Source organism: Gardnerella sp. DNF01204 (genome assembly GCF_049244145.1).
In the GTDB taxonomy this organism is placed as follows: Bacteria; Actinomycetota; Actinomycetes; order Actinomycetales; family Bifidobacteriaceae; genus Bifidobacterium; species Bifidobacterium vaginale.
In genome coordinates, this window is sequence record NZ_CP058379.1 from 1,095,761 (window position 1) to 1,211,103 (window position 115,343).

General features: G+C 38.7%; 111 protein-coding genes and 4 pseudogenes (1 of these 115 cut by a window edge). 16 read left to right on the forward strand and 99 right to left on the reverse strand.

The window, feature by feature from the left end:
• Positions 1 to 283: 283 nt before the first annotated feature.
• The 4 genes from HXT46_RS04285 to HXT46_RS04300 form a co-directional block, all read right to left on the reverse strand.
• Positions 284 to 2,362, reverse strand: coding sequence for a YhgE/Pip domain-containing protein (locus HXT46_RS04285; protein WP_180947075.1), 2,079 nt, complete (start codon positions 2,360 to 2,362; stop codon positions 284 to 286).
• Positions 2,352 to 3,095, reverse strand: coding sequence for an ATP-binding cassette domain-containing protein (locus HXT46_RS04290; RefSeq protein ID WP_101886526.1), 744 nt, complete (start codon positions 3,093 to 3,095; stop codon positions 2,352 to 2,354). Before HXT46_RS04290 ends, HXT46_RS04285 begins: the two co-directional genes overlap by 11 nt.
• A 626-nt stretch (positions 3,096 to 3,721) precedes the next feature.
• Complete coding sequence (locus HXT46_RS04295) at positions 3,722 to 4,684, reverse strand: 2-keto-3-deoxygluconate permease (RefSeq protein WP_004113201.1); 963 nt, start codon at positions 4,682 to 4,684, stop codon at positions 3,722 to 3,724.
• Positions 4,685 to 4,695: 11 nt separating this feature from the next.
• Complete coding sequence (locus tag HXT46_RS04300) at positions 4,696 to 5,448, reverse strand: SDR family NAD(P)-dependent oxidoreductase (protein WP_004113203.1); 753 nt, start codon at positions 5,446 to 5,448, stop codon at positions 4,696 to 4,698.
• A gap of 278 nt (positions 5,449 to 5,726) precedes the next feature.
• Between HXT46_RS04300 and HXT46_RS04305 the strand changes: the two genes are divergently transcribed.
• Positions 5,727 to 7,058, forward strand: a complete 1,332-nt coding sequence (locus HXT46_RS04305; RefSeq protein WP_421785708.1) for a Na+/H+ antiporter family protein — start codon at positions 5,727 to 5,729, stop codon at positions 7,056 to 7,058.
• 233 nt (positions 7,059 to 7,291) lie between these two features.
• On the forward strand, positions 7,292 to 9,754 hold the full coding sequence (locus tag HXT46_RS04310; RefSeq protein ID WP_421785710.1) for a hypothetical protein: 2,463 nt from the start codon (positions 7,292 to 7,294) through the stop codon (positions 9,752 to 9,754).
• 171 nt (positions 9,755 to 9,925) lie between these two features.
• On the opposite strand, the gene HXT46_RS04315 is transcribed toward HXT46_RS04310, so the two are convergent.
• Both HXT46_RS04315 and HXT46_RS04320 read right to left on the reverse strand, forming a co-directional pair.
• Positions 9,926 to 10,504, reverse strand: coding sequence for a LemA family protein (locus HXT46_RS04315; RefSeq protein ID WP_004138045.1), 579 nt, complete (start codon positions 10,502 to 10,504; stop codon positions 9,926 to 9,928).
• Between the two features lie 97 nt (positions 10,505 to 10,601).
• On the reverse strand, positions 10,602 to 11,588 hold the full coding sequence (locus HXT46_RS04320; RefSeq protein ID WP_421786333.1) for a DUF3137 domain-containing protein: 987 nt from the start codon (positions 11,586 to 11,588) through the stop codon (positions 10,602 to 10,604).
• Between the two features lie 394 nt (positions 11,589 to 11,982).
• Between HXT46_RS04320 and HXT46_RS04325 the strand changes: the two genes are divergently transcribed.
• The 4 genes from HXT46_RS04325 to HXT46_RS04340 all read left to right on the forward strand — a co-directional run bounded on the left by HXT46_RS04325 (position 11,983) and on the right by HXT46_RS04340 (position 15,109).
• Complete coding sequence (locus tag HXT46_RS04325) at positions 11,983 to 12,582, forward strand: sensor histidine kinase (protein WP_004114802.1); 600 nt, start codon at positions 11,983 to 11,985, stop codon at positions 12,580 to 12,582.
• Positions 12,583 to 12,660: 78 nt separating this feature from the next.
• Positions 12,661 to 13,461: an energy-coupling factor transporter transmembrane component T family protein gene (locus HXT46_RS04330; RefSeq protein ID WP_421785712.1), complete on the forward strand. Its 801-nt coding sequence runs from the start codon at positions 12,661 to 12,663 to the stop codon at positions 13,459 to 13,461.
• The gene (locus HXT46_RS04335) at positions 13,443 to 14,294 is read left to right on the forward strand and encodes an ABC transporter ATP-binding protein (protein WP_116439862.1); all 852 of its coding nucleotides are present in this window, start codon (positions 13,443 to 13,445) and stop codon (positions 14,292 to 14,294) included. The genes HXT46_RS04330 and HXT46_RS04335 overlap by 19 nt, the downstream gene beginning before the upstream one ends.
• A complete protein-coding gene (locus tag HXT46_RS04340; protein ID WP_004138062.1) occupies positions 14,294 to 15,109 on the forward strand; it encodes an energy-coupling factor ABC transporter ATP-binding protein in 816 nt (271 codons plus the stop codon). The genes HXT46_RS04335 and HXT46_RS04340 overlap by 1 nt, the downstream gene beginning before the upstream one ends.
• 183 nt (positions 15,110 to 15,292) lie before the next feature.
• Here the strand turns inward: HXT46_RS04340 and HXT46_RS04345 are convergent, their stop codons facing one another.
• Together HXT46_RS04345 and HXT46_RS04350 are read right to left on the reverse strand one after the other, a co-directional pair.
• Positions 15,293 to 17,077, reverse strand: a complete 1,785-nt coding sequence (locus tag HXT46_RS04345) for an ABC transporter ATP-binding protein (RefSeq protein ID WP_421785715.1) — start codon at positions 17,075 to 17,077, stop codon at positions 15,293 to 15,295.
• A gap of 270 nt (positions 17,078 to 17,347) precedes the next feature.
• Positions 17,348 to 18,157 (reverse strand): nucleoside phosphorylase, encoded by an 810-nt coding sequence (locus tag HXT46_RS04350; protein WP_285084896.1) that lies wholly within the window; start codon positions 18,155 to 18,157, stop codon positions 17,348 to 17,350.
• A gap of 635 nt (positions 18,158 to 18,792) precedes the next feature.
• On the opposite strand from HXT46_RS04350, the gene cysK reads away from it, so the two are divergent.
• A complete protein-coding gene (gene cysK / locus HXT46_RS04355; protein ID WP_004117534.1) occupies positions 18,793 to 19,725 on the forward strand; it encodes a cysteine synthase A in 933 nt (310 codons plus the stop codon).
• 139 nt (positions 19,726 to 19,864) lie between these two features.
• Positions 19,865 to 20,722 (forward strand): serine O-acetyltransferase EpsC, encoded by an 858-nt coding sequence (epsC, locus tag HXT46_RS04360; RefSeq protein WP_004117532.1) that lies wholly within the window; start codon positions 19,865 to 19,867, stop codon positions 20,720 to 20,722.
• A 7-nt stretch (positions 20,723 to 20,729) separates the two neighbouring features.
• Here epsC and HXT46_RS04365 read toward each other — a convergent pair whose 3' ends face one another.
• The 14 genes and pseudogenes from HXT46_RS04365 to HXT46_RS04430 form a co-directional block, all read right to left on the reverse strand.
• A complete protein-coding gene (locus HXT46_RS04365; RefSeq protein WP_004113245.1) occupies positions 20,730 to 21,152 on the reverse strand; it encodes a GNAT family N-acetyltransferase in 423 nt (140 codons plus the stop codon).
• Positions 21,153 to 21,252: 100 nt separating this feature from the next.
• Complete coding sequence (gene sstT / locus HXT46_RS04370) at positions 21,253 to 22,509, reverse strand: serine/threonine transporter SstT (RefSeq protein WP_004117528.1); 1,257 nt, start codon at positions 22,507 to 22,509, stop codon at positions 21,253 to 21,255.
• A gap of 209 nt (positions 22,510 to 22,718) precedes the next feature.
• Complete coding sequence (locus HXT46_RS04375; RefSeq protein WP_004113248.1) at positions 22,719 to 24,026, reverse strand: MFS transporter; 1,308 nt, start codon at positions 24,024 to 24,026, stop codon at positions 22,719 to 22,721.
• A gap of 421 nt (positions 24,027 to 24,447) precedes the next feature.
• Complete coding sequence (locus tag HXT46_RS04380) at positions 24,448 to 25,386, reverse strand: ABC transporter permease (protein WP_004114777.1); 939 nt, start codon at positions 25,384 to 25,386, stop codon at positions 24,448 to 24,450.
• Positions 25,383 to 26,162: a hypothetical protein gene (locus HXT46_RS04385; protein WP_032834396.1), complete on the reverse strand. Its 780-nt coding sequence runs from the start codon at positions 26,160 to 26,162 to the stop codon at positions 25,383 to 25,385. The genes HXT46_RS04380 and HXT46_RS04385 overlap by 4 nt, the downstream gene beginning before the upstream one ends.
• Before the next feature lie 10 nt (positions 26,163 to 26,172).
• Positions 26,173 to 27,279, reverse strand: coding sequence for an ABC transporter ATP-binding protein (locus HXT46_RS04390; protein WP_101887921.1), 1,107 nt, complete (start codon positions 27,277 to 27,279; stop codon positions 26,173 to 26,175).
• 1,436 nt (positions 27,280 to 28,715) lie between these two features.
• Positions 28,716 to 29,291: a hypothetical protein gene (locus HXT46_RS04395; RefSeq protein ID WP_004113262.1), complete on the reverse strand. Its 576-nt coding sequence runs from the start codon at positions 29,289 to 29,291 to the stop codon at positions 28,716 to 28,718.
• A gap of 295 nt (positions 29,292 to 29,586) precedes the next feature.
• A complete protein-coding gene (locus HXT46_RS04400) occupies positions 29,587 to 29,940 on the reverse strand; it encodes a DUF1016 N-terminal domain-containing protein (protein ID WP_004113264.1) in 354 nt (117 codons plus the stop codon).
• A gap of 338 nt (positions 29,941 to 30,278) precedes the next feature.
• Positions 30,279 to 31,487, reverse strand: coding sequence for an ATP-binding protein (locus HXT46_RS04405; RefSeq protein WP_013399688.1), 1,209 nt, complete (start codon positions 31,485 to 31,487; stop codon positions 30,279 to 30,281).
• A 357-nt stretch (positions 31,488 to 31,844) separates the two neighbouring features.
• A pseudogene (locus tag HXT46_RS04410) lies at positions 31,845 to 32,119 on the reverse strand (type II toxin-antitoxin system RelB/DinJ family antitoxin).
• A gap of 43 nt (positions 32,120 to 32,162) precedes the next feature.
• Positions 32,163 to 34,946 (reverse strand): ATP-binding cassette domain-containing protein, encoded by a 2,784-nt coding sequence (locus HXT46_RS04415; RefSeq protein ID WP_421785719.1) that lies wholly within the window; start codon positions 34,944 to 34,946, stop codon positions 32,163 to 32,165.
• 187 nt (positions 34,947 to 35,133) lie between these two features.
• Entirely contained in the window at positions 35,134 to 35,568 is a 435-nt protein-coding gene (locus tag HXT46_RS04420) for a hypothetical protein (protein ID WP_421785721.1), read from the reverse strand.
• Positions 35,569 to 36,240: 672 nt separating this feature from the next.
• On the reverse strand, positions 36,241 to 37,200 hold the full coding sequence (locus HXT46_RS04425) for a hypothetical protein (RefSeq protein WP_421785723.1): 960 nt from the start codon (positions 37,198 to 37,200) through the stop codon (positions 36,241 to 36,243).
• 115 nt (positions 37,201 to 37,315) lie between these two features.
• The gene (locus tag HXT46_RS04430; protein ID WP_004113277.1) at positions 37,316 to 37,822 is read right to left on the reverse strand and encodes a GNAT family N-acetyltransferase; all 507 of its coding nucleotides are present in this window, start codon (positions 37,820 to 37,822) and stop codon (positions 37,316 to 37,318) included.
• A 358-nt stretch (positions 37,823 to 38,180) separates the two neighbouring features.
• On the opposite strand from HXT46_RS04430, the gene HXT46_RS04435 reads away from it, so the two are divergent.
• Both HXT46_RS04435 and HXT46_RS04440 read left to right on the forward strand, forming a co-directional pair.
• Positions 38,181 to 38,486 (forward strand): type II toxin-antitoxin system RelB/DinJ family antitoxin, encoded by a 306-nt coding sequence (locus HXT46_RS04435; RefSeq protein WP_421785725.1) that lies wholly within the window; start codon positions 38,181 to 38,183, stop codon positions 38,484 to 38,486.
• Positions 38,483 to 38,815, forward strand: coding sequence for a type II toxin-antitoxin system RelE/ParE family toxin (locus HXT46_RS04440; RefSeq protein WP_101886538.1), 333 nt, complete (start codon positions 38,483 to 38,485; stop codon positions 38,813 to 38,815). Before HXT46_RS04435 ends, HXT46_RS04440 begins: the two co-directional genes overlap by 4 nt.
• 255 nt (positions 38,816 to 39,070) lie before the next feature.
• Here HXT46_RS04440 and HXT46_RS04445 read toward each other — a convergent pair whose 3' ends face one another.
• From HXT46_RS04445 to HXT46_RS04455, 3 genes and pseudogenes are all read right to left on the reverse strand, one after another.
• The gene (locus HXT46_RS04445) at positions 39,071 to 39,226 is read right to left on the reverse strand and encodes a hypothetical protein (protein WP_004114756.1); all 156 of its coding nucleotides are present in this window, start codon (positions 39,224 to 39,226) and stop codon (positions 39,071 to 39,073) included.
• Positions 39,213 to 39,296 (reverse strand): annotated as a pseudogene (locus HXT46_RS04450) (toxin-antitoxin system protein); the annotation flags it as partial. The gene HXT46_RS04445 and the pseudogene HXT46_RS04450, both read right to left, overlap by 14 nt.
• 61 nt (positions 39,297 to 39,357) lie before the next feature.
• Complete coding sequence (locus tag HXT46_RS04455; protein ID WP_421785727.1) at positions 39,358 to 40,512, reverse strand: hypothetical protein; 1,155 nt, start codon at positions 40,510 to 40,512, stop codon at positions 39,358 to 39,360.
• Between the two features lie 192 nt (positions 40,513 to 40,704).
• Here HXT46_RS04455 and HXT46_RS04460 point away from each other — a divergent pair, with 192 nt between their 5' ends.
• Together HXT46_RS04460 and HXT46_RS04465 are read left to right on the forward strand one after the other, a co-directional pair.
• Positions 40,705 to 40,908 carry a helix-turn-helix transcriptional regulator gene (locus HXT46_RS04460; RefSeq protein ID WP_004113289.1) on the forward strand — a complete coding sequence of 68 codons (204 nt, stop codon included), beginning with the start codon at positions 40,705 to 40,707 and terminating at the stop codon, positions 40,906 to 40,908.
• Entirely contained in the window at positions 40,905 to 41,306 is a 402-nt protein-coding gene (locus tag HXT46_RS04465; RefSeq protein ID WP_101891931.1) for a DUF2178 domain-containing protein, read from the forward strand. The genes HXT46_RS04460 and HXT46_RS04465 overlap by 4 nt, the downstream gene beginning before the upstream one ends.
• 23 nt (positions 41,307 to 41,329) lie before the next feature.
• Here HXT46_RS04465 and HXT46_RS04470 read toward each other — a convergent pair whose 3' ends face one another.
• From HXT46_RS04470 to HXT46_RS04745, 56 genes and pseudogenes are all read right to left on the reverse strand, one after another.
• Complete coding sequence (locus tag HXT46_RS04470) at positions 41,330 to 41,974, reverse strand: helix-turn-helix transcriptional regulator (protein ID WP_101891930.1); 645 nt, start codon at positions 41,972 to 41,974, stop codon at positions 41,330 to 41,332.
• A 918-nt stretch (positions 41,975 to 42,892) separates the two neighbouring features.
• The gene (locus HXT46_RS04475; protein ID WP_421785729.1) at positions 42,893 to 43,879 is read right to left on the reverse strand and encodes a helix-turn-helix domain-containing protein; all 987 of its coding nucleotides are present in this window, start codon (positions 43,877 to 43,879) and stop codon (positions 42,893 to 42,895) included.
• A gap of 482 nt (positions 43,880 to 44,361) precedes the next feature.
• The gene (locus HXT46_RS04480) at positions 44,362 to 45,645 is read right to left on the reverse strand and encodes a hypothetical protein (protein ID WP_004113312.1); all 1,284 of its coding nucleotides are present in this window, start codon (positions 45,643 to 45,645) and stop codon (positions 44,362 to 44,364) included.
• A 13-nt stretch (positions 45,646 to 45,658) separates the two neighbouring features.
• Positions 45,659 to 45,955 (reverse strand): type II toxin-antitoxin system RelB/DinJ family antitoxin, encoded by a 297-nt coding sequence (locus tag HXT46_RS04485; protein ID WP_004113314.1) that lies wholly within the window; start codon positions 45,953 to 45,955, stop codon positions 45,659 to 45,661.
• A gap of 476 nt (positions 45,956 to 46,431) precedes the next feature.
• The gene (locus HXT46_RS04490) at positions 46,432 to 46,869 is read right to left on the reverse strand and encodes a GNAT family N-acetyltransferase (protein WP_009994773.1); all 438 of its coding nucleotides are present in this window, start codon (positions 46,867 to 46,869) and stop codon (positions 46,432 to 46,434) included.
• An 81-nt stretch (positions 46,870 to 46,950) separates the two neighbouring features.
• Positions 46,951 to 47,067, reverse strand: a pseudogene (locus HXT46_RS04495) (conjugal transfer protein TraG); the annotation flags it as partial.
• Between the two features lie 31 nt (positions 47,068 to 47,098).
• The gene (locus tag HXT46_RS04500) at positions 47,099 to 47,584 is read right to left on the reverse strand and encodes an NUDIX hydrolase (protein ID WP_020760513.1); all 486 of its coding nucleotides are present in this window, start codon (positions 47,582 to 47,584) and stop codon (positions 47,099 to 47,101) included.
• Between the two features lie 460 nt (positions 47,585 to 48,044).
• Positions 48,045 to 49,523: an Lsa family ABC-F type ribosomal protection protein gene (locus HXT46_RS04505; RefSeq protein WP_285067865.1), complete on the reverse strand. Its 1,479-nt coding sequence runs from the start codon at positions 49,521 to 49,523 to the stop codon at positions 48,045 to 48,047.
• 107 nt (positions 49,524 to 49,630) lie between these two features.
• Entirely contained in the window at positions 49,631 to 49,915 is a 285-nt protein-coding gene (locus HXT46_RS04510; protein WP_004114737.1) for a hypothetical protein, read from the reverse strand.
• Between the two features lie 91 nt (positions 49,916 to 50,006).
• The gene (locus HXT46_RS04515) at positions 50,007 to 50,600 is read right to left on the reverse strand and encodes a DUF4097 family beta strand repeat-containing protein (protein WP_004111245.1); all 594 of its coding nucleotides are present in this window, start codon (positions 50,598 to 50,600) and stop codon (positions 50,007 to 50,009) included.
• 513 nt (positions 50,601 to 51,113) lie between these two features.
• Positions 51,114 to 52,691, reverse strand: a complete 1,578-nt coding sequence (locus tag HXT46_RS04520) for a recombinase family protein (RefSeq protein ID WP_421785733.1) — start codon at positions 52,689 to 52,691, stop codon at positions 51,114 to 51,116.
• Position 52,692: 1 nt separating this feature from the next.
• Positions 52,693 to 53,103, reverse strand: a complete 411-nt coding sequence (locus tag HXT46_RS04525) for a DNA recombinase (protein ID WP_415706660.1) — start codon at positions 53,101 to 53,103, stop codon at positions 52,693 to 52,695.
• Positions 53,073 to 54,668 carry a recombinase family protein gene (locus HXT46_RS04530; RefSeq protein ID WP_421785736.1) on the reverse strand — a complete coding sequence of 532 codons (1,596 nt, stop codon included), beginning with the start codon at positions 54,666 to 54,668 and terminating at the stop codon, positions 53,073 to 53,075. Before HXT46_RS04530 ends, HXT46_RS04525 begins: the two co-directional genes overlap by 31 nt.
• Positions 54,669 to 54,729: 61 nt before the next feature.
• Positions 54,730 to 54,942, reverse strand: a complete 213-nt coding sequence (locus HXT46_RS04535) for an SHOCT domain-containing protein (protein ID WP_076002858.1) — start codon at positions 54,940 to 54,942, stop codon at positions 54,730 to 54,732.
• The gene (locus tag HXT46_RS04540; RefSeq protein ID WP_421785738.1) at positions 54,929 to 55,339 is read right to left on the reverse strand and encodes an RNA polymerase subunit sigma-70; all 411 of its coding nucleotides are present in this window, start codon (positions 55,337 to 55,339) and stop codon (positions 54,929 to 54,931) included. The genes HXT46_RS04535 and HXT46_RS04540 overlap by 14 nt, the downstream gene beginning before the upstream one ends.
• A 150-nt stretch (positions 55,340 to 55,489) precedes the next feature.
• On the reverse strand, positions 55,490 to 56,263 hold the full coding sequence (locus HXT46_RS04545) for a GH25 family lysozyme (RefSeq protein WP_421785740.1): 774 nt from the start codon (positions 56,261 to 56,263) through the stop codon (positions 55,490 to 55,492).
• A complete protein-coding gene (locus HXT46_RS04550; protein WP_410311444.1) occupies positions 56,256 to 56,675 on the reverse strand; it encodes a phage holin family protein in 420 nt (139 codons plus the stop codon). The genes HXT46_RS04545 and HXT46_RS04550 overlap by 8 nt, the downstream gene beginning before the upstream one ends.
• A gap of 176 nt (positions 56,676 to 56,851) precedes the next feature.
• A complete protein-coding gene (locus HXT46_RS04555; protein ID WP_065189412.1) occupies positions 56,852 to 57,205 on the reverse strand; it encodes a toxin in 354 nt (117 codons plus the stop codon).
• A complete protein-coding gene (locus HXT46_RS04560) occupies positions 57,205 to 57,369 on the reverse strand; it encodes a hypothetical protein (RefSeq protein WP_019260890.1) in 165 nt (54 codons plus the stop codon). Before HXT46_RS04560 ends, HXT46_RS04555 begins: the two co-directional genes overlap by 1 nt.
• A gap of 71 nt (positions 57,370 to 57,440) precedes the next feature.
• Complete coding sequence (locus HXT46_RS04565) at positions 57,441 to 60,248, reverse strand: phage tail spike protein (RefSeq protein WP_421786335.1); 2,808 nt, start codon at positions 60,246 to 60,248, stop codon at positions 57,441 to 57,443.
• Between the two features lie 12 nt (positions 60,249 to 60,260).
• On the reverse strand, positions 60,261 to 60,914 hold the full coding sequence (locus HXT46_RS04570; RefSeq protein WP_421786337.1) for a hypothetical protein: 654 nt from the start codon (positions 60,912 to 60,914) through the stop codon (positions 60,261 to 60,263).
• An 11-nt stretch (positions 60,915 to 60,925) separates the two neighbouring features.
• Positions 60,926 to 63,493, reverse strand: a complete 2,568-nt coding sequence (locus tag HXT46_RS04575; RefSeq protein WP_421785743.1) for a hypothetical protein — start codon at positions 63,491 to 63,493, stop codon at positions 60,926 to 60,928.
• Positions 63,494 to 63,735: 242 nt separating this feature from the next.
• Positions 63,736 to 64,101, reverse strand: a complete 366-nt coding sequence (locus HXT46_RS04580; RefSeq protein ID WP_421785745.1) for a hypothetical protein — start codon at positions 64,099 to 64,101, stop codon at positions 63,736 to 63,738.
• 14 nt (positions 64,102 to 64,115) lie between these two features.
• A complete protein-coding gene (locus tag HXT46_RS04585; protein ID WP_421785747.1) occupies positions 64,116 to 64,694 on the reverse strand; it encodes a major tail protein in 579 nt (192 codons plus the stop codon).
• The gene (locus HXT46_RS04590) at positions 64,678 to 65,016 is read right to left on the reverse strand and encodes a hypothetical protein (protein ID WP_421785749.1); all 339 of its coding nucleotides are present in this window, start codon (positions 65,014 to 65,016) and stop codon (positions 64,678 to 64,680) included. The genes HXT46_RS04585 and HXT46_RS04590 overlap by 17 nt, the downstream gene beginning before the upstream one ends.
• Positions 65,009 to 65,389 (reverse strand): HK97 gp10 family phage protein, encoded by a 381-nt coding sequence (locus tag HXT46_RS04595; RefSeq protein ID WP_004104983.1) that lies wholly within the window; start codon positions 65,387 to 65,389, stop codon positions 65,009 to 65,011. The genes HXT46_RS04590 and HXT46_RS04595 overlap by 8 nt, the downstream gene beginning before the upstream one ends.
• A complete protein-coding gene (locus HXT46_RS04600; protein WP_421785751.1) occupies positions 65,386 to 65,718 on the reverse strand; it encodes a phage head closure protein in 333 nt (110 codons plus the stop codon). Before HXT46_RS04600 ends, HXT46_RS04595 begins: the two co-directional genes overlap by 4 nt.
• Positions 65,719 to 65,997, reverse strand: a complete 279-nt coding sequence (locus HXT46_RS04605) for a head-tail connector protein (RefSeq protein WP_004125785.1) — start codon at positions 65,995 to 65,997, stop codon at positions 65,719 to 65,721.
• A gap of 30 nt (positions 65,998 to 66,027) precedes the next feature.
• Complete coding sequence (locus HXT46_RS04610) at positions 66,028 to 67,212, reverse strand: phage major capsid protein (RefSeq protein ID WP_421785753.1); 1,185 nt, start codon at positions 67,210 to 67,212, stop codon at positions 66,028 to 66,030.
• Between the two features lie 2 nt (positions 67,213 to 67,214).
• The gene (locus tag HXT46_RS04615; protein ID WP_082266321.1) at positions 67,215 to 67,958 is read right to left on the reverse strand and encodes a head maturation protease, ClpP-related; all 744 of its coding nucleotides are present in this window, start codon (positions 67,956 to 67,958) and stop codon (positions 67,215 to 67,217) included.
• 116 nt (positions 67,959 to 68,074) lie between these two features.
• The gene (locus HXT46_RS04620) at positions 68,075 to 68,842 is read right to left on the reverse strand and encodes a hypothetical protein (RefSeq protein WP_421785755.1); all 768 of its coding nucleotides are present in this window, start codon (positions 68,840 to 68,842) and stop codon (positions 68,075 to 68,077) included.
• 21 nt (positions 68,843 to 68,863) lie between these two features.
• On the reverse strand, positions 68,864 to 69,328 hold the full coding sequence (locus HXT46_RS04625) for a DUF7689 domain-containing protein (protein WP_032812432.1): 465 nt from the start codon (positions 69,326 to 69,328) through the stop codon (positions 68,864 to 68,866).
• A gap of 357 nt (positions 69,329 to 69,685) precedes the next feature.
• Complete coding sequence (locus HXT46_RS04630; protein WP_421785758.1) at positions 69,686 to 70,933, reverse strand: phage portal protein; 1,248 nt, start codon at positions 70,931 to 70,933, stop codon at positions 69,686 to 69,688.
• A 10-nt stretch (positions 70,934 to 70,943) separates the two neighbouring features.
• The gene (locus HXT46_RS04635; protein ID WP_415703823.1) at positions 70,944 to 72,536 is read right to left on the reverse strand and encodes a terminase large subunit; all 1,593 of its coding nucleotides are present in this window, start codon (positions 72,534 to 72,536) and stop codon (positions 70,944 to 70,946) included.
• Between the two features lie 180 nt (positions 72,537 to 72,716).
• Positions 72,717 to 72,941 carry a DUF7678 domain-containing protein gene (locus HXT46_RS04640; protein ID WP_410294671.1) on the reverse strand — a complete coding sequence of 75 codons (225 nt, stop codon included), beginning with the start codon at positions 72,939 to 72,941 and terminating at the stop codon, positions 72,717 to 72,719.
• A gap of 150 nt (positions 72,942 to 73,091) precedes the next feature.
• Complete coding sequence (locus HXT46_RS04645; RefSeq protein WP_421785761.1) at positions 73,092 to 73,376, reverse strand: transcriptional regulator; 285 nt, start codon at positions 73,374 to 73,376, stop codon at positions 73,092 to 73,094.
• A gap of 162 nt (positions 73,377 to 73,538) precedes the next feature.
• Positions 73,539 to 73,703, reverse strand: a complete 165-nt coding sequence (locus HXT46_RS04650) for a hypothetical protein (protein ID WP_421785763.1) — start codon at positions 73,701 to 73,703, stop codon at positions 73,539 to 73,541.
• Complete coding sequence (locus HXT46_RS04655; protein WP_410295946.1) at positions 73,687 to 74,337, reverse strand: virulence protein; 651 nt, start codon at positions 74,335 to 74,337, stop codon at positions 73,687 to 73,689. Before HXT46_RS04655 ends, HXT46_RS04650 begins: the two co-directional genes overlap by 17 nt.
• 98 nt (positions 74,338 to 74,435) lie before the next feature.
• On the reverse strand, positions 74,436 to 75,671 hold the full coding sequence (locus HXT46_RS04660) for a site-specific DNA-methyltransferase (protein ID WP_192382084.1): 1,236 nt from the start codon (positions 75,669 to 75,671) through the stop codon (positions 74,436 to 74,438).
• Positions 75,672 to 75,685: 14 nt separating this feature from the next.
• On the reverse strand, positions 75,686 to 76,471 hold the full coding sequence (locus tag HXT46_RS04665; protein WP_421785766.1) for an S-adenosylmethionine synthetase N-terminal domain-containing protein: 786 nt from the start codon (positions 76,469 to 76,471) through the stop codon (positions 75,686 to 75,688).
• Between the two features lie 12 nt (positions 76,472 to 76,483).
• A complete protein-coding gene (locus HXT46_RS04670) occupies positions 76,484 to 77,035 on the reverse strand; it encodes a P27 family phage terminase small subunit (protein WP_421785768.1) in 552 nt (183 codons plus the stop codon).
• Between the two features lie 160 nt (positions 77,036 to 77,195).
• The gene (locus tag HXT46_RS04675) at positions 77,196 to 77,555 is read right to left on the reverse strand and encodes an HNH endonuclease (protein WP_349815768.1); all 360 of its coding nucleotides are present in this window, start codon (positions 77,553 to 77,555) and stop codon (positions 77,196 to 77,198) included.
• Positions 77,556 to 77,638: 83 nt separating this feature from the next.
• Entirely contained in the window at positions 77,639 to 78,088 is a 450-nt protein-coding gene (locus tag HXT46_RS04680) for a hypothetical protein (protein WP_019260869.1), read from the reverse strand.
• 67 nt (positions 78,089 to 78,155) lie between these two features.
• Entirely contained in the window at positions 78,156 to 80,366 is a 2,211-nt protein-coding gene (locus tag HXT46_RS04685) for a glycoside hydrolase domain-containing protein (protein WP_421785770.1), read from the reverse strand.
• 143 nt (positions 80,367 to 80,509) lie between these two features.
• Complete coding sequence (locus HXT46_RS04690; RefSeq protein ID WP_019260867.1) at positions 80,510 to 80,938, reverse strand: sigma factor-like helix-turn-helix DNA-binding protein; 429 nt, start codon at positions 80,936 to 80,938, stop codon at positions 80,510 to 80,512.
• A complete protein-coding gene (locus HXT46_RS04695; protein ID WP_020760706.1) occupies positions 80,898 to 82,337 on the reverse strand; it encodes an SNF2-related protein in 1,440 nt (479 codons plus the stop codon). Before HXT46_RS04695 ends, HXT46_RS04690 begins: the two co-directional genes overlap by 41 nt.
• On the reverse strand, positions 82,318 to 82,608 hold the full coding sequence (locus tag HXT46_RS04700; RefSeq protein WP_064340605.1) for a VRR-NUC domain-containing protein: 291 nt from the start codon (positions 82,606 to 82,608) through the stop codon (positions 82,318 to 82,320). The genes HXT46_RS04695 and HXT46_RS04700 overlap by 20 nt, the downstream gene beginning before the upstream one ends.
• A 401-nt stretch (positions 82,609 to 83,009) precedes the next feature.
• Positions 83,010 to 85,223, reverse strand: a complete 2,214-nt coding sequence (locus HXT46_RS04705) for a phage/plasmid primase, P4 family (RefSeq protein WP_421785773.1) — start codon at positions 85,221 to 85,223, stop codon at positions 83,010 to 83,012.
• On the reverse strand, positions 85,223 to 85,591 hold the full coding sequence (locus HXT46_RS04710) for a hypothetical protein (RefSeq protein ID WP_421785775.1): 369 nt from the start codon (positions 85,589 to 85,591) through the stop codon (positions 85,223 to 85,225). Before HXT46_RS04710 ends, HXT46_RS04705 begins: the two co-directional genes overlap by 1 nt.
• Positions 85,584 to 86,375, reverse strand: a complete 792-nt coding sequence (locus HXT46_RS04715) for a phage antirepressor (protein ID WP_421785777.1) — start codon at positions 86,373 to 86,375, stop codon at positions 85,584 to 85,586. Before HXT46_RS04715 ends, HXT46_RS04710 begins: the two co-directional genes overlap by 8 nt.
• A gap of 97 nt (positions 86,376 to 86,472) precedes the next feature.
• Positions 86,473 to 89,376, reverse strand: coding sequence for a DNA polymerase (locus HXT46_RS04720; RefSeq protein ID WP_421785779.1), 2,904 nt, complete (start codon positions 89,374 to 89,376; stop codon positions 86,473 to 86,475).
• A 226-nt stretch (positions 89,377 to 89,602) separates the two neighbouring features.
• Positions 89,603 to 90,151 carry a DUF2815 family protein gene (locus tag HXT46_RS04725; protein ID WP_014554452.1) on the reverse strand — a complete coding sequence of 183 codons (549 nt, stop codon included), beginning with the start codon at positions 90,149 to 90,151 and terminating at the stop codon, positions 89,603 to 89,605.
• Between the two features lie 4 nt (positions 90,152 to 90,155).
• Positions 90,156 to 91,286, reverse strand: a complete 1,131-nt coding sequence (locus HXT46_RS04730; RefSeq protein ID WP_014554451.1) for a DUF2800 domain-containing protein — start codon at positions 91,284 to 91,286, stop codon at positions 90,156 to 90,158.
• A complete protein-coding gene (locus tag HXT46_RS04735) occupies positions 91,279 to 91,581 on the reverse strand; it encodes a hypothetical protein (protein ID WP_014554450.1) in 303 nt (100 codons plus the stop codon). Before HXT46_RS04735 ends, HXT46_RS04730 begins: the two co-directional genes overlap by 8 nt.
• 12 nt (positions 91,582 to 91,593) lie before the next feature.
• A complete protein-coding gene (locus tag HXT46_RS04740; RefSeq protein WP_016815920.1) occupies positions 91,594 to 91,815 on the reverse strand; it encodes a hypothetical protein in 222 nt (73 codons plus the stop codon).
• Between the two features lie 48 nt (positions 91,816 to 91,863).
• The gene (locus HXT46_RS04745; protein WP_421786339.1) at positions 91,864 to 92,508 is read right to left on the reverse strand and encodes a sigma-70 family RNA polymerase sigma factor; all 645 of its coding nucleotides are present in this window, start codon (positions 92,506 to 92,508) and stop codon (positions 91,864 to 91,866) included.
• A gap of 800 nt (positions 92,509 to 93,308) precedes the next feature.
• Between HXT46_RS04745 and HXT46_RS04750 the strand changes: the two genes are divergently transcribed.
• Entirely contained in the window at positions 93,309 to 94,067 is a 759-nt protein-coding gene (locus HXT46_RS04750) for a hypothetical protein (RefSeq protein ID WP_004114709.1), read from the forward strand.
• Positions 94,068 to 94,083: 16 nt separating this feature from the next.
• On the forward strand, positions 94,084 to 95,526 hold the full coding sequence (locus tag HXT46_RS04755; RefSeq protein ID WP_421785781.1) for a hypothetical protein: 1,443 nt from the start codon (positions 94,084 to 94,086) through the stop codon (positions 95,524 to 95,526).
• A gap of 130 nt (positions 95,527 to 95,656) precedes the next feature.
• On the opposite strand, the pseudogene HXT46_RS04760 reads toward HXT46_RS04755, so the two are convergent.
• A pseudogene (locus tag HXT46_RS04760) lies at positions 95,657 to 96,460 on the reverse strand (transposase); the annotation flags it as partial.
• A 183-nt stretch (positions 96,461 to 96,643) separates the two neighbouring features.
• Between HXT46_RS04760 and HXT46_RS04765 the strand changes: the two are divergent.
• Positions 96,644 to 96,766 carry an IS3 family transposase gene (locus HXT46_RS04765; RefSeq protein ID WP_014554445.1) on the forward strand — a complete coding sequence of 41 codons (123 nt, stop codon included), beginning with the start codon at positions 96,644 to 96,646 and terminating at the stop codon, positions 96,764 to 96,766.
• Between the two features lie 107 nt (positions 96,767 to 96,873).
• Here the strand turns inward: HXT46_RS04765 and HXT46_RS04770 are convergent, their stop codons facing one another.
• Positions 96,874 to 97,119 carry a hypothetical protein gene (locus tag HXT46_RS04770; protein ID WP_004125688.1) on the reverse strand — a complete coding sequence of 82 codons (246 nt, stop codon included), beginning with the start codon at positions 97,117 to 97,119 and terminating at the stop codon, positions 96,874 to 96,876.
• Positions 97,120 to 97,132: 13 nt separating this feature from the next.
• The gene (locus HXT46_RS04775) at positions 97,133 to 97,696 is read right to left on the reverse strand and encodes a hypothetical protein (protein WP_004125687.1); all 564 of its coding nucleotides are present in this window, start codon (positions 97,694 to 97,696) and stop codon (positions 97,133 to 97,135) included.
• A 294-nt stretch (positions 97,697 to 97,990) separates the two neighbouring features.
• Between HXT46_RS04775 and HXT46_RS04780 the strand changes: the two genes are divergently transcribed.
• Positions 97,991 to 98,176, forward strand: a complete 186-nt coding sequence (locus HXT46_RS04780; protein ID WP_032834794.1) for a hypothetical protein — start codon at positions 97,991 to 97,993, stop codon at positions 98,174 to 98,176.
• 161 nt (positions 98,177 to 98,337) lie between these two features.
• On the opposite strand, the gene HXT46_RS04785 is transcribed toward HXT46_RS04780, so the two are convergent.
• The 15 genes from HXT46_RS04785 to HXT46_RS04855 form a co-directional block, all read right to left on the reverse strand.
• Positions 98,338 to 98,811 carry a thioredoxin family protein gene (locus tag HXT46_RS04785; protein ID WP_004125686.1) on the reverse strand — a complete coding sequence of 158 codons (474 nt, stop codon included), beginning with the start codon at positions 98,809 to 98,811 and terminating at the stop codon, positions 98,338 to 98,340.
• A gap of 5 nt (positions 98,812 to 98,816) precedes the next feature.
• Positions 98,817 to 99,206, reverse strand: coding sequence for a thioredoxin family protein (locus tag HXT46_RS04790; RefSeq protein WP_004125685.1), 390 nt, complete (start codon positions 99,204 to 99,206; stop codon positions 98,817 to 98,819).
• 3 nt (positions 99,207 to 99,209) lie between these two features.
• Positions 99,210 to 99,860: a hypothetical protein gene (locus HXT46_RS04795; protein ID WP_004125684.1), complete on the reverse strand. Its 651-nt coding sequence runs from the start codon at positions 99,858 to 99,860 to the stop codon at positions 99,210 to 99,212.
• Entirely contained in the window at positions 99,829 to 100,701 is an 873-nt protein-coding gene (locus tag HXT46_RS04800; protein ID WP_016798451.1) for an ABC transporter ATP-binding protein, read from the reverse strand. Before HXT46_RS04800 ends, HXT46_RS04795 begins: the two co-directional genes overlap by 32 nt.
• 4 nt (positions 100,702 to 100,705) lie before the next feature.
• Positions 100,706 to 101,098, reverse strand: a complete 393-nt coding sequence (locus HXT46_RS04805; protein ID WP_004114689.1) for a hypothetical protein — start codon at positions 101,096 to 101,098, stop codon at positions 100,706 to 100,708.
• A complete protein-coding gene (locus HXT46_RS04810; protein WP_014554440.1) occupies positions 101,095 to 103,104 on the reverse strand; it encodes an ATP-binding cassette domain-containing protein in 2,010 nt (669 codons plus the stop codon). Before HXT46_RS04810 ends, HXT46_RS04805 begins: the two co-directional genes overlap by 4 nt.
• A gap of 869 nt (positions 103,105 to 103,973) precedes the next feature.
• Positions 103,974 to 105,401, reverse strand: a complete 1,428-nt coding sequence (locus HXT46_RS04815; protein WP_421785784.1) for a class I SAM-dependent RNA methyltransferase — start codon at positions 105,399 to 105,401, stop codon at positions 103,974 to 103,976.
• Positions 105,402 to 105,456: 55 nt separating this feature from the next.
• Positions 105,457 to 106,230, reverse strand: coding sequence for a DUF3159 domain-containing protein (locus HXT46_RS04820; RefSeq protein ID WP_014554438.1), 774 nt, complete (start codon positions 106,228 to 106,230; stop codon positions 105,457 to 105,459).
• A gap of 56 nt (positions 106,231 to 106,286) precedes the next feature.
• A complete protein-coding gene (locus HXT46_RS04825; protein WP_004114681.1) occupies positions 106,287 to 107,093 on the reverse strand; it encodes a DUF3710 domain-containing protein in 807 nt (268 codons plus the stop codon).
• Between the two features lie 123 nt (positions 107,094 to 107,216).
• Entirely contained in the window at positions 107,217 to 108,080 is an 864-nt protein-coding gene (locus HXT46_RS04830) for an exodeoxyribonuclease III (protein WP_004113341.1), read from the reverse strand.
• 132 nt (positions 108,081 to 108,212) lie between these two features.
• The gene (locus HXT46_RS04835; protein WP_004113343.1) at positions 108,213 to 110,240 is read right to left on the reverse strand and encodes a dipeptide ABC transporter ATP-binding protein; all 2,028 of its coding nucleotides are present in this window, start codon (positions 110,238 to 110,240) and stop codon (positions 108,213 to 108,215) included.
• Between the two features lie 23 nt (positions 110,241 to 110,263).
• On the reverse strand, positions 110,264 to 111,253 hold the full coding sequence (locus HXT46_RS04840) for an ABC transporter permease (RefSeq protein ID WP_004113345.1): 990 nt from the start codon (positions 111,251 to 111,253) through the stop codon (positions 110,264 to 110,266).
• 12 nt (positions 111,254 to 111,265) lie between these two features.
• The gene (locus HXT46_RS04845) at positions 111,266 to 112,192 is read right to left on the reverse strand and encodes an ABC transporter permease (RefSeq protein ID WP_004113346.1); all 927 of its coding nucleotides are present in this window, start codon (positions 112,190 to 112,192) and stop codon (positions 111,266 to 111,268) included.
• Positions 112,193 to 112,424: 232 nt separating this feature from the next.
• Positions 112,425 to 114,056, reverse strand: a complete 1,632-nt coding sequence (locus HXT46_RS04850; protein ID WP_004113349.1) for a peptide ABC transporter substrate-binding protein — start codon at positions 114,054 to 114,056, stop codon at positions 112,425 to 112,427.
• 544 nt (positions 114,057 to 114,600) lie between these two features.
• On the reverse strand, positions 114,601 to 115,343 hold the 3' end of the coding sequence (locus HXT46_RS04855; protein WP_004114673.1) for a CTP synthase. 925 nt of this gene lie beyond the right edge of the window; 743 of the gene's 1,668 nt are visible here — the last part of the coding sequence; its start codon lies beyond the right edge, outside the window; its stop codon occupies positions 114,601 to 114,603.

A 115,343-nucleotide genomic window follows, 5' to 3' on the forward strand; every position in this document is an offset into this window, starting at 1 on the left:
CTGTAACTCATATAAGCCCTTAGGTAGATTAATATAATTGCGCATAGTTGCGTTAGCCATACCAGTTACGTCATATACAGTTCACATATAGTCGTATAGTTATGCACAACCGAGCACTGCTCGTACACCTAGCTGAACAACTACGCTAGTATGAACAATATCATAAGTAGTCATACTTAACTTGGGTACAAATTTGAGCAGCACTCGGTTGCAATTTTTATATTATGGTAACTTCAGCAACTTCAGCAATCACAGTAATTACTCCCTACTCATTGTCGTATTTTCACGCCTCCAATGTAATTACAGGATGCAAATCAAACATAGTAACTGTGCGCTTTACACAATCAACAATGCTTGTTATTGCAATCGCAATAATGCCAAATATTACAAGAATTCCAATGCTGGAGGTTATTGCTCCACTGTTCCTTCCAGCCATAGCTTGACGAAGCCCAAGAATCGAGTACGTCATAGGCAAGTATGGGTGAACCGCCCTAAAGAACGATGGCGTCATTTGCACTGGGAATGTTCCTGCAGAGCTAGTTATTTGCAACATAAGCAGCACAATCGCAACAATTCTTCCCGGAATCTTAAACACTGCCATAATCATTTGCATTATAGCCATAAAGACTATTGACGCTATAATCCCCAGCGCGTAGAATGCACCAACATTGTCAATCTGCAACTTCAACACTCCGTGCACTACGCCCATAAGAATTACAGCTTGCACTACGCCCATAATCACAAACGGAGTCAAGCTAATAAGCGCACTTTTAAGCGGATTCATGCCATTAAGTATTGCTCGCCTATCCATAACCCTTAAAACAAAAGTTGCCATAAGCGCGCCAACCCAAAGGCCTATCGAAATAAAGTAAGGCGCAAAACCAGTTCCGTAGTTTTCAACATGCGAATAATTATGCTCTTTAAGCGCAACTGGAGCACTCATCATATTACTTTTTTGCTTAATATTGTTGATTTTGCTAGAGCTTTGTGCGCTTTTAAGGCCTTCATGCAACTTTTTAGCTCCTTCAGCAAGCTTTGGCGTGTTTTCAGAAAGCTTTTGAACTCCAGAATTAAGCTTGCTCGAGCCATCTACTATTTTTGCAGACCCAAGCGCAGCAGAATCAATACCATTATTGAGCTTTTCACTGCCGTTGCTAACAACGCTAAGACCTTCTGCCAGCTTATTTGCTCCAGCAGAAAGCTGAGTTGAACCGTTGTGAACGCTCGATATTCCTTTAGAAACGGCGTCAACTCCAGCTTTTATCTTTAAACTTCCAGAAGAAAGCGCTCCAGCACCTTGACTCAATGCCGAAAGATTTGTATCTAGAAGCTTAGAATTCTCGCTTAATCCTCCTGCAAGATCTTGCAACTTTTCTAGCACAAGCTCTTTAGTTACAAGTGGATTTTGTGCTTCAACAAGCAGCTGAGTAAGCTGATTTTTTGTAGCCTCGTTTCCTGCTTTAACATGTTCTTCAAGCTGCGCACTAGAATCTGAAAGCTTTTGCGCACCATTATATAGTTCGTCTGTTGCGTTATGTAGCGTTTGCACTCCACTATTTAGCTGATTTGCACCATTTGCCAAATCGTTAGTTTTTTGCGCTAAGAATTGCGCTCCCTCTTTGCTTTGCGCATTTGCATTGCTAAGCGTTTGCGCTCCTTTTTGAAGTTCACCCAATCCGTTTTGTAGTTTTTGCAAAGATTGAGTAAGCTTGCTTGATCCATCATTCAGCTTATCTACACCACCATTAAGCGATTGCATTCCCGCGCTTAAATCGCCAGAACCGCTCACAGCAGCATTAAAAGAATCAGAAGCAGAGTTTACTTTTTCAAACATATGCTCCCAATATTCTTGTGCAATCGCCTCGCTAATTTCACTTCTTAAAGTGTGAAACGCTGTTTTGCCTATTTGAGAAGCAAGCATGTTACTAGCTTGATCGTATTTTACGTGTAGCTTTGCTTTAGTCGGAGTATCGTATTGCGCAGAAGCAATGCACTTACTAAAAGACGATGGAATAGTTGCTACCATAAAATAATCGCCATTTTTAATGCCTTTGTTTGCTTTAGCACTATCTACAAAGTTCCACTGGAAACCTTCGCTTCCATCTTTTTGATTCCTTAAACGATTCTTGATTTCATTGCCAACATTGCGCATTTTGCCGTTTATTATTGCACCGCTATCTTCCACAACAACTGCGACTGGAACCGTATCTAGAGTTTTGTATGGATTAGTAAACGCCCATAAATACAAAGACCCATATAAAAGTGGGATTAAGGCTACTGTTCCAATAACAAGTTTTCGAGCTTTACCTTTTATAGCATTATTTAATTCACGGAACGCAAGAACAATAGTATTAACGCGCATTCTTACCATCTCCATTTTTGTTAAGCTCATAATCTTCGCTGTAACTTACGCGATTTAGCCTTAAAACTTGATCTGCCTTCTTTTCTATCTCGCTTTGCAAAACTCCCACACAGCACGAGCAGTAGTTTTTACTAACGTATGAACGAATGTCTGCAAGCAAGCATTCACTTTGCTCACTTGTAAGCTCAGTTTCTACGCCGTCTACAAAAAGAATCCATGGCTTTTTTAGCAAAGCAAGTGCGATTCCCAATCTCATGCGCTCACATGGCGTTAAATCACCAATAGCAGTTTCTCTAGGAGATAACACTTTCCAATACGCTAGAACGTTATACGCGTATTGATGTAGAGCTTCGCGATTTTTAACATCATTTTTGTATTGTTCACGAAATAGAGGCGATGCACTCGCGAGTTTTAGCTCGCTCATAAGCACTTCTTCTATTGTTTGAGTGTTGTAGAATTCATTGATTCCATTGAATAGTCCCAGCCCAACATATTGACGCGATTCTCTAGTGTCTGTTGGCATATCCAAATCTGCTATTTTTAGCATTCCACTTGTGAATTTCATATATCCAGATAGTGTGAGCAGCAGTGCAGACTTTCCAGAGCCATGTTCGCCCGATATTGCAACGATTTGGTGAGGCTCAACTTTTAATGACACATCCCAAAATGGAGATTTTCTAAATCTTTTTAATCCTAATTCTTTCGCTTCTATAAGCGTTTGTTCTTCTTGCATAATTTACATGCGGCGAAATAAGCATTTGAAGCGAAACTGTACTGCACGCTTCTATTGCAATCGTCGAGCATTCCTCCTTTTACTCTTTAATCGTGGATTTTTAATTTTCAATTTTCAATTTTTTGGTTTTATTTTGATTTTTTTGATTTTTCTAACTTCAGACTCAATATTTAATTCTGATATCGCCTATAATGATTTTGGCGACTACCTCATATTGCTATGCTGCAACAAAATGTTATAAGTCAAGAGACCAATTATTGACGTCAATCTCCTGAAAGTACTTTCATGGTACTCTTCAAGGCGAACAAATACTAACTTATTTTTAAACATTTTGTTCATTTGTCTATATTTTAGCCATAAAAATACGCTATATATAACAAAATCTCACATTTTTGATTTAATCATGTTACTTCCAAATATCATAAATAATCTTAAATCTATTTATGAAAGTTAAACCACTTGAGACGAGTGCTGGCTTTTGTAAATCATTGCTGGCATGTTTTAGTGTTGTTTACGTCTTTCTAAAATCAATCGCAATAGTAATTCAGCCCCACAAATTTTATTTTGCAGGGCTGAACTAGTTATTTTATTTATTATCTATTTTTTATTTATTTATTATCTATTGATTACTTGCTAGATTTTTTAGCAAATTTTTTACTCACTAGTGCAGTTAACCATGGCGTAGCCAAAGCAGTAATAATTACTGCAGCAGCAATTTGAGGAGTTGCTATTAATGCGGCTTTTGCCAAATTTGGATCTATAGCCATCATTGCAGCTGGTGTTGCAACAGCACTTGCTGCAGTACTACTTATTGCAGCTCCAGCAATACCAGAGCCCCTAGTTAAGAAGCGATCTGCTAATACTGTAAATACAAATCCAGAAAGCACTATAATGCCAAGCAGCACACCAGAAAGTCCACCTTCAACTAGTTGAGCAAAGTTCATGTTTGCTCCTAGAACAAAGCCCAGAATCATGGTTATAGGGATTATGCCATTAACCAGTTGCTTCTTCATGTAAGGGAAACAATTTCCTAGAATCATTCCTAAAACAAGAGGCAAAATTGATCCAACAATCTGCCAGAATGGTATTACGGCTTGCCCAGAAGAGTTCATAACAATCATTGTTACTGTTGGACCAACGCTTATGGTTGTCATAGCAACAGCTCCACGATCTACTTCAGTGCCATAGTTTGCTGTAATACCAGAATAAAGTGCATTATTAGCTACAGTCATTGCGCCTAAAATAGATAACATTGACAATCCAAGTAGATTATTGTTGCAGAACTTGGAAACAAGCAGAGCAATAACAATAGCAGTTAGGATCTTAACGCTAATAATCACAGCACCGCGCCACAAAGCTTTAGGAGCGTTCTTAAATGAAAGACTTGCTCCAATGCAAAGCATGAATGCGCCGACTAAAGGACCAGTTCCGTTAATTACAGCTGTTGTAAAACCACCTATTTTTAAGGTTGCTGGGAAACATGAGTTTACCAAGCATCCTATAAATAGAGGAACAACGATTGTAGCTCCTGGAATTTTTATTTTCTTTAAGTCTATTTTTGTGATTTGGCTCTTTAGGTTTGCGAACATGATTTTCTCCGTCAACCGTCTAATACGATTCCGCCATCAACATCGCCAATCTCTCCGTTAACGAAGGAGGCTTCTTTAGATGCAAAGAATAGAATCATTTGCGCAATTTCCACAGGTTGTGCTTTGCGGCGCAAAGGAATCGCGTTAATAATTTTCGCTTCCTTTTCCTTATCTTCCTTCAAAGCTTGAGTCATTGGCGTTTCAGTATAAGATGGGCATACTGCATTGCAACGAATGCCATACTTGCCGCCTTCTTTTGCAACGGCTTTTGTTAAACCATTCACACCAGCTTTAGATGTTGCGTATGCTGCTGTTCCTAGTAAACCGCCACCAATTTTTCCAGCAACAGAGCTAACGTTTACTATTCTTCCGCCACCATTTTCCTTAAAATGCTCAAATAAAGCATGGTTTGTTGCGTAAGTGCCGTAAAGATTAATCTTTACTGTTCTATCAAATTCAGCGTCTGTTAACTGTTCAAATGGAACAGTTGATACAACGCCTCCGCAGTTTACCAAAACATCCACTTTGCCAAAATCTTTGATTATCTGCGCAAAAACGTCGTTAACATTTTGAACATCACCAAGATTTATCTTATAGACAAAGATATTATCTGAACCTAATTCAGATTTTGTTTGGTTTGCTTTTTCTTCATTGATATCGGCGATAATTACCTTTCCGCCTCCATCTAGTACGCCTCGCACGACTTCTCTGCCGATTCCTTGGGCGCCTCCTGTTACAATGACCACGTCATTTGTGAAATTCATTGTTTTTACCTTCTTTCTGAAAAAGAGATAATAACATGGCTGAGTCTACTCTTAAATGCTATTGTTAACAAATTTGTATTAATGTATTTAATTAGTGTATTTAACTTTTAAAGAGTAATTTATAAAAAAGTAATTTAAGTTTTACTTTGCAAATAAAACTTTACGTAAATCTTTATGATATTGTCTTTAATTATTAAAATTTAAAAATTATCAAAATTGAAAAACATATTATTTGCAAACATCAAAATGAAGATAACTTTAAAAAGAGGTGAAACAGTATGCAGATTTTAAACATTCTATGCAATCCGGTAATCGTATCGGTTGTAGTGTTATGCGCGTTAAGTCTCGCTAAACTCAATGTTTTACTCGCAATGATTGTTGCATGCGTTGCAGGAGGCATAGCTGGACATCTCCCTCTTTTTGGAGATGGAAGCCATACTATTATGGCTTTGCTATGTGATGGTTTTTCCACAAATGCGCAAACTGCGCTCGCCTACATTCTTCTTGGTACTTTTGCAGAAGCAATTACAGCAACTGGCCTAGCTCAAATCATTTCTAAAAAAATCAGTAAACTTATCGGCACAAACAAATTTATTCTTCTTGCAGTTCTAACAATTATTGCATGCATGTCTCAATATATTGTGCCTGTTCATATTGCTTACATTCCTATTCTTATTCCGCCAATTCTTTCCATTATGAACAAGCTTAAGCTAGATCGCCGCGCCGCCGCATGCTGCACTGCGTTCGGACTAGAAGTGCCATACATTGCTATTCCATTTGGCTTTGGCTTAATTTTCCAAACAGTTATTGCAACTAATCTTTCTAAAAATGGTATGAAAGTTAGCGTTTCAGACGTTAGCGCTGTGAACTGGTATTTGGGTGCTGCAATGCTTGCAGCCCTCCTATTCGCAGTGTTTGTGCTATACAGAAAGCCTCGCGAATATAAAACAACAGAAGCAGATACTCGCGCAGCGGACGCTGTTGTTGGCCCGCTTACTAAAGCACACTATGTAACCATGCTTGCGATTATTGTTGTTGTAGTAGTTCAAGTTATTAGTAAGGATCTTTCACTTTCTTCTCTTGCAGGTCTTGCAACCATGATTATTTTTAGAGCCGTTGCATGGAAAGATATCGATAAGCAGCTTATGGGCGGCGTAAAACTCATGGGTCTTATTGCATTTATTATGCTCATTGCTGGCGGCTACGCTAACGTGATTCAAGCTACGGGCGGAGTTAATGAGCTTGTACACTTTGGAGTTGCTTCTATGGGTCAAAACAAGCTAATCGCTGCATTCGTTATTACAATTATTGGTTTGCTTGTAACTATGGGCATAGGCACTTCGTTTGGCACGGTTCCTATTCTTGCAGTTTTGTTCGTGCCTCTTTGCCAAAGTATTGGTTTTAGCACTCCTGCAACAATTCTTCTTATGTCTTCTGCTGCAGCTCTTGGAGACGCAGGCTCCCCTGCTTCCGATACAACGCTTGGCCCTACTTCTGGCCTAAATGCAGATGGTCAGCATAGCCACATTTGGGATACTTGCATTCCAACATTCCTTATCTTCAATATTCCACTTATGGTTGCAGGTATTGTAATATCTCAGTTTATTTAGCAGATTATTTCTTAAGATTAGATACTAAATATCTTATATTATTTAGCTAAATATTTAGTTGAATATTCAATAGAGATTAAGTATTTCAAAATGCATATAAGTGTTTATTGATAATTTTATCAATAAACACTTATATTTTTTATCAAAATCATTATAATGTAATATGCAATTATGTATTTGTTATATTTTATGAAATAAAGTAACAAAGGTTTAGTTAATTAATTGGGTATTTTATGGATAAGACAACGAAAATCATTCTGACTTCAACCATGATGGGTATTGCGACCGCAGCTTGCGCAGTATGCATGAGCCAAACCGCTTATGCTTCTAATGCTATTGCAAGTAGTGTCAATGGAACTAATGTTGAGAGTGCAAATAGTAGCACAAAAACAAATACCCCCCCCCCACCACAGACCGATTCCACTAATCAGCATAATTTAAAAAATGATAAATCTACTAACCACAACAACACTACCAGTGAAGATCGCGACTACGATACAAATACGGTTCAAACAACTGTTGATTCCAAAGGCGTAACGACAGATAAGGATGTTCAGCAAAACACATCACACGCTGATTCAACAAGCAATGAATTAGCATCGGGGACAGCGACCGATAAGAACGGCACACAAGTCAAATGGCAAGTAACGGATAATTCCAGTAATATCAAAGCTACTGACGCGGCAAAGATGAGCGAATATGGCAAACAGCTCAATTATGATTCTAATAATAATAAGCTAATCGCAACTATGAGCAATTTGCCATTCAAGAATGAAGCAGCAAATGTTGTTGCAAGAAAATATAACGAAATTACCTTAAAAGTTACAAACAACAATGAAACGACGCCTACAATCATTAGCAATATTAAAGAAACACCATGGTTCTACAAAAGTCAATATTTAAAGAATATTTTGGATGAAATTGATAAAACAACAATCGGTTCGTACAACTTTACGAGATACAATCAAGAACAAAAAGTTGGCGGCAAACACCTTAGCGGTTTGAAATACAACTTTAGTGCGCGCAAAGTTGAGGGCACGCCAATAATAACAGACTGGCAGGAAGGTGAAACAAGCCGCATAATTCCTGTATACATGGCAACAACCCATACGGGCAAAGATTCAGACTATATAACGTTGGGCATATTGCAAAACATTACTGTAAATAAGCCAAAGCCACCCGTTGTTTCACCAACACCACAGCCAAAGCCACCTGAGTCTGCTACTAATGTATTGGCATCTGGAACCGCAACGGACAGTAACGACAAACAGGTTCAGTGGCAAGTAATAAATAACGATAAAAATACTAATACTGAACAAATAAGGGCGTACGCTCAGTATCTCAGTTACAATCCCAATACAAACGCGTTGACAATGACAGATGTTGCAGCGTTTACAGAAGACGGTAAAGCTATTTCCGCAAGAAAACTCAGCAACGTTACGCTAAAAATCACGAAGGACGGAAAAACAACAGAAGAAAACATCAAAGAAACGCCATGGTTCTTCAAAGATCAAAATTCACAGAAGATGTGGGACTCAATTAACCAAACAACAATAGGCACGTATAGCTTTGCAAAACACAATCTTGAACAAAAAGTCGGTGGCGTAGGGCTGGAAGGTTTGACCTACGACTTTCTGAATAAGAATTTTGATGGCGCTCCTACGATTGCCTGGAAGAATGGCGAAATAAGCCGCGAAATTCCTGTGTATATAGCAACGATCCATAAAGGTAAAGATGGCTCAGACTATATGATGGTAGGTGAATTTAAGAAATTCAAGGCGTATAAAAATAGGAATGATATTTTTGAAGGCGAACCTGGAACTAATCCTCTAACAAAGCAGCAGTATAAATTTAGTGATCTTGGCGACAATAATGTTAGTAGAACAGTAACTGCCATGTATGCTAATGGCCCTATTTATCTTAAGCCGGGAGAAACAAAAACGGTGCCACTCAAGTTTTATCTGGTAGATGAAAATCGTAAGCCAATTAAGGATATTACTGATGAATTTATGAAGGTATTGAATCCAGAGCCAAAGGAAGTGGAAATAAAAAAGGTTCTGTTTACTCGAAATCGGCAGACGTCTTTGATGGATATGAATGTGTCGTATGTGCTGCATACGGATTATTCAATTACATTTACCGCGAATAAAGATGCTCAGGTTGGGGATTCTTACAACACAGATGGCTCTAAGTTGGATAATCTTCCAATGGTTCTTAATCCAGCAGAAACACCAAAATATACCTATGAGCCGGGTATAACGTTGCATGAGAAGAGCAATGCGAAGCACGTAGCTTTTATCAATGCATTCTTTGACGTGATAAAAGCAACACCTAATCCAAATCCTAATCCAAAATCTCCTAAACCGAAACCACCTGTAGTTCCGCCAACACCTGTTCCGCCAACACCTGTTCCACCGGAACCTGAACCAGAATTGGAACCAGAACCAACTCCTGTTCCAATTCCAGAACTTGAACCGGTTCCAGTGCCTATAATTTCGGCACCAGAACCTGAACCAGAGCCATCACCAGCACAAGAAGAGACTGTGGAAGAAGCACCGACTTTACAAACGCACGAACCGCTTGCACGCGCAGGCTCTGAAACCTCAACCATTGCAGGCACTGGATTAGCGTTCCTGCTGTCAGCTTTCGGTGCATTTTCGCTTAAACGCACGCGCATTGGCAAGCACAGCAAGTAACGAGCACAGATAGCCAATAACGCAAATAACTAATAAACGCCAGTCAAGTTGAACTAAACTAACTGGCGTTTATTTTTAAAAACACCAATCAACCAATACAAATGTAGCCAATCGATGCAAATTCGCGGGCGATTGGCTACATTAGATATACCGTCTAGCTAAACATTTTCGCTAGCCCAATATGCTATCGATATTCTTCTTATTGCTTAAATCATCTTCATCAAGAAAATCCATCTGCTTCATTCCGCTTAATCTTGCAATAAGCGAAATTGGGAAAGTAACAATATTTTGATTAAGAGCGCTGATATTACTATTTACAATTCTTTTTGCTGCAGCCAATTGCTCGTTTTCGTCGTTCACTTCTTCTTGCAAATTCAGAAATTGTTCAGAAGACTTTAATTCTGGGTAAGCTTCTGCTAAAGCATAAATCTTCCCTATCGCATGATTCTGATTTTTTATTACCGCACTAGAATCATCAGAGTTTAAGCCTTCTCTTAGACTCACTAAATCCACTAATGTTGTTTTTTCATATTTTGCAAATGACTGTGCAACTTTGAACATTTGGCAAATCGTGTCATATCTTTTAGCGAGCGCAATATCAACGTTTTTCTGCGACTCTTTTATAATCACTCTATATTTTCTTAATCTATTTAAAGTGCCAATAAACCAACCAATAATCATTACAAGCACTATTGCAATAACTATTAAAATGGTGTCCCTATCTATAATGCTATCCATAATGTCACTCATAATGTCTCCTTTAGTTCTAGTCTTTCTCTAGTCTTAGTTTTCTCTAGTCTTAGTTTTTCTGCTTTTGCAATTCGCCAGTATCGCAATTTTCTAGCTTCTAATTTTGCAATTTTTCTTTAATTACGCTGACTATTCCGTAATACTCAGCCAAAACATCTCTAAATTTTTCATATTCTCTTATTAAAGATATATTTTCTATTCCAGATTTTCCAGGAGCTCCGAATAGATACCGACCAGAGTCAAAAGCTGCAATAATATGCTCACTATCTATATATATGCAAACTCTCATTCTTTTTTGCAAATTATTCAATGCTTCTATAAAACTTGGATCTAATACAAGCTTTGTATAAAAATCGTCTGTAGAAAAGATTGAATACGAATTGTTAAATTCAATGGATTCTGTTTGGACTTCGCTCTCTTCTTTTGTTTTTTTGCCATAGTATCCATTTAGTTTTTGCCCCATAAAGGTCTTTCCAGTAACGGGAACAATTCTAATATGACCATTTATATTGGTTTTTGCGTTTATTAATAAGACTTGACCAATAAAATCAGTTTTTTTGACAGTTTTTCCACTTTCAGTTCTAGAAAAGTGCATTGCTTGCATATTTGAAAATTCAGTTTTAGATTCATCGCCAAAAATTATGTGTTTGTTTGAATAATACCTACTAGATATTGGCAGAAGATTATTAAAAATGCTATTGTCAATTCCTTCGGAATTTTCTAATACCGTTCCAGGCAGAATCGCATTCAAAATCGGCGTTAAAACATTATCCGCGTATAGCGCGCTTACATCAACCTTATTCTTTACAAAAAACTTGCCAGCAAAGCAAACAACAAAAGCAATTACTATGAGTAAAGGATATTTATAAGTAGAGTAATCAAGTGAAGGCAGATAATTGCCAACAGCACCAATAATCAGGACTACTGGTATTAATGGAATCAAACGCATTGGGTCAAAAGCGTTGTTTTTTATGCCGTCTTTTAACTCATTTAATTTCCCTTGCATTTGGGGAGATTTTTCTAATTTATTAAGTCTTTCTAAAACTTCGGGATTTGTAAACACGCTACTATGCTTTACATTCATCGTCATCTCCCTCTTATAATCGCCAATGTTTTTGTAACAATATTTTTATAACAACATTTTTGCAAAAGGCATAAAAGGCTCTTATATTTTTTTATCATAAATAACCATTATTTGGAATAGTAGAATTTATGATAGTTAAATTTGTGATAATGGAATTTGTGATAGTTAAAGAATAGTGACTTTGATTTTGAACAACTTTGATTTTGCTAGCAAAGTATCTTAAATGTGATTATTTTCAATAAAGATCTAATACAAAACAAATAGCAAAAAACAAAATAACAAAAAATAAACAAGATTACAATTTATAACACATTAATTTTCAACTACTTTAATAACATTTCTCAAAGCGTATAATGAACTTGAATTTATTCCTTAACTGATAGGAAGTTCAAAAATGGTAAAGAAACTAAAAAATATTTGGAGCGTTAAATTAACTACTGCTTCACTCGTACTAATACCAGCCGCAATCGGCATAAATTATGTTGCGAAACTATTTGCAAGCATGCTAAAACTACCACTTTGGCTTGGCACACTAGGCACTTGCATTTCAGCATGCTTGGCTGGGCCTGTTGTAGGCGGAATTGCTGGATTTTTAACCAATATTGTTTACGGCTTAACAATTGATCCAATTTCTACAGTCTATAGCATTACAGCTGCAGCAATTGGAGTAAGCGTTGGAATCGCTGCACGATTAAAATATATGGACAAAGGCCTACACATTTTTATAACAAGCCTTATTGTTGCAGCAATCGCAATAATCATTTCTACACCTCTAAACATGATTTATTGGGGCGGAACCACTGGAAACGTTTGGGGTGACGCTGTTTTTGCAGCAATGGGTTCCAAAGGCTTCTTTGCATCATTCGTAGATGAGCTTGTTGTAGATATACCAGACAAGATTGTTGTTTTGTTCCTTGCAGCTGGAATTTATAAAGTTCTTCCTAAGAGTTTAATAGCCATATATCAATCAGATGACGAAGATCTTGATAAATAAACGTTTATCACCAGAAAATAAATCGCATAAACGCTAAGTTCTACAAGTTTTAATATAAGCACAATAAGACGAGATAGCATGAAAAGCATCAGCCTATTTGAAGATAAGCATTCGTTTCTAAACGGACTATCTGCAAAAACCAAGCTTGCATACGTAATATGCGCTACAAGTACACCGAGTTTGCTTGGAGGCTATAGTTCTTTCGCTATCTTTATTATTTTGAGCCTAATCTTACTTGCAACATCAAAGGTTCTAGCAAAAATAAAAATCGTAATACAAGTTACTGGTTTTATTATTGTAACTATTTTTATAGTTCAGACTTTCTTTAGATCAGGAAATTACACGATTTTATTCAAACTAGGACCTTTGATTGCTCGCAAAGAAGGTTTTGAAGTAGCTATGAAGATTGTGCTAAATATATTAAATATTTCGTTTGCATTTTGTGTTTTAACGCTTACAACTAAACCTTCTAATATGATGCAAGAGATGATACAAGCTGGTTTACCACCTAGAATGGGCTATGTTTTTGTCTCGCTATTTCAAATCATTCCTCAAATAACACAGCAAACTTCGACTATTGTTGACGCTCAAAGAAGCAGAGGATTGAAAACAAAAGGTTCTCTTATAACGCGTTTCAAAGCTTTTTTGCCTTTAATATCCCCGATTATAATGTCTTCGTTTATGAGTTCTAAAGAAAGAACTATAGCTTTAGAAGTTCGCGGATTTTCGTGCAATAATCAAAAAACATTCATAAAACCATTTAAGCCAAGCAAATACAATACGCTATTTTTATGCGCTTGTTTAATTGTAATAATAGCGTCTATTATTTATGCGTTGCTTCATAATTTAGGATATATAGCATGGCAGCTATTCATATAGAGCACTTAAAATATCGCTATCCTTATAGTAAAACTCTTGCACTCAATGACATTTCTTGCGACATTCATAAAGGCGAATTTATTGGAATAATAGGTGCTAATGGAGCTGGAAAATCAACATTATCTCAAGCTATTTTAGGTCTTGTTCCTAATCTTTACCACGGAGCGTACGGCGGCAAAGTTGAGGTAGACGGTCTTAACGCAAAAACTACGCCAATAGACAGTCTTTGTAAAAAAGTTGGTTTAGTTTTCCAAAATCCTTTTAATCAAATTACTGGCTCTAAGCTTACTGTGTACGAAGAAATTGCGTTTGGGCTTGAAAATCTTGGAATTGAGCAAAACGAGATGCAAAGTCGCGTAGAGAAAATCATGGACATGCTCAACATTGCCCATCTTAAAGATTGTTCTCCATACGATTTATCTGGCGGTCAAATGCAGCGAATGTCTATTGCCGCTATTTTAGTTATGCAACCAGAAATAATAATTTTAGACGAGCCAACTTCGCAGCTTGATCCTAAAGGTTCTGAAGAGGTTTTTAAAGCAGTAGAATCCTTAAAAAATCAGGGTCAAACTATTATTATGGTTGAGCACAAAATGGAAAAAATCGCGCAATATAGCGACCGCGTAATGCTTTTAAGCGAAGGAAAACTCATTGATTTTGATACTCCGCAAAAAATCTTTTCTCGCGAAGACTTGGAAGAATATGGCGTAAATCCTCCTGTTTATACTCAAATTTGCAAAAAACTTTCGTTAAAAAACAATAATGGCTTGTATCCAATAACTCTTGAGCAAACGTCACAAATTTTAAGCTCGCACGAAGGGAATCGCTTATAATGACTCCTACTATTGAAATACGAAACGTGTCTTTTTCTCATACTCCAACAACACAAATATTCAACAATCTAAATTTGTCTTTTGCTCCTGGAACATGCGCTATTGTTGGTCAAAATGGCACTGGAAAAACAACTTTACTTAAAATCCTTAGAGGACTTCTTACGCCGAAATCTGGAAGCGTTTTATTAAATGGTAAAGATATTGCAGAATGTACTGTTCCCTCTCTTGCTAAAGATATTGGATTCGTATTCCAGAATCCAGATGACCAGATTTTTGAATCAACTGTTATACGCGAAGTAATGTTTGGACTTTTAAAAATTGGAATTGATAAGAGTCAAGCATTGATCCAAGCAAAAGAAAGTCTAAAACTCGTAGGACTTTTAGATAAAAGCGAGGTAAATCCTTACGATTTAAGTCTTTGTGAAAGAAAAATGGTTTCTATTGCGTCAATTTTAGCAATGGATACTCAAGTTGTTATTTTAGATGAGCCTACGATTGCTCAGGACGATCGCGGAAAACGTTGTATTGAATCAATTATTAAGCACCTTGTTTCTCAGGGGAAAATTGTTATAGCTGTTCTTCACGATATGGATTTTGTGGCTCGAGTATTTAATCGCGTTGTTGTGCTTTCAAATGGCAATGTTCTTTTTGACGGCACTGCGCGCGACGCATTTATGCGAGACGACATACTTTCTAGCGCACATCTTGATAAGCCAGATGTTGTGAAGCTGTGCGAGAAACTGGGTTATGAAAATACGTTCCTATCTGTTGAAGATTTTGTGAACTCGTATCGTGAACGAAATAATCGCAGATAGCATAAACTGAATAATCAGAGTGCTAATCGCAAAGTATCCAATACCAAAGTAGCCAATCGCTGCAAATTCGCGGGCGATTGGCTACTATCGCAGAAAGCATGCTGCGTTAATATTTTTACCGAGATTGAAATTGCACAGCGCATGCCAACAAACCAGAGCATTCCTACAATCAGAGCCACATACTCACATAGACACAGTATAAAGCGAGTAGAAGTAAGCCTTCTGATTCATAAGCTCCTCAAAGCTTCCGCGCTCAATAAGCTCGCCACTTTTCATCACAAGAATCTCATCATATTGTTTAAGCGAATTAGCATCCAAGCGATGAGTTACCACGAGTCGAAGAATTCCTTGCAAATCCAAAATAGACTGAGTTACGTTCGCACTCGTCTCGTTATCTAACGCACTCGTTGCCTCATCAACCAGCAAAATCTCGGACTTTTTAAGCAAGCTTCGCGCAATAGCAATACGTTGCTTTTCGCCGCCAGAAAGATGACTACCGTTCTCGCCGCACTGATAATCCTTACCTTTAGCAGCAATCAAATCATCCAAACCAGCCAGGTGAATCACGCGATCCACCTCCGCGTCCTGGAATGGCTTAAACAGCGTAATATTATCTAAAATCGAAGCATCAAACATAAACACAGACTGCTGCATAAGAGTCGTCTTATCATAAAGCGAACTCTTGCTCACATTGCTAAGTTCGTGATTATTCAGCTGCACGCTACCTTCATAATCCTTGTAATATCCCATAAGCAAATTAATCAAGCTACTCTTACCAGCACCAGAAGGCCCTACTATCGCGTAAGATTTTCCAGCTTGCAAAGTTAGATTTACGTTTTTCAAGACTTTACGATCAGCATCGTAAGAATACGAAACATCTCGCAAAACAATGCTTTTAATAGAATCGTCAATAATATCGCCAGAATCTTCCTTAACGTTACTCATATAATCAGCCATCTTGCTAATAAGCTTCTTAGCACCCTTCATCTCGCCAAGCATTTGCGGAAGACTTGCAATAGGCTGAAGCACTCCATTCATCAAATTAGTGAAAGCTAACACCATTCCAGCAGTAATAACACCAACATGAGCATTAACCATCCAAGCGCCAACAAGCATCACGCCAAGCTGAGTTGCAAGGCTTGAAATCGTTCCAAGAGCAGAAACAGTAGTCATCGTTTTTTCGCGAAGATTCTTAGTATGCTCAAGCTCCATCGACTGATTCTGATAACGGTTAATAACCTCCTGCTCCGCCTTAAAACTCTTAATAACCGAAACTCCATTCAAAACATCCTTCGTCAGGGCCGTATAAGACTCATTCGATTTAGAAACCTGCTCCTCTCGAGTGGCAATTCCATTAGCTGTAAGAATCGAGCACGCCATTGGAAGCACAGAAATAATAAGAGCAATAACAGTGAGCAGCGGACTGTAGTAAATCATAAGAGCCAGCGAGCTTACAAGCATAAGAACATCTTGAACAAAGTCAAAAATCTTCTTCAAATACTTTTCTTGAATACGCTCGCAATCATTAGTAAGTACAGAAAGATACGTGCCAGAATTCGCAAGCGAAAAATCACTATAACTCTTTTTTAAAAGCTTCTTAATAACAGACTCTTTATACTGATTCATTGCTTTTTCAAGAAAGCGAGGATACGCGCTGCGCTTCAACGCAAAAATCAGGGAGATTACCAGCATAAAGGAAGCGACAAGCAGAAAAATAGTAGTTAAAGAGAAGGCTCCTTTGCCAGACATATAGTCGAAAATAATTTGCAAAATCCAAGAAATAGCAGTGAAAATCATAGACAAGGCAATAAAAACTATCATCGAAAGAAAAGCTACAAGTTTGTTTTCCTTGAAAAATAGTTTTACGTAATTTTTCACGTCGGGATGCAGTTTGGACGATTGCTGATTCGCCACAGTATTTTGATTCGCGGACGATTGCTGATTCGCCGCGTTGTCAGTTTTACTCATTCTCGCTACCTCTCACTTCCTTTATATCTATACTATTTCTATTATCTCTTCTCTAATAGCATTTTCGCAGCTAGCATCTTCATAAGCTATTTGCTTATTCACTCGCTACAAAGCATTGAAAGCTACACTATCATACTTATCATGATTATTAACCCTTAACGTAATACTTAAACGCATTTATACGTAATTCTTGACAGAAATAATAAGCATAGAGTTAAAAAAAAATCAAATTAAAACACTGATTCCATATGTATTATCAGTGTAAACGTGTCAAATGCGCAACGTTGCTTCAATACAAAGCTCAAGAGCATACGCTTTAGAGTCTCCACCCCAATTGCGCTCATCGTAATTTTCAACATCGTGCAAAGTATCTGCAGTGTAAAGAATCTCACCCCAAACAATCCCACGCATTTGCGCACAAGCCGCTAAAGCAGAACACTCCATCTCAACAACCGCGCATCCCTCCTGCTTACGATTAGCAACTTTCGTCTTAGTTTCACGGAAAAACCCATCCGTAGTCCACGTTTTAACTTCATGATAAGGCAAATTGTGCGCCTGTAAAGTTTGTAAAATAGCACGTCTCGAGCACTCTGAAACGTCAACATAACGACTTGGAGGCAAATAATGATAAGAAGTCCCCTCATCCCTTAAAGCTTTATACGGAACCAGGAAAACATTTTCCGCATAATCAACTAGCGATCCGCAAGAACCAGCACTAACAACTTCGCTAACACCGTAAGAAATCAGCCAGTCTAAGATCTGAACAGCGGCAGGAGCGCCAACTGGAGCCTGCACTAAGCAGATTTTTTGCGTTTCTTCTTCTACTTCACTGTTTGTATTTTCCCTTACTGTATCTCCTACTTTTTCTTCCAAAACATATATTGGATATACTTTAGTTGCAGATTCAAAATTTGCTACAATCGTAGCTTTCCTACTTAAAGCATACTGATCAATTTCATCGCCTAAGAAAGCAAAAACCGCTTTAGATGGAAGCTGAACAGAAATATTATCGTGATTTGGCATTAAAACTGCACTTTTATCGGAATCATACTCTAAAATCGGTAAATCGTATTCTGTCATATAATCAACTCCTTCATACAATAAACTAATTCTACAAGCCATTCAATCCTATATACAAGCACGCACATTATCGCACAAAAATCACAAATCAGCCAAACACAACAAATTCTCGGGCGATTGGCTACTATCGCCAAACAGAGACACTCACGCATGAGAAGGAGTACATATCAAAGTTTGACAAACACAAATCAAGTTTGACAAACACAGATCCATTCGCTATAGTCTTCACTTATCACCATTTCTACTAGTAAAGGAGTGCGCATGTATCATACAAATATGATGACAAATTGTTGTTGTAACGTATGCTGTTGCGCATTTCTTAATCGAAATGATGTTTGCAAGCACTAAGTATGCATCATCTAGCCTGTGTTAAAAAGCATTTACGTTAAAACACAGCAAATTACGATTCAAGAAACAGCGCGCTGTTTCTTTTTTTATGCCAAAAATCGAATATAAGACGTTGAAAAGATAACAATTTAATACGGATTAGATATTAAACAGATAAATGGCATCTTTAGAAACAACTAATAAAGCAATAGTCGCTTTATTAATAAAATCATTTTTTAAAAATTAAAAACAAATCAAACAAAACAAAAACAAACAAGTAAAACAACAAACAAGTAAGGGGAAATATTATGTCTAATATTTACAAGTCCGTGCAAGAACTCGTAGGCCACACTCCACTTATGGAGCTTACGCACATTGAAAAAGAGTATAATCTAGCAGCAAAAATCCTTGTAAAACTCGAATACTTCAACCCAGCAGGCTCTGTAAAAGACCGAATTGCAAAGCAGATGATTGAAGAAGCAGAAGCCGAAGGCACGCTTAAACCAGGCTCAGTAATTGTTGAGCCAACCTCTGGAAATACTGGCATTGGTCTTTCAATGATTGCTCAAACAAAAGGATACAAAAGCATTATTGTTATGCCAGAAAGCATGTCTATTGAACGCAGAAAACTTATGAAAGCATACGGCGCCGAACTCGTGCTCACCCCAGCTGCAGAAGGAATGAAAGGCGCAATTGCCAAAGCGAAGGAAATCGTTGAAAACACGCCAAACGCGTGGACTCCAGGACAGTTTACCAATCAAGCAAATGTACACGCGCACTACAACACAACAGGTCCAGAAATTTGGCAAGACACTGACGGAAACGTGGATATGCTCATTGCTGGCGTTGGAACAGGCGGCACAATCACTGGTACTGGCACATACTTAAAAGAGCAAAATCCACATCTGGAAGTAATCGCAGTAGAACCAGCCGACTCCCCTGTGCTCGCAGGCGGCAAGCCAGGAGCGCACAAGATTCAAGGAATCGGCGCAGGATTCGTGCCAGATGTGCTCAACCAAAACATTTACAATCGCATTATTCACGTAACAAATGAAGACGCAATCGAAAGCGGCAAGCTTATAAGCAAAAAAGAAGGCGTTCTCGTGGGTATTTCTTCTGGAGCTGCAATCTGGGCAGCAATCCAAGAAGCAAAAAGAGAAGAAAACAGCGGTAAAACCATTGTTGCAATACTTCCCGATTCAGGAGATCGATACTTGTCTACAGCATTATTTGAAGACTAACTACATTTAGGAGCACTACTGTAAATACGCAAGTTTTGATTAAATAATATATGGATAATAAATGGATAATAAATAACATTATTAGATAATGATCAAAACTATAAAATAAAGAAAATATCAAAAATAACGGGAGAAATGTATGAATGATCGCCTTGATCTTATAAATCAACTAAACTCAATTTACGATTCAGACATAAGACAAGCTACATTCATACCTAATTACCGAAATATTATTGCGCTCATACATGCGACTCAGGCTCTACTTTTGCCTGAGTTGCATGTGCGCAATGAAAGCAACGAGGCTACACAACTCAACGCTAGTTTGAATACTAACGCTAGTTTAAATACCGTTACTTCAAACGCATTAGACACTATAGAACGCATTATATTCCACGAACTTCAATGCTACACAAGCAACACAATTAAAATTCGAGAAACTTGCAATCAATTTATAAATACTCTTCCTACAATTAAAAAGTTACTTTTAACAGATATTCAAGCCATGTATGAAGGCGATCCTGCTTGCACAAGCAAAGTAGAAGTCACACTCGCATACCCTGGTTTTTATGCGATGCTTATTCACCGCACAGCTCACGCACTATACGAACTTAACGTACCGCTAATTCCTAGACTTATGAGCGAATATGCACACAGAAGAACTGGAATCGACATTCATCCAGGAGCAAAAATTGGCGCATATTTTTGCATTGATCACGGAACTGGCATTGTAATTGGCGAAACAACTGTAATCGGCGAGCATGTTAAGCTTTACCAAGGCGTAACGCTGGGTGCACAAAGTTTTGCGCTAGACGAGGATGGAAATCCTATAAAAGGCGGAAAGCGGCATCCAAATATTGGCGATAACGTAGTAATCTACGCAAACGCAACAATCTTAGGCGGAGAAACCACAATAGGAAGCGGAAGTATAATCGCAGCAAACGCGTGGATTAACCGCAGTATTCCTGCAAACACAACCTACCACTTTCCTAAAGCCTAATACGCAATCATGCTCTGTCTTTTATAAAACCGCAGCACTCGATTTCTGATAACTCAATAAAACCAGCAGATTTATAAAAAGCAATAGTTTTTTCAGTACAATCCGTGGTTAATTGAATTTGACGAACATTAGGGTAAAAATCCACAATCGCATTTAACAAAGCAGAGCCTATTCCCTGCCTTTGATACTCTGGCAAAACAAGAATATCCTGAATAAGAACAACCGTATATCCGTCACCAACAGCTCTAGCAATTCCAACTAGCTCATCATTTTTATACGCAGCTAAAACCTTGAGTGAATTGTTAAAGCCATTTTCTAAAGCAACTAAATCATCTGTATACGAAGACCAACCAACAGAATCATATAGTCTTAAAATATCTTTGCTATTATATTTTTCGTACTCTTTTAGTTGAACATCTGCTAGATTCATTTACAACAACACCTCGCAAAACATAACAAAAGTGCGCGATCTAAAACGTAAAAACGGAAGAACGCGCACTAATAATAATACTTAACAACAGCTAAAACAGCTACTTTTTAAGTTGCACTGGCTCGTGATCCTTGCCCATCTTAAACTTAAGACCTGCACGCTGCCACATGCGATATTCGCCAACTGCCGTAAAGAGAACATCTGTGGAAGAGTTAAGCGCAGTTTCGCACGAATCTTGAATCACGCCAATAATAAGACCAATAGCAACTACTTGCATAGCAATATCGTTTGAAATACCAAACGATGAGCACGCAAGAGGTATAAGCAAAAGCGAACCACCAGCAACACCAGACGCGCCTGCAGCGCTAACTGCAGAAAGCACAGACAAAATCACAGCTGTTGGAATATCAACGTAAATCCCAAGAGTGTGAGCAGCACACAAAGCCATAATCGAAATCGTTATAGCAGCACCACTCATATTAATGGTTGATCCAAGCGATATAGAAACTGAGTAATTGTCTTTGTTAAAACCGAGTTTTTCGCACAAATTCATGTTTACAGGGATATTTGCAGCAGAAGAACGCATAAAGAACGCTGTAACTCCCGAATCGCGCAACGTTCGCAATACAAGAGGATACGGATTCTTGCCAGTGAGAGCAAAAACCAAAATTGGATTAACAATCAAAGCAACAACAGCCATAGTGCATACTAATAAAGCAATAACGGAACCGTATTCACTAAAAATACGAAGACCATTGCTTGCCACTGTTGTATAAACAAGACCCATAATGCCAAAAGGCGCTGCGTTAATAATCCAGTGAACAATTTTTCCAATAGCAGACGAAACGTTATCAAAGAATGCTTTAGTGGAAGGCTCAGCCAAACGAAGCGCTACACCGAAAGCAATTGCCCAGAATAAAATACCAATAAAGTTTCCCTTAGCAAGAGCGTCTACAGGGTTTACCACAATATTTAACACAAGAGAATTAAGAACTTCACCGATTCCTTGAGGAGATGGTGAAGATGCTGCTTCAACATGCGCAAAAGTGAAGTCAACAGGGAAAATCATAGCTGCACATACAGCTATAAGGCTTGCAGTGAAAGTAGAAATCGCATACAACACGATTACAAGCTTCATGTTTCCAACACTTTTTGCTTTTGCAAGCGCTCCAATCACAAGGCAAAATACCAAGATAGGCGCAACGGATTTAAGTGCGCTCACAAACAGCTTTCCAATAAGATCTAACACGTAAACGTGAGCTGGCACAAAAAGACCAAGTGCAGCGCCAAGAAAAAGACCAATGACAATACGCAGAATAAGGTCAATGTTATTCCACTTTTGAATAATCTTGTGCATGAGAGTCTCCTGTAATTTAGTTTGTGCAGAATATTTTATACTCTTTTATTTGTATTCATACTCGCAAGATCTTCTATTTTTACATATTATACACACGCATGCATATATATGCAAATCGTTAAGTTCTAGCAATTTAACAATGCCTTTTGCTTAGAAGATAACACTTATTAATCACATATAAACTTCATATATTCTGCAGCGCAAATCATCTAATCTGCATAACTCGTATTGGGTAATTGAGGCAAAACAACAAGCAATCCTGCTGTGAAAATCAGCGCGAGTATAGGCAAAAGCTGCCATTGGAACGCCGATGAGAATGCAAATCCAATCCAAGAACCAGTAGTAGCACCAATCGCAAACGCGAGGCGCGCCCAACCAGAAAACTTAGCGAGAGCACTCCCCTTAAACAGAATCTGACGCGCAACAATAATCGGCTCTACTAGTAGCATTCCGCCAATCGCTTCAAGTAAGAATGCAAAGCACATCATTGGCAAAAGATTAATAAACATAAGACAATAAGCAAGCAAGCTCACAGCAATACCTAAAATCGCCACTTTTCTTAAACCGAGCTTTTGAGACGAATGCGCATACAAAACGGATGCGAGCACGCTTCCTACACCAGTGAAAATATACAGTATTGTTAAAGATTTAGAGCCATATTGCTTACCTAGACCAAGAAGAATATAGGAAACAGAGCATGCAGGAATAAAAGCAACCAAAAGAGATCCAGCAAGAAGCATGATTTTACTCTTTAGTAATGGATTCGCAGATTTATTAGATGCAGATTTGGAATCAACATCATTTTCTTGATTTTCTTTCGATTCTTTCGACGCTTCCTCTACATCTTGCGGTGTTTCTTCTACTTCATTAGACGCTTGCGCTTTTTCCTCTATTTCGCAAGACGCTTGCGCAATGTCTTGTTTCATAATAAATCGCGTAGCACAAGCCGCAAAAGAAGTGACGGACGAGAAAATCAAAACCGCAGGAATCGACCAGCTTGCAATCCAAGATCCAAGCGGAGAGCCGAGCAAGGTTCCTGTAATACTTGCCAAAATACTAACAATGCCGCTGTAGTTGACAATCATACCGTCATCGCCGCCTGCAGCATCAACCTCGAAAACTTCGCTAGCAATGTCAATCACTTGACCTGTAATCAACAATGCGCAAGAAAGAGCTACAAGCGACCACTTCCACGCAGGAGATCCAAGCATAAGAAGCGGTAGTAAACTGAGCACGCCTTCTACGCCTTCAGTCATAGCAAGAGCGCGAAAACCGCCAAGCTTATCAACTATCCAACCAGAGCATGGCGAAAGAAAATCGGCAACCGTCATAAAAGTCTTACGAAAACCAATCACCCAAGCCGGCAAGCCCACAATAATAATAGAAGGCAAAACCGAGCCTTCATACGCTTGGTTACCGAGCATAGAAAAACAGAAGCCAACCAGCGCCCATCGCAATGCTGGGCTAATAGATCTCATACGAATAAAAATATTATTCTTGCTAAATATTGACTTCACAGCAACCAACTCTCCTCTAAAACTCTTTCAAAATCGCAAATCATAATGCAAGTTTACGCAAACTTACAGGCAAACTTACACAACTACTCACAAATCGCTATCAAACTTAAATAATTCACTACAAATTACACAAATCCAATAGCTTATTTAGTAAATTTGATATCACTATACTCTTGTTTAAAAAAAAAGCAAAAATTGCGTTATTATCGCACATGAGTATTTCTACACTTTTTTGAGTGCACACTATGGATAGTGGGTGCACTTTTTAACGATAGAAAAAGGTAATCGTTAAAAAGTTTAAGATTAGCTTGGTAGCTTGCTGAACAATCTTACGCAATAATCAACATGCCACTAGCATTACACCCACTCCACACCAGCGAATCTAATCCTTATATAATTAACTAAATCCCATATTTATCAGCTAAAACCCTATATTGGTTAAAGTACCTTTACGCTGTTGAACCGCCACACCAACATTCCATATGATCACACCAACAATTGCCCATAACATGCCAACAACAAGAATCACAAGTAGCGATACGCCAACATTTACAGAACCATCAACTATACTACGCGATACTTGAGTAACATGAGTTACTGGAATCACATATAACACGTATTGCATCATCTTAGGAAATACGCTAATCGGAGCAATCACACCACAAACAATAGGAAGTATTGCACTAAGCGCGTTAGAAATAGTATAAACATCATTCATCATCATGCTTATAGCAGCTATAGCAATACCAAATCCCGTAGAAGCAACAGGAACAATAAGGAACAACAGCATCAACGCACTCATATTAATCATCAAGAAAGCACTTGGGCTTACTACAAGCATTGTTATAAACAAAGTCACAGCATCACTCACTAAAGAAATAGTCAAGAGCGCAATAATACGACCTAACCATAATGGTAATGCAACTTTTGCGCTTGTAAGCACGAATGGTGTTGTGCCTTCAAAACGATCCCATGCTAGTGCTTCTGACACAGTCATACTTGTGGAAATAGAACACGCTCCCATCACAGCAGCAAGAGTTGAAGCAATCAAACTATGATTAAAACCCGCGCTAATTGCAGCACTAGCTGTTCCATTGAATCCTCCACTTACAGCTCCAGCTAGAAAAACGTATAAGAACGTGGATAAAAGAGGCTCAATAATCATACGAATAACAGCAGTATTCCAACTATTTAAGCTAGGTATACTCTGTATACTCACTCTTGCACCAGTTCGTATACTAGATAACACGCTCACGTGACCATACTGAGAATATTGATTATATTGATGCAATCTAGCGCACTTACTATTTTGAATAATTTTATTTCGCATAGTTTCAACCTGATTATTATTTCGTATCATATTATGTTTAAACTCCCATTAAGCGTTGCAAGTCGAATAGCATGACGTAACATAAAACCTGCAATAACAAGCAAAACGCTGGATAATACAACACATAACACAATTGCTAACACAGTAGTAGCATTAAACGATTGCGCATGAGCCACCCACACTGCAGACGTAAGCGGATGAATAAACGCAATAATGCGAGCAGGCAATGGCATTGATTCTACAGGGATTACTATTCCACAAAGCATCCATACAGGAATTAAAATCAAACCTTCATAAACTGTAGCTTTACGGCATAATATAAAAATTCCAGATAATAATGCAGCAGAAGCTACGCAAGCGAGCATAGAAAGTAAGTATCCAACTAGCTGCGTGAATGTTATCATAAAGAACCCATGGCAGAAAACAGCAACGGTAATAATCGCAAGCGGCATACCAATGCACCCAAGTAAAGCTGCGGATCCTACAATAGGAAGAAACACTGCAGAAGGTGAGATAACACTTAAAGTTAAATATTGTAATGTTCCTAAATAACGCTGGTATCCAATAATTCCAACAGCAGTAGTTGTAGCAGACCATAATCCAGCTATAGAAGAATCAACCCAAATATTATTAAGACAGTTAGCACAATCATGAGAAAAACCATAGTAGGCAACAATTTTCATCAACGCAAAACATACTGGAGCAAGTATCGCATTTTGCAAGAAAAACGTTGTTTTCGCTAAACTTTTAAGCTGAAACCACATGCCACGAATCACAGAAGCGTATGAATGAGTAGAAGTATTCATATTAAACCTCCTACTTACTTAATGGGAGCAAGGACGGCGAAGAAGACGGCGTAGCAGCAGAAGAAGTAGAAATATTTGGTGCAGAAATATTGTCATTTTGCACAATAGCAAGATACGTTTCTTCCAAACTTGCAGCGCGATCACCTAAACGCGTAATCCCATCAACAGGAATTTTAATATTTCGTTCTTGAGATAATGTTTTACTCCACGCGATAGTAATATTTAACACTCCGTGTGATTCAAAAACATCACACCACAGCACTCCATCAAGTTTTTGCAATTCTTCCTTAACACTAGGAGTTCCGCTTGATAGTTCACCGTCATACGCGTACATTGTTACGTGATCGATATGCTGCAAAGAAGCCAACTGCTGAACACTTCCCTGAGCGATAATATTACCGTGATTTATTACAGCAACAGTATCAGCTAATTTTTCAGCCTCACTCATCTCATGCGTAGTTAGCAAAATCGCTATTCCTTGATCTCGTAAAGCATGAATAATTTCACGTACTTTCCTAGCATTTTCAGGATCCAAACCAGTGGTAGGCTCATCTAAAAGCATAAGATCCGTTCTAGCGACCAGCGATCGAGCAATATGTAACCGCTGCCACATTCCCCTTGAAAAAGTTTGAACAGCATCATGAGCTTTATCAAGTAAATCGACTTGCTCAAGAGCATCGTGAATACGCTTTCCTTGCTCCCTATATGGAACAGCGGAAAGATCAGCAAAATAACGAAGATTATCTAATGCACTTAACCTTTGATAAAATCCTCGCTCACCTCCAAGAAGTAACGACACGTGCTTACGCGCTTCTCGAGGATTACTCACAGCATCAATATTGGCAATACGAACACTACCACTATCAGGAGCTAACAACGTACCAACAATTTTTACGGTAGTTGTTTTACCTGCACCATTAGGGCCAAGCAAGCAAAATATTTCACCAGAATGAATATCAAAAGATACGTTATGTAAAACTTGGCGAGTTGTTTTCTTACGACCGAATCCACGAGAATAAGATCTTGTTATATTATCAATGCGCAATATTAAGTTGCTAGTTGACTGCTTATTATTGTTATCGCGACTATTAGTCGCGTTTTCTATATTATTATTCATTATTATTGCTTCGTTCTTACGTGTTATTAAAGCTTAATTCTTACTATTATTGAATAAATTTCAACAATGAAAATTAATTAGATAAAAAAGATAACGCTTGCTTACAAGAACGATAAGAACACGCAACAACATGAAAAAAACGTGCAAAAAACCAACGCGCATGTGCAAACATAATGACAAACATCATATGCAATGCGTGTTTAATACTGCTAAAGAATATGTATCTTAAGCTGTTTTATGTGCTTTTATATGCCTTTCAAACCGTTCTTAAGATTAGCGATCATTTGGGCAGTCATAGCGCAACACCTCATAAACTTAAATGTGCTTTACGTGGAAAATTATACGAGCATTACGTCAAAAACTCAAATATAAGCACGCTTAAAACTCTAAAAGAGCTATTGCTGAGTAACAATTATCACATTAACACATAGAAAATAACATTTATGCTCTATTGAAGCATCTTACTTTGCAATTTTTAATATTCATCAAAATCAATCACCTTATCAAATACATCACAATTAGTTTGCGAGCGCAACGCAACATCCAATTCAAGTAGTTATGAAGCAGAATGCAAAGGTAAAGCCGATATGAGACGCTAAGTCTATATCTTTATTTGGTCCATTGCTATATAACTTCTATATTTCAGCAATATGCATTACATCATCTTTACACTTCTTTATCTAACTTTTCCAATCCTTCAACTAGAGTCTCTACAAATTTTTTCCTGTCTACCTGTTTGAGCACAAACACATTATCTTTGTGCTTCGGAACTTTCCTCAGATCAGCCAATGTCTGTCCTCTTGAAATCCCATTATCAGTAAACTTTTTGTCATATAACCAGGATACCAACCGTATTAATATCAGAAAGCCTCACTCCGCGAAAAATATCACGAAGTGAGGCAATCAGTCACAAGCAAAACCAGACTAAAAGTCCAGTCTTAACATGCTACTACTTGTTGCAATGACGCGAAACACCACGACGCTTACCAGCGAAAAGTGTTACACAAGCAGCAGCCAAAACAGCAGCAAACAATGGATTCTTCGTTACGTTGGCATAAGCATCGCAGGCAGAACGGTAACACTCAAGGTCATAGATACAACACACAAAACAGCACTAGACACTGCCAACACACGATGCTTCATATTTTTCTTCATATCCCTCACCTCGTGATACGCAATAGTCGTTAATTCACGTAAAATGACACATATCCCTTATTTTGCGCACTGACGAAGTTCTACCGTGAACCACACTATTTGCGTTCTCTATACTTTTCATAGTGTACTCCTATAACACTAATCAGTAAATATCCATAAACTATGCGCGAATTTGTTTGACATTACCAATTGATATGTGGGTTATAGGTCCAAAAGTGCGTAAAGCTAGGATGATTAATATTTTTGGTTTATACTCCAAGACAATTAGAAACAGAGAGTTGTTAATTTTTTTGTTCAATAATTTTATCGGTAAATGCCTTTAAAAATTCTTTAGAATTGCTCCAGCCTGCACCATTGTTTAATCCCGAGAAATCAAACCCAGATATTTCATCTAAAGCTTTACTACAAACCCATTCATACATTCCAGCCTCTTTGCTTTTATATATTATTAGGAACAATGGTTTCATTGCTTTTTTACCTAATAATATGACACTAATATATTGTTTAGAATACATTACATCGTTATACCATTGTCCTGTCAGCCAATAGAATTTATCTTTGCGCCCCTTTTCACCAATCTCATCGCATAGATTTTGTAATTGTTTAGCCACATACGTGAGAACCTTTTCATCTATGTTTTTTATTAGCAAAGTTTCATCAACACCATTTTTACTTATCTCTTTCCAGTCAACATCTTCATTATTTTCTGAATTTCCTTCATTTCTTGCAGACTTTTGATTTTCTGTTTTTACTTCTCTATTATTATTGCTAAAACTATTCTGATTCTTACAACCTGAAATAAGTGGTATAAGACAAACTACCATAGTCAAAAAAGCATAATGCTTGATATACTTCATTATTTATACCTCCTCTACAACTTAATCTCTACCTAATTGCAACTACGATTCTCATGTTCAATCTTCACTCTGTTATTCGCTATCATCTGCCCAATATTCATTCATCTCGTAGTACAAGTCATCTTTGAGTTTAATAAAACTGACGGGATGTAAATTATGGACAAAGAATGCATATATTCAGTTTACAAAATAATTGTAGCTAAAAATCATCCGATAATCTACAGGATTTTATTTCCATACATAAACAAATGTTTGACAAAATGAGTACACGCTTTAACGATAGAAGCGAGCAACGTTAAAAGGTTTGCCATTTATTAACAAATCCCAAATGCTTCAAATTCTCTAGAATTGACTTCTGAAATTCTCTTTCATTACCAAGCTCGGGAGCATGGATAAATTCTAAAACATAACTGTCCATAAACAAATTATGCGTCTCTTGTTTTACCCTTTGTATAGCAGGCAAATTATTACTATTTGAAAGCATATAACGCTCATAATAGCCACTGTCCATCTGCCTTACCAACTCTCGGTGAGTTAGATTCTCGTTAATAGCTAAGTTAATGTAGAATTCTCTTTCTTCTTTACTCTTAGATCCAGATATTATTTTCAAATGATTCGACCAGCTCAATTGTGTCAACAACGTTGACACTTTTTCATCATCCTTATCACAGCACTCATCGCTTATAAGTGAAATTTAATGATAAAATCGATAATTTATAAGTTATAACTGATAAAATAGCAAAATCGTATCTAAAATCTCAAGAAGTAAGCTTAAAGCCACAGCACGCTAAACCTTTTAACATTTAGTCCCTACAACCACATTTTTAACCAAAGCCAATCGTCGTACTAATATCCCGCCAAACGTCGGAATAAAAATCCGCCAATTCGCAAGGAAAACAATGAAACATCGCGCTTACGCTTGCAGACTAAACCTTTTAATAATAGCCATCGCGAAACATAATCTACATAAGAGCAAAATCAAGCAGATTACGCATTATCTTCCAGTAGAAAATCTGGTAAATATTTGTGTATAATACCTTCTTGCGAAAAATTCATTGTATCCATAGATAAAACGAATTTAGGATAATTATCCTTAACCAATCGATAAACACCAAATTCCCGGCTACGAGTCTCTTCGCTAGCCATCAAATAAGAGACTTGATAATACTCAGTTTCACCTTGTCTAGTAGCAATGAAATCGATTTCTTGATTATTAATACGACCAACTTGAACCTGAAAACCACGAGACAAAAGCTCAATATATACAATATTTTCTAGAATACGTTCAATTGACGCAACGTTTGAGAAGCCTACTGCTTGTCTAAAACCATGATCTGTTATATAGTATTTTTCCTCAACCGTCAATAACTTTTTTCCAACACTGTCATAGCGTGGAACTTTTTTCAGAAGATACGCCGCTTGGCAAAAATTCAAGTAATTCAAAATGGTATCAACTGAAACTTTACGATTTTCGCTAACAAAATATTTACGTAAACTATTAGCCGAAAAACTTTGTCCAATATTATCTAAACAAAAAAGTAAAATGCGATTAAATACGTCAACATCTCGGATCGAATTGTATTCAAGTATATCCTTAACAACAACGGTATTATAAATGTCGTTTAAATATCTAAAACTCGGCTCCTCTTCCCCATTAAAATAATGAAGAGGAGGCATACCACCAATTTTGATATATAGCTGAAATAATTCCTGTATGCTTAAATTCAAACTTTGATACAAATTCACGAATTCGCTAAAAGTAAAAGGAAGCACCTCAAAACTTACGTAACGCCCCGCAAGCAAGGTGGCAAGCTCGCCGGACAATAATTTTGAGTTAGAACCAGTCAAATAAATATCGCAATCATAATCAACTCTAAGCGCATTTATAACACGTTCCCAGTGAGAAACTAATTGAATTTCATCAAAGAAAAAATATATTTTACCTTCGATTTGTTGACTACGTTCCGTAATTAATCTCTGCAGATCAAAATCATTTTTCACAGATAAGTATTGAGCTGATTCTAAATTGATATAAATAATACGACTTTGAGGAACGTCTACAAGCAATTCAGATTGAATCATTTTTAACAAAGTGGACTTTCCCACTCGTCTCATACCTGTAATCACCTTCACAATAGGCTTGTCAATAAAAGGTTTGATCTTATTAAGATATTTTTTACGTAATATATATGACATATCCTCACACCTTTCGATTACAGCTTTGCTTACAATTTCGATTATAGTCGATAAATTTATTGTTTTTTATAGTTGTTTCTATTATAATCGAAACAAATTAAAAATTCACTTTTGGGCTTTATAATTAAAAAAAAAAAATAAAACATCTTTATTCAAACGTCTGCAATTCGTATGCTTTTAATACACATCCCGTGACATCAAGCAAACGTTCTAAACGTGAGATTTAGGAAACTTACGAGTATAGCTACACTTTTTTCAAGTGCACACTATGGATATTGGGTGCACTTTTTAACGATAGGAAAAGCTATCGTTAAAAAGTTTAATTTTCTAAAACCAAGCTTACCCCATGGCTGCCAATCAGCGTTCAAGCTCCTCAAAACATCATCTATCGGACAACTATCACCTTGAACCGCCTGATCATAGCCTTTAGCCATCAACGCGTTAAACGTTTTCTCATCCATATCATCTTGCGCTGGAAGAGACTTTGGAATAGTAAGCGAAAACGGAATACCGTTATTAAGAATGATTTGACGATAAAACATGTCAATAGCAGTAGCCCTAGGAATTCCAATAGTTTCCAAAATCTGCTCCGCCTGCTGCTTAATATTTTCCTGTATTCTCACATTCACCATCAGTAACGTCTCAACGAACGCAACTCACAGTACTTTTGGATTCTTAATATTCATCAAAATTAATCACTTTATCAAATACATCACAATTAGTTTGCGCGTGCAACACAACTACAAGCTTGTTATTCCTCGTTTTAGCACATCTGATAGCTCGCACGATTATTTCACGTTCACTACAACCATCAGCATCAGTTACACTTTTGAACGTCTCATCCAACATAACAACAGTTCGCTGCTGAGAACCAATACACTTTGTGAGCGACGTGAAATCTGGAGCAACAATAGCACCGTTATCATCAAATAAGTAATCTTCAATCAGCATACAATTCTGAGTATTGTTATGATCAAACCAATCTCGCAACAATACTGATTTACCAGCACCACTAGCGCCAATAATAGCAACTGAAGAAATATCACTATCAGCAATAGTTTTACTAAGATTCTGGTATGCTAATTCATTCCTCTTATACGCTTGCTGCTTACGCTCATAATTTTCCAAACTGAAAACTCGTTGAGCAGTCTGGGTTAAAACTCCTGAATCTTGCAAAGTTTCAATCACATTTTCCAAGCTTGACGACAGCATTACCACAAAATACAACACAGCACTAGCAGAAGCAAAATTCATTGATGATACTGTAAGCATATAAAGTATTGAAAATTCCAATATTAAAGAGAGACTTTGCATCATGCAATTTCTCACTGTGTAAATATTGATAAAACGACGCATACGCTGCCAATACTTATTTTCTGACGAAGCATAATAATACTTGCGCGAACTATCAAAAATAGCACCTTGTGGTAAGCTTCGCGTTGATAATAACGACGATAATGCTCCTAAGAACTTATCGCGATATTGTGCTTGTTTATCCGCAGCCGTATTAAGTAATCGAGAACCGGCATACCATATTAGACAAGATAACGGCACCATAATAATCATTATGTATACGTACTGCGGTACTGCAGCAATTGTCATAGCAAGAACTATTACTGTTTGAACAATAATAAAAATAACGTGTGCAATAGCACTTGGAATACTCATCTGTAAGTCAGAAAAATCATCCCCAAGTCTACCTAAAACATCACCTTTATTATCAATATTTGAATACTTATGCAAACGCATAATCAAACGATTATGCAGTTTTGTAAGTCTCACAATTGGCACAGCATATACAGGAAAATTAAGAGCAATAATGCCAACGACAATAAGCAAGCTTGCAAGCAATGCAGAAGACTGAAGCATATTTAAGCTGGTGTTCGTAGCAATATTCTCTACAAACATTAACTCAGCAAGAACTATGAGTACTGTTGCTATAGGCAAACAAACAATACTAGCGGAGAACAATTCGCGCACAGTTCTAATGAACTTACCACGTGATTCTGCACCTGTAGGAATTTTCGATTCCACACAATCCGCTTGCATAGTTTTATCACTACAAGTATTCTGAAAATGATTTTCTTCAACCACACTATGCGTGACTTGCTTAGAGTTGTTACCATAAAACACGCAAGGAATATACTCTGGGTTACGTGCGAATAAAACAATATGCTGAACTTGAGAACTTAGCATGGCTTGTGAAACTGTTTCTCGAAGCTCTGGATTTAACACAGAAAACACGTCATCAAGCACCAAATATTCCACGTCTTGAGCAAACGCCATAGCAAGCACCACGCGTTGACGCTCACCAACAGATAACGTTTCAGGATTATGCAAAAACCTATCCGCGACCTCACGCGACACATTAAATAAACGCAAGAAGTTTTCGTACTTCCGACGAGTATCATCGCTCGCAATATCAAACCAAGCTTCAATAAGCCCCTGCGCCATAATAGGATTACAAGGCACCAATATTTTACTACTGCTAACAATGGAATCATACGCATTCAACGCCGAGCCAGCTTCTTTAGACAAAAGAGCGAACTTATTATCAAACACAACAGAATCAGAAATATTAGTAGCATCCGAGCGAGTATTATTCATAGCATTTTGCTCTAATTGCACTAAATCCTTGTCCATTGGAAGAGCAAGCCGAATCACGCGATAATTCACAATGTTATTCTGCATGGCACCATACAAATATTTAATCGCAAAAAGAATTCCAACATTAAACAACGCATTTGGAAAAATAGTTACATGAACAAGAACAACACCAGCAAGCAGTAATGTCAACCCACCTTGCTCAACAATATTACTAAATAATTGAGGAAATATGCGCTTATAAAGCACTCTTTCTTCTGCTTTACGTGCATCTTCAATCGCTGTAATACCAACATTATAACGATACACTCTTGAAGCGTGAGGAAGTTTATCAATAATTTTACTGAGAAGATTACGACGTTTACCTTCTAAATCCACATAGTTCTTCCACAATACGCCAATCCAACGTATAAGGAACAAATTACCGACACATAAGAGAACTAATAGTAAAACCGCTACAATACTATTCTCGTGATATTGAACAACACAGATAGCAAAAAGAATAATAAACTGCAATATTGATAACACAAAATCAACACCATAAGCTATCTGACTTATCTGATTTGGATATGTTAATGCCGAAGACTGCAATGTTTCATCATCATTATTCTGAACAGATAAACGCACAAAACGATGGAAAGTAAGCTGACGAAACAAAGCTATAAGAAGCATCTCACAACGATCTTTAACAATAAAACCCAATGCTTGTAAGAAGAAAGATAACGCCAACTTAAACGCAACAAACCCTTCAAGCAGCGTCGAAGCAGAATGCAACGATCCCATCGTATAAATAAGCAGAAACATTCCAGCAAGCTGTATCAAACCAGTAATAAAAACTGATAACACCTGCGGCATAAGAACTATAAAATATACTAAAGCACCTTTTACACGTTAATGATTAGCAACGAACGAATCATAACGAGATACAACCCTATTTAACATATACCTCCAACATACATATTCATTCCAAACCCTCTAATCTACAAGTTTCATTAACTAATTCATCATCAGGGAAACGCTTCAAATCAAGTGCAAAATATTACTATTTCTTCTTATAACCTACAGCAACATTACCTGCTTTATTAATCCCTGGTACTTTAAGAACATCAGAGCCTGACTTGTCTTTTAAATCAAATTTCCCAACCAAAAATAAAGCTTTAAGCCCTGGACCAGGTAAATTGAACGATGAGTCAACTAACTTAATACGCTTATCTCCAAGAGTGACTTTAGACAAATCATAGTGAGAATCAAGAATATCGCGCGACACAAAGAGATACAACTCATCCTTATTCATATAGTTTTCTGGCATACGAAACTCTTCCCGAGACACCGCCACCGTTTCCCAATGATACGACGCAAGCTCCGCCTTCTCTTCATCGTCAGCACATCCCGCAAGAGAAAAGAGAGTACCTATCAGCAGAAGTACAACAAGACAACTTTGAAAAATGGTTTTACCAAAAATAGTTTTACTTCTCATAACACTACTAGCCTCCTTTTCGCTAACACGACTCTGTATCAAATGATCATAAAACAGATTATTAAGCAAACAAGATCTACAATTCACTCTGATTACTGTAATAGTCTTAATAAATATATTATTTTTTTTATTAATTTGTCTAGATTATCAACGCTAATCTCTTCGTTCACTATCAAACTATAATTTTCATAAACAGCAAGGTTCACGAAACAGAAGAACCAGAAGGATCAATATCATCATGCTCGTTTAATGCTTCCAACAATATTCCCTCATAAACGAAGCAATTACCTGCAAATCTTCACCTTCATAATATTCAACAAACAACTTCTTAAACTCAGGAACCCTATTTTCTTGAATAACCAACAAGCCATTACCATGAGAAATCAAATAATGCAGGGAACTTTTTTACAATTATTGCGACGATTTGTTCCCCAAAACATAAGCAACTAAATCAATAGGCATTCGAGTAAGAAACAGCCAAAACACGTTCAAAAACTACGAGAACCCAGCCTAAAGCCGCCACACGCTAAACCTTTTAACGATAGACCTCGCTAAGCCCTGCTACACAAGGGCAAAAATGCACCCACCTAATCCACACGTGACATCAATACGACACACTCCACGTACGTAGAGTCTTTTGCTCAAAAGAGAAGAAAACAGTCTTATAAAATCTTATGCGGCTACTGCGGTTCTTCTCCGTGGATGCCACTTGATAACGAGAACAATATTGGTAAGCACAATGCCAACAACTACGCTCACCCATACCAAACTCGGTGTAAGAAGCCAAGCGAGAACACCAAAAATCAGCAGTCGAAGCAGTACAACAATAACTAAGAAAGGCCAACTTTTTGTTAGGCATTTCGGTTGATCATCCTTCAATGCGCCCATCAGAACCATAATCGCAGCCGCCGCGCAAGAAAATAGCATATTGCCCAAGAATATGACGAGTAGCGTTCGCCAGCCAGCGATACTACCCAGCATCCACCATTGCAGCATCAATGCAAGCAAAAATGTGACAACAGCATATACTGCTTCCATCAGCATATTCGCAACGATTAACGAGGAAAATGTTAAAGACACATCTCTAGGAGTGCCTGTTTTACCTGCGCTCGCATGCTGTAATGCAATCATATTTCTCGCCTCGGCGCGCTTTACGCGCTCTTCTTCAAGCATTTGAACGCCAAGCTCAACCGATTTCTTTGAAGCTTCCTGTAATTGCGCATCCGTCATACATGGCTGCCAAGGCTTTTCAAAAACAAACAGCAACACACTAGTAACCGCTGCACCAATAATAATGCTTAGCAACGTAGTATTGGAAACAAGCAATAAAGCAATACCAGAAGTCACCAGAAGCCTGAGCACAAAATCGATAATTCCTATGAGTAAATCGCCAGATCCGTCATCTGGTCTACGATGCCTATCCCACTGCAGATACGCTGTACTTAGCAGCGAAAACACCACAACACTCAACGCGAGTATGACCACAGTTTCCCAACCTAGTACGCTGTGCCCTACGAACTGCTGTACAAGCAGCGAAATAATAAGCGTGCAAACGCTAGCAACAGTTTCTGTAATCACATGACCCCAAAAAGCATGCTTGAAAAGCACTGGCCTTACATTCGTCTCACTCATCATCTTTCTCCAGAAAATGCAATCACGGAATATCGTGCTTTGATTATACAAAATGTCTAAAAATTGTCCTAAGCCACGATTGAGTAGTCAGTACAGATAAAATTTAATATTTTTCCTATATATTAATCCAATACCTTCTTGTTGTAACGTTTCCTCTTGATAAGCTATTTTTCACTTTGTTTTCTAAAATTCCACCATTATTTTCTATAACTCGTATGGATCCAATATTGTCATCATCACACGTAATCAGAATTTTATGTAGATTCAAAGTCTCTTTACAATATGTAAGTGCCATAGAAAGCATTTTTGTTCCATAGCCCTTCATACATTCAGACTGTCTAATCTCGTACCCTATGTGACCACCATAGTTAATTAAAAAAGAATTTAATTCATGCCTAATATTAATTTCACCAATAAATTTTTCATTATCTATCAGCCAAAATGTAGTAGCTTTAACATAATTTTCAGGCAAATTTATACCATGTTCAATATTATAAGAACTCTCTATAATTGTCTCAGGGTGTATAAAACGTCTTTCTGCATTCGGCCTAAAAATTTCGTCTTCTTCATTTGCTTCTATATAACCTTGGATATATTTACTATCTGGTCTAATTAATTTCATAAGTTCCTCTTATTCTCAATATGCAATTCTAATAAGAATACAATTCTATTAAAATTAGAATCAATAATAGTCTGTTTAGCTTTAATAGTATTACTATTAAAAAAAAACCATACATACAAACTTTATTAAAGAAAAATTTTTTATTTTTCAAGTGCACACTATGGATATTGGGTGCACTTTTTACGATAGAAAAAGGTAATCGTTAAAAGGTTTAAAATTGGCTTAATAGCTTGAGTTTGAATCCGAAGATACAACAACGGAAAGCTATAATCTGAATAGTGATTAAACTTTTGCTTTCATTCGCTTGCATATGCTTGCAAGAATTTTGTAAAATAAGGTCAGAAAGGAAGCCAACACAATGACAAACACGAACGCTGTATATGCAAGAATCGATACAAATCTTAAAGAAAACGCCGAAAACATATTGAACCAACTTGGAATAACACCATCTTCAGCAATCCAAATGCTTTACAGCCAAATCGTTTTACAAAAAGGCATGCCATTTGAACTCCGCTTGCCAGTTAATACGCCTACTGCTTTAGGCAGCTTAACAAGAGATGAGTTGGATAAAGAATTACAAAAAGGCATCGACTCTATTTCAACTGGCAAATCTTATAGTGCAGATGAAGTAGACCAATTCTTCGCTAAGGAATACGTCGTATGAGCACAACCTATAGCGTCATTTATTCTCCGCAAGCGTTCCTGGATCTCACTGGGCTATACGAATACATTCGCTTTAATTTACAAGTTCCTAAAACGGCTGAAAAACAAGTCAACCGCATTAAGCATGCTATACGTTCTCTTAACACTATGCCTATGCGCTATCAGCTTGTAGAGTGGGAGCCGTGGTGTTCTAAAGGAATACGTAGAGTTCCAGTCGACAACTACACTGTTTTCTACCAAGTAGACGAAAACCAAATGACTGTAACAGTTATTCGCATATTCTACTCAGGCAGAAATACAGAAAACATTGTTAACGACACAAACAACTAATGCGCGATTTGGACTAAAAAGTAACGAATGAAATAGCGTAATTTCGAACGTTATAAAACGCACCCACCTAATCAGCCTTTGACATCAATACTATAAGTCTCAACGTGGATTTAGAGAACTCCTAGTATGGCTACACTCTTTTCAAGTGCACACTATGTATAGTGGGTGCACTTTTTAACGATAGAAAAATATTGCAAAAAGGTTTAAGACCTGCTTAATAACACGTTTACATTACAATTGTTCCAGTTGCCTAGCCTAGTAACTTCTAACGTAAATAACCGCGAGTATTTGAATTTCTTTTCTATTCTCATCAACCAAAAAGTAAATGTAATAATTTTTTACGCGTATTTTTCTAAAACCAAGATTACCCCACGGTTGCCAATCATCGTTCAAGCTCTTAAAAAACATCATCTATCGGATAACTATCACTTTGAGCCGCCTGATCATAGCCTTTATCCATCAACGCGTTAAACGTTTTCTCACAACATGAAACAATATATGACTTACAACAAATATATTTTTTCTTTATCAACACATATTTGCTAAGTACGATTGTAAATTTGAGTTATATCCTCCATTTTTTCAACAAACACTTTTGTTTCCGGATCACGCAAAACAGCAAACTCCTTTACTGCTTTTGCTCCCATTGCATTAGCATTTTCATGTAATCCGTTTCCTTTATCTTGTAAAAACTCATCAACAGAACCATCTTTAACTAAAGGAATACCACCAATTAGCTTACCAACAGCAGTACCAGCAGTACCTATAGCTTTCACAACGTTGACTTCCACTTCCGAATTACCAAGTTTTTCTAAATATAAAGAGCTTTTTTCAAATTTCTCACAGTAGTCATCAGACAATTTCTTTATCTCATTTTCTGCATTACTAATGTACTCTTCCGAAAAATTACCACTTAACATTATTTCCATCAAAGATGATAGAGAGAAAATATACAACGACAATCTGTAATACTTAAACTTTTTCCCTAAATCAGACAACGTCGAATTTACGTTACTTTTAGACACAATAAACTTCTTTAACAGAAGAATATCAGTAATCTTTTTCTGATAAGCAATAATGTTCTTTCTAGCACGATTCTTAATATCGATAACAAGCTTATGATTATTCGTAACAGAAATTTCATTATCCCAACTGCACTTATAAGTAGAAGCAATCCCCATCAATGACTCAACATCTGCCTCAATCTGTGACTCATTCTCAACTTCCATAAAGGTAAGTATCTTTTCCTGCGTCTCTTTAATCTTTTTCATATCTTTTTCAATAGAATAAATAGCCACAGCCATCATTAAAAGAGCAGGATTAAACGGAAGTGCTGTTTTCATAGAACCTTGCAAAGACTCCATCTTTGAAATCTGCATCATTCTAGAACCACCGTCAGCTTTTCTTAAAGATCCCCATAGATTCCCATTTTTTGCGTATTTTAGAGTATCACCTGCAGCTTTATTAGCAATCTTATAAAGACCATCCGTAGGAATTGTTATTGTTTGAGTAACCGTATTACATGCAGGAATTAATGACGATAAACCAGATCCAAAATTCAATAATTCAGATACGGGAACACTTAATACTTTATTGTTGTTCTTAGTAAAATCTTTAACATCCACAAGAAGTTTTTCAGTAAAATCTACTAACGCATTTTCACTGTTACTTGCCGAAAGCTCACTACTGTTACCCATAAGAACAATACTATCTGAAATAGTATCTGAAAGAAAATTATACTTCTATTTTTTCTTACTCTCTTGAATACTATGAAACTTTGCAAACAATATTATCGAAATTAAATCCAATGGAAAGCAAACTTGACATTTACTTTCGAAACGATTATCTTATATGTAAAGCTAGCTTTCCATTAGAAAGGAGAATGTAATGTGAAAAATAGACTTGAACAAATTAGAAAAGAAAAAGGCATAACCCAGGAAGAACTTGCTGACGCACTCGAAGTATCAAGACAAACAGTCGGTTCTTTGGAAAATGGGAGATATAACCCGTCAATCATATTGGCATACAAAATTGCTAAGTACTTTAATTTAACAATCGAAGAAATATTTATTTACGAGGAGGATAAAAAATGAAAAAACAAAAAACCCAGAATTTTTGGTACATAGGTTATGTAATAGGTATTTGCGGATTAATTCTTGCACTGACTCTTAAACTGAATGAATCCGTCGAAATTGTATTGTCAGTTGTTTTTGTTGTGATTATCTCACTTTCACACGTAAAAATCATGCACTATAAGATGATGAAAAAAGACCACACCTACAAAATAAATATGAACGATGAAAGAAACGAGAAAATCAAAGATAAAGTAAATGCAACAATGGCATTCATACTAATGCACCTAATGGGAATAATTGCCATAATTGCATTTATCACAAAAGCATATTTGCCAGCTGCTCTTTTAGCTATTTCGATCGCCTTTTCTCCATTAATCATGTTTTTTATCAACAAATATTATGAGAAAAAATATTAAAACCAGACCCACCCACCCATTTACTACTTATTACGAAGCAAACCAACTTTCATAAATTCCTTATCTCCAATACGGAACTTTTTACTATTAAACGCCACTCCCATAATTCTGCTAATAATATACTCATCAGTTATAAGCACGAAATACTGCTTATCTTTTTTATCCACCAAATAATACTGATCAGCCCCAAGAGTGGCAACAGCTTTACTGAAATCATATATGCCAAACAATGGCAATCCTCCAAGGAGAGTAGAAAACCATCCAACAAAATTATCCACCATTTTCTCAGATGAACTGTTATAAGTCTTAACAACAGTTAGCATATTGATTTCTGAGTCAGGATATTCATCTAGGACAATCTGCTCTTTAACTTTCGACTTCTTAAAACTGCTCAACCTACCGTCGAAACCATATTTATTGAGATTAATAGGCTTCTTAGTAATAGAAAAATCAACACTATTGTTCTCATCCAAAAGATAATCAACACTCACGCTTAGAGCATACGCAATAAATTTCAGATTCTCGATATCTGGCAAACCCCGATTCGTTTCCCATTTTGCTACAGCAGCACGAGATACCATCAATAATTCCGAAAGCTCCTCCTGCGTCAACCCAGCTTCCAGACGAGCCTTTCTAATTTTTTCCCCCAAAGATATAACACTACTCATGACACAACTCCTTTCAAATCACTTATTACACATCATGAAATTACTTGACGGAAACCAAAATAGTATTGAAACATTTGATTTATATACCGCCTAATTACAAACTAACAAATAATTTACAACGGAAAAAGAAACAAGGTGAAACACTATAGTTACCAACTGTAACAGAATAAGAAATCAAATAATGTAGGGAACTTTTTTACAATTTTTACACCGATTTGTTCCCTAAAACATAAGCAACTAGAGCACACAAACACTCGACAGCAGAATAGCAAAATCACATCTAGAATCTCGAGAAGTAAGCTTAAATCCACCGCACGCTAAACCTTTTAACATTTAGTCCTACAACCACATTTCTAAACAAAGCCAATCGTCGCACTAATATCCCGCCAAACATCGGAACAAAATCCAGACAATCGTCGGAATGAAAACCCGCCAATTCGCAAGGAAAACAATGAAACATCGCGCTTGCTCTTGCTTATTAAACCCTTTAATAATAGCCATCGCAAAACATAATCTACATAAGAGCAAAATCAAGTACCTTACGCATTCTCTTCCAATAGAAAATCCGGTAAATATTTGTATATAATCCCTTCTTGCGAAAAATTCATTGTGTCCATCGATAAAACGAATTTGGGATAATTATCCTTAACCAATCAATAAACGCCAAATTCCCTACTACGAGCATCTTCGCTAGCCATCAAATAAGCAACTTGATAACTTGGAGGAATAAGTCTTATCGAGAACAGAAGTAAGCTGGGTGTGGCTATCTAAAAAAATGTCCGCACCCCGACGGTAAAGCCTATATGTGCGACATTTTTAATCATACTTTCACCCTTGGGGGTAATATTAAGCGCAAGCATACCATATTTCGTTCGGATAGCACCTGTTATTCGCCACAAAATCGACGCTGAAAGTCACTTATTTCTTTCCGAGCCTCCACGCTTTGAGCACTACTTCTATTACTCCGTAAGTCAATGCGGACAACGGCCAAACAATCCAACTTTTTCCCCAATCGGACGTGATGAAACTGTAGACTAAATAAATGCAGACAATTATAAGCCAGTAAGCTTGGAGCAATAACCTAATCTTTGCAGGATAGACAATCTTTTTCTTCGGTTGCAGCAAACGGTAATAGGACGAGCGGATAATATTCGCCTGTACAAATAAATAAACAGCTGCTGCCACTAGGGCAATAGCGATAACTACAAAAAAGTCGGATGAAAGTTGATAAAATTCCGGCACTATATCCGAAATTATAAGAAAAATAAAGGCAACCATACATAAAACGACACCGCTGACCGTCCGCAGCACATACGACGGCATGAACCGTTCCAAGCGTTCTTTGAGCACACTGTCAACTCCGTAAGCCGTTTCAAAGTCCTCTTTTTCCAAATATTGATAACGCTTTTCGTGGAAACTCTGAATAATAAAAATAACTACAGCTACGGTAACAATCGCAACGCTGAATGCTAAGCCAATAGTTTTACCGACTTGCGCATTTACTGTGGTAGAAAGCAAAAGATTACTGCCGATCAACGGGATTGCCGCCAGAATACAAAGAAGAACGCCTAGAGCAACATAGGCGGCAAATGATATTCTGTGAGCAATATAAGCGGAGGCTTCTTCCAGCTCAATTACACGCATGCGGACGCCGGCTTCTTCCTGGCAGGCATTTTCATTTGCGTTGACGTTCTTCCCCATAACATCAATTTCATCTTTTACAAGAAGATCTGTACTAACACCAAACAAACGGCTCAATGCAATTATCCGTTCCATATCCGGGATACTTTGTGCACCTTCCCATTTGGAAACAGCTTGGCGACTGACGCCCAATTTGTCCGCCAATTCTTCCTGCGACCAACCGTTTTGTTTACGCAGTTCCAATATTTTATCTGCTAAAATCATAAAAACATCTCCATTTCAAACTCGAATTCATCATGATCGTGGTGAAATTATAGCTGAAACAGCAGTTGCGTAGTAGCAAGTGCGATTGGCAATTTCCGTTGAAAGCGCAATTTCTGCCGACAAATGAGCGCAACCGACCGCCAATTCGTTTTCTCTCATGTTCGCACCGCGCTTTCCAATCATCTTCACTAACGCAAGCAAGCGCATCCGTTACAGACTGCAAATCTTCACCTTCATAATATCCAACAAGCAACTTCTTAAACTCAGGAACCTTATTTTCTTGAATAACCAACAAGCCATTACCATGAGAAATCAAATAATGCAGGGAACTTTTTTACAATTTTTACACCGATTTGTTCCCTAAAACATAAGCAACTAGAGCACACAAATATGGATTCTACTATCTGACAATCACTATCTGACAATCACTATCTGGCAATCTTCAGATACTCTTCGATTCTGGCATCCAACGATTCTGCCTACTACCAATCTGCCCTACTGCTCTCTGCAATCAGTCCAGTGCTATATTCATAAGTATAAGTGTTCTGCATATGAGCATCACTCGACGACCAGCTTCCATTTGAAGATTTTGAAGCCTTAAACAGAATATAAAGACCACATTTTCCATCCTGAGAGTCCCTGTTATACTGCAGATAAGTAATGTCCGAACGGCTTTCACTCAGAACAAAGTACATATCCCCCTTGGCGGTATAGTTCTCCTTGAACGCAAAGCCTTTCGCCGCAAAATACTTATCAAATATCTTAAGCGCTGCATTTCTTTCCTTCTTTGATTCTAAATCACGCTCAGCGGCATCATGCAAATCGTAATTTTTATCTGGCTCTTCAACCTTTAATCTTGTATCTTTTAATCTTGTATCTTTCCTGTTATTGCGATCGATTCTGCGATACCACTCAGATTCACTTATTTTTGGATCAGTATCACTTGAATCTGTCATTGGTCGAAGATACTTAAGGAAAAACGGACCTTCAGACCGATAAAGATAATACTCAAAAGGAGCATACATATCATCCACGTGCTCTGTGTATGTACCATTATCATTTTGTTTCACAGAATATCTTCCAACAATAAATAAAACGTCAAAAAATCCAAGACCTAAGATAATCAATACGCAAAGTAGAACAGATAGATAACGAAGTACAATTCTTATACCTATTTTCCGTATACGCGAAATAAGATAGAGATTATAGAAAACACATTCAAGAGCAATCGTAATCATCCAAACAACTGGCATTGCCGCGCATATAACATATACCCAAGTCTGCAAAAGCCACCGATTTGGAAGATGCAACGCAGTTATTTCAAAAAATGCAGTTAGAATACCACTTAACACAAAAAAGCAACAAAGAACCAGTGAGAGTCTACCCTTCCCCTGTTGATTATCATAGCTAAGAAAAGATTTGTTACGCTCTACATTTGCACTCCTAAAACGACTATGTATATTGCGCTGCCCAATAACACAAATAACCCAAATAAGAGACACTACAACAAGAAGAAGAATTGCAAAACAATAGGTGATCCATCCAAAAAGCTGTAGCTTATTGGACGCCATAAAAACAGTTCCAATAATCATTAAGATGGAAAAGATTTCCGCACTCAGTTGTAAAACCTTATACTTGGACAATTCCTTATTTGCACTGTTAAGGTTCTCACATATTTGCTCATGTGATTCACAATATAGTGGATTTTTCTCATCTGTGGGAGTATGTTCCTGCTTTTCCTTCTCTTTCATCGATGAATCTGACATTTTTCTATCCCTATCATCGTTCAAGCTCTTCAAAAACATCATCTATCGGATAACTATCACCGCGAGCCGCCTGATCATAGCCTTTAGTCATCAAAGCATTAAACGTTTTCTCATCCATATCATCTTGTGCTGGAAGCGACTTCGGAATAGTAAGAGAAAACAGAATACCCTTATTAAGAATGATTTGACGATAAAACATGTCAATAGCAGTAGCCATAGGAACTCCAATCGTTTCCAAAATCTGCTCAGCCTGCTGCTTAATATTTTCCTGTATTCTCACATTCACATTCGCACTTTTAGTAACTGCCATATCAACCAATCTCCATACACACACCATAAATACTGTATCGCATATTGCAACACATTTGCACGAATGGGATTTTTTGACTGTCATACACGATTTTTATGTTCGCATTACTGCATCAGATAGTACGATCAAGCGCCGTGATGGTGGGAAGCCCCGCTTATTTTCTCGTTTGAGTTTGAACATAAAAATAGCAGATAAAGGGAAGGAAATGAATTTACACCAAAGTGAGGGTTTGACCGATTCTTATCATCTTATCTCCTTTACTTTCTGTAACATATTTAATGGAACTAACATTTTGTCGTGTATATATTAGTGAGAAGCATTTGAAATACTTTCTTAGCTTCTTAGTGAATTTTCCCTATTTATTGATAGCAAAACATAGGGAAATTAGGCAAGAAAAAAGACGATAGATTTTTTCTTTTTTCTATCGTCTTACACATTTAGTATTCAATTTTTCAGTTCAACAAACTAGAATTGACTTATTCGAAAATTTTAATAAATCTCTTTTGCGTCTTATCACATACATATCCTATATTTTCATAGAATTTATGTGCTTCTGTTCTTGCTTCTGCTGAGTTTAACCTGATAAACTTAAGTAATTTTTGTCGAGAATCCATTTCTAAATGATTCATCAATTTTTTTCCAATGCCTCTTCCTTGAAACTCTGGTAAGACAGCTAATCCTAGAATATTTAATCCACAATCTGAATAAAGACTCTCATACATTTCAGCATGTACAAATCCAACAACTTTATGTAAATCCTCATCCTCATAAACATAAATCACATGATGCTTTTTATCAGCTGATAGTTTTGTGATTTGATTCTCTACTAACTCTGTAGAAACAGTATATCTTAAAGAAATATCACATATTTCTCGTATAGATTGAGCATCTTCTTTTTTTATTTTTCTAATCATTTCATTACCTTCACAACTTCAAATTTATCTAGCTCTATTATTTCAGATATACCCTCGACCATATAGTTATAACAGTAAATCTTACAATCTTGTAATTACCGTATTTCTATTAAGCTTAACCTTGCCTTTTCTCTTTATATATTCTTCAATATCAAACACATTCTTCTTGTCATAATCTTCTAAGAAATAATGTTTATGTAACTATCTCTTGCCATAATAGCGGGATTCATTAATATCTTTCATCTGAAATTATATGCTCTATTCCACTATGCTCCGATTTAAGATATTCTTTCATAAATGTCGGGTAAGCCTTAAACTTATCAAGCTCATCTATAGGTAACCAATGCATTGTCTCTTTAGCACCTGACTCTGTAGTGCTTTGGCTCGTAAAATCTCTTTTGCCCATGGGCTTCATCATGTAGTAGAGTGTAAGCTCATGGAAGTCTACTCCATCTAAGCCGGAGCTACCGATGAATAAGTTCTCGTGTATGACGGCAAGGTGATCTACTTCATAATTAAGACCTGTCTCTTCAAATACTTCTCTCTTAACGGCTTCTTCTGATGTCTCGCCCATGTGAACCGCTCCGCCAACTGAGTAGAAATAGTCGTCCTCATCATTTCTTGCGAATAGCACACAACCTTCTTCGACTATGATGGCTGCTGCTCTATATCTAAATGCTTTTTTATCGTTAATAAATCCGCAATTATGTTCCATAGTTTACTCCTTTATTTTTTATCTAATGACTGTGACTTATGGTTCAAATGCAAACAAGTTCCCAATCTGAATTGAAAATCCAAGTGATTGATACATTTATATATCACATTGTTCACAAGCAACAGTCATTGAACTTATTGCACTTAACCCTAGAGCGTTGATATCTTCCCTCAAACAGCCAAAATACGTTCAAAAACCGCAAGAGCCCAGCTTAAATCCGCCACGCATTAAACCTTTTAACGATAAGCCCTCGCTAAACCCTGCTATACAAGGGCAAATTTGCACCCACCTAATCAGCCCTTGACATCAATACGACAGTCTCACATGTTTCAAGACTACCCTGATGATAACCATGCATCAAAAAAGAGCCTTAACGTTCGTTGCAGGAAAGAAGCTGACAAGGGGAATGTCGTATGATGATAAAAGTCTAAGGCACTACAAACTGGGATTTGGATTTTACTTAAAATTGTATTATTTTATTAGCGATATCTTCTACAAATCGCTTATCGTGTTCCACAAATATGAGTGTAGGCTTTGCTTCTTTTATAATTTCCTCAATCTGTATTCTTGATATTACATCTATATAATTCAGTGGTTCGTCCCAAACAAATATATGAGCTGGCTTTGAGAAACTTACAGCAATTAAAACTTTCTTTTTTTGTCCATCACTATAATTCTTCATATCCATTTCAAATAATTCTCTTGAAAAATCTAATTTTCTTAGAATTGTTTTACACAATGTTTCATCAACATCTTGCTTGTGAATATATTCATTTAGGCTACCTGTTAAATTAGATGTGTCTTGAGGAATATACGAGATTTTTAAATTACCTGCTAATTTTATCTCACCTGTATACTCGTGATTTATACCTAATAAAATTTTAATCAAGGTTGATTTTCCGCTACCATTACCCCCATATATAGCCACTATGTCGCCTTGCTTTATCTCGAAACTTACATTATTTAGGATCTGTCTCTCTCCATAGCATGATGATAAATTGCTAACCGATATTAGAGGATTTTTATGATGATGTAATGGATGCAATAATAGACTTTCCTTTGTTTCGATATCTTTTAGTAAACTCTGTTTTTCTTCTATTGCCTTGTTTTGTCTATTCTCCAAATTCTTAGATTTTTTCATCATCTTGGCTGATTGATGACCTATATGTCCTTTGTCTGGTTTTACACCTGATACTTTTACACCATTTTTAGTATTTTCAATTTTATCAGACCAAATTTGACTTTGTCTTGCAGACTCTTTTAATCGTTTAATATCTTTTCTTAATCTCTCATTTTGACTAATTTCAAATTGGTCTTTCATCACTTTGTTTTCATACCATGATGTAAAATTTCCCGATTGGACATCAATAGAATTCCTGTTAATAGAAATAACATGATTGATACAACCATCTAAAAAATCTCTATCATGAGATATAAGCAAAAATCCTTTTTTACTTTTCAGATATTCACTTACAATTTTTCTTCCGTCCATATCTAAATGGTTTGTTGGTTCATCAATAAGTAAAAAGCCATCTTCTCTTGTAAACAAAATAGCTAAAAGGATTTTTGTTTGTTCCCCTTTAGAAAGCGTTTCAAACTCTCTGTAAACAAGGTTCTCATCTACATTTAGCAAACTGAGTTCTCTAAATAACTTCCATTCTTCATCATCTGATATTAGTTCTTTATATAACTCAATTCCTAATTTTGAAGTATCGCTTATATTTGGTGGAAATTTAATAAATTCAACATTCTTGCTTATTTTACCTTGATAAGTTTCTTGATTTAAAAGTAACTTAAATAGAGTTGATTTACCGATTCCATTTCTTCCTATCAATCCCGTTTTCCAGTTTGTATCAAAGGAAAACGATACATTTTTAAATATGGGTTTTACATATCCATAATATGAGAAAGTGAGGTTTTCAATTTTAATTACTGACATAAAACGCCTCCCTAAATTATCATTTACCGCCCGGGTGCAAAGTGTGTGCACCTTTTAACGTTTAGTTTTTCATGTATTACTACGGTTATCACTGCTTTGCTTTTCAGTCATTTCAATTCTCGATTAGGTAATTTTCCAGTTCTCAAAGCGACAGTAACAAACTCAACCTCTTGCAAGCACTTCTCGCAAAGTTCATAACCTTCATTGAAGTTCACTCTTGACCTAAATGTGCTAGCAATGAATTCGCATGGTGAGGTGATCCTTTCAACTACACCGCACCGTTCGCACTCAGCATACACATTCCCATCCTTAATCGGAATAAACATTCCATGATCTTTCTCATTTCCCATGACGCTAACATCTTCGAAATCATCAAATTTTACATAGAGCATATACGGCTTCCTCCTTTATCGGTATGTCTATATACGCTCTAATTCCAACTTATATCAAGTTTTATTGCTTCTTTTTTGATCTATATGTCTGCTACTTCGCAATAGCTTTCCCATTAAGACAGTGCACCATGTAATGCGCAAATCCATCGTTTTTACAATTTACCTTCTTCTTATCTGAAACCTCGGTGACACCATTCTCACAATCTACTTCAAGGCTTGCATCCTTGGTGATTGTTCCTTCTAAAATACTCATGCCATTTAACGTATCAAGCGTACAAACATGAGTTACTTCTACGTTTGTTGCTGAAGCCAACCCATTATAACATTTAAGAAAGACATCATCCGCCTTCAAATTAACAACTTCTACCTTGCCATTGTTCACTTCTACATAAAGCTTACCAATCTCAATATCCGTGATGAGCACTTGATTAGAATCAGATTCAACCTCACAAACTTCCACATCATGTGGCAAACTCACAACAATTTCAGGCATACCCTGAGTAAGCCACCTCACCCAATTCGAAGCTGAGACTTTTTTAGTTTGAATAAGCCTTATAACATTTTGCGCTTCCTCAACCCTCAATATATCTTGTTCACAGTTAACAAAGCTCACACCAAAGGTATCAGCACGTTTCACCGTTAAACGAACATCTTTCGTCTCTGCGATAAACTTCTTATTATCCATTCCTTAAGCACCTCCTCGTGCACATACTAATAATCAGGTTTCATTTTACCTTTTGAGCTATATTTTCCCACTTCACAGGGTGGGTGCAAAGTGTGTGCACCTTTTAACGTTAACATCCTGTGCACTCAACCCTAGAGCGTCGACATCTTCCCTCAAACAGCCAAACTGCACTCAAAAATCACGAGAACCCAGCTTAAAGCCGCCGCACATTAAACCTTTTAACGATAGCCCTCGCTAAGCCTTGCTACATAAGGGCAAAAATGCACCCACCTATTAAGCCCTTGACATCAATACGACACTCTCGACGTGGATTGAGTGAACGGGTAGTATATCTACACTTTTTTGAGTGCACACTATTGATAGTGGGTGCACTTTTTAACGATAGGGAAAGCTATCGTTAAAAGGTTTAAGATTGGCTTGATAACTTGATTATTAAGCATAAAAAACAGCCTAGAGAGGATTACCCCTAGGCTGACTTTTGTAACATTTCAAACGCTCACATTCTTTTGGCTTTTACGATGCCCTTTCAATATTCACACTAATCTCTGATTTAAAAGTTACGCTGAACCTGTCTTCGTAAACTTTTATTTTCTTGATGTACTTTCTTACCAGCTTCTCGTCATATTCACTAATATCGTGACGCTCACTTTTCAGAAAATCTTCCATTTCTCTGATTCGTCTTTTAGCATCTTCTTGACCTGCTTTTTCTATAAGAAGCTGCTGTTTCTTACCTTTAAGCTCATCAATCTCATCAGCAGTTTTCGTGTAGTCTTTTTTAGCTTTAAGCAAGGTTAGCAGTATCGCTTGTTTATCTGCAATTCTTTTATTAACCGTTTCAAGCTCGTTTAAGTTGTTGCCCGCGATAATTTCTCTAATATTATTCTTCAACGTATCCAATACTTCATCCGATATACTAAACACCTTGTTTATGGCTTTCACTATGGCAGACTGCAGTTCGTTCTCTTGTACTGTAGAAGCATCACAAGCACTAGGACCATTTTCCACTCTGGTGCAACAACGCCAAACAACAGAATGCACTCCTCGGTTGTTCCAAGCAATTCTTCTGTAAACATCCCCGCATTTAGCACAAACACACAGGCTGGATAGAGCGTACTTACTGGAATAAACTCTCCTTTTTTTGTTCTCCTCACCGCTAAACATGTTGGCTCGTCTTAACATTTCTTCTTGAACTTTAAAGAAAATATCTCTTGGAATAATAGGCGTGTGACTATCTTTTACATAATACTGTGGTTCTGTTCCATCATTTTTTATACGAACATGGTTAATAAAATCTGTCGTGATGGTTTTTTGTAAAAGAGCATCACCAATATATTTTTCGTTTTGCAAGATGCCTTTAATATTAGATAAATTCCATTTTAAATGCCCGGCACCGTTTTTAATACCGTCTTTTTCAAGACCCTCCGCTATATCTCTAAGACTTGCTCCTTCTAAATATTCTCTATAAATTCTTCTTACGACTTTTGCTTCCTGTTCAAGAATTACAAGATTCCCCTCATCGTCTTTTGTGTATCCTAAAAACCAGTTATGGTTGATTTGCACTTTGCCTTCCTGGTAGCGAAACTTAAGTCCAAGCTTCACATTCTGAGAAAGCGACGCGGATTCCTGTTGAGCTAAAGAAGCCATGATAGTAAGCAATAGTTCTCCGCTTGCTTCCATGGTGTTGATGTTTTCTTTTTCAAAAATGATCGGAATGTTTTTGTCTTTCAACTGTCTAACAAACTTTAAACAGTCTATAGTGTTTCTCGCAAAACGGCTAATCGACTTAGTGATAACCATGTCTACTTTGCCACTCATGCAATCGTGGATCATGTCATTGAAACCGACACGTTTTTTCGTGCTAGTTCCTGAAATACCGTCATCAGCGTAAATGCCAGCAAACTCCCAGAGAGGATTTCTTGAAATATAATCCGTATAATGCTGAACTTGCGTGTCATAACTTGTTGCCTGTTCTTCACTGTCAGTACTGACACGACAATACGCTACTACTCTTAACCTCGGCTTATCTTCATGCTTATCTACCGTATTCCCCGCTATTTTTCTTGGTGGAATAATTATAACGTTGGCACTCATTTTACACCTCCTTGATTTGACTGTAAGCGTATGCTGCTTGCCGATAAGGATCATCGTATTTCTTTTCTACCTTTTCTAACTGGTAGCTTGTAATAAGCCGAATTTCCTTTATTGGCTTAGGCTCTTTATAACGATGATTCCTGATAGCATTCTCATGCCTTATTTGTTGCACTTGTCTAAACATATCCTCATCGATAATCTGAGGATAAAACTCTGTTCCTAAATACAATTTCTTGCTAAGAATTTTGCCCGTGACTGGCCAATCCCTTTTTATACCTGATTTTTTAGCAGCTTGAGAAATATTTTTAAATTCAAGATAGAAACAAAAAAACTCTCTTACTTCTTGAGCTTTTACTTCATCTATAACCGCTTTACCGTCTACTATTCTGTAACCATATGGGATGCGTGCCATGTTTCTTTCACCTCTTCTTCTAATTCCAATCCACATTTCAAAATAAAAAGAAATCTTGTTCTGCTTTTAACTACGACATCGTCTACAAAATCCAGAAAATCCTCATCCTTAAACTCACTAAATACTTCTGTGACACTTACGAACCGTTGAAGTTTTTGCACCTCGTTTAAGTGCGTTAAGTTACCGTTTAAACTGTTGGAAAGCTTAAGTTTTTCCTTAAGACAAGTATCCATTTCCGTTTTAAGCTGATTACTTTCCAGATAGTAGGAATCCATCTCAATGTATCCACCGGCTAAAAGCTTACTGAGTACTTGCTCTTGTTCTTGCAGCTTAAGCTTTTTTTCTTCGAGTTCGATAACCTTGTTCAAACCGTCTTTATTATTCACACCTCTCAAACTTTCTACGAGAGGAGTCAACATTTGAACGTATCCTGCTTTTAACTTGTTTAACATTTGCAGGAAGGAAATTTTAAGATAACTTTCCATAACAGACTTTTGTGAACAAGCATGAATATCTTCAAGATGCGTTATACAAACCCATATGCCATACGCCTTATTATGTTGATAAATTATTCGTCTTTTACACTTGCTTCCACACACACCACAACGAATTTTAGCTGAAAACGCATAAAGCTTATTGTACTTACCACTACCACATACTATGTTATTTTCACTTCTTCTCCACGCGATAATCTCTTTTACAAGATTAAAAGTTTCATGACTGATGATAGCCTCGTGATGGTTTTCAATAACATACTGTTTTTTCTCGCCACAGTTTTTATGACGGTTAAAATTATCGTCTGTAAATGTCTTTTGAAAAATCACATCCCCTGTGTATGTTTTATTGTTCAAAATAGCATTCACGGTACTTGAAGTCCAACTTCCGCCCTTTTTAGTTGGAATCTTTTTATCGGTCAATACTCGTGCTATTGCTTCTCCACCCATGCCGGAAAGAGCCATGTTGAAAATTTCTTTTACTACCCTGGCTTGCTCGGGAACTATAATCATTTTCTTATTCTCGTTTTTATACCCATACGCAGGGCAGGAAATGACGAAGCTTCCATTTTCGAACCGTTTTTGAATTGCCCACATGCTGTTTTCCGAGATGGATTTTGACTCGCTTTGTGCAATAGAACTCAGGATAGAAAGCATAAGCTCTGAACTCATATGCTCGGTATCAATGTTTTCTTTCTCAAAATACAAATAAATACCGAGACCGGTAAGTTTTCTAACTATTTCAAGACAGTCAACCGTGTTTCTTGCAAGCCTACTAATAGACTTTGTAATAATCCTGTCTATCTGACCGCTCTGACAGTCTTTAAGCAGTTGTTTAAGACTTTCACGCTTATCGATTTTCGTGCCGCTAATACCCTCGTCAAAGTAAAGCCCCGCATACTCCCAGCAGGGATTAGACTTAATATAGTTTTCGTAATGCTCCTTCTGCACTTCTAGACTGAGAAGCTGCTCATCACTATCACTAGAAACTCTCGCATACGCTGCAACCCGCGTCTTTTTCTCAAAACCAGTTTTTCGCATTGTAGAGTCTATTTTTATTATCTCTTTCACTATTTCCCCTAACTTTCAGCTAATACTATTCATCACTCTAAAAGCAGTGTTTATCAAGCTTTTAACCCAATAATTCCTTGTAAAACGGGTGAAATTTTTCCCTGTTAAGACGGCTTATTTTTTCTTTTTCTTGCTCGCTGATAAGCCCTTTTTTAAAGAGTGAAACGGTAAGTTTTTCGGCTATTTCAAAACGAAAATCCGCCTGCATACTCTCTTTTGTCCAAGCCCTCGCTTTAACATCCTTTAGCCCGTGAACATCATTACTTATTTGCATGATGCTCACCTCCAAAACGATGTTCTATATAGCAGGCGTGGCAGCAGTATTTTCTGGTTTTATTACCGTAAGAGATAAAAGAATTTTTGCAGTTAAGACAAGCACACTCATAGTTTGCCTGTCTTTTTACCAACTGTGTATGCTTGTTCCACCACGTGTTTCTACACGCGTCAGAGCAGAAACGTTTAACTTTTCTTCCTTTGTTTTGCTTGATTGGTTTTGAACAAGATTCACATAATTCCGTCTGTGTTTTCATAGACTGGATTACGCCTAGACTATTACGTTTGCAGTAGCTTTTAATCGTATTAACGGAAACATCCATACGGTTTGCAATCTGCGTATAGCTAAGGCCTTCATCTCTTAGTAATTTGACTTGCTGTTTTTCTTCCATATTCATTTGCCTGTGCCTCCTTACATCACAGGCAAAGAAAAAACAGTGTTTTTTAACCTATTGACTTGACAATTTAACCTTAAAAAAAAATAAAAAAAGCCCGAGGATTGCTCCAATGTAGGAACAAGCCTCGGGCTTTACAAGTTTCAAACTGTTTTACAAGAGTTCGTTTACTCGTTTTTGTACCGTAGCATAATCGTATCCGGCAGAAGTTAAACGCTGTTTACGCGTGCTGCCGTTACCCCAAGCGCCGTTAATAACTTCTCGCGCCACCTCATCAATACTTGACGTGCGCGCAGCTTGGTCAGAGCCGCCGTTTTTACACCCGTTTAATCCAACGTTTTTAATAATGCTCGGATAATCCACGTAAGCATAATCCATGTCAACTCTGCCGGCTACTCCAGGCACACTGCCACTTGACGAGTATTGCCAAAGACCATACGAACCCTGATAACTGCAGTGCGTGTTCCACTGTGCAATCCACAAAGCGTAACGGTTTCTAACATGAGCGGACACAAGATTATTAGCAGTTGAAAGCGAAGTGTAAAAACCTGCATAATACCCGCAAGCTTCCAGCTTATTGCAAAAACTGGTAATCAGCGAATCGCAGAAAGCTCGCCCACGGTTAAGCTGGCTTTTCTCTTCCAAATCAAAGTAAACAGGATACTCAAAACTCTTACCTGAAAGCATGTTCACACAGCTTTGAGCCTCCTCAGCCGCCTCAAAACCAGAGTTTGCGTACGAATACCAGTAGGCTCCAACATCAAGACCAACTGTTTTTGCTTTACGATAGTTCTGTTCAAACCACTTGTCTTTGCATCCGATACCGTATCCTGCTCGAATGATCACAAACTCAACACCGGATGCTTTCACCGCGTTGAAATCAATGTCACCCTGCCATTCTGACACGTCTATTCCTTTTTTACTCATGAGTATTGTCCTTCCTGTTCTTGTCGTGTAATTGTTCTAAAACGTTTTTTAATTTCTCAGGCACGGGAAGCCCCAGGTGAGCCGCGTTTTCGGTTAAAGATAATCCTTCGTTAGATAGGTAGAAGAAAATTACCGCGGTTCTCATCACGCTTCCTTGCTTCAAAACATGAAAATCTATAATGTTTGCTATACCAACAAGCATAAAAATGAGCACCTTTCTAAAAATGCCCTTAAAACCAATGCTGCTAGACAGTTTCTTATCCGTAACAGCACACATCACGCCTGTAATATAATCCGCAACCACAAATAAAACGAGCGCGAGAATCAGCCCGTCGCATCCGCCTAAAAAGTATCCCAGCCAGCCGCCTACTAGTGTGAAAGCCAGTTGAGCACTATTCCAAAATCCTCTCATAATTCTCCTTACAAGTTTTCCTAACATTTGCCAGTACTCTTATAAAAACAAAAAACAAAAAGTAGAAAGTAATAAAAAATGGCAGGCATGGTTTAACCCACACCTGCCCTAACATTTCAGCATTTCAACATTTCAACATTTCAGTATTTCAACTGATATTATTTTTCAACACATGACTACTCCTTACCATCTTTTTCACCTTCCTCAACCATTCCACCTTTTACACCTTTCCCAGCCGCTTCATCTTTTTCATCTTTTTCGTCTTTTTCGGCTTTTATTTTCAAAATCTCGTCGTTAAGTTCGCGTTCTCTAGAATTAAAATAGTCTTCTAACTGTTTCACATACGCTTCATATTCCATCGAGTTTTCCGCGATCACCGCAGAACGCATATCAGATAATACGCTTGCAACAATGCCTTCTATCATGTAAGTAGGTATTGGTATTTGCTTATTCAACTCGACTATTTTTTCGTTTAACTCAGCCTTATATTTTTGCACAGCTACCGCGTAGCTAATTGTCGGTTTTACCACTACTCTCCTCCAATCTTTTTTAGAATAATATCCAGCTTGTGGCTGATTTCGCATAAAATTTTCGTATTATCAACTACAGGTGTTGTAATACTTTCTGTCACATCTTTTAAGCGCGTGCCTTTATTAGCCACTATTTTGTTTGTGTGAATAATTAGTTTTTCCATAACAAATTCTCCCTTTATTCTTCTTTCAAGTTCACTTCCGCGCTTCACTTCCGCGTTCACTTCCGCGTTTTTTAATAGTATTTAACTTTCATGAGTATCCCGTTTTTAAACACCATGTGAGCATTAGAACCCCATTTTGAAGCTTTACCATCCTGGTTCATCTCAATAATCTGCACATAGTTAATATCCGCGTCTACTCCTGCACCGTCTTGCCAAACAGGATCTATAATCTTGTTACCATGCATGTAAAAGTTGCATCCAGCGTGAATACCATACTCTTTATAAATGCTTTGCGAACGTGAAAAACACAGCATAGTAGCGTATGTTTCTTCATCAGCTGATTTACGCTGCGCGAAAGCCATATACTTTCCGTCGTTAGTAAGATGAAAAACTAGACCCTTGTGAGAATTATCTTCTTCCCACTCGCCGGTTCCAACATAGCCAATATACACGCCGTTACGGTAGAAGTTGTTCCCATTTTTATCAAAAACAGCTCTTTTATGATCCTCATCAACTTCACCATCGTAAAGCTCTATCTGCCCGGGTGTTATTTGCACGTATTTACTCGAATGGTTAAACCCGAGAAGGAAACTGTTATAGTTTTGCTGCATGAAACTACCAAAATCACCTTTTTTAACCATTGAAGATATGGAATCTTCTACTATGGTTAGTTTAGAAATAGCCTTATCAGCCGTGAATTTAGCAGCCTCAATGTCTTTATCTTTAACTCTTGCCCAAGCGAACGTTCTAAAACTACTTATACTGTCAGCTGAAACGTAATGCCACAGTTTGCTTGTCCCAGCTTTATACGGGTGTTCAGACTCAGGATAATTTTCACCTTCAACCTCAATAATGTTAATATCTTCAGGCAGTTTAGACACGTATCCTGAAATTTCTCCTGAATACTCTTTTTTAATGCTATCAATCTTAAAACCATAATTGTCAAACGGAGACCAGTTAGTTCTAAAATGTAGCCAAAACTCACTTGATGGAACAAACACTGTTGCGCCAGAAATTTTTTCACCAGTTAAACCAGGTATAGCGTAAATTTTATCCTCATACTTGTAAAAAATGTCTACAAAATCGTCAAAAGCTGATTCCGTATGCGACTTCTCATTAAATTTTACGGCTAAACTTTCCTGCTTAACAATAAACCTGTAAGCGTAGCCGGTTGACGTGTCGTAGAAAAAATCACCAACATGCTGCATTTTTTCACTATCATTCAGCCACAAGCTCATAGGAGCGTTAAACTGGCTTGGAGTATACGAGCCGTAATAGTTACCGTTTTTCTGTTTAAGACTATGGTTAACGCTTTCAACACCAGCCTCAATCTTACCGTCTGTAACATTCAGTTTCGTGTTGATTTCACTTATCGTGTAATAGTTTTCAAGCCGCCTACCAGTGTCTTTTATAGCCTCGTTTTTTGCTTTACTAATCTGCTTTTCTACCTGCGAAGTGTAAGAAACTGAAAGTTTTTCCGCGTCAATCGAATGCCCGATAATCCTGTCACCATACACCATGCCGTCAAGAGTCATCGCAGTACTGTAAGGCCCTGAAAAACCGTTATGGCTTCCAGCAATACCATTCATGTTAACCTGTAACACTTTCGTAGCAGTGTTCTTATCAGGCGTATCCATGTAAAGGTCACGAACCCACATGCCTTTACTATCGTATTCGCTTATCTTATAGCCGCTTTGAGAATTACCCATTTGCGCTTTAATATTATCGATCGCAGCTTTAACACGCTCGTTATCAATTTTTCTAGCTTCAACCGCTTCTTCTTTTAACGTTTGAACAGCATGCGACACGTTTTGCACATACCCTTTAGAAATCCTGCTCGCAAGCACGATTCTAACTTCGCCTGGTTTTTGAATCGGTATAGTCTTTTTTACTACAGGAAACACACGGTCCATGCCAAATTGTGGAGCGAGACAACGAACCCTATCCCCACACTTAATCGTCGCATAATATAAACCTAACTCGGATAAGTCAACCGCGCTAAGGCTTATTTCTACATGCTCAAACTGGTTATCCTGTAACCATTTAGTAGCTTTGCGCATAAGATTAGTTGGAACTGTCACATTATTGAAATTAACAACTTTACAAACCCAGCCGAATGTTTTTTGCGCTTCACGAGATACTATATAGTTTTTCCCATTGTTTATTGAAGTAATATCAACATGCTTTTTAAGAACCTCGTTTTCACTATTCTCGTTTTCCAACTCTTTTCCGAGAGGAATAACCGCTGTAGTAACATCCTCTGCTGAAAGGTTTTCCGCGTATTCAAGCAGGTTCAAGCCGAAACTAATATGCTGGCTTGTAGCTTTACCCATTTCCTCCAAATGCAGGTAATCTAAGTAAAGTTTCCCGTCTTCTTTTCTAAGACGTAAATATCCGCCAAGCTTTTCAACCATTTTTCCCATAATCGCTTCAAGCGTGGTTTCAAAATTAGTAAACCTGTAGAGTGAATCATTCGAGTCAGATACTGTGACGAAACCAATTCTTATTTTCTTATAATCATCTACCTGACTGTTATGAGCTTGTAAAAGTTTTTCTAAAAGCTGGTAGGAACTCTGATCATGGTATTCTTTCTGAGGTTGAATACTATCAGCTAAGTAAGTTAACAACCCTACGCAAGTTACTTTCTTACTACCATACAAGTCTTTTACTTGTTCTCTAACCTCGCCGAAGAAAATCTCCTCATCGTCACGCCACACGCTTACTATTGATTTCCGGTTTTTAATAAGCTCATAGCAAGGGTTTTGACTCGGGCAAGTAAACGTTAACGTTCCCGCAGTATTAAGCTCCAAATTTAACGTAATATCATCAAGTACCGCTTTGTCATCATTTGGATAGTAAATCGTATTATCATCAAGCATGATCCTGTACACTCACAACCACCCCCTTTTATAGGAAATATTTACCATCCCGTTTCCAACGAATGTTAAACTCATGTTTGTTTTTGAACGAAGCTGTGGGAAACGGTTAAAACCTGTTTTAATCTCATACTTTTTACCATTAGAATCCAGTAGCATACTGTTAGATGACAGGTTGTTAAATTCTGGAATCAGCGTCATGTCAAAATCGTGAACGAGTGTTATTTCACGCTTATCATCTACTTGCATACCCCATATTGTGTGAACCCCATCCGAATCATCTACACTATACTTATATGGTTGCAGCTTATAGTTGAGTGTGAGAGTTGAATAGTTTTTATCCGATTTAAAATCACTAACCCACATTCGACCCTGATAGTAGAACAATGGTTCATCATCAAGAGACAGTTTCACACTCTTGCCGTGGATTAACGTTTTAACACTATGGCATGTTTCACTCCACTTGTTTTTGTTTGCAACAATGAATTCAAAACAGCCTTCACGCATCTCGTATAACACTTCACCGGCAAGACTTTCACTAATATCAATACTTTCCTGCCTGCCTGGTATTTGCAAATACTCTAATTTAGGTTCTGGAAGTTGAATTCGTGGACGGCTTGTAGCAACCAGCCCTAGATCGTTAAAACTATGCAACCCGTTTATTAGCATCCCATACACTTTTACCACCCCCTTGCTTTTCTTGTTTGAAGCTTAAAAAGCTCACTGTCCATCCTGTGCGCGATACCACCCACTAGTTCGCCAGTGTCGAGCACAATACTCTGGTTAGAAAACTGTGGGAAATACGCGTCCATAATCGCTAGAATCTGGTTCATAACACTAAGCATTTGCGTGTTCGCTCCCGCGCTCATATTCTGCAAAGTATCAAGCCCCATGATCACTTCCGGACCTTTTTCACCGCCGCCAAGCATACGCCCGTTTTTCTCACCGAAAATAGTCGCCCCGTTTAACAGCATTGGCTTGTTCATTGCTTTCTTATACCAGTCGATAGCAAGATACGGTACAGACGGTGGCGTAAGAGAGAATTGTCCTTTAATACTAAAATGAGGCAGTTTAATATGAGGAAGACTAAGTTTTATGCCAGAGAAAAACCCTGTTATAGCGTCGATTACTGCTTTAACCTTGTTTTTCGCAGCTTCAATCGGAGTGATGATAGCGTTTTTAATACCATTCCAAACTGACACAACCGTGTTTTTAATACCGTTAAACACAGACTTAACCATGTTTGCTACTGAATTAAACACTGTTGAAATGCTTGTTTTAATACCGTTTACCACGCTCATGATCGCAGTTTTAATACCATTCCAAACACTTGTTGCAGTGTTTTTAATACCGTTTAAAACGTTAGTGAAAAACGATACGATACCATTCCAAACATTCATGAAAAAGTTTTTCACACTCGACCACAGTTTGTTCCAACTAGTGCCAAAGAAAGACAAAAACACGTTAAAAACGTTTTTTAACGTGTTAAATACCGTTATGAACGTGTTTTTAACCGCGTTCCAAACAGCGGTAAAAATTTCTTTTACACCATTGCAAAGCTGAGACCAGTTACCGGTAAACAATCCTATAAAAACGTCTAAAACGCCTGTGATTAAATCAAGAACGGTTTTGAAACTAGTAAAACTTAAATTTAAAGCGCCTTCAAACAGTGGAGCTAGAATAGCACACAAACCATTCCACACTGTTTTAAGCCCTTCAACAATACTCGTAAAATCAATACCAAGGCTTGACAGTTTTTCTTTAACACCATTAACAAAACCGGTGAAAGTTTCCTTAATTTTCTCCCAAACAGCAATAACACTGTTTCTAAACTCTTCGTTAGTGTTCCATAAGGTTACAAAAGCTGCTACCAGAACACCAATAACCGCAACAACCGCGAGTATTGGCGCAGATACTCCACCTAAAACAGCGCCTAACCCTTCAAGAATACTAGATCCGGAAGTAAAACTTGCGAACATTTTACCTATAAACAAAGCTAGTTTAGAAAACCCTTGTATAGCAACACCTATTTTAGAAATACACGTTCCAAGAACCACTAAAAAAGGGCCAACTGCCGCAGCAATCAGCCCAAGTGTCACTATAAGTTTTTGGCTTTCTGGAGAAAGCTGTTTAAATTTAGAAAGCCATGCTGAAATTTTCTGCATTAATGGTGTTATGACGGGAAGTAAAACATTACCAATAGTCGCAGCAATATTCTGCAACTCTGTTTTTAGAATCTTCATAGAACCCGAAGCGCCCGCAGCTTCACGCCCAGCCTGCCCTTGAGCGTCAGCAGTCTGCTCCATAATAAGAGCCAAAGTAGCAGCCTGTTTCGCTTGCAAGCTCATCGCGCCTCTACCATCATGCAAACCCATGGCAAGAGCTTTAGCTTTAATAGTCGCCTCGTTAACACCCATACCATAATTGTCAAGCATCGCATTATTACCTTTAAGCGCGCCTGTTAAAGCAAGAACAGCAGACTCGGTTGTGCCACCAAACATAGCAGACAAGTCGCCTGCAAGAGCAACCAGCTTCTGACTCATCTCAGCTGCTTCAGCATCACTTTTCCCACCAATATTTTTCAACATCGCGCCCATAGTATTCGCATACTCTAAAGCTTGACCTTGAGCAATACCATAATAAGATTTCAAACTTCCTGACCATTTAAGCATCTTGTTAGCAGACTTACCGTAAATCTGCTCTGTCGCACCCATAGCATCCTGTAAGTCTGCTGCAGCAGTAAAACCAGCAGTACCAATAGCAGCAATCGGCAGCGTAACTTTCGTGCTTAAACTTTGACCAAGAGATGACATACCATCTCCTAGTTTCTTTATCTTTTTACTCGTACTATCAAACTGGCTACTAAGCTTGGTTAAACTAACACTACCTACCTGTTTTAATTTTTCTTTTAAACTATCAAGATTATTTTCTGTCTCAACAATCTCACGCTGCAACGCATCATACTTGTCTCTACCAAGCTCCCCGTTTTCCAACTGTACTTTAGCCTGCTTATCCGCCTGTTTCAAAACGTTAAGCTTATTAGACGTTTCTTGGATTTCTTTCTGCAAAAAAGCCTGCTTTTGGCTTAAAAGCTGCGTGCTAGTCGGATCAAGTTTCAAAAGCCTATTAACATCACGAAGCGACTGCTCGGTTGAGCGAATAGTCGAATTCACCTGTTGTAAAGACTTATCTAAGCCTGTAGTATCCCCACCAATTTCAACAGTAATACCTTTAATCCTGTTTGCCATAACTTCACCTCCCTTTTTCTCTTAATTTACGCGTGAAAAATAGATATTTTAACGTCAGGTATAAGAATGTTTGGTTCTCGTTTAGAACCTATCAAATTCTGTTTGGCTTGCGAGCTTATCGTATTTCACATTATCGTTTGCTTTCTCCGTCCACATGTCTAAAATCATGCCGATGGTTAAAAGATCCAGTTCGCAAATACTAATCCCAATTTCGGTGCATCTAAGAAGAAACAACGCGGTTGTCATTTGCCGTGTTGTTGCTTTAAATTTTTTTTAGATTTTACTTCAGTTTCCAAGTTTGCTCCCCAAAGTTCTAGAATTTCAGGAAGAATCTCGTAGATAGAAAACATTTCAAACTCGTCAAGCCACTCATCAATACTTGCTGGAATACTATTATCCGCGTGATAAGCCATGATATAAGCCACGTTTTCAAAAATTTCAAGATCTGCTATTTCAAAAACACCCTCGTTGATTTTGAAAGACTGCTCTAATTTTGACAGGTCTTTGAAAATATCACGCTTGAATTTAATACGATACAGTCTTGGAATAGTGGCTGAAGAACGAAACTTCACGTCTTTGCCACCGATTTTTACTGTTTTTTCAATCATATTCACCACTCCTTTTACTTAGGTTTAACCTCTGTCATGTTTTGAGGAACGTACACGCTCTTATACCAGTTAGCGTAAGTTTCATCAGATGTCGTATCTCCGCTACGGGATTTCACAAGCCCATCTTCTCTAGGATCAGCCGTAAGCGACAAAGTTTCCGTGCCCGGTTCTATAGTGTCTTCCTTAGTTTCTGACTCGATAGACGGTCGTGTTGCTGAACAGTTATATAAAACGTGTCTGATAGCGTTCACGTCACCATCAAACTCAAACAGGAGCGCGAATTTTTCTGTTTCACTAATCTTCGCGTTTTCAACCAGAACACCGTTTTTATCTAGTTCTTCTCGTAGTATTTCCGTCCTAAACCATTCAGGTATAAGAGCAATTTCCAAGTCGCCACTGTAACCGTTGTTAGCAGTCGACCTGAAGTAAACAATCCCGTCAGCGTAAAACGGTGAGGATTCACCCTCAGCCTCAAGGCTTATACTCACCGCCCCCGGAATCGGCTTAGGCTCATCGTAGGAGAAACCACTCGAATCTTTTTTAAGTTTTGCAGCATACACGTTTTTCAGATTGTATTTAACCTTGTTTCCCATTTATTGTTACCTCCATTTCAAAAATGTAGAGTGTTTCATAAAGCTTTTCCGACTCTATGAACGCTTCTGTTTTGTTATAAAAAATGCCGTGCCTATCAAGCACGGCTTCAACTTGTTCCTCTAGCACGGGATTCTTATAGTCTGCGTATAGTTCAATATGAACTTCGTTTGCTTTAAAATACGTTTTCCCGTCTGCCGCAAAATTACTGCTCGCAGGCGTAAGAAACAGGAGGAAAGGCGGATTAGGGGACTCTCCTTCAGCAAAATGATGGTAAGCAAAAGGAAAACCTATCTCCCTCATGATTTCTAAAAGATTACCCATTTTTAACCGCCTCCTCTATTTCTTTTTCAAAACTTCGTACTGCTTTACTTTCAGCCTCAGCAATGTGTGCTCTAGCTTCCACGCGTCCGCCGCCTCGTTTAGCATGACCGTACTCTAACAAGTGTGTAAGCTGATACTTGTTTCTAGAATGCACTACGAGAACTAGTCTGCTGCCTGTTTCGTTTAATGTTTTAACAGCCCAACTTTTCGCATACGCTCCAGTTCGTTTAGGAGCTGTCATGTTAATTTCTTCTTTTGCTGTTTTACCAGCGTTTTTTACTGCTTCTTTTACTTTCCCGGTTGTAACTTTCGCGTAAGTTTTAAGCTCTCTAATAACTTCTTTAGAGAGGCTGCCAATACTTACTTTGCTCACTTTTTACACCTCTTACAGTGAAGTTTCAGGCTTTTCTTCTTATAATTCATGTGGTCAACACCTAAAATCTCATAAACCGTATCACGGAAAATAATCCTGTAACCAATAGATGAGACTACGGCTGTTTCTTTCGAATAGCGGATAGTAAAATCTATTTTTGACTCATCCCACACGTTTCCTGCCGAAGTCTGCTCCATTGGGCTTTCAGCACTCACCGTGGCGTAACACTCGTAATATTTACTCCACTTAATCTTATGGTTACCAATATCATCAATTTCAACACTGTTTTTAAGCAGCGTAATACGCTCGTTTAATAAGCCTATTCTCATTTAAAACCCCGTTTTTCTAACAGTAAAAAGCATCGAACGTAAGGTAAGCATAAGCGCGTGGTGGTCGGCTTCTTCCCGATGCTCATACAAGTAGCCTGTAGCGTATAAGACTGCGAGCCGATACTCGTCAAAGTTTTCACTAATCAAACTAGTATCGTTTTTACGAGCTACTCCCTGGCAGAGTTTTTCAGCAGAACGAATAAGGGTGTTGATAAGCTCATCATCTTCTCGACTATCCACCCTAAGATAGTTTTTTGCTTCCTCAACTGTAACTATCATCAACACCCCTCCTTAACTTTTAACCGTCTTTTAAGCTGCTACGCTTGTTTTAACAGGCAGAATCTGTACTGCTTCTTTAAGCACGAGTTTGCCGTCTACACGCTCTTTAGCGACGAAACCTATCATGCCGTTTCCAGCGAAAAGCTCGGTAAGCTCTTTAAACGAGCGTGAACCACGATCACCAATGTTGTAGTACGAGTAGTCTCCAAAAGCCACCATGTTTTCAGGCGCGTAAGCAGACGTGTATACCGGGTATCCGAGAATCCTGTTCGGCTCATCATCCTGGTATGAAGGCTGCCAAACGTACGCGCCATTATTGTCTTTAAGTTTTCGTATGCTCGCGACTGTTTTATCGTTCATAATAAAACTCGCGTTTTTACGGTATGGTCGCCTCAAAGCGTGAATAAGATCAATCAGATCATCAGTTTTAATACTGGTAGTTTCTTTAAGGAACGTGCCACCGTCTTTCTTATTGAAAATACCAGTCGGTTTTCCAACACCATCCCCGTTAAGAAAAGCGTCTTCCTCAGCGTTAGCCAAAGCCATGCCGAAGGATGTGAGAAGATGATTCTCGAGGTTAAACGCGTTATCATGCAAGAGTTCTTCAGTAACTTTTACCGCAACGTGAAGCTTATGAGCGTCAAGCAGGATTTGAGCAAACTTGGAATCCCCAAAGTTAAGGCTTGCGCCTTCTTCAATCCAAGCCGCCGCAGGATCGCTCATCGCAATATTAATCTTATGCTCTCCACTAGTAGTAATCGTGGTAGCAAGAGAGCGAATAATGTTTTCTTCTTTCAACGTTTCAATCAGACGATTATCGTATTCTTCCGGCACAAGATACCCGCCGTCAGCGTCCACGCCTTCCTGCAACACGTTATCGACTCGTTTAAAATTACTTCTAAGAGCTGTAAGCATCGCCTGCTTATACTCGTCACGCGCACGACCTTGCTTTTCAGAGTTCACACCTGTTTTCATAGGTTTTGCAACAATCGCCTCAGATGTTGGTTTTGAAAGCTCTTTATCCATTTTTTCCATCTGCTCCAAGCGATCAATTTCCATACTGTAAGCTTTCACTTTCGCTTCCATCTCATCATAGGTTTTCGCGTCTTCTTCTGAAATAAGCCCGTCCTTGTCACGTTTAGACTCAAGGAAAGCTTTCGCACCCTGCCAAGCCTTATTACGTTTCTCAACCATGTTTGAAATAGTGTTCATCATATTTACCTCCAATTTTTGATTAAAAAAAGACGATCCATAAGATCGTCTGCACTAATATTGTTTGTTTCCTTACCGCTTATCCGGCAGGCTTTACATATTTTTTCCAATAACGTGTTTTGCACGCTTGCTTTCGAATACAATGTTGAAACCTGTGGTATGCCAATATCAGCGGTTTCACCTCTAGTTAAAACACCGTCCGCGAACCCGAGTTCTACCGCCTTGTTAGCATCCATCCACGTTTCCGAATCCATTAAATGCGACAGTTTCACACGGTTAAGCCCTGTTTTAATCTCGTAAGCGTTAATAATGGACTCTTTGACCTCATCAAGCATTGATATTGCTTTTTCCATTTCGCTTCTGTTGCCAAAAGCAACAGTCATAGGATTATGAATCATAAGCATTGACACCGGGCTCATATAAACCTTTGTGCCAGCCATCGCAATAACCGAGGCAGCACTTGCTGCAATACCGTCAATCTTTACCGTCACACAACCCTTGTAATCCATGAGCATGTTATAGATTTGTGCCGCAGCCACACAATCGCCGCCAGGTGAGTTAATCCACACGGTAATATTTCCACTACCAGCGTTTAACTCGTCTTTAAAAAGTTGTGGTGTAATATCATCATCAAACCATGATTCTTCAGCAATCGTACCGTTAAGAAACAGTGTCCTCTCAAAAATCTCATTATTCTCATTAGTCTCATTGTTTTCCTTTTGGTTTTTCCACTGCCAAAACTTCCTCATTACCTTTTTCCTCCTCTCTTATATAAAGAAGCGACCAAGATTTTCTTGGTCGCTTCATGTTCGTATAACACTCATATAATACCTAAAGAACTAGCTTTACAGTTAAATAATCCACCTTACTTGTATGCTCTTCCATTTAAGGAAACTAGAGAATCAAATAATTGTGTTTCATCTAGAATACTCTCAGTTGGAGTTCTTTCCGTTATTGCAAGTTCTTTATACTTACTAGTAATTCCCTTAACAGCTTCTAATATCGATGGTTTAGAAACTTTGGAATCACTTTTCCTATACTCTTTAATTAAATCAGAAACTGCAAAAATCCCTAATTCCTTAAATTTCTGAGTTCGGTCATGATCATTCAAAGTTTCATTATTACTGATTCTTTCAACATTAAACCTTGTATTGTTTACTTTTTCGTCATAAGCCATCCTAAACTCCAACGAATTTTTCCAACCATAGTCAGAATTGTAAACAAACTTTTCACCAGTTATGTCTTCAATAGCCATAGCTAGAATATATTCATAGCATCCAGCATCTCTACTATCATAAATAGTATCGTAAAGAGGTTTAATTGCCTTCAATCCTAGCTTCAATATTCTTTGATAGTTTTTAGAATTCCTAATAAACTTTCCTGGATGTGCCTGCATAGCCACTTGTGGATTAGTCTTCGTCTCAGTTTCTAATTCCACCATCAACTTATTCATGGATCCCTTTATATCATCTAACGTTTCAGCATAAGCTACGTTTACTGGCATCAATTTATGAGCTATATTCCCACTATTCTTTGATGCTGGATTATTTCCAATAATAAAAATTCCAGTAAATACAAATAGAACCAATAAAAGTAAAGTTCCTAGCGAAATATACATTTTTTTCTTAGACATAGTATTACACCTCCTAGAATTCTAATTCGCAGTGTATTTGTGTTGCAAAGAACCATAAACAGAATTAGGGTAATAAGGATCATGACTACCATGGTTAAACAGCTCCAATTGTCCCCATTTAGCACGGCACCACTTAAGACCAGTAACCTTTGCAAAATGAACAATTTTATCAGGAGAATGACCATACGCTAGAATAAATGGATCATATTTATAAGGTCTATAACCTTTCTTTGCCAGATAATTATCCAATTGCGCTTTAGTAGCACCATCATCACCAAAGTCACTAGGCCATTCGTACGTCATACTACCAGTTGCAAATCCTAGACAATTATATGCTGGCGTAGCCTTATCGCTATAAAACCATGTCCATGAAATACTATCATAAAACGATTTTGGTTGAGATAAAGTATACGCATAAGCAACAGAATTGGATGTGAAAAACAACATTCCAACAACCATTACATAAGTGGTTATTGCTGATAACATCTTTCTTTTTCTAATCATTTGTAAGCACCTCCTTAAAAACAACATCTTTAACTAAGATTGAGATTAATCAGATTTTATCTCGAATGATCACTATTCTTGTACATTTTATGATTTTTTTTATAATGTCACATAAATTATTCCATCCTTTCTGCTATTATTAATTTGTTGTATACTCTCATAGTGTAGGATATTATCTTAGCTAAGTATCCATAGAGATTAAATTCTATTTTTCGCTTAACGTTAAGATAATTCGTTATGTCTTCGTTGCCTAAATGATTCATCCACTGTCTAAACAGTTATACTATAATAATATTAATATAACATGTTATATTAATATTATCAAGACACAAATTCATCTTAATCACCTAACTTATTTCTACCAATTACAGTGAACGCTCCAGCACGGTTAAGCGGGAGCATGTTACCGTTAATCAAATACAAGTCACCACCCTCACAGGCGGGAATCTTATCCAAGTTTTCTAACTGTCTAATATCGTTCGCGCTCATCCAACCGTTTTGACGAGCGGTAGCATAACCATTCATACGACTCTGATAGTCTCCTCGAAGAAGACCATCCACGTTAAACTTCACATAATAAGTTTCTTTCTCCTTATCAGTAAAAAGCCGCCTCGTAATAGACTGTTCAAAACGCGCCACCCAAGGATCCAGCGTGTATTTCACAAACTCCAACGACTGCTGCTCAATATTAGAAAAACTCGACTTTTCTAAATCACCAACCATGTGTGGTGGGACTCTAAAAATACGAGCAATCTCGTTAATCTGAAACTTACGAGTTTCAAGAAACTGTGCTTCGTTAGGCGAAATAGAAATAGGCGTATACTTCATGCCTTCCTCTAAAATCGCTATCTTATGCGAGTTAGAACCCGAGAACCCCTTATTCCAACTATCCCTCATACCAGACGGATCTTTCACTGTACCGGGGTATTCCAAGATTCCGCTTGGTGTAGCACCGTTAGCGAAAAACGATGCACCATACTCTTCCGTAGCTATCGCCATACCGATAGCGTTTTTCGCCATTGCTATCGGGGAGTATCCAACAAGCCCGTCAAAACCAAGACCGGGAATATGAAGCACGTCAAAGGGCTTAAGTTTCACACTCGTTTCTTTACCCGCTAAAACATCACTATCATTTAACGTATACTCGTAAAAAATTTGACCACTATCATCACGGTCAACTCTCATACGATCAGGCATTAAAGGGTATAAGCCTAAAACCTCGCCTTTACCGTTTCGAATAACCTGCGCGTAAGCATTACCCCATAACAATAGATGCGTCATCAAGGTTTCTCTAAACACGAAGCTTGTCATTTCAAGATTCGGCTCATCATGAAGCACCTTATACAAAGGATGTTTAACCGCTTTAACCGTACCCGTACTCGTGTGCTCATACACGTGAAGCGGCAGACTCGCCACAGCCTCAGACAGGATACGCACACACGAGTAGACAGCCGTCATCTGCATCGCCGAACGCTCATTCACCCTCTTACCGGATGAGGACGTACCCATTAAGAAACGATAACCGCCGCCTAACATCTTGTTTTCAGGCTTATCCCTACTCTTAAAAATCTTACTGAAAATGTTCATACGCACCTCCTTACATGAATAGGATTCCTCGAGCGTCATACACGCTTTGAGTGTTCGCGTTACCGCATCTGATAGCACGGTCAAGTGCCATGATGGTGGCTATAGCACCGTCTATTTTCTCGGTTGATTTTTCCTTATCTGCCTTAATGTTTCCTGCAGGATCTGTCCTAATAAATATGTTGTCCATGTTCCAGCGAAGCACCGGATGCCCTGCGTGTGCGATTTTCTGCTCGAGTGTAAGCTTCATAAGCTCCTTGGTAGGCGGACTCATATCCTTAAATCCCTGTCCGAACGGAACCACGGTAAACCCCATGTTTTCAAGGTTTTGCACCATTTGCACCGCGCCCCAACGGTCGAAAGCAATCTCACGAATATTGAAACGTTCACCTAAAGTTTCGATGAATTTTTCAATAAACCCATAGTGAACAACGTTTCCTTCCGTAGTCTTAATGAAACCTTGTTTTTCCCACACGTCATAAGGCACATGATCTCGTTTCACGCGCAAACTCAAGGTTTCTTCAGGCACCCAAAAATAAGGTAGGATACGAAACTTATCCGACTCATCTAAAGGCGGAAACACAAGCGAAAAAGCCGTAAGATCAGTGGTGCTTGAAAGGTCAAGACCCCCATAGCAGACCCTGCCCTCTAGTTCTTCCTCATTCACCTGAAAACCGCAAGCATCCCACTTTTCCATCGGCATCCAACGAATAGACTGTTTCACCCACTGGTTAAGACGAAGCTGACGAAAAGCATTCTCTTCACCAGGATTTTGCCGGGCTGACTCGAAAGCAGCCTTAACTTTCTCCATTTGAACCGTCACCCCAAGAGAAGGATTAGCTTTCTTCCACACCTTAGGATCCGTCCAATCATCCGAATCTTTTGCACCATAAATCACTGGGTAAAAAGTTGGATCAATTTTCCTACCCTCGAGAATATCCACTGCTTTCTGATGCGTCTCATAGCAGATAGAATGCGTATCCGTACCAGCCGTGGTAATCAGAAAATACAGTGGCTGCATGCGAGCGTCCCCGGAGCCTTTAGTCATCACGTCAAAAAGTTTACGGTTTGGCTGCGTGTGAAGCTCATCAAACACGACACCGTGAATGTTAAACCCGTGTTTAGAGTACGCTTCAGCCGACAAGACCTGGTAGAAACTGTTAGTTGGTAGGAAAATAATACGTTTTTGCGAAGCTAAAATTTTAACCCTACGATTAAGAGCCGGACACATTCTAACCATGTCCGCCGCCACATCAAACACGATCGTTGCCTGCTGACGGTCCGCCGCACAACCATAAACCTCGGCTCGCTCCTCATTATCCCCACAGCATAAAAGCAGTGCCACTGCCGCAGCAAGCTCACTTTTACCCATCTTCTTAGGTATTTCAATATACGCGGTATTAAACTGACGGTAACCATTCGGTTTCACCACGCCAAACAAGTCCCTAATAATCTGCTCCTGCCAGTCAAGGAGCTTAAAAGGCTTACCAGCCCACGTTCCCTTCGTGTGTGTTAAACATTCGATAAAACTTACAGCATAATCCGCTAAATCCTTACTATACGTTGAATCTTCTTTTTTAAACTTAGTAACCTCGTATTTTTCCAACTTAAGCTCCTCCTTTCTTTAGGCATAAAAAAAAAGACGCCTTCAGCGTCCACATCATTTCTTATCTTTCCTACGAGAAACAGGGCCTTAAAAGCCCTGCTACTCTTAACTCAACCTCAATCTTCAATTTTATTATTCAGTTTCAGTCTTTTAGTCTTTCAGTTTTTAGTTTCTAGTTCTTTAGTTTCTTGCGTCGAGGATCATTTCTAAAGCCTCGTTTGCAAGCTTGCTTGTTGGCATCATGTCCCAGCCTCTATCGTAGTTTGCGATAACCTTGTTATTGTTTTTCAAAGTGAGCTTGGAAATTCTTCCTTGGTTAATCCCGTATTCGCTTGGCTCTTCAAAAACCTTCATGCTGTAGTTTACAACCTGATTTTCTACTTTAAGCGTGCCTTGTTCCCACATGGTTTTGCTCCTTTGTTTCTGTGTTTTTTGTTAGTACTATATATCACTCTAAAAGCGCGCAATAGCAAGCCGTAAACGAGAAAAAATCGCGGATAATTCCACGATTTTTCTCCAGCCTTCCAACCCTATGGCTGACTATCCCCCTTTCTTTTAGCTTCTTGCTTGTTGAATCGCTTGATAAGCTTTTTGAATATCCTTGTCCAAGGTTTCAGCATCCGCGAACAGTTCAAACTCCGTATTGTTTAGTTTTCCTTCGCTTACCTTCCAAAGCTCCTCGTGAGCTTTACTGGCGCAGGTTTTTGCTGTTTGCGCGATGTCGAGCATGCTGATAGCCGAACTAATTTTCCCTTCTTCAGCTTTTTTGACTGCGTTTAGCGCGTAGCGTCTGCATGTTTTAACTTCGTTTGCGAGGTTTTGTAAAATTTCTTTTTTCACAGGTTTCTCCTTTGCGCATGTGTTTTTGCTGATACTATATATCACTCTAAAAGAGCAGAATAGCAAGCTTTTAAGCCAAGAAACACCGGGTATTTACACGTTTTTTCCCCACCAGTTTTCGCTAATTTTTTTACTCTTAAAAACCGTTAAACGTTTCTAAAATCATGCGGAAATAATAATCACCCAAAAATCATCTACTACAGTAAAACATGCTTTTACAAAAACCTCGTTCTCTTGCTCTAAAATCGCGAAAATTTCTTCAACCAAAGAGCCTGTAGTACAGTCTTCGCTCAACTCGTACGCCTGGTCTTCACTCGCATACAGCATTACGCTCACCCCCGTTTCTAAAAGCGCAGGAGCCTTCTAAACGGGAAAGCATAATTTTCCTGTCTTGTTTAAACTCATCTCCTATAAACCCGAGTCTAAGAAGAAAACATCTGAAAGCGTACTTATCGTTAACTGTCTCACGCTTACTATTATTTACGCGTTTAATTTCCACGCTCATTTTACAAAGACTGTTTATAAACTTCGCATAGGATGCCAAGCCTGGTTGGTTAGCCTGCTCAAACCAAGGAAAAATAAGCTTATCATCTTCTTCCTTAATATTAAGACTGTTCACTCCTAACGCTTTTTTAATAAGATCACCCTTATTATCAAGAATTTTCCTAAGCTTTACCACATCAGCCTTATCTTTAGGAAACTCAACACTAAAACATTGCGTACCATCACACGCGCAGACTGGAAGACTTATACCATAGTCAGCATCTAACATGTTTTTTAAATCATCTAAATTTTCTTCACTACTACACGTGACCGTACCATCTTTACTAATGTTGAAAACACCTATCTTGTAAGACATACTCGGAGTTTTTAAGTAAACAGCCTTTACTCCCGTAGAATCCTCTATAGCTTTAATAAGCGGCTGCCTATCTTTTCCTTTTAACCCGTATTTTAATTCCATTTTGCCTCCTTTAGATTTTTTCGGGTACATATATAAATCACTCTAAAGAAGGTTTTTATCAAGCGGTCGCAAACTATTTTTCATATAAAATACGAGTCTTACTTGTTAGTAAATACTTCAGTAAACGAGTATTCTTTACCGCCTCTTAAAACTTTCACACTCTTATCATTTCCAACCTGCTCAATATAACGTTTCACAATCACGTCACAATATTTCTCGTCAAGCTCGATAGCGTAGCAGATTCTACCCGTCTGCTCGCAGGCTATAAGCGTGCTACCACTTCCAGCAAACGGATCTAACACAAGCGAGTTCGTCATACTCGAGTTTTTAATCGGATACGCTAAAAGAGCTATTGGTTTCATGGTTGGATGATCAGCGTTTTTCTTAGACTTTTCAAACTCCCAAACTGAAGTTTCTTTCCTACCCGCGTACCACTTGTGTTTACCTTTTTTCTTCCACCCATACAAACACGGTTCATGCTGCCACTGGTAAGGGCTTCTACCCAACACCAGAGACGGTTTCTTCCAAATACAACAACCTGAAAGATAAAACCCCGCGTCCTGGAATGCTTTTCTAAAATTCAAACCCTCCGTGTCAGCATGAAACACGTAGATAGACGCATCATCTGCCATCGCCTGCTCCATGTTCACGAACGAGTTGAAAAGAAACTGGTAAAACTTATCATTCTCCATATTATCGTTTTTAATTTTCCCAGCAGCACCCTCATAGTTCACGTTATAAGGCGGATCAGTAACCACCAGATTCACTTTAGTATTCTCAAGAAGCGTCTTATATGTTTCTAACTTAGTAGCATCACCGCAAATAATACGATGCTTACCAAGCGTCCACATGTCACCTGTTTTAGAAAAACACGGTTCTTCCAATTCTTTTTCAACATCAAAATCATCTTCGTTTACGTCTTTATCAGCATCAAAAATACTGGAAAGCTCCGCCTCGTCAAACCCGAGAAGATCAAGGTTAAAATCAGCTCCTTCAAGCTCCGACAATTCAACAGCTAATAGCTCATTGTCCCAGCCTGCGTTAAGTGAAAGCTTATTATCCGCAATAATATAAGCACGCTTTTGTGTTTCAGTTAAATGGTTTTCTTTCACGCACGGAACTTTTTTAAGACCCAGTTTTAATGCCGCGGCAAGCCTGCCGTGGCCTGCAAGAATCGTATTATCTTCCGCTACTAGAATTGGGGATAGAAAACCAAACTCGCGAATACTTGCCGCTATTTGAGATACTTGTGCCTCAGAGTGTGTGCGAGCGTTTCTCACATACGGGATAAGCTCACTTACGTCAGCCAAATAATATTGCATTTCTTTTTCCATAAGCTTTCCTCCCGTTAGAAAAGACCCCAGCAAGCCAGCTTTTCAAAACCACCCACCGAGTCAATGTAATCTTTCGCAATTTTCACAATCTGCGCATACGGTTTACCATCAACCATCTCGTCCCCGATAGCGCAAGAAAACTCAACCACCCGGCCGGTCTCCTGCGCTTTCAAAAACGCGTAAATGTTAACCGACACGTCAGCTTTCGTAAGATCCTTACCATGCAAGCCGCCGCCCGTGACAGAATCAGCCATGTCTGACCCGAGTTTTCGGTTAACCGCTCCCGTATCCACGTTGATACCGCCCGTCCAATCGCCTAAAGGATTAACAAACGCATTCGGATAGTCTTTCAATAAGTCTTCTCGTTTAGCGTGAGACTGGCAGATGATAAGCTTTTCACCATCAAGAACATACTTGCCGTCATACGGATACTTTTCATAAACCTTTCGAGCAATAGCCGAGAGTTTCTTCTGTTCGTCTGTTAGTGGCATGCCTTTAAAAATCCCGTTATCAGCGCAGCGAACCATACCGTTTTGGTTTCGGCTTAAATGCTTATCCTGCGGCACGACCGTAATATCAATCTTTACTTTCCCAGGGCTTAAACGGTGGATAATATTTTTAATATCCTTAAACTTAAACATCACCGTGCTTTCAATACACACGGCACACTTACCATGCCCGAGCATCACTTCAACAGCAATCTTCGGGTTCTCATCCAGCTTGTATGCAAGATCAACAATTGCTCCGGCAATACGATCCGCAATCTTGTCGACATGTGACGGGTTTACTTTTTCTATCATAATTTTTTCTCCTTATATGTTTTTACGTGTTAAAAGCAGGCGTTCCATTAAATCGTTTTGAGGTGAAACGCCATCAAACTCAGTCGAACAGTTTTCTTTCACAATTTGGAAAATCTCATTCCAAAGCCTGACCGCCTGATTCATGTAGTTAATACCAATGTTGATAAAAGGTGATGGTATCGGTTTTCCCGTGGTCGGATGCTTGGAAAGAAACCCGAGTTTACTGGTTACTTCCTCGCATTGAATCCAGCGAGCACAGCTCATCGCATACCGTTCAATAAGAGGAGATGGCACTTTACTGCTAACACCAATGTCTTTTAGCCACTTCCATGTTTCAGCATAAATTTCTTTAGCCTGAAGCTGAGTACCGTCTTTTTGCGTGGCGGATAAAAACTCGTGAGGCTGAGGCATTTCAGCACCTTCAAGCTCCGGAATATCAAGAACGCTTAAAGGCCTACCGCCGGGGTTTCCTTCACTAGCTTTTTCAACAACCGCTTTCTTTTTACGCCCGGCACCCACGCGTCTGCCGCCACGACCGCCAATATTATTTGATTTTGTAGGCAAACTTTTCGCCTCCTTCCCGCATGAGTTTTAACTATTAAAAAATTTTTGTGTCTGATTTTGCCTATTACCCTTTTGAATACGCTGTTTTTGCACGCGAGACCCTGCGCCCGTTCCCTGGGGAATAGGTTTTTAGAGATTTTGACCGCCCCTGGGGTGGTTTTTATTTGTTATGCCAGCGGTCTCCACGCTTAGCGTGAATTTTAGAGTGACAGGATTTGCATAGAGAAATAAGATTATTCCTCTCATGTGTTCCGCCTTCAGCAATCGGTTTAATATGATGAACCTGCTCAACAGGCACAAGCACACGATTCTTAAAGCAAAGCTCACAGAAAGGATGCTCTCTCACATAAGAATCCCGCACTTTCTGCCATGCTCTGCCGTAACGCTTGTGAGCATCATAGGGACGCTCGTATTTTTCGTAGCGCCGGTTCTCTTGTTTTAAGTGTTCCTCACAAAACCTGCCGTCAGTTAAGTTCGGACAGCCTTGATAAGAACACGGTCTTTTAGGTTTTCTTGGCAAGACTCATCCTCCCTTCGGGCATGAAAAAAGCCCTTTGAGATAATCTCAAAGAGCTTTTAACAAAATCATTTACAAAAATATCACTATTTTCCAATTACATCGTTTAATACTTTCCAGCCTTTTTCACAAAAATTTATGTTTTCATTACATATAGTTTTTCCATTTTTCTCAATGATGATACTCGCCGCAAGGATACTATCACTATCTTGCTCAATAACATCACCATTTGCGGTTTTCCACTTTACTAGAATATCACTTTTACTTAATTTACCTTCAAATGGAACAACAATCCGATTTGGTTCGTCAAACTTACTATCAGAATAGGTGTTGATAATTATTTTATCTTTTTGCTTATATACATCTATGTAGTTATAGTTAGCCCTATATGAAGCTATTTTCTCTTTACTATCAATTTGAGCATTAAATGCATTATTATCAATACGATGCAAGAATAAGGTGATAAAACAAACGATAGCCACAACTATTGAAATACAAAATATCAGCACTTTCGCTTTTTTACTTATCTTATTCATACTCCACCAAATTCTAATATCTAACTTTATCTTATCATAAAGCAGATCCTATTCTCTTTCATGCATTCTATGCATCAGCAGCAACAACCAACCCTAATGTTACTAAGAATCCCAAAATACCTGTAATTAATACCGGAACAAAAGCACAAATAGCAACTACTCCCGCTACTGCTACACCTATTGCAACAACATCTTCAGGAATTTCAGGAACCTTTATTGTAAAATCACGAAATGTAATTAAGTATTTTACAATCACCGTTATATGTTCATCAACATCATCTAATGTTGGTAATAGATCTTCTGACATTACCTCAATAGCTAACTCCACTTGATTTGGAGAAATAACTTTTCCAGTGAATGCAATATCACCCGATTTTACTGATGCTGCAATATTTGCTATAGATTTTTGAATCATGTCTCCGCCCTTCATAATTCTAATATCTTTAGCAATTTTAGAAATTTTATTTTCACATGCAGCACTTAGAGAACCATCACTATTTAGTTCTATCGAAACGTTGTAGGAATTATTAGGCACTGTCATCAATTCTGTTACTGCTTCTACCGAGGTTTGAATACTAATAGTAGGCAGTTCAGTATAACTAAGAATAATTTCTTTATTATATGAAAGACCAAAACTAGTAAGCTGATTTAGCAGATGTAGAGGCTCTACTACATCATACACAAACTGTGTTCTTGCAATATTTACTTTGTCTTTTATATTTTCTTTTTCTAGTTCACCTTTCGTCATTTTTGTTACACTATCAAATTTTGCGATACCTTTATCTCTTCCAGAATATGCATCTTTATCAAGAGCAAAAGTCGGTCTAGATTGGAAAGAGAATTCATTAAATTGGTCGAACGCCCAATTGTTAGGAATTGCATAACCTAAATTCCCACTAAAACCAGTAGACATATCCGCTACAAACGAATATTTAGCATATCCTGCTTTGCTTACTTTTGAGCAGATTAATCTTGGGCCATAGACACCAACTTGGTATTTCTTAATATTTTCACAACTGTTGAATAGTAAACTTATCTTCTTGAAATACGGTAAAATCATGCTGTCCAGCTGATATCCATAAGCATCAAAATCAACAGCAAAGTATATTGTACTACCAGAAGGAATACCAATCCTTTTTGCAGCGGAAATAGCAACCTGTGCATCAACAGTTCCCTGGTTAGGATTCGCAAAATATTCAGGATAATATCCTCCATCTTGATAAATTGGAAATACGGAAAGACCAGCGTTTTTTATGTTTTTAATTTCATCTAAAGTTAGAGCTTTAGATGTTGACTTTCCAACATACCCAGTCAAATATCTTCCAACAATCTGGTATCCTGCCGCTTTTAAATCTTTAGCTTGTTGAGCATTTAGTACCGTTGCACAGTCACACGCCTTGGCAGCTCTGTCTGGATTGCCTTTACTAGTTAACAACGACATCCACGTGTTAACATCAAGTGCTCCGCTGACTGGAAGCTTATAGTCTTTCTGGAATTTAGTGAGTTGCTCAGCAAAATCATCATCCCAATTCTCATTTTGAAGACAATCATATCTAATACAATTAAGTACAGCTTTTGCTAGCCATACCCACTTACCATAGGAAGAAGCGTTTTGCCTGCTAATAGTTTTCAAATTACCTCGTGTACCATGTCCAAAATTACCCGTGGCATCATCAGGCGAATAGCCTTCTAACGACTGTAAAATTTGGATAAGTGCGGTATTCATTTCTCGACCATACAAGCCGTCACAAGGAATGATACCTGTATAATCCTTATAGGTTCGGTTAATAGTTTGTTGAATAATCCTAATAACGTCAATACCACCGTAACGCTTTAGTAAAACGAACTGCTGCATAGAAAGAAGAGCTTTCATTACATCAATTGTGACAGTAGAATCACCACCAATGCCCATATCATTCTTCAACTCTTTAATAGCATTCCCAGTACCACCATAAAAGTTTTGTGTAATACCATTACCAGTAGAGTAACCCTTGCACCATAAAGCACCTTGAATAATCGAGTAAACATTACTTTGCGACTTATCACTATCGGATTGTTGCTTAACACCATGTGGATAACGTTGATTAAATTTACGTGTTGTACCAGCACCAAAATTATTTGCTGTTGCTGTTATACCAAGCTCAATCTGCAAAGCACGAATAAGCCCATTAATTGTATCCCAACCAGTATTCCCATCAGTAATAACTGAACCAAACCCAGGCTTATCACCATAGGTTTTGTTTAACCATTGCTGTGTTAGTAATACCATCTGATCCATGTTGTGCCCTCCTTTTAGGCATGAAAAAAGCCCTGAAAGATTACTCTTCCAAGGCTTAGTATTTATAATTTTTGCTAACTATATAATACCATATAGAAGGCAGTGTCATCTCGTATCAGAGCGTACCAAACCGTACCATTTTTTCAGATTTGGATTAGATTATCTGGTAAAACCATGTGCTCTAACGCTTTACCATGCCACCTTATAATCGTCATTCTGCTAGCATGGAGTTCTTTACCAATATCCTCCCACGTCATGTTACTCATGTAACGGTAGCGTAAAATCATCTGCTCATCCACGCTTTCAAGTTTAGAAATCACATCCAAAATCTGCTCTTTCAAACTGATAAGCATCGTAATCTCCATGTTAATCTTTGCTTCTAAATCCATAACCCTTATAAGAGCTTTCACAAACGGAGCTTCTATACTTCGAGTCGTCTGCACATACTCCCTGTCGTATCTTAATGAAGAAACACTTGTAGCAAGCTCACGCAGTCTTACTACCTCATCCATGTCAGCTTTAATCCGCTTATCAAGAAGATAGGCTTGCCGTAAGTATTCTTTTTTGTTCATTCTTACCTCCATTTTGAGGTAAGTTCTCTTTAGAACCCCTTTCCCTCACTTCGTTAATTGATAGTCTTGCTTTAACCGACTCGATTAAAGCATCCTGCACTTTAGCCTTCATGCTTAAAGCCCTCATCACATCCTCATCAATCGTGTCCTTAGTGATGATGTGATGGATTACAACCGTGTCGATTTGCCCTTGACGGTTAAGCCTGGCGTTCGTCTGCTGGTAAAGTTCCAAACTCCAAGTCAGGGAAAACCAGATAAGAGTAGAGCCGCCAGCCTGTAGGTTAAGACCATGACCCGCGGAAGCCGGGTGAATCAATGCTACAGGAATTATGCCGGCATTCCAGTCAGCAATATCAGCACTCGTTTTAATCTCACGCACGTTAAAACGATTCTTAATCCGCTCAAGATCATGCTTAAACCAGTAAGCTACAAGCACCGGTTTACCGTTAGCAGCCTCGATTAAATCCTCTAAAGCATCAAGCTTACGATCATGAATATGAACGCTTTCTTTACACTCGTTATAAACCGCGCCGCCTGCCATTTGAAGAAGCTTATTTGAAAGAGACGCTGCGTTAATCGCATCAATTTCTTTACCTTCCAACGACACCACCATATCCTGTTTCAGCTCATCATAGAGTTTTCGCTCCTTTCCGGATAACTCTACTTTCACCTCGTTTATCACACACGCTGGCATTTTCAAATAGTCTTTCGACTTCATCGAAATCGTAATATCAGCTATCTGTTTATAGATTAAACTCTCAGCACCATCTTTAGGCTTATAAGAAAAAATCATGTGCTGGTTACGCTTATCTGGATCAAAAAAGTTCTGCCGATAATACGTAATATAGCGGCCTAGTCTTTCACCCATATCAAGCAGCCTAAACTCAGCCCACAAATCCATAAGCCCGTTAGAAGAAGGAGTTCCTGTAAGACCTACAATCCTTTTAACTTTCGGCCTAGCCTTCAGTAATGCTTTAAAACGTTTCGCCTGATACGATTTAAAACTTGAAAGCTCATCTATCACAACCATGTCGAAATTAAACGGCAGGCCGCTTTTCATTATCAGCCACTCCACGTTTTCACGGTTAATAATATAAACGTGAGCAGGCGTTTTTAGTGCTTGAATCCGCTCCTTCTCACTACCCGTCACAACCGAATAAGTAAGGTGTTTTAAATGCTCCCACTTTTCTAACTCTAAAGGCCACGTAGTGTTTGCAACCCTAAGAGGAGCGATAACCAGAGTCCTGGAAACATCAAACGAGTCAAGCATCAGGTCGTTAATCGCTGTAAGACTTATCACACTCTTACCAAGTCCCATTTCAAGCAAAACCGCTGACACCGGGTGTGTGATAATAAAATCAGTCGCATACTTTTGATACTCATGTGGCTCGTATCGCATCAATCACACCTCCAATCTGACTCCTGTCATCAACCACGAAAACCTTAAAACCTAAAGCCTGTAAATCCTTCATACGTTTCACCTGTAAAACTCTAGGCTTTTTACCTGGTGCTTTAAGCTCGACAAAACCAATCTTTCCGCCGTTAAGTAAAACCAGCCTGTCAGGAAGCCCGTCAACGGAAGGACTTGTAAGCTTTAAACAAAGTCCTCCCACAGCTTTAACATCACGGACGAGTTTTCGCTCAGTTTCCTTTTCTCGTAAAAAGCCCATCAGATACCTCTTTGTTCTTATACTTAAATTTGTATCCCTTAAAACATGGGATTCCTGTTTTCCTCATTTTTGCCCCGTTTACATCAGGCGAATGTTATTTGTGTAGCCATGTATGCTTTAGACCCATCTTTTACTTTTCTCTATATATACTTATATTTCTTTTATTTTTTTCTCTTATATAAAAAGTAAAGAAAAAGGGTACACTATAATACAAAACCCCTATTTATCAGGCTTTTCTTTCTTGAAAACGTGTATGGTAGTGTGTAGGCAAAGACTATTTTCGTGTATGAAAAAATCCTATAGAACATTTTTCTCTGAACCCGGTTTTTACCATGTAAAACATTTGTCTACACGCCAATACATTTTTCAGGAAGTATCTTTTACTTTTACCGTGCTTTACATCAAAGAAAATCCTCCTGTGCCTGCAAATTAGGATTAATGGAAAGCCCACACCACTGGTAGCCTTTACCCGTCCGTTTTTTGCTATAACCGGCTAACAGTAAAGCCTTAGAAAAATCCCTATCGTTTCTAACATATTCACCGTTAAGGTTTGCCCACTGGCGGTAAGACAAGTAAAGACTCCTACTCATCTCCGTTTCATTCACGCCCTTAATGCAATAATCAGTGATGAAATGGCCTATCCAGTCGTTTTCAGCACGGTAAGCGTCCTTAGCCTGCTCTACCACCTTACAAATAGGGAATTTATAACTGTTTTGGATATAAAGCTTGGCTCCTTCAATCATCCATTGAAGTATTGCCCCACCTGCTTTTTGCAAAAGTTCATCAACATAGTCTGTTTTAGGATTCTTGATTTCTTTCGTAAACGGTGCGACAAAGATTCTCCGCCACGTTCCCTTATCGTTCGAACCGACTTTCGGCAGATGGTTCGTGTAGAGAATGGTTGAGTGGCTTGGTGTAAACGTAAAAGGAGCATAATATTTCCTCTCAGCTGAAATATCATCCACGCTTGCTATCTGTTTCAGCATGGAAATAGAAAGCCTTTGTCCTTCCTCGGTTTCCGAGGCAAGAATAAACCTTTTACCGCAAAGCTCTGCTAAATCCACTTTCACGTTTTTAGCCCGAGTGGTTAAAGACTCTGCAGGTATTTTCCCAGCATAATCTCCAAGCACGTGTGCTTCCGCGTTAAACACGGTCGACTTACCGTTACCGCCTGACCCGTACACTAGCAAAAGCGATTCTTCAAACACTTGACCTATAAGCGTACTACCCGCATGGCTTTGAAGAAATGTTTGAAACTCTTTATCACCTGCGGTAACCATATCAAGAGTTGTCTGCCACAATCCCACGTTGTCCCGTGAAGGGCAAACAGCGGTCATTTTCGTACAGTACAAACACGGATCATGTTCTTTTAGCTCTCCAGTCTTTAAATCCACGATTCCGCAAGGCGTGTTTAGAATGAAAGCATCACGATCCAGTTCTTCGTTTGCAACTTCCAGCATGGATTTAGCAAGCTTTAATATCCCGGACACTTTACTGTGATCATTCATCTTCTTAGCAAACGAAAGATACTGCTTTGCCCGATTCACTTCACTTTTCGCTTTATCCGCCTGCTCTTTATCACCTGATGATTCAGCTTGAATGAACTCTTCGTAAGCTGTCTTAAACTCGATACCAGCATTTTTCAAAACTTTTTTAGCAATAAGCATGTAAAGTTTCATAACTTTAAGCTCAGACGCTTCCCACTTCTTGCCCGTCCAGTAAAGCCAGCCGGCAGACATCGTATAAACAGCCTTATTCTTGTTATGTTTGGCAAAAACCTCAGCCATCGCAATATCCGTTAAATCATCCGGCTTATACTCCTCATAGCTTTTCCCATACTCGCTAGGCGGAATATAACCTTCCTGACTTGCTACTTTAAGCCCGAACTTTTTAGCCGAATACCAGATTTTAGATAATTCTGCGTCAGGCAAAGGAGGATTACACCGTTCTGCTTCCCTCAAAAACTTCTCATACGCTTCATCTGTCGCACCATAACGTTTGATGAGTTTTCCTGCAATATGACTAAGCTTAGAGTTTCTCTGCCCTGATGGTATTTCTTCTGTTTCTGCATCAAATTCACCAAAAGCTTCTTCAGAGAGAAAATCAGTGATTGTTTTTTCACCCTCGTAAAGTTCTACCTGTGGAGTTTTAACACCGTAGAGAAAACGTGCCGCATCAAGAGCGTTACTGTCAAAATACGGGAATACTGATTGAATCCTTGTTTTAAGCTCCACATAAGCTTTAGCATCGCTTACTTCTTCAATTGGAAAATACACGTGAAAACGTGGTCTTGCGCATTTCCCATGCTTGTCTTTCATGTGGTTTCTACTATAAGACGCGTAAAAGCACACGTTCGGAAACGCTAAAGCAACATCAAAAGGCGTCACCCAGTCTTTACCAACATCAGAATGGTCGTTATCACAGTCCATCGGAATACAGGTAGATGAAATGAAATTATCTTTAGACCGATAACTGTTAGTAAACTGTGCTGTGACATGGTCAAAAGAGATAGCCTTATTAAAACTATCTCGATTACAGACTTTTATTTCGTTAGGATACAAGCAGTTGCTACTGTTTCCTACACAGGAAGCTGTATAAATTTTGCATTCAAGCATCAATATTCACCCCCTAAATCCTTATCTGTAAAATACTTAATCGGCTGCCTGCGTTTTTCTGCCAGATTGATTTCTACTTGCATGCCGCCTGTGATTTTTTCTCCGAACACCCATAGTTCGTTGCATTTGCCTAAGAGGATAATGTCCATAAACATCGCGTCCCCTCTATGCTTTTGATTCTCATCATTCATGAACGGGAAAAGCAGGTGTGGAGTAACGGGGATTGCTCCGCGTGAATACGCGTAAGCCGCACACCGAATAGCATGTTGCACGTTTCTTTCTTTATCTCCACGGTAGGGAGCACAAATGTAGACGATAGGCTTAAAATTCGGTGTTGTTTCTAAATGCTTTTTATAAGACTTACTCACTTTTAGCCTCCTGTTCAATCAACGGGTAGATCCCGTGTTGTGTCATGAGGTGATAGATGAAAAGCCTGCCTTTCTGAGTCCAATAAGTATGCATTTTTGAGTGTGTAACACCATTAGAATCCTCGTAGGTATTTGTGCGAGATTTCGTATATTCCTGATTGGCATACTTTTGATATAAAAGCCAGATATCAGACTGCCTATACTGCACACCGAGCTCATGCAAAAAGTTATTCATCCACTGTGCTGACTTGCCATAATCTTTTGCAATCACACGCATAGAGATTATGTCTTTGCATTTAAGCACAACATCGTAATAGCTGGCTTTCGGTTTAAGCTCAGTTATCTGCTGTTTTTGCACAGCAGTCGTAAGCTCTAACGCTTCTCTTTTAGCACGCTCTTCTTTCAATGCGTTAAAAACAGCGATAGCCATATCAGGATTGTTGATAAGCTCATCTGTCGCATACATACCGTGCTTACGGATACTCGGAAGAACCTGTGATGTAACCCATCGTTTAAACTGACACGCTTTAGGGAGCTGACTTCTAAGAATAAGACTGTAAAGACCAGACTCGTTAATAACATACATTTCTCGGTTCTGACCTGAGTCGGTGAAACACCGAGTCAGCTTATCATCTTCATCTACATGCCTTTTCAGTGCATCAGATGTATCACGATAACCAAGAATCTCAGCCACGTCCTTGCCCACAAAATATGGGATACCATCTACTACTGTTGTGCGAACAGAGCCAAGCTCTACATTCTTAAATACTTGTAATTCATTCATAAAATTACCTCCTATGATTTTTTCTGAAGGCGGTATTACCTTCTAAATCACAGGCAAAGAAAAAGAGCAGGTTTTTAACCCTGCTCCTAAAATTTTTTTAATCTTTTTTGTAAAACTCGCACTCGTAGCCGTCAGCTCTAAGAAGTAAACCTTCTGCCCAAGGTGGTGTTCTTCCCATTAGCTCACACACGCTTTGAACACTCACGCTTTTATCGGTTTCGATAATGGCTTCATCATGCACGTGCGCGACGATGCGATATTCTTTCAGCGTTTGCATAGCATAGATGAGGATGTCACGAGCTATAGCTTGCGTAATGTTTTCTACGAATTTAGGACCGTAGCTTTCCAGCCGCTCCCATTTTTTAGTAGATCCCACACCCTCATATGTGACCGATTCACCACCATACTTGTTTTCTTCCACACGTGGCTTCACATAGTAAAGGCATCTTTTCGAAGGCAGTTTGATGATAAGAAACCCACTCTTGTAAGTGAACACTATATTGTGTGTTCGAACAGATACGTGTTCGTGTACACACTGTTTTACCGCTCTGTCCACATCCCACCACAATGAAACAATATGTGGATTAGCAGATCTCCAATCATTAACTAACTGTTGCAAATCATCTTCATGTAAACCCATATCAAGAGCACCCATTGCCTTTAATGCTCCTACTGCACCACCGTAGCCACAGTTATGCACGAGCTTTCCCGATACGGTAAAACGATGATTTGGTCCGGCATTTCGTATGTCATAAACTCGAGCCTTGCTTCGATTAAACGCCAGTTTTTTCTGTGTTGCACTACAGCTGTATTTGCTCTTGATATGATTTCTTCTCTGCCCATTCCTTTCGATAACATTCTTGTAACTACCGATCTTGCGTATGGCCAATATTGTTGCTCCCACCGTGTTAGGATAGCGTTCTGCTTGTTGTTTTGATTGACTATTCTTGGAACAAAGCGGATATTTCCTTTTTCGTAGTTGCCGTTTGTATTTATCCGATCTAATTCCCAGTCTTTTTGCACATTGTCTACCTCTTGTAAAATCCACAAGCCTGCTTCTAAAACAGAATGGAAGCACCACTTTATCCCTCTTGCACCATAGTTTTTGTAATTTGGATCTCTTGGATTGATGCATCGCTGTTTCGCAGCACTTAGCCGCTTTTCTAGCCATATTGGTATTTGTTTCGGCTGCGAGCAAGCTTGACACCCTTTTGATTTGCCCGACTTTAGACTGTTTAAGTCCTGCCATTGAACGCTTCCGCACCCTACGCATTGTGTCAATACATAACAGTGGTTTTGCTTTTGATTCCAGTGTTTCTCTGCACTGATGATTTTCACCCAGCCGTATTGTTCTCCGACCATCTCCGGTTTGTATGAGATGTGTTTTGCAGATGGCGGATTCAATAAACCGTATTGGCTTCGGTTTCCCTTTAACCCAGACGAGATGGTCCGGTGTTGCTCTAAGTCCTTCATACTCGATTACCTCCTTTACACCCTTAAAAACAACTCCGTTATGGTTGACCCAGTTTTCTCCGTCCCACACTTTTTGTTTTGTAGTGACTTCTTCAATTGGAACAAGCCCTTCATCTGTGAGTACAAGTTCACCTTCAGCAATACAAGCAAGTTCCGCTATCTTACCTTTCTGCCGCAGGTGCCCGTTTACTCCGTGTTTTTCAACAGGCACGCTAAACATTTGAGAGGCTGACGAGCAGTAAATGTCTTTACCTTCCTCGAATACTCGCATACGCCATTTTTCACCTGCAAGCCAAGCCAAGACTCTCGCTTCGATTGCTGAAAAGTCTGCGACAATAAACTTAAATCCCGTGCGTGGAATAAAAGCAGTGCGGATAAGCTGGGATAAAGTATCCGGAATATCCTCATAAAGCATTTCCAACGCTTCAACATTTCCTTGTTTAACAAGACTTCTAGCCTCAGCTAGATCAGGCAGATGGTTTTGTGGTAGATTTTGTAATTGCACGAGCCTTCCTGCGAATCTTCCTGTTCGGTTTGCGCCATAGAAGCGAAACATGCCACGCTCCCGATAATCCATACAGGCAGCGTTTTTCATCGCCGTATACTTTTTCACCGAAGATTTAGCAAGCTGCTGGCGAAGCCGTAAAACTTCCGCCAACTCTTTACCCACTGTTTTAAGTTCTTTAGCGACTTCTTTTTTACCAAGCGACTCCATTTCAAGCCCATGCTTTTTAAGCCAAGAGCGCATTTGTAACACGGAGTTCGGGTTTTCTAAACCGGTAACATGCTTAAGCTCATCCACGAGATGAGTTTTCACCTCCTGGTCGAGTTTTATGGCTGATTCAACGAAAAGAGGATCTATTCCTATCCCACGATCGTTTATCTGTTGGTCGAGATAAAACTCCTGCCATAAAAAGTCTGGTACGGGAAAGCGTGAGAGTTTTTCTTGAATACTCATTTCAACTTCCACATCACGCTTGTTATACGATTTAAACTGCTCCCATTTTTCTTTATCGTGAAAATACTTGTTTCTTGTTCTTCCACCGTTTACTTTCGTAGGATTACACGGCAGGCAGAAATATTTAATAAGATTCTTACCCTCAGTGAGTTTCTGCTTATCAAGCCCCAGTACTGCTCCCACGCTTTCCAAAGACATGGGTAGCCCCAGTGTGGCTGACCAGATCATTGTGCAATGCCAGGAGCTTGGGTTTAAAAACAAGCTTTCACTTTTCGCTGTTTGACCAGGGTTAACATTGATGCCTTTATCTCGCAGGTAGCGTGATAAGCAGACTCTTTCAAACTGAGCGTTAAACGCCCACTTGGTCACTGTTTCATCTGTTAAAGCAGAAAGCACAACCTCGGGTATGGTTTCACCTTGTGCTAAATCAACAACCTGAACTTCACTACCGTCCACACTGTAACCAAAGAGCAGTATCTCAAAATCATCCGATTCTGCGTACTTGTAAACACCACATTTACCAAGATTTACACTCGAAAACGTTTCTAAATCCACACTCAAATTTTCCAAATTACATCACCTCCAAGTTAATAAAAGAGGTGACAGAAAACCTGCCACCCCACTTATAGAATCTTCTAATTCCTGTTTTTCAGGAATCTTCTAATTCCTATTTAGAATGTGTTTAATATCAACGTAAAGACTCACGAGTTTCTTTACCGTGAAATCAAGAAGTAATACTCCTATAAACACTGAAATAAAAACCGCTATAACAATTTCCATAATTAACTCACGCTCCTTACGCTAGAAAATCATCATCTTCTAAAGTCGTAAAATCATCGGTTGCGAGGCTACGTCCGCCGAGTGGCTCACCGTCTCGAATTTTTTGAATATTGCCAAGACCGCAAGCGATACCCTTATTACCGTTAGAGTTAAAAGCGTAGAAGTTGATGGAAACTCTCGCATAGCAGCCTGAATACACTTCGCTACGGTCCATGATTGGTTTTACCTGCTTGTCTACAATCTGCGGAGCCGTGGTTGAGTTCGCGTTAATGAAGTAGTGTCCTTTATACGCTTCATCATCACGCTCAATATCCCCGTCCCTGAGTGGTGTTTTAAGAGCAGCCTTGTTTGGTTTTTTACCGCCGAACTTGCCGACACCTTCCTCAATCGCAGCATCAATAGCTTTCTCAATAGCCGTAATCGTTTCAACATCACTTTTAGGGATAAGCAGTGAAACACTGTATTTTTCAGGGCCGCCGTTAATAGATTTTGGCTCCCAACCGTTGAAATAGGAAAGACGCGTGTTTTTACCGGTGATAACTTTCGTGTTATTTAATTTAGACATAGTACTAATTCTCCTTTTTGAATTCTTGGTTTACATTTGTTACGTTAACTTTTGCCCGCTTATCCGAGTCTGGTACGAGCGTAAGTTTTCCGGACGGTTTGATAATGAGGTCGCCCAGAATATCCTCAAATTTTTTCTTGCCCATCAGCTTTTGCATTTCCGTTAAACCAATAAGACTAGTTTTGAAAATGTCGGTAAAGCCATGAGCTTTCGCTTTCTCAATAACAGCTGTCTCGTCCTTAAACTTGCGAACTGATCTGCCTTCTACGAGTTTGAAACCGCTCCACTCTTTACCATGGTTTATAGCGGAATCTGTGGCGTAAGCTAAAACATCATCAGCCCACTTCGTTAACTGCGGAATAAGCGTGAGCACTTCTTCAATCTCACTATCTGTTAAAACAGATGGCGGTTTGAACTCAAGTTCTGCAAGTTTAAGGTTTTCTTCCGCACGTTTACGGCACGTGGCTTTTGCCCTGCAAAACCTGCACCAGTCACCGGCTTCAAATTCGCCTTCGCCTTTAATAGCAAGCTCTGCTTTTGGTTTAAGCACTTTTTCAGCCCAAGAGATAAGCTCCGTGGCAGGTAGTGTGAAAGTGGATACGTTGTCACGTCTTGGCTGAAAAATACTCATCTCAACAGTTTGTATCTCGTACAAGCTGTCGAAAAGCGTTAAAGCTCCAAGAGCGTAGCATTTCATCTGAGGATTCTCGTAAGCATCCACTAGCACGCCTTGACCGTATTTAAAGTCGATAATCTGCAGCGTTTTTTCGCCTACAATAATGCAGTCCGCTGTTCCAAACCCGTCAGGCACGTAAGCTGAAAAATCAACCTTCTGCTCGATGAGAAGGATAGGATCTTGGCAGTTAAGTTTTGCCTGCTCGTATTTTTCCATTACGAAATCCACGTAAGCATCCGAGCATTCCTGCATCTCGTTTGAGTCATACTCGGTGGACGGTTTTTCGCACGGACGGTTAAGAAGCTTATTCAGCTTGTACTCACACCACGCGTGTGCCGCCGTTCCTTCCTCAGCCGCTGCAGAAGTAGTGTTTTCAAACTTTTCTTCTAAAACAGCGCTAGGAGTACACTTAATCCACCTGTGAGCAGAAGATGGGGAAAGTAAAGCATGCTTAGTCACCTTTAATTCCCTCCGCTTCATGCAACAGGCTCTCATACTCGCTTTCAGGAACATCCGAGAGCTTTTGCGCACCGTGCTTAACGATGAGTTTCTTCACCTCAGCTGTCTTTCCCATCTGGCTAAGTTTTGCTAAAACCGCTCGAACCTGCTCAAGACTGACTGTATTCTGCTTTGGTTTCTCTACCGGTTTAGATGGTTTTTCTTTACTAACGTTAGACTCATCAAATAGCGTTTTAAGATGAGCTGTTAAGTTTTCCAAGTCTTTGATGACTTCTTTCATAATTTTCTTGTTCACGGTTTTTCCTCCTTAAACTTCTTTGACATCAACTGACTGAACACTCTTCCCGGGATCTAATAGGTAGACTTGCGAGTAATCACCAAACAGCCAGCGGATAAACCGCTGAGGTAATCGCATCACAGCTCCACGTAGAACCTGTTTCTTCTCACCGTTTTCACCGGTGACGTTAATAACGATCTTGTGTTTCACGAGTTTTGCCTCCTTTCTATAAGGGGTTTCTTCCTTACACATCACAGGCAAAGAAAAAGGAGGAGTTTTTAACCTCCTCCTAAAAAATTTCTAGAATTTTTCTGGTAAAACTTTTTTAAGATTTACGATGGCACTATCGAGATGCTTTTTCACGCCAGCAGACGAGATACCAAGCATGCTTGCAATCTCTGACTGAGTGTATCCTTCAATAAACATCAAACGAATAACCTGACGTTGCTTGTCAGTGAGTGTTGAAAACGCATTCTCCATTTCTTCTGACATTTCAAAACCATAATCGTTGGTAATAAAACCATAATCATCAGTAGTACTGAGAGCTTCAGCAAGATGACTTTTATCTACTTCAAGCTCGCCATCTGCATCGAAGTCAAGCGAAAGATTATAGTTACGCGGGAAATGCTCTTCAGCAGCATAATCAACATCATCCTTGTTAGGCTCATAACCGTGCTTAAGATTAAAATTCCGGATATATTCTTCTTTCCACGCCTTAATCTCAGCTTTTTCTTCAGCAGTTCTAGTAGGACGCAGGTTCTTATTGTTGTAGTAAACCTCTCTGTCATCCATTGAGTGAAGCATCTTAATATCCGCTTCAGTGACACCGTTTTCGCCTGGCTTGATTTCGATAGTTTCTTCACTATAACTACCATCTTCATTACGAACACAACTTGTATACTTATATGTTGCTCGATCGTTGCTATTAGTTTTGCGAGTCCTCATGCTCACCCTTCCCGCCTGCAGCGGTAGGGTGAAGACACATACAAAAAAGAGCCGATACTTTATGAAGTACCGACTCTAATACCTGAAAAACAGCCATAGTAGAATAGAGGTACTTCATAGGAGTCATGAAAAAAACCATGAGGATCCTATTGACGTATCTCATCGCCCTATAGCTAATCAGGCTTTAACTGTTTATTAGTAGTGTCTTATTGATTAATCATTAACCACAATCTTGTTAATTGTTCCAAAAATTCTTACAGCATTTACCCGCTCTTTCTTAAAACCCGTATCATGAGTGTGAAAAAGAGTGGAATAATCTCGTTTTTATAACAGTTTGACATGTAAAAACCACACTTGCCTTGAAAGCTACGTGCTTTGAGGTTTAAGCGTTAACAATGTTTTCACCCCCCTTCTCGTTAAACAACACTCGTTTTAGAAAACAAAACGAGCATTAGCCACGCTCTAATAGAGTCCCAACCGTAGCTAATAAAGTCCAACTGTATTTAATACAATCCCAACAAATCTAATATAATCCCAACCGTATTAATATCAGAAATCCTCACTCCGCAAAAAGTGTTATAGGCCTAACTACTTTTAGTGTTACCGTTAGAGCTTCTGATTAAAACACTTCAGATAAAACGTTAAAGTTATTACTATGCTAAAGAGGCTCTTCAAAAACCTGACAAATACGCACATATACGGGGTTGCATACACGAGATTGCAGGGAAAGAGTATTGCATATTTTTTCATAGAAGCGTACAATAAGAGCAAGGTGTTTTACTATTGTAAAGATGCATAGTATGCCTTCTTATCGAGAAAGAGATATTATGAAAAATATAATAATGCGAAGTCTATCTGTAGTTGTTTCTGCTGCTTGTTTATTTACTTTTTCCCCATTGGCATTTGGACAAGATAATAATGAGAATTATCAGCAAAGACTGGGGGATATATCAACTTATCTGAATCACACACTCAGTGAAAAAGAAATTGATGAGCAGATAAAGGAGACCTCGCGTCGCACTGGTGAGAGCCCTGACTCGATTGCTAGTAGGGTGGAGAAATCGGTTCGTGATTCAGTGTTAGATACTGCGAGGTTCTCTGTAAGAAGTGGGAATACACAGTTACCAAGAGCTCGTCATACAGGAGATATTTTTGTTTCTAATAATTCATCATTTTTCGTTTGGAAGCATGGGCATACTGGAATTTATGTTAATCGTGATGATATTGTCGAAGCAGTAGGGATGTTCCAGAATGCTCATCGAGTATCAAGGAAAAATAGTGTCGCAGCCGGCGGTGCCTCTATTCTTGAAGTAAAAACTTCCCAGGGAAACCGCGATAAAGCGGCGCGTCGGGCAATTGGTTATATTGGTAGGGGTTACAATGCAGATATTACTGATACTAATAGAAATGATTGGGGAGGTCTTAACTGTTCTCAATTAGTGTGGGCTGCATATTATTATGGTGCTGGTATTGATTTGGATACTGGTAGTGGTGAATATGTGTGGCCATATGATATTAAAAATTCTGGATATGTTAGGGAATATCAATATGTTCAGTAGTTGAGGTGCGGTCATTATGTGGAAAAAATTTATTCATGAATCTGAAGCTCACAAGAGAGTGAATGATGATTATGTGCGTAATGCTGCACCTCAATCTTCATTCACAACTGGGAATAAAACTCATAGAGTAGTAGTCTGGATTTTCGGGGTTATAGGTATAATTGCTGTAATTGCAGCCGTTACTGTAGGTGCCTTTCATTGGGTTTTATCGACAGAATATACAGTATCTGCTCATTCGGAGAGATTTGAAAATCTTCGGTTGCAGCATGCGGTTGTTGCAATCCCGCTGCATAACCCTCAGACATCTCTTATTCCCAATGGCAGCGCATTTATGTCAATTGTTTATGAAGATGGCAGTTTTAAGCTGCATAAGGTGAGCAATATAGAAGGCCAAACGCCAATTTGGAATACTGAGGCGCTTCACTATACAGATTCCCGTGATAGTTATTTCATACCAGTGAACGCTGGAAAACCTACGGTAAACTCTATAGAAAAGGTGCAACGTCAGAATTTTGCATTTTCTCTTGCTAATGGCGGTTTTGTTGATCTGTATGACGAAAGCATGATGAAGCATAGAGGTAAAACAACATATAAGATTCTTTCTACGACTTCTAAAGGTGAGAGTAAGCAGCAAACAATACAATTTTCAGAGAACCTATTTATTAAAACTTGTTCTACCTGTGGCAATCAAGCGTATGCAATTGCTCAAACAGACAAGCATGAAGTTGTGTTGTATCGCATGGTCAATGAAGCAAATGTTGGCCTAAATGAGGTATCGCGGCACCATGAAAAAGACATGGTGGGTGAGCAATTATATCAAGGAGAAAATGAATCTACAGGAGTAATTGATGCTGCTTATAGCCCACGATGCAACAATGGTGTGATTACTTTCTTATATTCGTATGGTCCATCGTCTGCTCGCACAAAGGATATGGCAGTAGAACACAGCGATTCTGCTGATGATGTTAAAGCTATTCAGGAACATTTTCTTGTGCGATGGGATGTGAAAACTGGTAAAATAACAACAATTCCATTGAAGAACAGCAAAGGTCAAGTGTTGTATGGTCCGACCACGGTCTCTTATGAGATTGCTGGCTACATAAACGCACAGGCATACGATGAAAAGCTTCTTCATATTGTTGATACCGAGAATGGACGAGTGTTTACTCTTGATACGCAAACAGGTGTTCTTCGCCGATTGTTAGATAAAACTACGCGTCAAGAGTCGTCAGCGGGCGTCAACTATCGTTTGCTGGTAGGAAACCATGAAATAGTTCGTATACCATCGATTATCGATACCTCTGATTTGAAAGATTTTGTTATCGAACGATTTGATAGGAAGACTGGAAAATTATTGAAAAAAATAAAAGTTAATAAAGATTTTCTCTATTTGACAGCTCAGAAAAATACGAATTTATATCCGGGAATTCCAGCTGTGAATCCAAAATGGTTGCAATGATCGGAAATTGACGTATTGGGCTTGATGCTTGTGAATGATTTTGCAGTGTCAAGCCCGATTTATTCTGTCGTGCGTGTAGGGGGAAACTAAGGGTAAGCGGCAAAAAGTGTGTCTATTAGTCGGCGTGTCTTTAACACATAGTCCCTTTTCTGATTGCAATATCTGGATGATAGTCAGCTTTACATAAGTTAAACCCAGTGTCTAAATGAGCTGGTCCGATTGGATTATCATCAATAATAATTTTTTTATTTTTTGGTTTAAAACATTCAGAAGTTATAAATTGTTTAGGATTTGAAGGATTTTCACGACTGAAGTAACACCACCATTCTATAGCTCTACGCATGTGATCTTCAGATAATCCTTTATGAACACTTACCAATTTATCTATCTGTGAATTTATACCACCTTCTAAAGCATTAGTAGTACTAGGAATAGGAACGCTCGTTTTCTCTAATAGTAAAGGATCAAGAAAGGTAAATAGTGTGTACCATTTTTAACTTGTATAGCAAGCAGATTATAAGCTTTTCTTGCTGTCTGGTGCGTATACCACCATTGTTGATTACTTCTTACCCAAGAAGGAATATTTTCTTCAGAAACATTCCTACGGAACGTTTTTTGATTAAGCCAATCTTTCCACTGGTTATAAGATTTCTGTAGTAAATTAACCCATAAATCAGATTCTTTCAACGTTCTGATTTTAACTAACTTTTTAGCTAAACCCCACAAAAGCCTTATGTGATTGCAGCCTAGGCTTGCTTGTAGTTAATACGCGTATATTACGTTTAATATGTACTAAACAGCGTTGTACTCGAGTCTCTGGCCAAACTTGTTTAATAGCGCTCAACGCGCCAGCGTTCCCATCAGTAATAACAACAGTAAGAGCTAATAAATTATTAAGTAAACTTTTATATGCTTCAGTATTTTCTCTAATGCAACAACTGGCAAAATAATTCCACTTAAGCAACGTATTGGACTTTTAGAGCGCAAGATTAGAGTAGTTAAAGAGAATAATTATAATGAAACAGACTGGCTCAAATGGTCTAAACATGCATTTTTGAATCTATTTATAGTTTTTAATATCAAGAAGATAGCCTGCTTCTGGCAAGAGAAAACCTTCTTGCAACATAACTGGGATAGTACAGAAGAATTACGTCAAGCTATTCATACTTATATTGATTTTTACAACAATCACAGAATTAAAATGGGGCTTAAAAGACAATTATGGAACATCGTGCTATGATTGCACAAAATGTCTAAAAATTGTCCTAAGCCCCTTTTGTTTTCAATGTCAAGTAATACTAAATGTTAAGCTTTTCAGCTTAACTACAGCAAGTTTTCCTTGGTATTTCAACGATAACTCGGGTTTTTAGACACACTTTTTTGCCGCTTACCCTCAAAAATAGTTCCTTCATTAGGCAACGACATCGTTGTCATCAAAGCAAGCATGAACGTAAACGGACCGAGCGCATTCCCATACGTTTTGAACATCACACCAAAATCATGGCCGAATACCACCATCGACAAGTAAAGGAACATAAAATTCACAGCTGTAAACATAACCAACTTCAGCACGAACATAAGAACCTTGTACATGAGAATATCCTCCTCACTCACTAAACGGAGTCGAACACCAAATAGCAGAAGCTGCTAAACTTGTAGCTAGACCCATAACTCCACCTCTAAATGCGGATGAACCAACTGCCTTTAAAATATACATAGCAGCTTGCTTCCAAAGATGCTTTTCAAGTAACTTTTTGAAAGTAGCAGTAAATACTCCAGTAATACCGATTAGACCAGTAGTCTTAATTATACATTTAACATAATCCTTCGAACGCACTGCATGATTATCATTAGACGAAATCTCACCAACAGATGCATTTGCATTGAGCTTATGAATTAAATTCTCAAGCACTTCTTTCGGAACATGAGAAAACTCCCCTGCTTGTGTTACAGTCCATTTTTTATTAATTTCATCAAACTTGAGATACTTTGAAAAAATAATTTCAAGACGCTTAGCATAATTATCTATATTCGCATCACCGACATTGCTTTCTACAACACTTGGTCCGTTATCCACTATCTCATTAGCTTGAGCAGTTGATACCAGAGAAACACAGGTTGATAATGCTGCAACAACTACAGCAATAGACTTAAAAATATGACATTTCATAGAAATTCTCCTTTGTAATTACAATATATAAAAGACCTATCATTGGGTTTAATACTCATTCTATCCAATAATTTTTTGCCATACAATTGTTGTTGCTATTTTTGATAACACATAAAATGTATAAGGTGTTCTAAGTTTTACTTGTAACAAATAGAAATAGGGTTATTCCCCAAAATACTAAATTATGCAAATAGACTACAATTAGAATACTCTAATGAAACTAACCTAATCTACTGTTGTAATTAAATGATGAACTCTTGCAATAATCCCATTGGTAGTGTATGTAGCAACAAGATGGTTAGGAATGGTAAAACCGGTGCAAAGAAAACACGATGGAGATGCAAAACATGTGGCGCTTATTCAAAGCAACATCGTCAATATATAACACGTCAAAAACCGTTACAATTGGTCATGAAACGACTGTTAAGTTTTTTTAAACAAGAAACTATAAATACTCCTCACGAGGAAAAGAAGAAATAACAGGGTACGGTAACGCGATTAATCCCGTACAAACCATGGGAGGATTCATACTTGTTTATACGAAAAGGGTTGGCATGAATATGAGAATATGGTAACGACACACCAATTCTATGCACACTTTCTAGGAAATAACCATAAAAATCAAGCATCTGCATTATTAGTTATTCTGAAACAAGATTTCTACTAATCCACATCTCTAGTTCTTTAAGAGAGAATCCGCCATGCTCCTCAAAATCTAGTTTTGTTAACAATTTTCTATGATTATATATAGCCAACGTCGGAGTACCTTTAATGTTATACTTCTTCTTAAACTGAAGCCATTCAGATTTATTTTCGTGAATCCTCTCAACATTGACATAATATAATCTATCACTAATTTTATATTTGTCGATCATTTCCCCCAATATTTGATCAAATTTATTACAATCACCACAACCCGGCCTTCCAAAATAAACTATAAGCTTCTTTCCATCATTATTGCGCAACACAAAATTTTTTTCCAACAGGCTATTTAATTTATCATACATAGTCAATGTAGGATGCGTCATATCCTTTTCGTAAGTTTGTCCAACAATAAAATAAGCATTTGCAATTAAACTGAATACTAAAACAATGTATAAAATAATCTTCTTCATCGCTACTAGCTTTCTACAAAAGTCTCTAACTCTTTCAAATTCTTATATCCTTGAGAAATTACCAGTTTCCCACGCTTCCTCATTACAATAGTTGGAGTATTGTAAATCTTTATTTCAGCTGCCTTTCTCACAATTTTCATGTCTGTGGCATCCCAATAATAAATTTTAGCATGCGTTTCATCTTGATATTCTTTTAGAACTTTATTGAATTCCTGACATGCTCCACAGCCTGAACTACCAAAATAGAGCACTTCTCCAGTTTTAAGATTTGAGATATTATTCTCCTGTAATACTGAAAATGAGGGTCTTAAGCCACTCAAATGAATATATGCAATAAAACCAACGAATAACATTATGACAATAGCTGGAAGTATACGAGATATTACACTTTTCATAACTCAGTACTCCTTTTTCATAAATTGTAATAACGACAATAGGAAAAACATAACAATATACATTAGAGCAATAATACAAGTTGCAGACGTAAGAGCGGTGAACGAGTCTGGTGATAAATAATAAAATATCTGAAAAGAATACACGGATGTTTGAGACAATATTATGTTTATCAAATTCGGCAATATCCATAATAATATAAAGGAAAGAATCATCGTAACACCAACTTTTTCAAAATATATCAACAGATTCATATTTATAGCAATATACAAAAGGAAAATTATCGGATATACGAGCAGTTGATGCATAACTATCCCTAGAGACGAGTAATTTAGTGACAAAAATACCAAATTTACGACTAGATAAATGCTTACGTATTCACCATATATAAAACACAATAATTTAATCCTATTAGGAATATACTCTAGATAATGATGAATAATTTTCTTCTCTTGCCATTCACCAATTGATAATATCTGATATAGGCTTAAAAATAGTATAGTTATCGTTGAAAAGAATTTATATTGTGATAAAAATGCACCTCTTTTAGCTTGAAATACTATAAACACGCAACATGCCAAATACAAAACAAAAGACAATAAGAAAAGCTTCTGATGACTAAACTTAATAATTTCTGATTTTATATAGTACTTCATTATCATCTTCCTCCAACATAAAATCTTTAATATCATGTGTAATATCACTGTATTCCACGATTTGTACCCCATGCTCAATCAGCAATTTAAGAACCTTGGCAATATCCTCTCTAGGCAATTTAATTCTAAAAGTTGATTCTTTGTTATCTTTGCTACGACAAAAAACCTCATATCTGTTAGAAAGCAATTTACTAATATCCACATCATTTACAACAATCACATTATAAATTCTTAGATTATCGTTAAAATTAACAATTTTTTGAATTTTCCCTTTTTTTAAATACCATACAATATCAGCAATTTCACCTAACTCATCTAATATATGACTTGAAATTACAAGGCTTTTACCTTGTGAGCGCAATGACAAGATAGTGTCTTTTAACTGCTTTATAGTAAGAACATCTAATCCATTGAAAGGTTCATCAAGAAGAATAATTTCACTATTTGAGAGCAATATTCTAGCAATATTTAATTTTTGCTTCATACCTAGCGACAATTGTTTAAACTTTTTATTTTTTGCTTCGTCGAGACTCACCTGATGCAATAATTTATCACAATTAAAGTCTTTTCTCCCCATCAAAGCAGCAAACACTCTAAGATTATCCTGTACAGAAAATTCGTCATAAAAAGATGGATTCTCAATAGCAAATGAAAGTGAACCGTCCAATTCAATATTGCCTTGATAATCAACTATCAAATTTGCAATGCACTTCATTAACGTGGTTTTTCCTGAACCATTATTGCCTACTAACGCAATAATTTGCCCAGCACTGCTTTCCAAAGAAATGTCATCTAAAACGACTTTTCCCCCATATGATTTTTTCAAATGAGATATCTTCATAAGATTACCTCTTAACAAATGAAACTAAAAATTTCCGATCTCCTTTTACAGAAATCTTACTATCTTCACCAATAAAAATTTTAGGACTCTCTTCGTAGATAACAGCATTTTTAACATTTCCTGGCTGTTTCTGAGCACGCACAAAAAGAGCATCATCAAGCTTGTACAGCTTTCCAGCAAAGCGTATCTCTCCTTTGCCTCTCTTTGCATAAATAGCATACACTCCTGGCTTTAACGATAAGTTATCGTTATTTTTATAATCTCCTGAAACTAGTGTTGGCAAATCATCACGAATTATACCAAAACGAACATTATTTGTCTTATACCCTACATACAGCAGACTGATAAGACCGAGGATTACTATGGTAGCTGCAAATATCCATTTTTTGCTTTTCATTTCTTAATCACATCCAAATCTATTATTTCATCAGCAATTTTATCGAACATTGCATCATGAGTAACAATAAAAATCATCGCAGTCTTTTTTAACTCCAAGACTTTGTCTATAAAAATCTTCTTAGAAGAATCATCCAAGTTTGAAGTAGGCTCATCAAAAATATACACATCTGCTTCTTTATTCAAACTTCTAGACAATAAAACCTTCTGTCGTTCCCCTTGCGATAAATTCACACCGTTATAAAAAATTATCTTATCTAAATCAAGTTTAAAAATATTATCTACTGGCTGTCTTGCATTCTTATAAATATCATATGCAACATTCTTACCAATAGAAGCATAGTTTAAAAATTGATTTTGCTGATAACAACTTATTCTACTCTGAATCATTTCTATTGGATAACCATACAAATCCCTATCAGAGTCATAATAATGCACACTTCCAGCAGACACTGGTACTACGCCCATAATAACATACATTAAAGTCGATTTGCCTATTCCATTCTTCCCTTTAACCAAAATCAAGCTATGACTACGAAATTGCTTTGATATTCCAGAAAGGACTGAGACTGAAGTGTCTTGACTGTACGAAACTGAAACATTTTCTAAAGATATTCCAGTAATAGTAAAATCTGCTGCATTGTTTCTATCAATAGCAGGTGGTTTACGATAATGGGAATCAAGCGAAGAATATCTCTCCAAATCTAAAAATTTTTGTATAGCGGGCTTGCCAAGACTATAAACCATATAAACGATTACAAAGCTGATAAAAACGCTGACAACTTTCATATCCATTTTGATGGAATACATAAGCATTACATAAACAAAAATCAAACTTAAATTCAGATACATAACCCCATCATAAAGTGTCAAAATATGAGCTGTGCTTTCTCGCTGTTTAGCAAATGAATCTTTCACTTTGAGCAATATGCTTTTCAGATAAGTAGATACTTCCTCTTTACTTGAGAATATGGATCTATCCAGCTTATTATGAATCGATTCCTCAATGAAAACAGAAAGCTCTCCCATATTATTGAAATAATTCCTATTATAATTTTTTCTTGTCACGATGCCTTTTTTGAAGATAATGACGTAGGTAAGCATGCATACGATCGACAACAAAGCTATCCCTCTACTAAAAGCAAAAGTCGCACTAAAAATAAGAACTACACAAACTAATTCGAAATATGAAAGATACCTCTTTAACTGCCAGTCCGACGCATTAAAATTATTCCAAAACTTTATCAGCCTATTATAGATATTCTCATCTTTTTCACTTAACTGGTCTATATCTTCCAAAAAAGAAAAAGCCAACGCTTCTTGCTTTAGAGAATCTTCATTTGATACAATTCCATTATATTCCGTCTTTAATTTTACATAAATACACGTGAGCAATGTCTCAAAAATAAAGATTACCAATACTTGCCATATAACTAGATTCCGCAATTGATAAATCAAAAAATATTGAATTGAGAAAATAATTATAATTGGAATTATGCATAACAACACTGTTAAATATAAAAGATCAACATGTAATTTAAGATTCTTTTTTACATGACTATGTTTTTGCAGTAACTTTTCCTGATGAGTACGCTCCACAACATTTTCAATTATGAAAACATACCCTTTAAATACCCCTTTTAACTCGTTTAAATTAACCTGTTCTAGAACTACATGCGAAGGATCAGATACAATCGCTTTACCGTCTTTAACACCATACGATAGAATATAATGATTTTCGCCATTGCTATCAACCAGTAATATCATAGGCTTAGTAAAATCAAGAAGATGAAAATCTTCAACTTCATAACTAGAACCGTAAACTCCGAATTGTTTCAAAACCTCTTCAATATTAAACAAAGATAAACCTTGCTCAATATCTAAACTAGAAACAACCGATTTAAAACTTCTTTCATTAAATCTATGATAATTTTCTAGCAATGATTTGATAACTGCAATACCGCAATCTGAAGTCAAATTTTGCATATTATGAGGATAAGCCACCATCTATTGAGCTCCTCAAAGTTTCAAGGCGTGGAGGCTATCATAGCCTCCACGCTACAGATTTAATCACAAATGTTAAAAAGCATCATACAATCAAATCAATTTTCTCAAATACTAAATTACGCAAATAGATTACAGTTAGAACACTACAATGAGACTAACCTAATCTACTGTTGTAATGAAATCTGGTAATATAATCATATGCAGAACTAGAGAATCATCCCCAGCAGATGAAACCCCAGACAACGCACATCCATCCAGCTCTAATCGAGCGAGATTCTTCTAGTGTTAGCTTCTTCATAATAATCATCTCCTCTCTTTCAAGTAAAAACCTCCTATAGAGCTAAATCCGCAACATCATAGACGAATGTTGCATTCTCAACTCTCACCATAGTTATAAATCATTTATGATGTCTTGTCAATACACTGCAACGAAAATGTTATAACACATATATACCAGATATTTCCACCAACTTTCATCCTGGCATTAATGTAATTATCGCGAATTATGTATGATTTTGAAAATAAAATTCACATGAAAATATGCAGACTATCCTCTATTACGATTGCTCATTTTTCTCAATTATCGGGTTATAGACCAAAAAATAAGGTACGACCACACCTTATATGTGAAATCTTACCTTATTTTTGTTTTATGACTTCAATTTCCCACTTCACCAGCTGGGTGCAAAGTGGGTGCACTTTTTAACGTTAACATCCTGTGCACTCGACCCCAGAGCGTTGATATGTTCCCTCAAACAGCCAAACTGCGCTCAAAAACCGCGAGAACCCATCTTAAAGCCACTTCGCATTAAACCTTTTAACGATAGCCCTCACTAACCCCTGCTGCACAAGGGCAAAAATGCACCCACCTAATCAGCCCTTGACATCAATACGACACTCTCGACGTGATGAGTTTCCGGATATAAGTCGAACGCGCGCAAAGACTGAACGCTGTATCCAAGCTCCTTAAACGTACCAACATCGCGAGCAAGACTAGTCGGATCGCAGGCAACGTACACAACAGCTCTTGCTCCAGACTTCGCAATCTGCTTACAAACTTGAGCTTTAGCACCAGCGCGAGGAGGATCCAACACAACAACATCTGGATGCGCAAATCGGCGCACAATTTTAGACGATTTACTCGCCTTAAACACCTGCGATTCAAGCGTTTGCGCAACATCCCCTTCAAGCGCTTCAACAATATCTCTGCTAAGCCCTGCGCGCCCAATGTTTCGCCTTGCGTTCTTTACAGCAATCGGCGCACCCTCAATACTAAGCACGCGCGCTGGCTCTGCAGAACCAAAAGTGCCAGTAGTACCAAGAGCACCCACAGCACTAGAAGAATCTCCTCCAACATTAGCCAAAGTCGCAAGCGGAATCGTAAACAAACCCGATCCAGAATACAAATCCCACAAAACCGTATTCTTAGTACGACCACCAAGCGCAGAACGAACTAATCCCAAAACGTAGTTCACCAAATGCTCTGGAGCTGCGCGATGAATCTGCCAAAAACCGCTGGCGTCAACATCGTAATCAAAAGTACGCATACGCGATGAATCTCCATCAACAGCAACGCGTACACGCTCACACAACAATGCCGATCCTGCAACCAACTCATCATTTACTATAAGCGCATAATTTTCGCCAATCGCACTAAGAAGCGCAGCCTTATCATTAAAATCAAAACCATCAACTCGAGGCTCTGGAACAGCAAGACGAATTTGCGCATTTGGCGAGAAAGAACGATTCCACAAGTCCAAAGAATCCGCAACAGCCAAAACCGCGCGCGACGCAAGTGGCATAGTATCAATCGCAATGCGATCATGCGACTCGCGCTTACGCATAGACAATCGCCCTTCATCATCCGCAACCAACTCCATGCGCGTACGCCAATTAAACCCGTTAAGCTCCTCATCCCCCGGCATGCGCTCAACAGTAATATCGCTATCCGCAATATCCATATGCGCTAAACGCTGGAATTGATTGGCAATTACGGACGCCTTCCAACGAATCTGCCCAGGCAAAGAAACATGAATTAAATCCGCGCCACCAACTCCGCCACCCTGAGCCAAAGGACCAGCGAGCTTCCATTGCGGCTCTACACGATCAGCGCTAGGCTCCAAAACTTCCACAACTTCCCCAGTAAAAAAGTGCGCTTTTGCACGCATCGGCTCATCCATGCGCACAACAACCAGCTCACCAGGCAGCGCAAATCGCACGAATACAACGCGTCCGTCAAGATGACCTACGCATCTCCCTTGATCCGCATAACGCTCGATTCGCATCGTCACTTGCATAAACTACCCCTTAGTTTTGCGTTTTGTTAAGCCAATTCGCTAACACTGATTTTTGTTAAGCTGATTTTACTTCACTTGAATTTACATCGTTTTGATCTTCGTCAATTTGATTTTCTTCACGATAATTTTCTTCGCGATTTTTATGATGAAGACGCATAAACGGCGTTGCAATAATCAAGTAAGAAACCCAAATTGCGAGCGCCCAGAATGGCAATCCCATAAGCAATCGAACTGTACCGAGCCAGACAACGTTATTCGCCAAATACAGCGGCACTTGCAAAACAAGCCTAAGCGCAAAAACACCAATCCACAATCCAGTAACATACATATACGCTCGCTTAAGCGGCTTATAATCAAGCCATTTGTGCAGCCACGAGCCAAAATTTTCCGTAGGCATTTTGCGAATCGATTCAATCACAAGCCCAAGCGCTGGCACGCGCACAATCAGAGAAATCGCAAGAAGCGCACCATACACAGCGTTTGTAATAAAGCCCATCATGTAGTAGTCGCGAGCTTGATGACTCGTCCACACCCAAATAAGGCAAATCCCTACAGAAACCAACCCACTTAGAGCACCCATAATCGACTGGCGTTGAATAAGTCTAGCTACAACTTGCAAAACTGCAAGAGCTGCAGACGCAATAACCGTTGTTTGTACGTTTCGCGTTACAACAAAGCAAATAACAAACAGCAAGCCTGGCAGCATGGATTCAATTACGCCTCGAACTCCTCCAAGGGAGTCAATAACAGAAAACGTGTTTCCTTCAGATCCAATAGAAGCCAAAGAGGCTAATCCTGAGCGTTTTTTGCCGCGCGAATCTTTTTCCAAGACAATATCCTTTGCTGCCTGACTTTTACTATCGACTCTTAACTATCGACTCTTAACTATCTGATTTCAGAAAACATTGGTCCACGAGTTAGCGTGGTTTTGACTTCTACTTGCTGATCTGCACCAAGTGGACCCTTTGGACGACCTAGATTTTCTTCAGAATCGTCAGAACCAGCAGAACCATCTTTACCTGCATTACTTGGAGCAACCAAATCGTGCATTGGAATCATATCTCTAGGAGCAAGTGGCTCTGTTCCGCGGTCTATAACAATATCACTAAACCACTTGTTAAGAAGCACAGTCTCTTCGCTTGTTTTTTGCGACTCTAAAGCAGCACTCCCAGAAAACACTCCGCGAAGCATCCAACGCGGACCATCCACACCAACAATTCTAGTTTCCACTGTCTTATCGTCAACCTTGACTGGAAGTATGAGTTCCTTGCCAAAAACTCCATTCGCTTCCCTAGCATTAGAGTTTCCCTTAAGCAAATCCGCACGAACTTCACTCCATATTCCTTCTGTTTTAGGAGCTGCAAATGCTTCAACCTCAATGCTAGAAGATTTATATGTAACAGTTATGCCAAGAACTTGACCAGTTTCACGCTGCTTTTTTACTCGCAACTCTATACCTTGTAAATATGGTATATATATGGAGCCGAAATCAACATAAGTACCTAAATTAGGTAGTTTCTCATCAGACATGTCCCATGGACCTCTAAGACTTCCGCGTCCTAAGTACGTGTCTGCATCATATCCGCCTGCAGTCAGATCGCTTAGAGCGGAATTTTGGGATTGAAATTCTGCAAGATTCTCAGCATCATCTTTGGCAGCTTTCGACTTGCGCTTGGATTTAAACCATCCCATGGCTCCTCTTTTCTAATGGATTCTTCTTAATAAGCTCTAATTGCCATTTTTCGATGAATACTTTACATATTTCTAATGGCTATTTTTACTCAACTTCACCAGCCTATCACAAGCAAAGCAAAATCACACATTATATTTTATGTTTAAAGCAGCATGGTCAGACCAGCGAGAATCGTAGCTTTGAGCACGATCAATTACGAATCCGCATGCAGTTTCTGCAATTTCAGGTGTTGCAAACTGATAGTCTAATCTCCATCCAACGTTATTATCAAAAGCTTTACCTCGTTGACTCCACCAAGTGTATGGTCCTTGAATATCGCCAGCAAGCATACGCATAACGTCCACAAATTCATACTCGTTAATCCAACGATCAATATAAGCGCGTTCCTCTGGCAAAAATCCAGCACTTTTCTCATTCGCTTTAGCGTTTTTAATGTCAAGAGGCGTGTGTGCAATATTAAAATCACCGCATAAAATCGCCTGATTTCCGCCACTTGCAGCAATATCTCTAAGCTCCCCTAATCGCTTTAACATAGTATCTAGAAAGCGGAATTTTTGCTGCATTTTCTGTGGATCATCAACGTTTCCAGCGTGAACATACACAGATGCAACAGTAATATCATACCCTTGCGGAGTATGTACGTCGGTTTCTACCCATCGCCCAGAATCAACGTCTTCACTTAAACCAGGCAAACCGTAACGCTGCTCTACAACTGGCAAAGTCGTTACAAGCGCCACACCAGCTCTACCTTTTATTTCACAAATCTGATTTGTAACAGAAAATCGCCTGTCATTTTGACCAGATTCACCACTTTTAGACGTATACAAATCCTTGATTTTACTCATAATCGGATCAATCGCATCTTGCGGAGCACGAACCTCTTGCATACACCACACATCTGGCGTGTGATCTTGAACCCAATCGAGCATCCCCTTGCGCCAAGCCGCACGAATCCCATTCAAATTTGAAGTCGTAATTGTAATCATAAGTTCCACTCTAATATGCACACAACACAAAGTACGCAAAAATAAAGGTGCAGAAGTTTTGACTCCTACACCTTTATTTTAAATTTATAGTTTATAAGACACTAGTTTTAAGGCCCATAAACCAGCTTGCGACTAATCCAAGCCAAGTTCCAAATTTCCACCTGGAATTGCATCGAGAAGATCGCGAGTGTACTCCTTTTGAGGATGATCAAACACTTCGTCGGTTGTAGCATGCTCAACAAGTTTGCCATGTTGCATAACAACAACCTCGTCCGCAATCTGACGAACAACAGCCAAATCGTGAGTGATGAACAAGTAGCTTAATCCTCGCTCCGCTTGCAAATCGTTAAGCAAATGCAAAACCTGATCTTGCACAAGCACATCCAAAGCAGACACAGCTTCGTCGCAAACGATTACATCCGGATCCAATGCCATAGCACGCGCAATCGCAATGCGCTGACGCTGTCCGCCTGAAAGCTCGTTCGGGAAGCGAGTCATAACAGAAGCAGGCATACGAACCATGTCCAAAAGCTCGCGCACACGATTCTGTCTACTCTTTTTATCGCCAATCTTATGAATTCGCAAAGGCTCTTCAATAGAACGATAAATCGAATACATTGGGTCTAGCGAACCATAAGGATTTTGGAATACTGGCTGCACATGTCGACGGAAGTCAAGCAAATCAGCACCCTTGAAATCAGCAATATTCTTGCCTTCGTAAGTAACTGTTCCACTTGTTGGATTTAGAAGTCGCAAAACCATGTTTGCAACAGTAGACTTACCAGAACCAGACTCACCCACGATTGCCAACGTTGTTCCGCGCTTAATCGAGAACGAAACATCGTCAACAGCCTTGAAAAGCTCCTTCTTGCGCGGAAGCTTAAACTCTCGGGTTAAGTGATCGACTGTAATAATATGCTCGCTCTTTTCAAGAGCTTGCTCGCCTACTACGTGATGCTCAAGCAAATTATCCGCGTTACCACCATGCTCCTTAACGGAAATGATTCGTTGAGAAGCAAGACTTGGAGCGGCAGCAACAAGTCGCTTAGTATAAGGATGCTGAGGATGCTGCAAAACGTCCAAAGATGGACCAGATTCAACAACGCGACCCTTATACATAACAACAACGTGCTGTGCGCGAGCTGCAGCCAAACCTAAATCGTGAGTAATAAAGAGCACAGAAGTGCCGAGAGAATCAGTAAGCGTATGCAAATGGTCAAGAATGCGCTTTTGCACAGTAACGTCGAGTGCGGAAGTTGGCTCATCTGCAATAAGCAAATCTGGGCGGCACGCAAGGCCAATCGCGATTAACGCGCGCTGACGCATACCGCCGGAAAACTCGTGTGGGAATTGCCTTGCGCGAGTTGCTGCATCTGGCAAACCAGCTTCATCAAGCAAACCAGCAATGCGGTCTTCAACACTTGCTCCAATAACATACTTTTTTGCGATTTCCCAAGCTTTGTCGTCATCTACGCCATACTTAATTAAATCGTCTGCAACGCGCCAACGAGTTTCGGAACCTGGAACCCACTCTTTTTTGTAGTATTCCATAGCTTCATTAAACTTTTCGGCATTTGTTTGCTCACTAAGACCAACCTGCGCCAAAGCTTGCTTTGCAGCGTCCAATAATGCGCTCAGTTCTTTAGAGCCAAGGAAGATTTCATCTTCATTGCTTTTGACTTCTACAGCGTCTCCTGCTAAAGCTTCTGCAAGTGCGGAGCGCTTCTCATGACTAACGTCAACACCATTTGCAAGAAGAGCTTCTTTAACTTGAGTTCCAATTCGCCAAACAGGATTAAGGTTGCTCATAGGGTCTTGCGGAACCAATCCCATTGCTGTACCGCGCAAAGCCGCATAATCTTTAGGCTTTAGATTACTTATTTCTTGACCTTTAAGCTTAATAGAACCACCCGTAACGTGACCTGTTCCTGGAAGCAAGCCTAAAACCGCCATTGCAGAAGTTGACTTTCCAGAACCAGATTCACCCACGATTGCAACCCATTGACCTGGGTAAACGTTGAAGCTCGCATCGCGAACAGCGTGTACGGCTTTTTTAGAATCCGTTGTAAAGTCAACTTGAAGATTTTTAACTTCCAGCAAAGGACCCTGCTCACGTTGCATTGCAAGGGTATCTACATTTTTACGTGTTGCTGTGTTCATAATCACTATTCCTCCACGCTAACTTACGCCTTACGGCTCTTTGGATCCAACGCATCTTTTACGGCGTCGCCCATCATAATAAAGGCGAGAACAGTAATAGCGAGCGCAATAGACGGATAGAACAAAACTTCTGGATTTGTAGTAAGAACATTCCTAGCGGTAGAAATATCTACACCCCAGCTAACGGTCGTAGTTGGCAAACCAATACCAAGGAAGCTAAGTGTTGCTTCCAAAACAATGTAAGAACCAAGGGATGTTGTTCCTACAACAATGATTGGGGCCAGCGAGTTTGGAATAATATGACGGAAAAGATTACGCATTGGAGTTGAACCTAAAGCTGTAGAAGCCGTATTAAACTCAAGATTCTTGGATTCCATAACGGCACTTCTTGCGATTCGAGCAACGCCTACCCATCCAAAGAGAACCATAACAAACACGATTTTCCAAATCGACTTAGATGTGCGGAACATTTGCAAAACTACGATTGCGCCCAACAGCATTGGTAGAGCCAGGAAGATATCGGTGATTCGGCTAAGAACCGCATCAATCCATCCGCCAAAGAATCCAGCCAAAGCTCCAATTAGCGAACCAACTAACACCACTAAAGCCGTTGCGAGCAAGCCAACGCTTAAAGATGTACGTGTTCCATATACAACTCGAGCGTAAATATCGCATCCTTGCATGTCGAATCCAAACGGATGTGCAGCAGAAGCTGGCTCAAGCGAATGCTCCAAAACACAGTAATTAGGATTGTGCTTTGTGAGAGCGCCTGGGAAGAGCGCAACAAAAATAATTGCAATAATCAAAATTGCAGAAACAATAAACAATGGATTTCTGCGCAAAGATCTCCAAGCATCAGCCCACATGCTTGTAGCTGGAGCAGATTCGTCTACAGAATCAACTTCTTGAAGAGGCGTATCGTCAAGAGGAGCAACATAGCGTTCCTGACCTGGCAATGTGTTGTAATTTGCATTATTTGTAGTCAAATTATCTTCCATCAAATTATCTTCCATAATGTGCTCTCCTTACGCGTAACGAATGCGCGGATCTAGAGCCGCGTACAACATGTCAACAAGAAGATTGCTGACTACAAATATCAACATAAGAAGCGTAACTATAGAAACAACAAGGTTTCCTTCTCCTTTTAGTATTCCCTGATACGTAAGGAATCCAACGCCATGAATGTTGAAGATTGTTTCCGAAATCATTGCGCCGCCCATAAGAGCGCCCAAATCTTGACCTAAGAATGTAACAACAGGAATAAGCGAGTTACGCAAAATGTGTCGAACAATAACGGAACCTTCTTTTAAGCCCTTTGCACGAGCCGTGCGCACGTAATCAAGCGATATGTTTGACGAAATTTCCGACCTTGTAAGTCGAATAATATATGCCATTGAAACGGATCCAAGAACTATTGCAGGAAGAAGAAGATCGTAGAATCCAGGATCATTGCTTGCTGTAACAGGCATAATATGCCACTTAACACCAAACACGTATTGTCCAATAAAGCCAGTAACAAATGTTGGCACAGAAATAAGAAGAAGTGATACAACCAGGATTACACTGTCGTACCACTTTCCTTTCTTTAAGCCAGAGATTATGCCGAAAGCTACGCCGAACAAGGCTTCAAAGGCAAACGCCATCAACGCAAGCTTAATGGTTACTGGGAATGCGCGACCAATTTCGTCAATTACTGGCTGACCAGCAAAAGTATGTCCAAAATCAAGAGTAAGCGCATTCTTTAAGAACAACAAATATTGAATAATAAATGGCTTATCCAAGTTATACTCGGCACGAATTTGCGCTTCTACAGCATGGTTAATTGGCTTATCTCCAAACATTGCTTTTACTGGATCTCCAGGCAAAGCAAACACCAAAGCGTATACCAACAATGTTGTGCCGAGAACCACAGGAATCATCTGCAAAACGCGACGCAGAACGTATTTACCCATTGGTTTCTCCTTATATATTTACTTAAAAATTCGCATAGCACACACCCAACTTGTGGCTTGCATATTGATTTAACCCAACCTAAGTAAAAACACAAAGTGCTGCCTCGAACAGCGGATAGAATTTTGTAATTTTATTCGCCATTCGAAGGCAGCAGCACGTTTTTACATGCTATTAAATTATGGTTTATTTTTTAATAGCTACTTGATATTAATAGCTACTTGATTTTGATCTTTACTTGTGGAGCTTGTAGTAAAGTGGCATATTCTGCCAATCCATTACAAAGCCCTTCAAGCTTGGAACCATAACAGCCTTAGCGTTCGAGTAGAACAGTGGTACGTATGGAAGATCCTCAAGAAGAATCTCGTTAGCTTGCTGATAAAGCTTAGTTGCCTCAGCTTGCTTAGAAGAAGAAGCCTTCTTAAGCAAAGCATCGAACTTAGGATTCTTGTAATCAGCTTCGTTAGAACCATTGCCATCTGCAGCAACGGAAGCAAATTCCTGAGTCAAGTAGTTTTCTGGGCTTGGGTAATCTGGCATCCAGCCTGCACGCCATGCACCTTTAATCTGACGCTGTTCGCATGCGTTACGGAACTCTTGGAATGTTGGAACTGGAGTGGTTTCAGCATTAATTCCAAGATGATTCTTAAGGGAGTTTACAACTGCGTCGAACACAGACTTAGCGTTGCCATCGGCGTTGTAAGTAAAGGTAAGAGGACCATCATACTTAGAGATCTTATCTGCCTTTGCCCAAAGTTCCTTAGCCTTTGCGGCATTAAACTTAAGGTTTTCGTGTCCCTTAAGATCTGCCTTGTAGCCTGGAGTCAAAGGAGAAGTGAACTCGTTTGCAGGAGATGCTGTACTGTTAAGAACCTTCTTGATGATGGTTTCGCGATCGATTGCCATAGAAACAGCTTGACGACGCAAGCGGCCTTCTTCGGTAGTTACATCGAAGTGTGGCAATTTTGCAGGAATACCGAACTGCTGGATTACGGAACCTGGACGGTTGTATGCCTTAACAGTGGTGTCCTTTTGGAAAGTCTTTGTTTCGGTATCTGGAATATTATCCGTCATATCAAGATTGCCAGACTGAACATCGCGGTAAGCAGCGGTGCCGTCGGTGTAAATCTTAAAGGTAACGCCGTCATTCTGAGCCTTGCGTGGGCCATCGTAATCTGGGTTCTTTACAACTTCGATCTGCTTGTTGTGATCCCAAGACTTAAACAAGTATGGTCCAGAAGAAACTGGCTTTTCGCCGTAAGCCTTTGGATTCTTGTAGAAGGACTCTGGAAGAGGGGCGAATGCAAGGTAACCAACCTTAACAGCAAACACAGAATCTGGCTGGTTCAAATCAACAGTAAAGGTGTACTTATCTACAACCTTTAAGCCAGAAAGCTGCTCGTCGCCCTTAGTATCATTCTTCTGCAAGTCTTCGTAGCCCTTAATGGTCTGGAAGAAGGAAGAGCACTTCTGAGCATTCTTAGCGTTTGCTACAAAGCTCCAAGCCTTAGTAAAGCTTTCTGCGGTGATTGGAGTGCCATCGCTGAACTTCTTATCTTTTTTAAGCTTAACAGTGTATTGGGTCGCATCGGCGTTTGGAGTTACGCTCTCGGCATCTTCGTTTACCGTGTTGCCCTTTTCATCAAAAGTGACCAACGTGGAGTTGACCAATACAGCAGGACGAGCACCAGCATTCTCGTTAATGTTTCCTGGAACAAGCTCGTTCTGAGGCTCGGAGTCGTTTACAGTAATAACAACCTTGCCACCATTTGTTTGAGCGGTCTTCGAGGCAGAAGAACCGCATCCACCTAGCAGCATAGCAACCGAGCACGCAGCTGCGGCAAAAAGTAATGCCTTATTCTTCATATGTTTTCTCCTAACGTTGGGTATGGCAGGATTCAATTAAATATCACGAAAAAGTCTCATTACAAGCTTTACAGGCTTTTACAGGCTTAATAAATAAAATCCACCTAGTATTTATTGCCAGATGGATTCTTTGCAAAGCCAATAAGGAGGCCTCTTCGTTGATTAAAATTCAATCATACGGATTTTATTAAACAACGCAAGCTAAAAGTCTAAATGTAAAATTTACTGTTATTTTGTCTATAAATCATAAAAACAACTATTATAATAGAAAAATATTAGATTAAATCGTATTTTAGATGATATTTTGCCAAGTCTTTTACATTTGTATAGATATTACAAAAATGTAAATTTGCACTAGAAATATGTAACAATTATGTTAAACGATGCAAAATATGCAACAAGATATTCAAATATTAATCAAAATAAAAGTGGTGTAAATTCGCACCCAAACGTACGACTCTACACCACTTAATAAATAAAATCAAATGAATATTGAAATTATTTTTAAAATATTTTTATTATATTTTTCACCTATTGGTAAATACTACTCAGCCTCGCTAGCCTGATGTTCAAGAGCAGCCGCCACTAAACCAGCAAACAGTGGATGAGGCTTAGTTGGTCGAGACTTAAACTCTGGATGAGCCTGAGTTGCCACATAGAATGGGTGAACTTCCTTTGGAAGCTCCACAAACTCAGTCAAATTACCATCTGGGCTTTGACCGCTAATACGCAAGCCGGCTTCGCGCAAACGATCTTTATACGCCACGTTCACTTCATAACGGTGACGGTGACGCTCAGTAACATGCGTAGTACCGTAAAGCTCAGCAACAATAGAGCCTTCTTCAAGAAGAGCAGGATAAGAGCCGAGTCGCATTGTGTGACCCATATCTCCCTTACCGTCCACAATATCCTTCTGCTCTTCCATAGTTGCGATTACTGGATCGCCACAATCCTTCTCGAACTCAGTGGAATTAGCATCCTCAAGTCCAAGAACGTGACGAGCATACTCAATAACCATAGATTGCAAGCCAAGGCAAAGACCAAGCGTTGGCAAACCATGCTCGCGAGCGTAACGCAAAGCGCCAATCTTACCTTCAATACCGCGAATTCCGAAGCCGCCTGGAATAACCATGCCATCCATTTGGTCAAGAGCCGCCGCCGCACCTTCTTGAGTTTCGCACTTGTCGGCAGCAACCCAGCGCACGTTAACCTTAGCCCAGTTTGCAAAACCGCCAGCCTTAATAGCCTCAGTAACAGAAAGATATGCATCTGGCAAATCAATGTACT

Bases quoted from the DNA above. Each gene is read 5' to 3' on its own strand.
- HXT46_RS04285 (WP_180947075.1), bottom strand. From the start codon at position 2,362: ATGCGCGTTAATACTATTGTTCTTGCGTTCCGTGAATTAAATAATGCT.
- HXT46_RS04290 (WP_101886526.1), bottom strand. From the start codon at position 3,095: ATGCAAGAAGAACAAACGCTTATAGAAGCGAAAGAATTAGGATTAAAA.
- HXT46_RS04295 (WP_004113201.1), bottom strand. From the start codon at position 4,684: ATGTTCGCAAACCTAAAGAGCCAAATCACAAAAATAGACTTAAAGAAA.
- HXT46_RS04300 (WP_004113203.1), bottom strand. From the start codon at position 5,448: ATGAATTTCACAAATGACGTGGTCATTGTAACAGGAGGCGCCCAAGGA.
- HXT46_RS04305 (WP_421785708.1), top strand. From the start codon at position 5,727: ATGCAGATTTTAAACATTCTATGCAATCCGGTAATCGTATCGGTTGTA.
- HXT46_RS04310 (WP_421785710.1), top strand. From the start codon at position 7,292: ATGGATAAGACAACGAAAATCATTCTGACTTCAACCATGATGGGTATT.
- HXT46_RS04315 (WP_004138045.1), bottom strand. From the start codon at position 10,504: ATGAGTGACATTATGGATAGCATTATAGATAGGGACACCATTTTAATA.
- HXT46_RS04320 (WP_421786333.1), bottom strand. From the start codon at position 11,588: ATGAATGTAAAGCATAGTAGCGTGTTTACAAATCCCGAAGTTTTAGAA.
- HXT46_RS04325 (WP_004114802.1), top strand. From the start codon at position 11,983: ATGGTAAAGAAACTAAAAAATATTTGGAGCGTTAAATTAACTACTGCT.
- HXT46_RS04330 (WP_421785712.1), top strand. From the start codon at position 12,661: ATGAAAAGCATCAGCCTATTTGAAGATAAGCATTCGTTTCTAAACGGA.
- HXT46_RS04335 (WP_116439862.1), top strand. From the start codon at position 13,443: ATGGCAGCTATTCATATAGAGCACTTAAAATATCGCTATCCTTATAGT.
- HXT46_RS04340 (WP_004138062.1), top strand. From the start codon at position 14,294: ATGACTCCTACTATTGAAATACGAAACGTGTCTTTTTCTCATACTCCA.
- HXT46_RS04345 (WP_421785715.1), bottom strand. From the start codon at position 17,077: ATGAGTAAAACTGACAACGCGGCGAATCAGCAATCGTCCGCGAATCAA.
- HXT46_RS04350 (WP_285084896.1), bottom strand. From the start codon at position 18,157: ATGACAGAATACGATTTACCGATTTTAGAGTATGATTCCGATAAAAGT.
- cysK (WP_004117534.1), top strand. From the start codon at position 18,793: ATGTCTAATATTTACAAGTCCGTGCAAGAACTCGTAGGCCACACTCCA.
- epsC (WP_004117532.1), top strand. From the start codon at position 19,865: ATGAATGATCGCCTTGATCTTATAAATCAACTAAACTCAATTTACGAT.
- HXT46_RS04365 (WP_004113245.1), bottom strand. From the start codon at position 21,152: ATGAATCTAGCAGATGTTCAACTAAAAGAGTACGAAAAATATAATAGC.
- sstT (WP_004117528.1), bottom strand. From the start codon at position 22,509: ATGCACAAGATTATTCAAAAGTGGAATAACATTGACCTTATTCTGCGT.
- HXT46_RS04380 (WP_004114777.1), bottom strand. From the start codon at position 25,386: ATGATACGAAATAATAATCAGGTTGAAACTATGCGAAATAAAATTATT.
- HXT46_RS04385 (WP_032834396.1), bottom strand. From the start codon at position 26,162: ATGAATACTTCTACTCATTCATACGCTTCTGTGATTCGTGGCATGTGG.
- HXT46_RS04390 (WP_101887921.1), bottom strand. From the start codon at position 27,279: ATGAATAATAATATAGAAAACGCGACTAATAGTCGCGATAACAATAAT.
- HXT46_RS04395 (WP_004113262.1), bottom strand. From the start codon at position 29,291: ATGAAGTATATCAAGCATTATGCTTTTTTGACTATGGTAGTTTGTCTT.
- HXT46_RS04405 (WP_013399688.1), bottom strand. From the start codon at position 31,487: ATGTCATATATATTACGTAAAAAATATCTTAATAAGATCAAACCTTTT.
- HXT46_RS04415 (WP_421785719.1), bottom strand. From the start codon at position 34,946: ATGCCGCAGGTGTTATCAGTTTTTATTACTGGTTTGATACAGCTTGCT.
- HXT46_RS04420 (WP_421785721.1), bottom strand. From the start codon at position 35,568: ATGAGAAGTAAAACTATTTTTGGTAAAACCATTTTTCAAAGTTGTCTT.
- HXT46_RS04425 (WP_421785723.1), bottom strand. From the start codon at position 37,200: ATGAGTGAGACGAATGTAAGGCCAGTGCTTTTCAAGCATGCTTTTTGG.
- HXT46_RS04430 (WP_004113277.1), bottom strand. From the start codon at position 37,822: ATGAAATTAATTAGACCAGATAGTAAATATATCCAAGGTTATATAGAA.
- HXT46_RS04435 (WP_421785725.1), top strand. From the start codon at position 38,181: ATGACAAACACGAACGCTGTATATGCAAGAATCGATACAAATCTTAAA.
- HXT46_RS04440 (WP_101886538.1), top strand. From the start codon at position 38,483: ATGAGCACAACCTATAGCGTCATTTATTCTCCGCAAGCGTTCCTGGAT.
- HXT46_RS04445 (WP_004114756.1), bottom strand. From the start codon at position 39,226: ATGATGTTTTTTAAGAGCTTGAACGATGATTGGCAACCGTGGGGTAAT.
- HXT46_RS04455 (WP_421785727.1), bottom strand. From the start codon at position 40,512: ATGGGTAACAGTAGTGAGCTTTCGGCAAGTAACAGTGAAAATGCGTTA.
- HXT46_RS04465 (WP_101891931.1), top strand. From the start codon at position 40,905: ATGAAAAAACAAAAAACCCAGAATTTTTGGTACATAGGTTATGTAATA.
- HXT46_RS04470 (WP_101891930.1), bottom strand. From the start codon at position 41,974: ATGAGTAGTGTTATATCTTTGGGGGAAAAAATTAGAAAGGCTCGTCTG.
- HXT46_RS04475 (WP_421785729.1), bottom strand. From the start codon at position 43,879: ATGATTTTAGCAGATAAAATATTGGAACTGCGTAAACAAAACGGTTGG.
- HXT46_RS04480 (WP_004113312.1), bottom strand. From the start codon at position 45,645: ATGTCAGATTCATCGATGAAAGAGAAGGAAAAGCAGGAACATACTCCC.
- HXT46_RS04485 (WP_004113314.1), bottom strand. From the start codon at position 45,955: ATGGCAGTTACTAAAAGTGCGAATGTGAATGTGAGAATACAGGAAAAT.
- HXT46_RS04490 (WP_009994773.1), bottom strand. From the start codon at position 46,869: ATGATTAGAAAAATAAAAAAAGAAGATGCTCAATCTATACGAGAAATA.
- HXT46_RS04500 (WP_020760513.1), bottom strand. From the start codon at position 47,584: ATGGAACATAATTGCGGATTTATTAACGATAAAAAAGCATTTAGATAT.
- HXT46_RS04505 (WP_285067865.1), bottom strand. From the start codon at position 49,523: ATGTCAGTAATTAAAATTGAAAACCTCACTTTCTCATATTATGGATAT.
- HXT46_RS04510 (WP_004114737.1), bottom strand. From the start codon at position 49,915: ATGCTCTATGTAAAATTTGATGATTTCGAAGATGTTAGCGTCATGGGA.
- HXT46_RS04515 (WP_004111245.1), bottom strand. From the start codon at position 50,600: ATGGATAATAAGAAGTTTATCGCAGAGACGAAAGATGTTCGTTTAACG.
- HXT46_RS04520 (WP_421785733.1), bottom strand. From the start codon at position 52,691: ATGAGTGCCAACGTTATAATTATTCCACCAAGAAAAATAGCGGGGAAT.
- HXT46_RS04525 (WP_415706660.1), bottom strand. From the start codon at position 53,103: ATGGCACGCATCCCATATGGTTACAGAATAGTAGACGGTAAAGCGGTT.
- HXT46_RS04535 (WP_076002858.1), bottom strand. From the start codon at position 54,942: ATGCAAATAAGTAATGATGTTCACGGGCTAAAGGATGTTAAAGCGAGG.
- HXT46_RS04540 (WP_421785738.1), bottom strand. From the start codon at position 55,339: ATGAATATGGAAGAAAAACAGCAAGTCAAATTACTAAGAGATGAAGGC.
- HXT46_RS04545 (WP_421785740.1), bottom strand. From the start codon at position 56,263: ATGAGTAAAAAAGGAATAGACGTGTCAGAATGGCAGGGTGACATTGAT.
- HXT46_RS04550 (WP_410311444.1), bottom strand. From the start codon at position 56,675: ATGAGAGGATTTTGGAATAGTGCTCAACTGGCTTTCACACTAGTAGGC.
- HXT46_RS04560 (WP_019260890.1), bottom strand. From the start codon at position 57,369: ATGGAAAAACTAATTATTCACACAAACAAAATAGTGGCTAATAAAGGC.
- HXT46_RS04565 (WP_421786335.1), bottom strand. From the start codon at position 60,248: ATGCTTGATGATAATACGATTTACTATCCAAATGATGACAAAGCGGTA.
- HXT46_RS04570 (WP_421786337.1), bottom strand. From the start codon at position 60,914: ATGCTAATAAACGGGTTGCATAGTTTTAACGATCTAGGGCTGGTTGCT.
- HXT46_RS04575 (WP_421785743.1), bottom strand. From the start codon at position 63,493: ATGGCAAACAGGATTAAAGGTATTACTGTTGAAATTGGTGGGGATACT.
- HXT46_RS04580 (WP_421785745.1), bottom strand. From the start codon at position 64,101: ATGATTGAAAAAACAGTAAAAATCGGTGGCAAAGACGTGAAGTTTCGT.
- HXT46_RS04585 (WP_421785747.1), bottom strand. From the start codon at position 64,694: ATGGGAAACAAGGTTAAATACAATCTGAAAAACGTGTATGCTGCAAAA.
- HXT46_RS04590 (WP_421785749.1), bottom strand. From the start codon at position 65,016: ATGGGTAATCTTTTAGAAATCATGAGGGAGATAGGTTTTCCTTTTGCT.
- HXT46_RS04600 (WP_421785751.1), bottom strand. From the start codon at position 65,718: ATGAGAATAGGCTTATTAAACGAGCGTATTACGCTGCTTAAAAACAGT.
- HXT46_RS04605 (WP_004125785.1), bottom strand. From the start codon at position 65,997: ATGATAGTTACAGTTGAGGAAGCAAAAAACTATCTTAGGGTGGATAGT.
- HXT46_RS04610 (WP_421785753.1), bottom strand. From the start codon at position 67,212: ATGATGAACACTATTTCAAACATGGTTGAGAAACGTAATAAGGCTTGG.
- HXT46_RS04615 (WP_082266321.1), bottom strand. From the start codon at position 67,958: ATGAGGAAGTTTTGGCAGTGGAAAAACCAAAAGGAAAACAATGAGACT.
- HXT46_RS04620 (WP_421785755.1), bottom strand. From the start codon at position 68,842: ATGTCTAAGAAAAAAATGTATATTTCGCTAGGAACTTTACTTTTATTG.
- HXT46_RS04625 (WP_032812432.1), bottom strand. From the start codon at position 69,328: ATGTTATCAGCAATAACCACTTATGTAATGGTTGTTGGAATGTTGTTT.
- HXT46_RS04630 (WP_421785758.1), bottom strand. From the start codon at position 70,933: ATGAACATTTTCAGTAAGATTTTTAAGAGTAGGGATAAGCCTGAAAAC.
- HXT46_RS04640 (WP_410294671.1), bottom strand. From the start codon at position 72,941: ATGTGGGAACAAGGCACGCTTAAAGTAGAAAATCAGGTTGTAAACTAC.
- HXT46_RS04650 (WP_421785763.1), bottom strand. From the start codon at position 73,703: ATGCTGTATGCGAGTGAAGACCAGGCGTACGAGTTGAGCGAAGACTGT.
- HXT46_RS04655 (WP_410295946.1), bottom strand. From the start codon at position 74,337: ATGGAATTAAAATACGGGTTAAAAGGAAAAGATAGGCAGCCGCTTATT.
- HXT46_RS04660 (WP_192382084.1), bottom strand. From the start codon at position 75,671: ATGGAAAAAGAAATGCAATATTATTTGGCTGACGTAAGTGAGCTTATC.
- HXT46_RS04665 (WP_421785766.1), bottom strand. From the start codon at position 76,471: ATGATAGAAAAAGTAAACCCGTCACATGTCGACAAGATTGCGGATCGT.
- HXT46_RS04680 (WP_019260869.1), bottom strand. From the start codon at position 78,088: ATGAATAAGATAAGTAAAAAAGCGAAAGTGCTGATATTTTGTATTTCA.
- HXT46_RS04685 (WP_421785770.1), bottom strand. From the start codon at position 80,366: ATGGATCAGATGGTATTACTAACACAGCAATGGTTAAACAAAACCTAT.
- HXT46_RS04690 (WP_019260867.1), bottom strand. From the start codon at position 80,938: ATGAACAAAAAAGAATACTTACGGCAAGCCTATCTTCTTGATAAGCGG.
- HXT46_RS04695 (WP_020760706.1), bottom strand. From the start codon at position 82,337: ATGCGATACGAGCCACATGAGTATCAAAAGTATGCGACTGATTTTATT.
- HXT46_RS04700 (WP_064340605.1), bottom strand. From the start codon at position 82,608: ATGGGCTTTTTACGAGAAAAGGAAACTGAGCGAAAACTCGTCCGTGAT.
- HXT46_RS04705 (WP_421785773.1), bottom strand. From the start codon at position 85,223: ATGCTTGAATGCAAAATTTATACAGCTTCCTGTGTAGGAAACAGTAGC.
- HXT46_RS04715 (WP_421785777.1), bottom strand. From the start codon at position 86,375: ATGAATGAATTACAAGTATTTAAGAATGTAGAGCTTGGCTCTGTTCGC.
- HXT46_RS04725 (WP_014554452.1), bottom strand. From the start codon at position 90,151: ATGTCTAAATTAAATAACACGAAAGTTATCACCGGTAAAAACACGCGT.
- HXT46_RS04740 (WP_016815920.1), bottom strand. From the start codon at position 91,815: ATGTGTAAGGAAGAAACCCCTTATAGAAAGGAGGCAAAACTCGTGAAA.
- HXT46_RS04745 (WP_421786339.1), bottom strand. From the start codon at position 92,508: ATGAGGACTCGCAAAACTAATAGCAACGATCGAGCAACATATAAGTAT.
- HXT46_RS04750 (WP_004114709.1), top strand. From the start codon at position 93,309: ATGCCTTCTTATCGAGAAAGAGATATTATGAAAAATATAATAATGCGA.
- HXT46_RS04755 (WP_421785781.1), top strand. From the start codon at position 94,084: ATGTGGAAAAAATTTATTCATGAATCTGAAGCTCACAAGAGAGTGAAT.
- HXT46_RS04770 (WP_004125688.1), bottom strand. From the start codon at position 97,119: ATGTACAAGGTTCTTATGTTCGTGCTGAAGTTGGTTATGTTTACAGCT.
- HXT46_RS04775 (WP_004125687.1), bottom strand. From the start codon at position 97,696: ATGAAATGTCATATTTTTAAGTCTATTGCTGTAGTTGTTGCAGCATTA.
- HXT46_RS04780 (WP_032834794.1), top strand. From the start codon at position 97,991: ATGGTTAGGAATGGTAAAACCGGTGCAAAGAAAACACGATGGAGATGC.
- HXT46_RS04785 (WP_004125686.1), bottom strand. From the start codon at position 98,811: ATGAAGAAGATTATTTTATACATTGTTTTAGTATTCAGTTTAATTGCA.
- HXT46_RS04790 (WP_004125685.1), bottom strand. From the start codon at position 99,206: ATGAAAAGTGTAATATCTCGTATACTTCCAGCTATTGTCATAATGTTA.
- HXT46_RS04795 (WP_004125684.1), bottom strand. From the start codon at position 99,860: ATGAAGTACTATATAAAATCAGAAATTATTAAGTTTAGTCATCAGAAG.
- HXT46_RS04800 (WP_016798451.1), bottom strand. From the start codon at position 100,701: ATGAAGATATCTCATTTGAAAAAATCATATGGGGGAAAAGTCGTTTTA.
- HXT46_RS04805 (WP_004114689.1), bottom strand. From the start codon at position 101,098: ATGAAAAGCAAAAAATGGATATTTGCAGCTACCATAGTAATCCTCGGT.
- HXT46_RS04810 (WP_014554440.1), bottom strand. From the start codon at position 103,104: ATGGTGGCTTATCCTCATAATATGCAAAATTTGACTTCAGATTGCGGT.
- HXT46_RS04815 (WP_421785784.1), bottom strand. From the start codon at position 105,401: ATGCAAGTGACGATGCGAATCGAGCGTTATGCGGATCAAGGGAGATGC.
- HXT46_RS04825 (WP_004114681.1), bottom strand. From the start codon at position 107,093: ATGGGATGGTTTAAATCCAAGCGCAAGTCGAAAGCTGCCAAAGATGAT.
- HXT46_RS04830 (WP_004113341.1), bottom strand. From the start codon at position 108,080: ATGATTACAATTACGACTTCAAATTTGAATGGGATTCGTGCGGCTTGG.
- HXT46_RS04835 (WP_004113343.1), bottom strand. From the start codon at position 110,240: ATGAACACAGCAACACGTAAAAATGTAGATACCCTTGCAATGCAACGT.
- HXT46_RS04840 (WP_004113345.1), bottom strand. From the start codon at position 111,253: ATGGAAGATAATTTGATGGAAGATAATTTGACTACAAATAATGCAAAT.
- HXT46_RS04845 (WP_004113346.1), bottom strand. From the start codon at position 112,192: ATGGGTAAATACGTTCTGCGTCGCGTTTTGCAGATGATTCCTGTGGTT.
- HXT46_RS04850 (WP_004113349.1), bottom strand. From the start codon at position 114,056: ATGAAGAATAAGGCATTACTTTTTGCCGCAGCTGCGTGCTCGGTTGCT.